Source organism: Parachryseolinea silvisoli (assembly GCF_021190955.1).
Classification (GTDB): domain Bacteria; phylum Bacteroidota; class Bacteroidia; order Cytophagales; family Cyclobacteriaceae; genus Ohtaekwangia; species Ohtaekwangia silvisoli.
The window spans coordinates 1,383,135-1,498,477 of sequence record NZ_JAIOAO010000002.1; the positions used below are offsets into that span (position 1 = coordinate 1,383,135).

General features: G+C 51.9%; 103 protein-coding genes and 1 riboswitch (2 of these 104 cut by a window edge). Of the genes, 61 read left to right on the top strand and 42 right to left on the bottom strand.

The genetic code is table 11. From position 1 onward, the window contains the following. From K7P01_RS15775 to K7P01_RS15805, 7 genes are all read left to right on the top strand, one after another. Positions 1-1,042, top strand: partial view of a hemolysin family protein gene (locus K7P01_RS15775; protein WP_267294661.1) — the 3' portion only. Its footprint begins 245 nt before the window's first position; the window shows 1,042 of its 1,287 coding nt (coding positions 246-1,287); its start codon lies off the left edge, out of view; the stop codon is at positions 1,040-1,042. 118 nt (positions 1,043-1,160) lie between these two features. Further along, positions 1,161-3,269 carry a peptidylprolyl isomerase gene (locus tag K7P01_RS15780; RefSeq protein ID WP_267294663.1) on the top strand — a complete coding sequence of 703 codons (2,109 nt, stop codon included), beginning with the start codon at positions 1,161-1,163 and terminating at the stop codon, positions 3,267-3,269. A gap of 62 nt (positions 3,270-3,331) precedes the next feature. After that, the gene (locus K7P01_RS15785) at positions 3,332-3,595 is read left to right on the top strand and encodes a DUF493 domain-containing protein (RefSeq protein ID WP_267294665.1); all 264 of its coding nucleotides are present in this window, start codon (positions 3,332-3,334) and stop codon (positions 3,593-3,595) included. Between the two features lie 55 nt (positions 3,596-3,650). Next, positions 3,651-3,902, top strand: a complete 252-nt coding sequence (locus tag K7P01_RS15790; RefSeq protein ID WP_267294667.1) for a 4a-hydroxytetrahydrobiopterin dehydratase — start codon at positions 3,651-3,653, stop codon at positions 3,900-3,902. Between the two features lie 3 nt (positions 3,903-3,905). Next, the gene (gene rsmI / locus K7P01_RS15795) at positions 3,906-4,601 is read left to right on the top strand and encodes a 16S rRNA (cytidine(1402)-2'-O)-methyltransferase (protein WP_267294669.1); all 696 of its coding nucleotides are present in this window, start codon (positions 3,906-3,908) and stop codon (positions 4,599-4,601) included. Positions 4,602-4,655: 54 nt separating this feature from the next. Next, positions 4,656-5,453 carry an inositol monophosphatase family protein gene (locus tag K7P01_RS15800; protein ID WP_267294671.1) on the top strand — a complete coding sequence of 266 codons (798 nt, stop codon included), beginning with the start codon at positions 4,656-4,658 and terminating at the stop codon, positions 5,451-5,453. A 333-nt stretch (positions 5,454-5,786) separates the two neighbouring features. After that, positions 5,787-5,954: a hypothetical protein gene (locus K7P01_RS15805; RefSeq protein WP_267294673.1), complete on the top strand. Its 168-nt coding sequence runs from the start codon at positions 5,787-5,789 to the stop codon at positions 5,952-5,954. Here K7P01_RS15805 and K7P01_RS15810 read toward each other — a convergent pair. Next, positions 5,951-6,517 carry a hypothetical protein gene (locus K7P01_RS15810; protein WP_267294675.1) on the bottom strand — a complete coding sequence of 189 codons (567 nt, stop codon included), beginning with the start codon at positions 6,515-6,517 and terminating at the stop codon, positions 5,951-5,953. The genes K7P01_RS15805 and K7P01_RS15810 overlap by 4 nt on opposite strands. A gap of 60 nt (positions 6,518-6,577) precedes the next feature. Beyond that, complete coding sequence (locus K7P01_RS15815) at positions 6,578-7,003, bottom strand: hypothetical protein (protein ID WP_267294677.1); 426 nt, start codon at positions 7,001-7,003, stop codon at positions 6,578-6,580. 938 nt (positions 7,004-7,941) lie between these two features. Here K7P01_RS15815 and K7P01_RS15820 point away from each other — a divergent pair. The 5 genes from K7P01_RS15820 (at position 7,942) to K7P01_RS15840 (ending at position 15,584) form a co-directional block, all read left to right on the top strand. Beyond that, positions 7,942-9,420: an ATP-binding protein gene (locus tag K7P01_RS15820; protein ID WP_267294679.1), complete on the top strand. Its 1,479-nt coding sequence runs from the start codon at positions 7,942-7,944 to the stop codon at positions 9,418-9,420. 296 nt (positions 9,421-9,716) lie between these two features. Continuing rightward, entirely contained in the window at positions 9,717-10,136 is a 420-nt protein-coding gene (locus K7P01_RS15825; protein WP_267294681.1) for a response regulator, read from the top strand. Positions 10,137-10,334: 198 nt separating this feature from the next. Then, entirely contained in the window at positions 10,335-11,837 is a 1,503-nt protein-coding gene (locus K7P01_RS15830) for a hypothetical protein (protein WP_267294683.1), read from the top strand. Between the two features lie 110 nt (positions 11,838-11,947). After that, positions 11,948-13,819, top strand: coding sequence for a cytochrome c peroxidase (locus tag K7P01_RS15835; RefSeq protein WP_267294685.1), 1,872 nt, complete (start codon positions 11,948-11,950; stop codon positions 13,817-13,819). A 340-nt stretch (positions 13,820-14,159) separates the two neighbouring features. Then, entirely contained in the window at positions 14,160-15,584 is a 1,425-nt protein-coding gene (locus K7P01_RS15840) for a baeRF7 domain-containing protein (RefSeq protein ID WP_267294687.1), read from the top strand. 94 nt (positions 15,585-15,678) lie between these two features. Here K7P01_RS15840 and K7P01_RS15845 read toward each other — a convergent pair whose 3' ends face one another. Further along, positions 15,679-16,260, bottom strand: coding sequence for a DUF4142 domain-containing protein (locus K7P01_RS15845; protein WP_267294689.1), 582 nt, complete (start codon positions 16,258-16,260; stop codon positions 15,679-15,681). 146 nt (positions 16,261-16,406) lie between these two features. Here K7P01_RS15845 and K7P01_RS15850 point away from each other — a divergent pair, with 146 nt between their 5' ends. Continuing rightward, positions 16,407-16,565: a hypothetical protein gene (locus tag K7P01_RS15850; protein WP_267294691.1), complete on the top strand. Its 159-nt coding sequence runs from the start codon at positions 16,407-16,409 to the stop codon at positions 16,563-16,565. A gap of 176 nt (positions 16,566-16,741) precedes the next feature. Here the strand turns inward: K7P01_RS15850 and K7P01_RS15855 are convergent, their stop codons facing one another. After that, positions 16,742-17,329, bottom strand: coding sequence for a DUF4142 domain-containing protein (locus tag K7P01_RS15855; RefSeq protein ID WP_267294693.1), 588 nt, complete (start codon positions 17,327-17,329; stop codon positions 16,742-16,744). Positions 17,330-17,458: 129 nt separating this feature from the next. Here K7P01_RS15855 and K7P01_RS15860 point away from each other — a divergent pair, with 129 nt between their 5' ends. Beyond that, positions 17,459-17,839: a hypothetical protein gene (locus tag K7P01_RS15860; RefSeq protein ID WP_267294695.1), complete on the top strand. Its 381-nt coding sequence runs from the start codon at positions 17,459-17,461 to the stop codon at positions 17,837-17,839. Positions 17,840-17,864: 25 nt separating this feature from the next. Here the strand turns inward: K7P01_RS15860 and K7P01_RS15865 are convergent, their stop codons facing one another. The 3 genes from K7P01_RS15865 to K7P01_RS15875 all read right to left on the bottom strand — a co-directional run bounded on the left by K7P01_RS15865 (position 17,865) and on the right by K7P01_RS15875 (position 24,328). Next, entirely contained in the window at positions 17,865-18,725 is an 861-nt protein-coding gene (locus K7P01_RS15865; protein WP_267294696.1) for an SDR family oxidoreductase, read from the bottom strand. 461 nt (positions 18,726-19,186) lie between these two features. Further along, positions 19,187-20,569, bottom strand: a complete 1,383-nt coding sequence (locus K7P01_RS15870) for a glycosyltransferase (protein WP_267294698.1) — start codon at positions 20,567-20,569, stop codon at positions 19,187-19,189. A 117-nt stretch (positions 20,570-20,686) separates the two neighbouring features. Next, positions 20,687-24,328: an ATP-binding protein gene (locus tag K7P01_RS15875; protein WP_267294700.1), complete on the bottom strand. Its 3,642-nt coding sequence runs from the start codon at positions 24,326-24,328 to the stop codon at positions 20,687-20,689. A 208-nt stretch (positions 24,329-24,536) separates the two neighbouring features. On the opposite strand from K7P01_RS15875, the gene K7P01_RS15880 reads away from it, so the two are divergent. From K7P01_RS15880 to K7P01_RS15895, 4 genes are all read left to right on the top strand, one after another. Continuing rightward, a complete protein-coding gene (locus K7P01_RS15880) occupies positions 24,537-24,815 on the top strand; it encodes an OsmC family protein (protein WP_267294702.1) in 279 nt (92 codons plus the stop codon). A 280-nt stretch (positions 24,816-25,095) separates the two neighbouring features. Next, positions 25,096-26,130 (top strand): PAS domain S-box protein, encoded by a 1,035-nt coding sequence (locus K7P01_RS15885; RefSeq protein WP_267294704.1) that lies wholly within the window; start codon positions 25,096-25,098, stop codon positions 26,128-26,130. 7 nt (positions 26,131-26,137) lie between these two features. Beyond that, positions 26,138-26,998: a helix-turn-helix domain-containing protein gene (locus K7P01_RS15890; protein ID WP_267294706.1), complete on the top strand. Its 861-nt coding sequence runs from the start codon at positions 26,138-26,140 to the stop codon at positions 26,996-26,998. A 250-nt stretch (positions 26,999-27,248) separates the two neighbouring features. After that, complete coding sequence (locus K7P01_RS15895; RefSeq protein ID WP_267294708.1) at positions 27,249-27,686, top strand: response regulator; 438 nt, start codon at positions 27,249-27,251, stop codon at positions 27,684-27,686. On the opposite strand, the gene K7P01_RS15900 is transcribed toward K7P01_RS15895, so the two are convergent. Further along, positions 27,683-28,117: a response regulator gene (locus K7P01_RS15900; RefSeq protein WP_267294710.1), complete on the bottom strand. Its 435-nt coding sequence runs from the start codon at positions 28,115-28,117 to the stop codon at positions 27,683-27,685. The genes K7P01_RS15895 and K7P01_RS15900 overlap by 4 nt on opposite strands. A 128-nt stretch (positions 28,118-28,245) precedes the next feature. Here K7P01_RS15900 and K7P01_RS15905 point away from each other — a divergent pair, with 128 nt between their 5' ends. The 4 genes from K7P01_RS15905 to K7P01_RS15920 all read left to right on the top strand — a co-directional run bounded on the left by K7P01_RS15905 (position 28,246) and on the right by K7P01_RS15920 (position 31,419). Further along, positions 28,246-28,665, top strand: coding sequence for a response regulator (locus K7P01_RS15905; protein WP_267294712.1), 420 nt, complete (start codon positions 28,246-28,248; stop codon positions 28,663-28,665). 95 nt (positions 28,666-28,760) lie between these two features. Further along, entirely contained in the window at positions 28,761-29,147 is a 387-nt protein-coding gene (locus K7P01_RS15910) for a response regulator (protein ID WP_267294714.1), read from the top strand. Between the two features lie 71 nt (positions 29,148-29,218). Next, a complete protein-coding gene (locus K7P01_RS15915; protein WP_267294716.1) occupies positions 29,219-29,656 on the top strand; it encodes a response regulator in 438 nt (145 codons plus the stop codon). Positions 29,657-29,739: 83 nt separating this feature from the next. Then, entirely contained in the window at positions 29,740-31,419 is a 1,680-nt protein-coding gene (locus K7P01_RS15920) for a sensor histidine kinase (protein WP_267294718.1), read from the top strand. A 7-nt stretch (positions 31,420-31,426) separates the two neighbouring features. Here K7P01_RS15920 and K7P01_RS15925 read toward each other — a convergent pair whose 3' ends face one another. Further along, positions 31,427-31,852, bottom strand: a complete 426-nt coding sequence (locus tag K7P01_RS15925; RefSeq protein WP_267294720.1) for a response regulator — start codon at positions 31,850-31,852, stop codon at positions 31,427-31,429. Positions 31,853-32,088: 236 nt separating this feature from the next. Here K7P01_RS15925 and K7P01_RS15930 point away from each other — a divergent pair, with 236 nt between their 5' ends. From K7P01_RS15930 to K7P01_RS15945, 4 genes are all read left to right on the top strand, one after another. Continuing rightward, positions 32,089-32,334 (top strand): hypothetical protein, encoded by a 246-nt coding sequence (locus tag K7P01_RS15930; protein WP_267294722.1) that lies wholly within the window; start codon positions 32,089-32,091, stop codon positions 32,332-32,334. A 53-nt stretch (positions 32,335-32,387) separates the two neighbouring features. Continuing rightward, entirely contained in the window at positions 32,388-33,287 is a 900-nt protein-coding gene (locus K7P01_RS15935) for a magnesium transporter CorA family protein (protein WP_267294724.1), read from the top strand. A gap of 3 nt (positions 33,288-33,290) precedes the next feature. Then, positions 33,291-33,896, top strand: coding sequence for a chemotaxis protein CheB (locus tag K7P01_RS15940; protein WP_267294726.1), 606 nt, complete (start codon positions 33,291-33,293; stop codon positions 33,894-33,896). Positions 33,897-33,971: 75 nt separating this feature from the next. Next, entirely contained in the window at positions 33,972-36,314 is a 2,343-nt protein-coding gene (locus K7P01_RS15945) for a GAF domain-containing protein (RefSeq protein WP_267294728.1), read from the top strand. Here the strand turns inward: K7P01_RS15945 and K7P01_RS15950 are convergent, their stop codons facing one another. Then, positions 36,315-36,560 carry a hypothetical protein gene (locus K7P01_RS15950; RefSeq protein WP_267294730.1) on the bottom strand — a complete coding sequence of 82 codons (246 nt, stop codon included), beginning with the start codon at positions 36,558-36,560 and terminating at the stop codon, positions 36,315-36,317. A gap of 71 nt (positions 36,561-36,631) precedes the next feature. After that, positions 36,632-36,728, bottom strand: a riboswitch (TPP riboswitch). Positions 36,729-36,856: 128 nt separating this feature from the next. After that, entirely contained in the window at positions 36,857-39,619 is a 2,763-nt protein-coding gene (gene acnA / locus K7P01_RS15955) for an aconitate hydratase AcnA (protein WP_267294732.1), read from the bottom strand. Between the two features lie 193 nt (positions 39,620-39,812). Between acnA and K7P01_RS15960 the strand changes: the two genes are divergently transcribed. The 7 genes from K7P01_RS15960 (at position 39,813) to K7P01_RS15990 (ending at position 46,480) form a co-directional block, all read left to right on the top strand. Further along, complete coding sequence (locus K7P01_RS15960; protein ID WP_267294734.1) at positions 39,813-40,310, top strand: CinA family protein; 498 nt, start codon at positions 39,813-39,815, stop codon at positions 40,308-40,310. Positions 40,311-40,500: 190 nt separating this feature from the next. After that, the gene (locus tag K7P01_RS15965) at positions 40,501-42,621 is read left to right on the top strand and encodes a tetratricopeptide repeat-containing sensor histidine kinase (protein WP_267294736.1); all 2,121 of its coding nucleotides are present in this window, start codon (positions 40,501-40,503) and stop codon (positions 42,619-42,621) included. A 71-nt stretch (positions 42,622-42,692) separates the two neighbouring features. Continuing rightward, positions 42,693-43,250 carry an RNA polymerase sigma factor gene (locus tag K7P01_RS15970; protein ID WP_267294739.1) on the top strand — a complete coding sequence of 186 codons (558 nt, stop codon included), beginning with the start codon at positions 42,693-42,695 and terminating at the stop codon, positions 43,248-43,250. Between the two features lie 10 nt (positions 43,251-43,260). Next, positions 43,261-43,671 (top strand): hypothetical protein, encoded by a 411-nt coding sequence (locus tag K7P01_RS15975; RefSeq protein ID WP_267294741.1) that lies wholly within the window; start codon positions 43,261-43,263, stop codon positions 43,669-43,671. Between the two features lie 3 nt (positions 43,672-43,674). After that, positions 43,675-44,139 carry a hypothetical protein gene (locus K7P01_RS15980; protein WP_267294743.1) on the top strand — a complete coding sequence of 155 codons (465 nt, stop codon included), beginning with the start codon at positions 43,675-43,677 and terminating at the stop codon, positions 44,137-44,139. Positions 44,140-44,194: 55 nt separating this feature from the next. Continuing rightward, positions 44,195-45,124 (top strand): hypothetical protein, encoded by a 930-nt coding sequence (locus K7P01_RS15985; protein ID WP_267294745.1) that lies wholly within the window; start codon positions 44,195-44,197, stop codon positions 45,122-45,124. 78 nt (positions 45,125-45,202) lie between these two features. After that, complete coding sequence (locus K7P01_RS15990) at positions 45,203-46,480, top strand: acetyl-CoA C-acetyltransferase (RefSeq protein ID WP_267294747.1); 1,278 nt, start codon at positions 45,203-45,205, stop codon at positions 46,478-46,480. A 6-nt stretch (positions 46,481-46,486) separates the two neighbouring features. On the opposite strand, the gene K7P01_RS15995 is transcribed toward K7P01_RS15990, so the two are convergent. The 4 genes from K7P01_RS15995 to K7P01_RS16010 all read right to left on the bottom strand — a co-directional run bounded on the left by K7P01_RS15995 (position 46,487) and on the right by K7P01_RS16010 (position 50,561). Beyond that, positions 46,487-47,107 carry an alpha/beta hydrolase gene (locus K7P01_RS15995; RefSeq protein ID WP_267294749.1) on the bottom strand — a complete coding sequence of 207 codons (621 nt, stop codon included), beginning with the start codon at positions 47,105-47,107 and terminating at the stop codon, positions 46,487-46,489. Positions 47,108-47,116: 9 nt separating this feature from the next. After that, a complete protein-coding gene (locus K7P01_RS16000) occupies positions 47,117-47,428 on the bottom strand; it encodes a GNAT family N-acetyltransferase (protein ID WP_267294751.1) in 312 nt (103 codons plus the stop codon). A 31-nt stretch (positions 47,429-47,459) separates the two neighbouring features. After that, positions 47,460-48,395 (bottom strand): ring-cleaving dioxygenase, encoded by a 936-nt coding sequence (locus K7P01_RS16005; protein WP_267294753.1) that lies wholly within the window; start codon positions 48,393-48,395, stop codon positions 47,460-47,462. 84 nt (positions 48,396-48,479) lie between these two features. Beyond that, positions 48,480-50,561 carry a M48 family metallopeptidase gene (locus K7P01_RS16010; protein ID WP_267294755.1) on the bottom strand — a complete coding sequence of 694 codons (2,082 nt, stop codon included), beginning with the start codon at positions 50,559-50,561 and terminating at the stop codon, positions 48,480-48,482. Between the two features lie 258 nt (positions 50,562-50,819). On the opposite strand from K7P01_RS16010, the gene K7P01_RS16015 reads away from it, so the two are divergent. The 7 genes from K7P01_RS16015 (at position 50,820) to K7P01_RS16045 (ending at position 62,179) form a co-directional block, all read left to right on the top strand. Then, positions 50,820-51,398: an RNA polymerase sigma factor gene (locus tag K7P01_RS16015; RefSeq protein WP_267294757.1), complete on the top strand. Its 579-nt coding sequence runs from the start codon at positions 50,820-50,822 to the stop codon at positions 51,396-51,398. Positions 51,399-51,494: 96 nt separating this feature from the next. Continuing rightward, positions 51,495-52,499, top strand: coding sequence for a FecR family protein (locus K7P01_RS16020; RefSeq protein ID WP_267294759.1), 1,005 nt, complete (start codon positions 51,495-51,497; stop codon positions 52,497-52,499). 548 nt (positions 52,500-53,047) lie between these two features. Beyond that, positions 53,048-56,212 (top strand): SusC/RagA family TonB-linked outer membrane protein, encoded by a 3,165-nt coding sequence (locus tag K7P01_RS16025; RefSeq protein WP_397311113.1) that lies wholly within the window; start codon positions 53,048-53,050, stop codon positions 56,210-56,212. 20 nt (positions 56,213-56,232) lie between these two features. Further along, positions 56,233-58,113: a RagB/SusD family nutrient uptake outer membrane protein gene (locus K7P01_RS16030; RefSeq protein WP_267294763.1), complete on the top strand. Its 1,881-nt coding sequence runs from the start codon at positions 56,233-56,235 to the stop codon at positions 58,111-58,113. Positions 58,114-58,223: 110 nt separating this feature from the next. Beyond that, positions 58,224-58,997, top strand: a complete 774-nt coding sequence (gene pgeF / locus K7P01_RS16035) for a peptidoglycan editing factor PgeF (RefSeq protein ID WP_267294765.1) — start codon at positions 58,224-58,226, stop codon at positions 58,995-58,997. A gap of 77 nt (positions 58,998-59,074) precedes the next feature. Next, the gene (locus K7P01_RS16040; protein WP_267294767.1) at positions 59,075-59,674 is read left to right on the top strand and encodes an OmpH family outer membrane protein; all 600 of its coding nucleotides are present in this window, start codon (positions 59,075-59,077) and stop codon (positions 59,672-59,674) included. A gap of 132 nt (positions 59,675-59,806) precedes the next feature. Next, entirely contained in the window at positions 59,807-62,179 is a 2,373-nt protein-coding gene (locus K7P01_RS16045; RefSeq protein ID WP_267294769.1) for an ABC transporter permease, read from the top strand. 20 nt (positions 62,180-62,199) lie between these two features. On the opposite strand, the gene K7P01_RS16050 is transcribed toward K7P01_RS16045, so the two are convergent. Both K7P01_RS16050 and K7P01_RS16055 read right to left on the bottom strand, forming a co-directional pair. Beyond that, positions 62,200-63,432, bottom strand: a complete 1,233-nt coding sequence (locus K7P01_RS16050) for a phospholipase D-like domain-containing protein (protein WP_267294771.1) — start codon at positions 63,430-63,432, stop codon at positions 62,200-62,202. 131 nt (positions 63,433-63,563) lie between these two features. Then, entirely contained in the window at positions 63,564-63,977 is a 414-nt protein-coding gene (locus K7P01_RS16055; protein ID WP_267294773.1) for an SWIB/MDM2 domain-containing protein, read from the bottom strand. Positions 63,978-64,154: 177 nt separating this feature from the next. Between K7P01_RS16055 and K7P01_RS16060 the strand changes: the two genes are divergently transcribed. Next, a complete protein-coding gene (locus K7P01_RS16060) occupies positions 64,155-64,529 on the top strand; it encodes a VanZ family protein (RefSeq protein ID WP_267294775.1) in 375 nt (124 codons plus the stop codon). Positions 64,530-64,538: 9 nt separating this feature from the next. On the opposite strand, the gene K7P01_RS16065 is transcribed toward K7P01_RS16060, so the two are convergent. Then, on the bottom strand, positions 64,539-65,093 hold the full coding sequence (locus K7P01_RS16065; RefSeq protein WP_267294777.1) for an alpha/beta fold hydrolase: 555 nt from the start codon (positions 65,091-65,093) through the stop codon (positions 64,539-64,541). A gap of 13 nt (positions 65,094-65,106) precedes the next feature. Further along, positions 65,107-65,553 carry a DUF1579 domain-containing protein gene (locus K7P01_RS16070; protein ID WP_267294779.1) on the bottom strand — a complete coding sequence of 149 codons (447 nt, stop codon included), beginning with the start codon at positions 65,551-65,553 and terminating at the stop codon, positions 65,107-65,109. A 393-nt stretch (positions 65,554-65,946) separates the two neighbouring features. Here K7P01_RS16070 and K7P01_RS16075 point away from each other — a divergent pair, with 393 nt between their 5' ends. After that, entirely contained in the window at positions 65,947-66,324 is a 378-nt protein-coding gene (locus tag K7P01_RS16075; protein ID WP_267294781.1) for a DoxX family membrane protein, read from the top strand. 66 nt (positions 66,325-66,390) lie between these two features. Here K7P01_RS16075 and K7P01_RS16080 read toward each other — a convergent pair whose 3' ends face one another. Both K7P01_RS16080 and K7P01_RS16085 read right to left on the bottom strand, forming a co-directional pair. Further along, positions 66,391-67,275: an oxidoreductase gene (locus K7P01_RS16080; RefSeq protein ID WP_267294783.1), complete on the bottom strand. Its 885-nt coding sequence runs from the start codon at positions 67,273-67,275 to the stop codon at positions 66,391-66,393. An 87-nt stretch (positions 67,276-67,362) separates the two neighbouring features. Beyond that, a complete protein-coding gene (locus tag K7P01_RS16085; protein ID WP_267294785.1) occupies positions 67,363-70,311 on the bottom strand; it encodes a two-component regulator propeller domain-containing protein in 2,949 nt (982 codons plus the stop codon). A gap of 156 nt (positions 70,312-70,467) precedes the next feature. Between K7P01_RS16085 and K7P01_RS16090 the strand changes: the two genes are divergently transcribed. Both K7P01_RS16090 and K7P01_RS16095 read left to right on the top strand, forming a co-directional pair. Further along, entirely contained in the window at positions 70,468-72,234 is a 1,767-nt protein-coding gene (locus K7P01_RS16090; protein ID WP_267294787.1) for a cellulase family glycosylhydrolase, read from the top strand. A gap of 88 nt (positions 72,235-72,322) precedes the next feature. Next, the gene (locus tag K7P01_RS16095) at positions 72,323-73,456 is read left to right on the top strand and encodes a sialidase family protein (protein WP_267294789.1); all 1,134 of its coding nucleotides are present in this window, start codon (positions 72,323-72,325) and stop codon (positions 73,454-73,456) included. 254 nt (positions 73,457-73,710) lie between these two features. On the opposite strand, the gene K7P01_RS16100 is transcribed toward K7P01_RS16095, so the two are convergent. Then, on the bottom strand, positions 73,711-74,004 hold the full coding sequence (locus K7P01_RS16100) for a hypothetical protein (RefSeq protein WP_267294791.1): 294 nt from the start codon (positions 74,002-74,004) through the stop codon (positions 73,711-73,713). An 803-nt stretch (positions 74,005-74,807) separates the two neighbouring features. On the opposite strand from K7P01_RS16100, the gene K7P01_RS16105 reads away from it, so the two are divergent. Together K7P01_RS16105 and K7P01_RS16110 are read left to right on the top strand one after the other, a co-directional pair. Next, the gene (locus K7P01_RS16105; protein WP_267294793.1) at positions 74,808-75,068 is read left to right on the top strand and encodes a helix-turn-helix domain-containing protein; all 261 of its coding nucleotides are present in this window, start codon (positions 74,808-74,810) and stop codon (positions 75,066-75,068) included. Positions 75,069-75,820: 752 nt separating this feature from the next. Beyond that, the gene (locus K7P01_RS16110) at positions 75,821-76,609 is read left to right on the top strand and encodes an OmpA family protein (RefSeq protein ID WP_267294795.1); all 789 of its coding nucleotides are present in this window, start codon (positions 75,821-75,823) and stop codon (positions 76,607-76,609) included. A 7-nt stretch (positions 76,610-76,616) separates the two neighbouring features. Here the strand turns inward: K7P01_RS16110 and K7P01_RS16115 are convergent, their stop codons facing one another. From K7P01_RS16115 to K7P01_RS16125, 3 genes are all read right to left on the bottom strand, one after another. Continuing rightward, positions 76,617-77,588 carry an ROK family protein gene (locus K7P01_RS16115; protein WP_267294797.1) on the bottom strand — a complete coding sequence of 324 codons (972 nt, stop codon included), beginning with the start codon at positions 77,586-77,588 and terminating at the stop codon, positions 76,617-76,619. Positions 77,589-77,942: 354 nt separating this feature from the next. Further along, positions 77,943-79,175 (bottom strand): XylR family transcriptional regulator, encoded by a 1,233-nt coding sequence (locus K7P01_RS16120; RefSeq protein WP_267294798.1) that lies wholly within the window; start codon positions 79,173-79,175, stop codon positions 77,943-77,945. Continuing rightward, the gene (locus tag K7P01_RS16125) at positions 79,153-80,463 is read right to left on the bottom strand and encodes a glucosidase family protein (protein WP_267294800.1); all 1,311 of its coding nucleotides are present in this window, start codon (positions 80,461-80,463) and stop codon (positions 79,153-79,155) included. The genes K7P01_RS16120 and K7P01_RS16125 overlap by 23 nt, the downstream gene beginning before the upstream one ends. A 90-nt stretch (positions 80,464-80,553) precedes the next feature. On the opposite strand from K7P01_RS16125, the gene K7P01_RS16130 reads away from it, so the two are divergent. Together K7P01_RS16130 and K7P01_RS16135 are read left to right on the top strand one after the other, a co-directional pair. Further along, complete coding sequence (locus K7P01_RS16130) at positions 80,554-81,612, top strand: hypothetical protein (protein WP_267294802.1); 1,059 nt, start codon at positions 80,554-80,556, stop codon at positions 81,610-81,612. Continuing rightward, positions 81,572-83,779 (top strand): hypothetical protein, encoded by a 2,208-nt coding sequence (locus tag K7P01_RS16135; protein WP_267294804.1) that lies wholly within the window; start codon positions 81,572-81,574, stop codon positions 83,777-83,779. The genes K7P01_RS16130 and K7P01_RS16135 overlap by 41 nt, the downstream gene beginning before the upstream one ends. A gap of 125 nt (positions 83,780-83,904) precedes the next feature. On the opposite strand, the gene K7P01_RS16140 is transcribed toward K7P01_RS16135, so the two are convergent. After that, a complete protein-coding gene (locus K7P01_RS16140; protein ID WP_267294806.1) occupies positions 83,905-84,555 on the bottom strand; it encodes a hypothetical protein in 651 nt (216 codons plus the stop codon). 306 nt (positions 84,556-84,861) lie between these two features. Between K7P01_RS16140 and K7P01_RS16145 the strand changes: the two genes are divergently transcribed. Then, positions 84,862-87,249 carry an ABC transporter permease gene (locus tag K7P01_RS16145; protein ID WP_267294808.1) on the top strand — a complete coding sequence of 796 codons (2,388 nt, stop codon included), beginning with the start codon at positions 84,862-84,864 and terminating at the stop codon, positions 87,247-87,249. Positions 87,250-87,271: 22 nt separating this feature from the next. Here the strand turns inward: K7P01_RS16145 and K7P01_RS16150 are convergent, their stop codons facing one another. The 5 genes from K7P01_RS16150 to K7P01_RS16170 are packed head-to-tail and all read right to left on the bottom strand — an operon-like array spanning position 87,272 to position 90,345. Next, a complete protein-coding gene (locus K7P01_RS16150) occupies positions 87,272-87,967 on the bottom strand; it encodes a DUF2461 domain-containing protein (protein WP_267294810.1) in 696 nt (231 codons plus the stop codon). A gap of 50 nt (positions 87,968-88,017) precedes the next feature. Beyond that, on the bottom strand, positions 88,018-88,437 hold the full coding sequence (locus K7P01_RS16155) for a response regulator (RefSeq protein ID WP_267294812.1): 420 nt from the start codon (positions 88,435-88,437) through the stop codon (positions 88,018-88,020). Between the two features lie 13 nt (positions 88,438-88,450). Continuing rightward, positions 88,451-89,347 carry a DMT family transporter gene (locus K7P01_RS16160; RefSeq protein WP_267294814.1) on the bottom strand — a complete coding sequence of 299 codons (897 nt, stop codon included), beginning with the start codon at positions 89,345-89,347 and terminating at the stop codon, positions 88,451-88,453. 39 nt (positions 89,348-89,386) lie between these two features. Then, complete coding sequence (locus K7P01_RS16165; protein ID WP_267294816.1) at positions 89,387-89,995, bottom strand: GldL-related protein; 609 nt, start codon at positions 89,993-89,995, stop codon at positions 89,387-89,389. Continuing rightward, positions 89,992-90,345 carry a PadR family transcriptional regulator gene (locus K7P01_RS16170; RefSeq protein WP_267294818.1) on the bottom strand — a complete coding sequence of 118 codons (354 nt, stop codon included), beginning with the start codon at positions 90,343-90,345 and terminating at the stop codon, positions 89,992-89,994. The genes K7P01_RS16165 and K7P01_RS16170 overlap by 4 nt, the downstream gene beginning before the upstream one ends. 118 nt (positions 90,346-90,463) lie before the next feature. On the opposite strand from K7P01_RS16170, the gene K7P01_RS16175 reads away from it, so the two are divergent. The 3 genes from K7P01_RS16175 to K7P01_RS16185 all read left to right on the top strand — a co-directional run bounded on the left by K7P01_RS16175 (position 90,464) and on the right by K7P01_RS16185 (position 93,037). Continuing rightward, on the top strand, positions 90,464-91,282 hold the full coding sequence (locus K7P01_RS16175; protein ID WP_267294820.1) for an SDR family oxidoreductase: 819 nt from the start codon (positions 90,464-90,466) through the stop codon (positions 91,280-91,282). 94 nt (positions 91,283-91,376) lie between these two features. Then, positions 91,377-92,273: a helix-turn-helix domain-containing protein gene (locus K7P01_RS16180; protein ID WP_267294822.1), complete on the top strand. Its 897-nt coding sequence runs from the start codon at positions 91,377-91,379 to the stop codon at positions 92,271-92,273. Positions 92,274-92,374: 101 nt separating this feature from the next. Then, positions 92,375-93,037 (top strand): class I SAM-dependent methyltransferase, encoded by a 663-nt coding sequence (locus K7P01_RS16185; protein ID WP_267294825.1) that lies wholly within the window; start codon positions 92,375-92,377, stop codon positions 93,035-93,037. 12 nt (positions 93,038-93,049) lie between these two features. Here the strand turns inward: K7P01_RS16185 and K7P01_RS16190 are convergent, their stop codons facing one another. After that, positions 93,050-94,258, bottom strand: a complete 1,209-nt coding sequence (locus K7P01_RS16190) for a GTP-binding protein (RefSeq protein ID WP_267294827.1) — start codon at positions 94,256-94,258, stop codon at positions 93,050-93,052. 19 nt (positions 94,259-94,277) lie between these two features. After that, the gene (locus tag K7P01_RS16195) at positions 94,278-94,757 is read right to left on the bottom strand and encodes a DUF3299 domain-containing protein (protein ID WP_267294829.1); all 480 of its coding nucleotides are present in this window, start codon (positions 94,755-94,757) and stop codon (positions 94,278-94,280) included. A 171-nt stretch (positions 94,758-94,928) separates the two neighbouring features. On the opposite strand from K7P01_RS16195, the gene K7P01_RS16200 reads away from it, so the two are divergent. Then, entirely contained in the window at positions 94,929-95,315 is a 387-nt protein-coding gene (locus K7P01_RS16200) for a hypothetical protein (RefSeq protein ID WP_267294831.1), read from the top strand. Positions 95,316-95,451: 136 nt separating this feature from the next. Here K7P01_RS16200 and K7P01_RS16205 read toward each other — a convergent pair whose 3' ends face one another. After that, positions 95,452-95,949 carry a hypothetical protein gene (locus K7P01_RS16205; RefSeq protein ID WP_267294833.1) on the bottom strand — a complete coding sequence of 166 codons (498 nt, stop codon included), beginning with the start codon at positions 95,947-95,949 and terminating at the stop codon, positions 95,452-95,454. 244 nt (positions 95,950-96,193) lie between these two features. Here K7P01_RS16205 and K7P01_RS16210 point away from each other — a divergent pair, with 244 nt between their 5' ends. From K7P01_RS16210 to mcrC, 5 genes are all read left to right on the top strand, one after another. After that, positions 96,194-97,039, top strand: coding sequence for an SDR family oxidoreductase (locus K7P01_RS16210; RefSeq protein ID WP_267294859.1), 846 nt, complete (start codon positions 96,194-96,196; stop codon positions 97,037-97,039). 197 nt (positions 97,040-97,236) lie between these two features. Next, the gene (locus tag K7P01_RS16215; RefSeq protein ID WP_267294861.1) at positions 97,237-98,922 is read left to right on the top strand and encodes a hypothetical protein; all 1,686 of its coding nucleotides are present in this window, start codon (positions 97,237-97,239) and stop codon (positions 98,920-98,922) included. A gap of 148 nt (positions 98,923-99,070) precedes the next feature. Continuing rightward, positions 99,071-102,193, top strand: coding sequence for an Ig-like domain-containing protein (locus K7P01_RS16220; protein WP_267294863.1), 3,123 nt, complete (start codon positions 99,071-99,073; stop codon positions 102,191-102,193). A gap of 56 nt (positions 102,194-102,249) precedes the next feature. Beyond that, the gene (locus tag K7P01_RS16225; protein ID WP_267294865.1) at positions 102,250-104,106 is read left to right on the top strand and encodes an MrcB family domain-containing protein; all 1,857 of its coding nucleotides are present in this window, start codon (positions 102,250-102,252) and stop codon (positions 104,104-104,106) included. Further along, entirely contained in the window at positions 104,103-105,143 is a 1,041-nt protein-coding gene (gene mcrC, locus K7P01_RS16230) for a 5-methylcytosine-specific restriction endonuclease system specificity protein McrC (RefSeq protein ID WP_267294867.1), read from the top strand. Before K7P01_RS16225 ends, mcrC begins: the two co-directional genes overlap by 4 nt. A gap of 42 nt (positions 105,144-105,185) precedes the next feature. Here the strand turns inward: mcrC and K7P01_RS16235 are convergent, their stop codons facing one another. Further along, the gene (locus K7P01_RS16235) at positions 105,186-105,800 is read right to left on the bottom strand and encodes a putative glycolipid-binding domain-containing protein (RefSeq protein WP_267294869.1); all 615 of its coding nucleotides are present in this window, start codon (positions 105,798-105,800) and stop codon (positions 105,186-105,188) included. A gap of 112 nt (positions 105,801-105,912) precedes the next feature. Here K7P01_RS16235 and K7P01_RS16240 point away from each other — a divergent pair, with 112 nt between their 5' ends. After that, entirely contained in the window at positions 105,913-106,254 is a 342-nt protein-coding gene (locus K7P01_RS16240) for an ArsR/SmtB family transcription factor (RefSeq protein ID WP_267294871.1), read from the top strand. After that, the gene (locus tag K7P01_RS16245; protein ID WP_267294873.1) at positions 106,232-106,738 is read left to right on the top strand and encodes an SRPBCC family protein; all 507 of its coding nucleotides are present in this window, start codon (positions 106,232-106,234) and stop codon (positions 106,736-106,738) included. Before K7P01_RS16240 ends, K7P01_RS16245 begins: the two co-directional genes overlap by 23 nt. An 83-nt stretch (positions 106,739-106,821) precedes the next feature. Here the strand turns inward: K7P01_RS16245 and K7P01_RS16250 are convergent, their stop codons facing one another. After that, positions 106,822-107,730, bottom strand: coding sequence for a TIGR01777 family oxidoreductase (locus K7P01_RS16250; RefSeq protein ID WP_267294876.1), 909 nt, complete (start codon positions 107,728-107,730; stop codon positions 106,822-106,824). 10 nt (positions 107,731-107,740) lie between these two features. Next, positions 107,741-108,550 (bottom strand): DCC1-like thiol-disulfide oxidoreductase family protein, encoded by an 810-nt coding sequence (locus K7P01_RS16255; protein ID WP_267294878.1) that lies wholly within the window; start codon positions 108,548-108,550, stop codon positions 107,741-107,743. A 189-nt stretch (positions 108,551-108,739) separates the two neighbouring features. On the opposite strand from K7P01_RS16255, the gene K7P01_RS16260 reads away from it, so the two are divergent. Further along, a complete protein-coding gene (locus K7P01_RS16260) occupies positions 108,740-109,138 on the top strand; it encodes a VOC family protein (protein WP_267294880.1) in 399 nt (132 codons plus the stop codon). Positions 109,139-109,141: 3 nt separating this feature from the next. On the opposite strand, the gene K7P01_RS16265 is transcribed toward K7P01_RS16260, so the two are convergent. The 5 genes from K7P01_RS16265 to K7P01_RS16285 all read right to left on the bottom strand — a co-directional run. Beyond that, positions 109,142-111,793, bottom strand: a complete 2,652-nt coding sequence (locus K7P01_RS16265) for an ABC transporter permease (protein ID WP_267294882.1) — start codon at positions 111,791-111,793, stop codon at positions 109,142-109,144. 146 nt (positions 111,794-111,939) lie between these two features. Next, positions 111,940-112,689, bottom strand: a complete 750-nt coding sequence (locus tag K7P01_RS16270) for an SDR family oxidoreductase (RefSeq protein ID WP_267294884.1) — start codon at positions 112,687-112,689, stop codon at positions 111,940-111,942. Positions 112,690-112,767: 78 nt separating this feature from the next. Next, positions 112,768-113,340 (bottom strand): Crp/Fnr family transcriptional regulator, encoded by a 573-nt coding sequence (locus K7P01_RS16275; protein ID WP_267294886.1) that lies wholly within the window; start codon positions 113,338-113,340, stop codon positions 112,768-112,770. Then, positions 113,337-114,218 (bottom strand): hypothetical protein, encoded by an 882-nt coding sequence (locus K7P01_RS16280; protein ID WP_267294888.1) that lies wholly within the window; start codon positions 114,216-114,218, stop codon positions 113,337-113,339. The genes K7P01_RS16275 and K7P01_RS16280 overlap by 4 nt, the downstream gene beginning before the upstream one ends. Before the next feature lie 87 nt (positions 114,219-114,305). Next, positions 114,306-115,343 carry the 3' portion of an ABC transporter permease gene (locus tag K7P01_RS16285; protein WP_267294890.1) on the bottom strand. 1,314 nt of this gene lie beyond the right edge of the window, so 1,038 of the gene's 2,352 nt are visible here — the last part of the coding sequence; its start codon lies beyond the right edge, outside the window; its stop codon occupies positions 114,306-114,308.

A 115,343-nucleotide genomic window follows, 5' to 3' on the forward strand; every position in this document is an offset into this window, starting at 1 on the left:
GCCGATACCCGAAACGTTCGAGCCTACATTTTATCCCATTGCCATGATCATCGCCGCCATTGTGATCACCGCCTTGCTCGTCATGCTGGCCTGGGAGACGCTGCCCGTCATCTTGTCGTCGGTCAGTCCGAAGCGGGTGTTGCTGATCCTGGCGATCCCGTTCCTGCTGGCCTTCGTGGGGCTACTGCCGGTGGTGAGCGTGGCCATCTTGCTGTCACGGCTGTGGGTGGTGCACGTGCAGAAAACAGAATTTCCCGGCGACGGTCGTCTGTTCGGCTCCTACGACGTAAGCCGCTACCTCAAGGCGCTGGCGGCCGGGCGGCGTGAAGAAACAACCAGTCACACCCGCGTCTTACAAGACGCGATGGCCTTCCGGCATTTGAAAGTGCGCGACTGCATGGTCCCGCGCACGGAGATCATCGCCATGGAAATAAATAGCGACGTGGCCACCCTGCAGCAGGCCTTTGTCGAAAGCGGCCATTCGCGCGTCATTATCTACCGCGGCACAATTGACGACGTGGTGGGCTATTGCCCCTCCAATAAATTATTTGCCCACGTAGAGCACATTCACGACATCATGCTGCCGGTGCTGACCGTGCCGGAAACCACCCTGGCCAACGACCTGATGATCCGGTTTGTACGCGAGCACAAAAGCCTGGCGTGTGTCATCGACGAATTTGGCGGTACATCGGGCATCGTCAGCATGGAAGACATCATGAACGAGGTTTTTGGTGGCCGCGAAGGAGACCATTCGACCGACGACGAGCAGCGGCTGGACGAGCACACCTTTTTGCTTAACGGGCGGCTGGAAATCCGTTACCTGAACGAAACCTACAAATTGCAGCTCCCCACGGGTAATTACGACACCCTGGGCGGACTGATCCTGGCCCATGCCGTCGAATTTCCACGTCCGGGCGACGTTATTACGGCCGGCGAATTCACGTTTACGGTCCAATCGGTGCGCGAGAATCGCGTAGGGCTGGTCAAAGTAGTGAAAGCGATTGCAGGCACCACACCGGAGTCTTCCGGTAAGGCCGTTTAGTCTCCTTCTTTTTTAGGCGTAAAATTCTGCGGTTCAGAGCACTTAGGCGTTAAATTTTAAGGTGAAATTTTTCTAATACAGAGAACGGATTAAATTTGCGGCTCTTTAAAAAATACTTATGGCATTTATTGGAACATTGCGCAGCAAAATGGGCACCTGGGTGGTGGTCTTTGTATTTGTTGCGATTGCGGCGTTTATCCTTGGAGATATCTTTAGCGGCCAATCGAACATCATGAACTGGGGCCGCAATACCGTGGGGGAAATCGCCGGAACGGAAATTTCGTATGAGACGTACCAAAACGTGGTGCGTGAACGCGAAGCCAACTGGTACCTCAACACCGGCCGTGAGCCCGGCGAGCGCGACATGCCCGGCATCCGCCAGCAAGCATGGGATCTGCTCATCGCCCGCAATGCCATCGAACCGCAATATGCCAAACTGGGAATTGAAGTAACCGACGACGAAGAGTGGGACATGCTTCAGGGCAAGAACGTTGACGCAGGCATCCGCCAGGCGTTTACCGATCCGCAAACCGGACAATTCAATGCCGCCAAAGTGGTAGAATACATGCAGCAGATCAAAACCATGCCGGCTACGTCCGAGCCCCGCATCCGGTGGGAGATCTTCCAGCGCGACCTGCGTCCGGGCCGTCAGCGTATCAAGTATGAGAACCTGCTCATCAAGAGCTCGTATATCACCAAAGCAGAAGCAGAACGTGAATACCACCTGCAAACCGACGTTGCCGAAGTGAAATATGTATACGTTCCGTTCTACGCGGTAAGCGATTCTACCGTAAAAGTGACCGACGCTGATCTGGAAGCTTACTACAGCAAGAACAAAGAGAAATACAAGACCGAAGAAGTTCGCAGCATGAAATATGTTAGCGTAGAGGTTATTCCTTCCGCGACGGACTCTGCAGCCGTAACAGAAGACCTGGCCCGCGCCGTAAACGAATTTAAAACGGCTGAAGCTGACTCGGTATATGCTTCAAACAATACCGACGGTACAGCCCCGTATACAAAATATAATCTGGGCTCGCTGCCGGCGTTCATCCAAAAAGAACAACTGGTACAAGGCAACGTAATCGGCCCCTTCCTGGATGGCCAGACCTATAAAGTGGTGAAAGTATCGCGCATCGCGAAAGATACGGTCTTCAGCGCGCGTGCGAAACACATCCTGATCAAGTGGGACGACGCCAGCGACGCAGGCAAGGCCGCTGCCAAAGAGAAGGCCCGTGGCATTTTGAAAGACATTAAAGGTGGCGCTGACTTCGGTCAGAAAGCCCGTGAATTTGGTTCGGATGGTACTGCCCAGCGCGGCGGTGACCTGGGCTGGTTCAGCACCGGTCAAATGGTGAAGCCGTTCCAGGACGCCGTATTCGCTGCGACGAAAACAGGCGTGCTGAATGACGTGGTAGAAACCGACTTCGGATACCACATCATCGACGTGACCAACACCAAGACGAACGACGCCTATGTACTGGCAACGGTAGAGCGCGAGATCGTAGCGAGCGACGCAACGACCAACGAAGCCTTCCGCAAGGCAGAGAACTTTGCTTCGGAAGTCGATGGTCTGGAAGACTTTGACAAAAAAGCGCAAGCCGCCGGCCTGACTGTACTGGAAGCTAAAAACATTACCGCTGGCGAGCGCCGCATCAGCACGCTGGGTGAAGCCCGTCAGATTGTACAGTGGTTGTTCCGCGACGCTTCTGTCGGCACCATCTCACAAGTGTTTGAAGTAGAAGGACAAAACGTCGTGGCGATCATGACCAGCGAGATCAGCAAAGGCTACAAGCCTCTGTCGGTGGTGAAAGAAGAAATTCGCCCCGCGGTAACAAACGAAGTGAAAGGCCGCTCCATCATCGAGAAACTGAATGGCCTGAAAGGTACACTGGAAGAAGTGGCTGCCTCTTTTGGCAACGACGCAGGTGTATACAGCAGCAGCGACCTGAAGCTGAGCAGCAACTCCATGCCGACCGTGGGCTTTGACCCGATAGCCGTTGGCACAGCATTTTCACTGGAACCGGGCAAGCGTTCGAAGCCGATCGCCGGCGAGAACGGTGTGGTGCTGATCGAGCTGCAAAACAAGACTGTCGCCCCGGCCGCCCAGGACTACGCAGTATACAAAACGCAACTGGAACAAGGTAGCCAGAACCGCAGCAGCTATAGCATTGCGGAGGCCATCAAAGACAAGTCTGATATTTCAGACAAACGCTATAAGTTCTTTTAAGTAAATAAACAACATAATGGCGGCGCCCTGGCATCACTGCCGGGGCGCTGTTTTTTACTCTCATGGATGAACAGTGGATCAATGGTTTTCGGGAAAAACTTGACCAGCATTATACCTGGCCGTCGCTGTATATTTTTAAATTTATCGTACCCAAAGGCAAGGAAGAAGACTTGAAGCAGCTCTTTCCTTTACATACACCCACCGAGAAGGCCTCCAAACAAGGGAATTATACCAGCATTACCATGCAGATGATGATGCCTTCCAGTGATGCCGTAATCGACGTGTACGTCAAAGCTTCTCAGATAGAAGGTATCGTGGCATTGTAAGGCACGGTCTTTTTACCGATGGTATATAAAATCGTAACCGTAAACCTCTGCTCGTATGGAATGGAAAAACGAAAACAATCGGCTTAAGAAGACATTTACCTTCAAGGACTTTGGCGAAGCATTCGGGTTTATGACCCGGGTGGCCCTGCTGGCCGAAAAAATGAATCACCACCCCACGTGGACAAACTCCTGGAACACCGTAAGCTTTGAGCTGTCGACACACGACGCGGGCGATGTGGTAACCGAAAAAGACAGGACACTGGCCGAAGCGATCGACCGACTCGCCGGCCCCGCGGCAACGAATTAACCCATGCAGCCCGAAGCAGCCAATCCCACCGTACTATACATCGTTCCCACGCCCATCGGCAACCTGGCCGACATCACGCTGCGGGCACTGGAAGTATTGAAGACCGTCGACCTGATCCTGGCGGAAGACACCCGCACCTCGGGCTTTTTGCTCAAGCACTATGCCATTGCCCGACCGTTGCAGAGCTTTCACAACTTCAACGAGCACAAGGTACTGGGTATGTTGGTGCAGCGCATGGAGAAAGGGGAGGTGATGGCGCTGGTGTCGGATGCCGGCACGCCCGGTATTTCCGATCCGGGCTTTCTGCTGGTACGGGCAGCGTTGCAGGCAGGGTTAAAGATCGAATGCCTGCCGGGCGCCACGGCCTTCGTACCCGCGCTGGTCAAGTCAGGCCTGCCCTCGGACCGCTTTGTATTCGAGGGCTTCATACCTCAAAAGAAAGGGCGCCAGACATTGTTAAAGAAACTGGCCACGGAAGAGCGTACCATGATCTTTTACGAATCGCCCTACCGGTTGGTCAAGACGCTCGAGCAATTCATTGAATACTTCGGGCCGGAGCGACGCGCATCGGTGTCGCGCGAGCTGACCAAAATGTTTGAAGAGACCGTGAACGGTACGCTACCCGAGGTAGTGGCACACTTTCAGGCCAAAGAGGTCAAGGGCGAGATTGTTATCGTCGTAGAAGGCTTGCCCGATTGATGCACGCATGTAAATAATTATTATCTTCACCTCGATCATTTTATAACGGTGGCGATGGATATAGCAGGAATTCAGCAGAACGTCAGAGAGCTTTGTCACGAAGTAGGCGCGTTCATTCAACAGGAGAGCGAGAACTTCGACCTGAGCCGGGTAGAACAAAAGGATAGCTTCAACAACCTTGTATCGTACGTCGACAAAGAGGCTGAGCGCCGGCTGGTCGCTACGTTGCACAAGCTGTTGCCGCAGGCGGGCTTTATTACCGAAGAAGAAACCGTACAGCAATCCCATCAGCACGAGTATAATTGGATCATCGATCCACTCGACGGCACCACCAACTTCCTGCACGGCCTACCCATATACGCCATCAGCATCGGCTTGACACGCGGGGAGACAACCATCCTGGGCGATGTATACCACGTGGTGCGCAAAGAGTGTTTTCACGCCATCGAAGGCGGTCCCGCCTATTGCAACGATAAAGTCATACAGGTATCACAAGCCCCCGCGCTGTCCGACAGCCTGCTGGCAACGGGCTTTCCGTATTATCATTCCGAAAAGAAAGACGCCTACCTCGATATCATCCGTGACTTCCTCGAAAAATCGCACGGCATACGCCGGTTGGGCAGCGCCGCCATTGACCTGGCCTATGTGGCCTGCGGCCGCATCGAGGGCTTTTTTGAATACAACCTCAATCCCTGGGATGTCGTCGCCGGCGCCTTCATCGTACAGCAGGCCGGCGGGCGCGTATCGGATTTCTCCGGTGGTAATAATTTTGTGTTTGGCCGGGAGCTGTGTGCCGCCAACGGCCACATCCACAATGAAATGCTGAGCCTCATCCAACGTCGCTGGAAATAAGACAAAATCTTCAGATATCCTTACGTACTTTTGATTTCCGGCATTTTGCACGAATATGCAGACGCTTGTAAATCAAGCCATTCATTCTTTTTAAAGCCCTTTCGCAGACGGCTGTGGTATTTTCTCCGCTGTTTTTAGAGCCAAAGAATATTTGGTTATCGTATTTGTCAAGTAAGCCCCATTTTCGTGAAAAAGCCGGCATTTTTTGCGGCTGTTGTCAGTATATAGTACAGACCTCCTGAAGTGTACCGAAATCCAAACGCATAGGTTTTTCCGTATATGCCTGGACAATATCCGATAACTAAATTAAAAGCTATAGATACACTTATGAATATGGGACAGTTATTGTATTCGCAGCAGTTGAAGGAGCAGCTTATCAACATCGAAGCCACGGCCAAAGAGCTTGCCAAAGAGGATCCCACAAAGTCGGCCGAGCAATTCCGTGCTGAAATAGACTTTATCGTAACCCTGCTCAAAGAAGCCCGGCTAATGGTTGATTAACCAAAGCTCGTCCTTACCTGAGTAGAAAAGCCGTTCCAGTTTTCCGGGGCGGCTTTTTCTTTTGGTGGACTGTCGGTAAATGGTCGATGGCCTTCGGGCAGCGGTGAAATATATACCACCGGTTGATCCACCACAGAGGTCTTTACACGCGTCTCCGTAGTAGTGACTACATCTTCCGGAACAGTCATGGGTATAGTATAACAATAAACCTTACCTTCTGACTTTTCCAAAACAACTTCTTTCATCGTATAGACATACCGCATTTCCGGCGCTCGATGTCCTTCTGTCACCTGCTCAATCTGCATTTCAGGTACATCCTCTGTCACCTCTTCGTCCACGCCATCTACTTCTGCCGCTCCCATTCCATCATCCGCAGCGCCACCACCCGACACATCCTCTTTCCCACGCAATGCCAGAATCTTCGCCGCGCCAAACCGCTTTACTTCATCAATCTTCCCACCCTCCCGAAAAGCGCCATACTCAATACCAACCGACAACATCAACGTCCACCGGTTGTCCGGCGGGAGTACATCCATGGCTAACGCCAGCACAGTGCTTTCCATTCCCTCCAGCGAAGGGTTCCAATCAGTCGAAATATCGATCGAATAATAGGACGGACCATACTATGCGGGGGGCAAATACTCTTTCGCAGCCACATCAAATGTCACATCCGGCACAATACCCAACGTAACAGTTAGGCGAAACATCGCGTGGTTATTTTGTGGAAAATAGTTGATGTCGCGCATCAGCTCCGGAATCTCAATGCGCGCTGAACGACTGGCGCGATCCATCGTATAATATACCGGGGTGCGTACAATGGAGTCGAAGCTGGGTGCTTTATAGGTGGTTGAAAAACCTTCGAGCATGCGTGTGTGTTCAGAGAGCGTAATACTGCGGCGGCCCCATTCGCTGGAACCATCACGCAATTGCACCTGGCGCATGATACTGTTGATATCGCTGCCGAAATTATAGTCAGACAGACGCCGGAGTTGAAGCATGGCCATCCGCACGTAGCTGCCGTGGTGGGAGCAACCGCCGAACTCCGACATGGTGCGGCGTGTATTTTTAAAGCTGGGACTGTTTTTACTTTTTCGCGACTGGGTCCGCCCTTGCGACGAACGACAATCTTGTCAACGCCGCGCATGCGGTAGGCGCTGAGCATGTCTAACTTACCGGTAAAGGCGAATGGTCCTTCGAGAAAAGGCATAATCGATTGGTTTTAGGGTAACGAGAGGGGTTTTCGACAACATTCAAAGTTTCAACGGTGTCTGAATCGAATTTACAGAAAGATAGGCGACTGTCAAAATACTGAATAATTAAAATTTTAAGGAAAAGAGTCTAAGCAGGAGATATTCAATAGCTACATAATACTTGAATATCTATTGAATGAAACTTAATAAACTATTGGATATCTATTCTATATCTTGACTTTTAATGCGCACTATACCTGATTTTTCAGGGGTGTCGGGTAGTACTGGAGAAAGAATCTGAAAGGGTTTCCTGGTAAGGGACGCCGGGAGGGGGGAGGATCAATCCCGGATGGTTAAATATATCAAAAAATCATCCAGGCTTGCGATTCATCGGGCCCACAGTAGTCTGAAAACTGCAGCCAGTTCCGGTCACTCCGATAAGATCGGGACTGGCGCAGGTTCCGCACCTGCGCTAACGCCTGGCGCTAAACCTTATGCCAGCAAACATTCGTGGCAGCGGGCGCAAGAGCGAAGCGCGTCTCTCGTAACTAAAACTGTGTCCAGCCTTGGGCTGGCGGGGCTTCATTTTAATGACGAGGCCTTGTGCTATTTTTGTACACTAGCCATAAGGTTGGTTTGTAGGAATAGGACGCGCCAGTATGGAGACTGATCACATCCGGACACGTCGGTTCGAGCCTCTGCCTGAGACGGGCTCAGACTTGTGCCAGTTACACGTGGGCCATCCTTTTATCCGAGATCACTTGCCAAATTTAATGGATTGGCGTAATCTTAATAATATGAAGATCTCGTATACTATCCTGGCAGGTTTTTTTTCCATTTTGCTGCTGTTTGTAACCACGACGTTTATCAACTACCGGCAGTCTGAGCGAATCAATGAAAATAGTGAGGCGCTCACCCGGTCCAGCACGATCTTAAAACACAGCAACCGCTTTCAACGCAATGTGCTGAACATGGTCAGCGGCTTACGCGGCTATCTGCTGACGAATGAGCCGTTCTTCATTCAGGCATATGACTCCGCCATGCACGAGAACGATGACATTCTGCACGAGCTTTCGGAGCTTATCCCCGATAGCTCCGCACAAGGGAGCATGCTGGCCGAAATCAGCGCATTGAATACACACTGGTCGACAGAATTTGGCAAGCCGTTGATCGAGGCCCGTCGATCGGCTGGTGGCTCCGATAGCAGCATGGCGGCGTTTAACAAGCTATACCGTGCGAAGATGGTGACGGGCATCGAGAAGAATATTAACCGGTCGCTGCAAAATAAGTTTCGGGAGTTCAGCAACTACGAGTATGCCTCACGCGAAGCGCAACGGGCTGGACTGACGGCGTCGATACGGAATACCAGACGGATTTCATTTTTTCTAACCGTGCTCTCCATCATTGCGGGTATCGGTATTGCCATCTTCCTGGCAAACTATATATCGTCGGGTGTGGTGAAGATGGTGCACATGGCCGAAAGCATTTCGCAAGGTCACTACAAAGTCTCCATGCGGGCTACCGGCAAAGACGAGCTCAGCAGCCTGGCGCGCGCACTCAACAACATGGCGGGCGTGCTCGCCGAAAACATCTCGCTGCTGAAACGCAAGAACGACGAGCTCGATCAGTTCGCCTACATCGTCGCGCACGACTTGAAGGCGCCCCTGCGCGGCATTGACAACGTGGTGACATGGATCGAGGAGGATCACACCACCGAGCTTTCGCCTAAAGTCACCGAATACCTCGGTTTGATCAAAGGCCGCATCAAGCGCGCGGAGAATTTACTCAATGGTATTTTGTCATACTCACGCGTGGGCCGCGAGCTGCAACAACGCGAAACGGTAGATGTTAACCAGCTCATTGAAGAAGTGCGCGAAAGCCTGCCGCCACACTCGGGCATCCAGCTGGAGGTACAAACAGTGTTGCCGGTATTGCAAACCGAAAAGCTTCCGCTACTACAGGTATTTACAAACCTGATTACAAATGCGTATAAATATCATGACAAGCCCCAGGGCTATGTAAAGGTATATTTTAAACACCTGGGACCGACATACGAATTTTACGTAGAGGACAACGGCCCGGGCATTGCGCAGGAGTATCACCGGAAAATCTTTACCATCTTTCAAACACTGGAAGAGCGCGATTCTTTTGAAAGCACCGGCGTAGGATTGGCGATTGTGAAAAAGATACTGGACGATCGCAAGCTGTCGATTCGGGTGCAGTCGGAACCCGGGCAGGGGGCGACGTTTATTTTTACCTGGCGGGCGAACGAGTAGATTATTTTTTGTTGGATCTACACGGCATCTGGCATTCCCGCACTGGGACGAGTCTTCGATCCCGAAGCGGGGGCTCAGATTCGCACCAGATCGTGTAGAACGCAACGCCGCAAAATGTTAAGACCACTTCGGGTGAATAGAATTATGCGCCGTTCATCAAATAATGAACGTCCGGATGGGCATACAGGCACCTTTTTGAGAACCGCAAACTCTGCTGATATTTTTTCGTGGACCGTCGTGATCAATTATTTGGTAATTTTGACTCTTCGAAAAGATTCCGTACGCTTGAGATCTGCATGCTGAAAGTAATTCAAATCCTACTGGTAGAAGACGACAATCTCGACGTGATCGACGTCGGACGCACACTTGACAAGATGGCCATCCTGTATAAGATGGAGGTGGCCCGTAACGGCGAAGAAGCTGTGCGCATTCTCTCGGAAAAAACGGCTGCCGGAAGCGAGCTGCCCGACTTCATTATCCTGGATATAAATATGCCGAAGATGAACGGCTTCGAGTTCCTCGATGCGTTGCGCAGCCGCGACGAGTGGAAGGACCTGAAAGTATTCGTGCTCACCACCTCGGGTGAAAAAGAAGATCGTCTGGCCGCCAAAGGTTTGGGCGTGGCAGGCTACATCGTTAAGCCGTTGAAGCTAAACAATCCGGTGTCGAACGATGCCTTCAATCTGATGATCGACCTGATGAACATGCGCGGATAAATCGCTGCCGCCGCCCAGGTATTACTTCACTATTTAGAATCGTTTTTGAAGATCACAATTCGGTAACGATTGTTTTGCCGAATGGTAACATCCTGCCTCCAACTCTATAGAATATTCACAATGCCGTAATTGCGGCTTGATACCTGTTTTTTTCTGTGCCTGTACCTTGGACATATATTCAAACCCACATACAGACACATGAAGAAATTATTTACACGGATAGCATGCCTGGCACTGGCAGCTACTATTGCGCTGGCCTCTTGCGAGGGACCAGAAGGCGATGCAGGCGCAAAAGGTGATCAAGGCGACAAAGGAGATAAGGGTGATAAAGGAGACAAAGGCGATCAGGGTGAAGACTACCCCAGCGCTGTCGAGCTGAAAACACATTCCATCACACCGGACGTCTTAATAAAGAAGCCCGGTTTCGAAAACGTTGAAACATACCCCCTCATCAGCAGCGAAGACCTTATCAGCGGCTTTACCTTTGGTGGCTCGGCCGACGGGGCAGGCTTGCTGAAGCTGAACAACGGTTACAGCCTGCTGGTAAACCACGAAGACAACTTCTCTGTGTCGCGTATTTTCCTGGACGAAACGTTCCGCCCGGTATCGGGTGAATATATCCTGAACTCTGACGGTGGCAAGTGGAGACTTTGCTCGGCCACGCTGGCCACGCCGGCGGAACACGGCTTTGGTCCGCTGTACCTCACCTGCGGTGAGTCCAGCGTAGAGTCACGCACGCACGCCCTGAACCCGTTCGCACAAGGCGCACAAGCTTCACAAACGCGTGAGCTGCAGGCCTTTGGTCGCTGGAACGCCGAGCAGGCACTGCCCCTGCCGAAGACAGCTTTCCCAGACAAGACCGTGGTCATGATCGGTGATGACGACTCCAGCATCGATGGTGGCCAGGTGGCCATGTACGTATCGAATACCGTAGGTGATCTGGCCAGCGGTAAGCTGTATGTACTGCGTCGCAAAGACCTGGTAACACGCGAGAAAGACATGGAAGAAGAAGACGTGGTTGACATCGAGTTCGTAGAGATCACAGGCCAGACGACCATGCTGGGTTCTGAGATCAACGCGAAAGCTACCGAGCTGAAAAGCATCGCCTTTAACCGGGTAGAAGACCTCGACTACCGCAAAGACGGCGTAGGCCGCGAAGTATACTTCAACGTAACCGGTAACAGCGCCAACACAGCCGACCGTTCGCAATACGGCCGCACGTACCGCATTGTACTGAACGAAAATAACCCGCTGGAAGGCACGCTGGAGCTAATCCTCGACGGCGATGATCGCGCCGGTAAAGCGAAAGACTTCCAGGATGTTGATAATATCATGGTGACAGAGAACTATGTGTATATCCAGGAAGATCCGAACGGTTACGGTACGGAGACACACGACGCGTATGTATACCAATACAACATCGCTACCAAAGAGCTGAAGCCTGTGTTCGAGCTAAACCACTTCCGTGGCGACGCTACCCTGGGTGCTAAGTTCAAGAGCACAAACTCTGCGAAAGGTAGCTGGGAGTATGGTGCCATGATCGATATTTCCGACATCATCAATACAGACGACACCTTCCTGCTTTGCATTCAACCGCATACCTGGAGATTGCCTGCGTTCAGAAACCCTGACGGAGGCACCGGCCGTCCGAACGAAGATCAAGGCAGTATAATCGCTGTGATCAAAGGCCTGCCGCGCTAATAATAGTTTATAAGATTTAAGAATCTGCTGCCCCGGTTATTCCATCGGGGCAGCTTTTTGTTTTTTTTAGAAAAGTACCTCACCTAGCCCTTCCTTTTACGATGAAGCCTATGTCTTTGCGCCACGCGTCTTATGGCCTTGTGTTTTTTATTGTTCTGCTGGCGGCCTGTCAGCCTGCCGAGAAAAAAACAGATCCGGTACAAGCCGTTCAACACTACCTGGAGTCGCAAACCGACACGCTTGACCAGAAATTTCAACAGCTGTTGCAACACGTAGAGGCGCACGCCCCGACACCGGCGTTGCAGCAAGCATTCGAACAGGCGCGTGACCGATACAAAAACATGGAGCCGTTACTTGAATTATATTTTCCTGTTTTTGTGGACGCCGTCAACGGACCGGCCATTGACGAGCAAGAGCCACACGAAGGTGGGAAGATAACCTATGCCACCGGCTTTCAGTTAATGGAGGAATATCTATATCCAGCGGTGGACACGAGCGCCTACGATGCGCTGTTACAAGAAGCAAAATTTCTGACCGGTATGATCGGCCGGTTACGCCAGCTCATTGCCAACAACCAAATGACCGATCAGCATATTTTCCAGGCTTTGCGCCTCGAAGTGCTGCGCATCATGGCGTTAGGCGTTAGCGGCTTTGACTCGCCGGTAACGTTGCGCTCGCTTCCGGAAGCCGTCGCGGCGTTACAGGGCATCGAGCACATTGTAAACTGCTTTGAGCAACAAGCGCCGGCCACCGAAGTAAAGGCGAATCTCGCCAGGGCGTATACATTTCTGCAACAGGATGTGAGCTTTAACGACTTCGACCGTGCCACTTTTTTCGCCGACATCATGACACCGTTGGCGAAGTCACTGTATGCATACCAGCAGACGTTGGGCATTGCCAATCGCCCGCTGATATCCGCAGTAGACATGAGCAAGGATAATTTTTTTGAGAAGGATATTTTTACGGCCGACTATTTCTCCAATCCCGACAACCGCCAGCCACAGCCGGAAGCTGCCCGACTTGGCAAGATGCTATTCTTTGATCCTATCCTGTCCGGTAATAATAAGCGTTCTTGCGCTTCCTGCCATCAGCCCAATCGTGCTTTTACGGACGGACGCGCCAAGAGCCTGGCCTTCGAAGGAAAGGGTGAGGTGAGTCGTAACGCGCCCACGCTTATCAACGCGCTGTACCAGCGTATGTTATTCTACGATTTGCGCACCATGTTCCTGGAAGATCAGGCGGCGGATGTGATGGCCAACGCCACCGAAATGCACGGCCACATCGACGAGGCTGTAATCAAGATTTCGAAGAGTGAAGAATATCAGGCGTTGTTTAAAAAGGCGTACAATAAACCCGTCACCAATCGCACGATACAACTGGCGCTGGCGGCCTATATCCGCTCCTTGTCGTCCATGAATTCCGGCTTTGACCGCTACATGCGCGGGGAGAAGAATGCCATGACACCGGAGGCCGTTGCCGGCTTCAACGTCTTCATGGGCAAAGCCAAATGTGCCACATGCCACTTCATGCCGCTATTTAACGGAACGGTGCCGGCACTCTATATGAAGTCGGAATCCGAAGTTCTCGGTGTACCGGCGAAACCAGACACAGCGCACGCGAAAGTGGATGCCGACCTGGGCAAGTTCAATACGTATCACGACGATCTGAACAAAAATGCTTTCAAGACGCCCACGATCCGCAATGCAGGGCTCACAGGGCCGTACATGCATAACGGAGTGTATACTTCGCTCGAGCAGGTGATAGACTTCTACAACCGTGGCGGTGGCGCCGGTATCGGCATCGATCTGCCCAACCAGACGTTGCCCGCGGACAAGCTGGAGCTGACGGCCCGGGAGCAGAAGAACATCATTGCCTTTATTCACAGCCTGACCGACACGACCGGCCTCACAACGCCCCCGCGTCAGCTGCCCGCATTTCAGGATGCGGCACTCAACGCGCGAAAAGTAGGCGGCGAGTATTAGGGGTCGGGCTTTGTAAGTTGACATTATATCCGGCCATCATGCCGGACCGGGCACATCATGCCGCAATATGCGCGGCACACACGCTTTCGTAAGTTTAGGTTGATAATCGTGACGATGTGTCCGGCACCGGGCATGAAGCCCCATGAAGGATGTTTTTCCGCGTTTCTTGCGGACTATTTTACACAGCATTCCCCCAATGATCCTGCTATTAGGTCTGTGCTTCCTCAAAATGCCCGTATCGCATCTGATGGGCTGCTGATCGCATGCCGGCGTGTCCGCACTCGGTATAGTTTTTTCGCTTGTTTCAACGAAAAGATCATTGAACTAAATATTACTGATTATGGCTAAGACAGGAAAAGACCGGGAGGGTAATTTTCATCCTCCCAAAGGGCGCCCGTCCGACAATGGACACGGTGCCGCCAGCAGCGAAACGATCGAAGAAGTTGTGGAATATGCAGAGAACGACGACAAGCTGCTGAGCAACGCCATTATCCGGCATCCGAATCGGAATGTAAACAAGCGAGAGATTCGTACACAAAAGAACGATGTGCCACCACCGAACTCCGGTGCTCAGCCGCAGCCGCGCGTACAGGCAGGCCGTATGGAAGAAATCCAGCTTCGCACGACGGAGGACTTTAACACCCTGGCAAACAGCCAGCACGATCATTGCGTGAGTGTATTTATACCTACGCATGCTTCCGGTGTAGAAGTAAACGAGCAAGTGGATGCCATTGTATTCAAAAATGCCTTACAGCGTGCAGCCACCGAGTTAAAGGAGCAACATGTGGACGCAGAGGAAATCCAGCGAATCTTAAAGCCCGCGCAACAACTGCTGAAGGAGGATCCATTCTGGCGCAACCAGTCGCGCGGCCTGGCGGTATTTCTGGCCGACGGCTTTGCGCAATATTGCAAGCTTCCATTCTCACCCGCACACGACGTCCATGTCAATGCATCGTTCTATATGGCCCCCCTGATACCTTCGATCCTGTCCAAGGAACATTTCTATGTGGTGGTACTGAGCAAAAAACAGGCGCAGGTATTTAAGGCTGATGCGTTTGGCATGACGCTGGTCGATATACCCGAAATGCCAAACGGCATGGAGGACGTGATCCACTTTGAGGAGAAAGATGACAAAAATCTTTTCCGGACGGGAAGCAGTGGTGCAGGCAAAGGCGCCAACTATCACGGCATGGGTGCGGGCGTTCCCGATGAGAAAAAGAATATCAGCATATACCTGGACGAGGTAGACGAGACGCTTTGGAAAGAAATTCTGGGGCGTGAAAACTGTCCCGTGTTGCTGGCCGGGGTTGAATACCTCACATCCATCTTCCGGCAACGGACACAATATAAGAACGTATGGCCGGAGTCTCTGACCGGAAACTTCGAACATATGGATGCCAACGCCCTGTATGCTATCGCACGTGAGACCATGCGGCCTTACTTTGGAGAGCGTGCCATAAAGGCATGTGAGGAGTACGGCAACAAGTCGGCGACGGATTTGACTACTTCAGTGGTTGCGGATATTGTTCCCGCGGCCTACTATGGAAGAGTGTCTACGCTGCTTGTACGAAAAGGGGATCAGCTGTGGGGTACGTTTGATGCGCAGTCCAATGCGCTCAGCATACACGAAACGCGACAGGAGGGGGACGAGTCGCTTTATGAGAAAGCCATTGTTAAAACCATTCAAACCGGCGGGGAGGTGCATGAGCTTGAGCCATCAGCTATGCCGGTGGATGCTTCGCTGGCGGCTATCATGCGGTATTAAATAATAGCGATTACTATATAAAAAAGCCCCTGCCATAAGACAGGGGCTTTTTTTATGCGTCCACGCCGGTCGGGAAACTCGCGCGAGTTATACTTTACTTACTTTTCTCAACTGCGTCGCGTGTTGTTTTAGCAGATTCCAGGTGATGCTCCAGAGCAGCAACTTTGCCGGAAGCCCAGGCTTTAATGTCGGGGTCGTTGCCGTCTTCGGCTTCTTTCTTAAATGCTTTTACAACTTCTTCGTGATCGTCGACCATACCTTTCATGAAGGCTTTGTCGAAGTCGGCACCTTTCTTTTCGGCCAGCTCATCATATTTCTTTTGGCATTTTTCACTCAGCGCGCCGGGCAGGCTGATGTTCTTTTGTGCCGCCAGCGACTTCAGCTCGTCGTTTGCTTTACTGTGATCGGTGACCATCATTTGGCCAAACTCCTTCACTTGTTGAGAAGTCGCGTTTGTTTGAGCCAGTTCACCGAGACGTACTTCCAGTAAGCCGGCATCGGCAGCTTCCATGGCAAACTCGGTGTCCTTTTCAATGTTGGAGTCTTCGTGCTTCGCTTCGTTTTGCTCTTCGGCGATTTCCTTGCTGTCGGTCTCTGTCTCAGCCTTGCGGCCACACGAAAACATCAGCGAGGTAGCGAGCATAAACGTAGCGGCCAGATACATGTTCTTTTTCATAGCGGGGTTGTATTTAGTGAATGTTTAATGAACGAAGACGCACAATAAAAATACTATGCCTGCCAGCATGCGTGTGTTCCTGAAATCCCGAAATAAAGAGCGGCACCGTTTTTTAATCTCTTTCTCACAACCAACGTCATGATACTATGAAATCAACAACAAAACACACAGCCCCCATCAACCCGGTAGAAAAAACGAAGGTAGAGGCAGATCCGAAAGCGGCTCCGAAGAATAAGCACGACAAGGAGCTTGAACGGCGGAAACGCACGGGCGTAACGATTGACCCGAAAGCACCCAAGCCATAGCCAATGGTGCATACCATTTCATTTCATTACCGCACGTCAGCGCGGCGTCGGTTACACCGGCCGTGGTGACCGGTCAGTGGTGTAAGCTTGTGACGGCAAATTATATCCGGTATACCCGGCGGAAGGATGGAAACGAATATGATATGAAGTAAAGGCACGATGCCTGTAGACAGTCATTAATCATTTTGTGCGATCGGCATCCGGCGTTTTCTGCCGGGAGTAGTTTCTGACCCCAGCGCGCCCACCGGGTCGGACTGCATAACTATAGACAGGCTGTCGGCACGACGCAGGTTCTTTCTTACCCGTCCCAGGTATTTTACGGCGTAGTCGCGTATTTTCACATCATTGCCTTCCACGATCTCGCGCTCAAATAGCGCGGCCGCTTCCTGATGTATTTTTACCTGGTGGTGAATGTAGGCTGTATCAAAGTCGTATCCACCCAGTAGGTTCAGCCTGTCTTTCGCCGCTTCAAAGCTTTCTGCGTAGCCATCCGGCGGAACGACATCGACTTCATCCGCTACAGCCTCCAGGTCCGTTAGGGCATTTTCATACTCAGTTATCATGCTTTCGCCGAAGTTCTGTATCTCCGCATACTCAGCACGCAGCATCGCTACCGAGCCTAGAAGGGCCGTGGCTCGGCTGGTATAAGTACTTTCACGTACGAAATGGCGATCCATCGTGGTTACGTTGCTGTCGTCGTCTACACACGCGCTGGCCAGTAACAGGCTTGTGAGCGCAATAGCGGGCAGATAGGGAGTTTTCATGGTATTGTTGTCTGATAATCAGTGTTAAAAAAGTATACCGGGTAATTTTATCATGGTGGAACATGGAACCGATCAGGCGTTCATCGGGTATAGTTTTAGAGTTTTAATACCTATCCTAAAGTTTATGTTATGAATGATGATGCGCAACAATTCAGTGAGGGAGCTTCTCAACATGAATTTATTAAACAAATCGCTGTGCTCCTCACGAACTTGAAAGCCCCCGTATACATCCAGTCTGTGGTACACTCAATCGACGGCCCTTCGGCCATACGGGATGTCCTGCCGGAGTTGCGCTACATCAATCAGTTGTTGTATCACCAGGATATCATCCTGGAGGCCTATGGCGCCTCTGAACGGATCATTGGATACACCATCACCGACGAACAGTTTTACGAGACTGCTATCAAAAAAGCACTGGAGCTGGAGGATTATGAAAATGCGGCAGTGTTAAAGAAGGCGCGTGAATATTATCTCCAGTGTGTTCAACAAATTGAAAGTGTAAAGAATTAAGCGTAACTGGAATTAAGTGTAAAGATCAGCCATTGATAATTTCACCTCCATTCGGGTGTAGAACTTGCCCCGTCATATAAGAAGCGTCTTCACTGGCCAGGAATAAATAGCATGGAGCGACTTCGGCGGGCTCGCCGGCGCGGCCCATGGGCACATCGCTGCCAAACTGCGAAACTTTTTCAGGATCAAAGGTCGATGCAATGAGCGGCGTCCAGATCGGACCGGGCGCGACACCGTTTACGCGGATCTTACGCGTCACCAGGTTGGAGGCCAGGCTGCGCGTAAAGCTGACAATGGCTCCTTTTGTAGAGGCGTAGTCTATTAACTTATCGCTTCCGCGATAGGCGGTCACGGAAGTAGTATTGATGATGCTTCCGCCTTCGGGCAGGAAGGGCAGTGCCGCCTGTGTTACCCAAAAGTACGGGAAGACGTTTGTGGTGAAAGTCTTCACCAATTGCTCTGCAGAGATATCTTCCAATCTTTCGCGCTCCCAGTGCAAGGCCGCGTTGTTGACCAGGATGTCCAACTTACCAAAACGATTCATGGTTTCTTGCACCACATGCTGGCAATGCGTCTCGTTGCCGAGGTCGCCGGGTATTGTAATGCACTCCCCGTACGCCTCCACCAGTCGCTTGGTTTCTTCGGCGTCGCCATGTTCATTGAGGTAAGCAATCGCCACATCGGCGCCCTCCTTCGCAAACAGTACTGCCACCGCACGGCCGATGCCACTGTCGCCACCGGTAATCAATGCGACCTTTCCTGCCAATCTGCCGGAGCCGGGTTGGTTACTCTCCGTTTTCGGGGCAGGCGACATGCGCGATTGATCGCCCGGACGCGGCTGGCTTTGAGGTTCCCGTACGGGTTTTTCTTCTCCTTGTTTTTGCATAATAAATGAGGGCTTTTATGCGTTAGATGAAAAAAATATACCACTCTCGGGATGGTATGCGCACGTTGAATGGGTACCCGCTTGCACCCTCGCCGGCAAATTATAGTTGCTATTTCTCTACAAGGACGCCGGAAGTTGGGAGTGCGGTGCCGGACGACAGGTACCCGGCCGGAGTTATCGACGGCTTGACCAGCCTGAAAAGCGATGTATACTGTGGTGGAACAATATTTTGACGAAAACACTCAATATAAACTATACTACTATGAAAACTTCCATAAAAGCCCCGATCCTGCCAACCTGGAAACACATTGGCTTTGTGACCCTTATTTCGGCTTTGGCTGCTTCTGTATTGGTGGCCCTGCAATAAGGGTTATTTACTGGAAACAGCACAAGCAATACAGCTATATACTGCGACACGCGGGCATTATGCCCGCGTGTCGTTTGTATTATAGGGTTAATGATTAGACAACTGCAATATCCGAATGGCGCACCTGTGCGTAAATTTCGTTCACCCGGCGTGCCGTTTTGTCCCAGGTAATAGTTTGAACTTCCTCCTGGCTGTTTTTCTTGAGGGTGGAAGAAAGACTTTCGTATTGTAAGATCGTGGCCATGGCATTCGCCAGGGCGTCGACGTCCCAGAAGTCTACCTTAATAGCACTTTCCAGTACTTCGGCCACACCCGACTGCTTCGAGATGATTACCGGTACACCGGCCTGGATAGCTTCCAACGGTGTAATGCCAAAAGGCTCGGAGACAGATGGCATCACGTAAATGTCCGTGAAGGCCAGGACTTTGTTGATTTCCTGTTTCTTGAGAAATCCGGTATAATGGAAGTGCGACGACATGCGCAGGCTGGCGACCCGCTCGATTACAGCGGGCAACATATCGCCGGAGCCGGCCATGACAAAATGCGCATCGGGGAAATGCTGGTGCACTTTGCGCGCCGCTTCGACAAAATAGAGAGGCCCTTTCTGGTGCGTTATTCTTCCGAGAAACGTGATGACTTGACCTTGCATTGGGTGCCACACGCCGTTGCGATCATGTTTTTCAGCGATAATGCCGTTGTGTACCACCGAGATCTTGCTGGCCGGAATGCCATACTTCGCGATGATTATATCTTTTGTCCACTGGCTTACCGCGATCACATGGTCGGCCTTTTCCATACCTTCTTTTTCCAGGGCATGTACACCCGGATGCCCGGTGCCGCCCGCGCGATCAAACTCGGTTGCATGAATGTGAACGACCAGCGGTTTGTGGCTCGCCGCCTGTGCCGCCAGTCCGGCGGGTATGGTCATCCAGTCGTGTACATGGATCACGTCAAAGTCGCGGCGCTGGCCGATGATGCCGGCTACCTCGCCATAGCGTGACACCTCCTGTAACAGTTGGTCACCATAACCACCTTTAAACGCGTACCGCGTGCGCTCCTCTGCGCCCGGCACGGTCACCTCGGTCTGCTCAAGCTCCAGCGTGATGCCGGGTTCATATACCGGATAACTCCAGTGTTCGATTCCACGCGCCTGCTCTGCAGCCTGTGTCATGCCATAGGGTGACAGCGTGGAGGGTACCTCAAACGTTGTGATACCTTCTTCGTGACGAACGTTAATAATCTCCCGGATACGGGAGGACTGTACGATTAACTTCTGATCGCGGCGCAACGGCACGTCGACCTCGCTGGCGCTTACTAATTCAACCGCCTTGTCAGGCTCGTCGCCAAATGTTTTTGGCACAACGAACAGGATATCGGTCTTTTCCTTTTTCAACGAAGTCGTAAGGCCGTAGCATGCCGTACCCAATCCGCCAGAGATGTGTGGAGGAAATTCCCACCCGAACATCAGCACCTTCATATTTTTTGCCTCTGTAGTGTTTTTATTGATTATTGGACGAAATCCGCTCGATAGCGCACGAGTACAATTCAAAACTAAGGCCACATCGGGCTATACTGTACCTGCCTGTGGTTGAAGTTACTCATTTTTATGCGGAAAGTAGCATGTGAATACAGCCCCTTCTCCTTCTATTCCACGGGCGGTGATAAATCCGTCGTGATTCTCCATGATCTTCCGGCAAATAGCCAGTCCTATACCCGTGCCGTCGTATGCGGGCGATTGGTGTAATCGTTGGAAAATTTTAAACAGATGGTCGGCATAATGTTGATCGAATCCAATGCCTTCGTCGGCAACGTTTACGGCGAAGTATGCCTGATCGGGCTTCGCCGCAGGATGTGCTACGGTGCCCGGCTCGACAAAGTCGGTGGTGATACGAATGCGGGGTGCGGCATCGGTACGACGAAATTTCAGTGCGTTGCCGATGAGGCATTGGAACAACTGACCGAGTTGTAAGACATTGCCATACAACATCGGCAACGTGTCGTACCCGATCTGTGCCTGTGTGGCCCGAATGCTCTCCTCCATGTCCAGCAGGGTGGCCTCTAATATTTCGGACATGTTGCACAAACGTTTTTGATGGAACTGGCTTGTGCTGGTTTTTGAGAAGTCTAACACGCCGTCAATCAGGGCATCCATGCGTGTAGCGGCACCGATAATTTTCTGCCCCCAGGCTTTGCCCTTGTCGGATAAGTGTTGTTCCTGCTCTACCAGCAGGTCGGCAAACGTACGAATTTTGCGCAACGGCTCGCGCAGGTCATGGCTGGCGACAAACGCGAAATGGCTCAGCTCCTTGTGCAACATTTCCAGGTTGTCATTCTTTTGCTGCAGCACGGCATTGAGATTTAAAAGCTCCTGCTCATTTTCGGTAAGCCGAAGCTCGGCTTGCTTGCGGGCGGTGATGTCGTGGTAGATCACGACCACGCCGTCGTCGAGCTTGGAAATCATGACGTGTAGCCAGGTGTTCGTACCGGGGAATGGAGCCAACTCGACCTCTAGCGGCCGGCCCGTACGGGAGACACTGATATACCGGTTGAATAAACCGTTCTTTAATGCTACCGGGTATTCTTGCAGCAACCGCTTGCCGAGTAAATCCTGACGTTGTAAGAACAGGGCTGTGCGGTGGTTGTAGTATTTCCAGGTGAAGTCGACGATCTCATACCGGTGGTCATATACGCACTCCAACACCTCGATGCAGGCGGTGGAAGTGTCGAATACCGTTTGCAGCAGGTCATTGGTTTCTTTGAGCTTCTTCTCGCTGGTAAATTGCTCGTGTACGTCGGTGAGCGTGCCGATCCACATATCCACGGCACCGTCTTCGCTGGTCACCGGCAAAGTCATGTCCAGGTGCCAGCGGTATTCACCTGCGGCGTTTCGCACCAGCATCTCGCCCGAATAAGCTTTGCCTGCGGCGATGTGATCCGACCACTTGTGACGTATCTCGACGCGCTGCGAAGGATGAAAGACATCGGCATTACGATGATCGAAGTCGACGCACTGCTCCGGTGACAGTCCCGTATAGCTATACCATTGATCGTTAAATACCGTAGTGCCTGTTTTCAGATCGTAGACCCACACCAGGTGTGGAATAGCGTCGAGGCTTTTTTTGTAGAGATCTTTTTGATGTCGTAGCGCGGCTTCGGTAAGCTTCCGTTCGGTAATCGGCAGAGAAGAAGCGATCACGCCATCGCCAAATTTGACAAGCGAAATATCCAGCCAGGACTCGGTGCCGCCGTAGCCATAGCGTGTTTCAAAGCGCTGGGGCTTGCCCGTATCCAATACCTGCTCCATGCGGTGCCAAAGCTCGTGCTCGCGAATGTCCGGGAATACCGCCGACAAGTATTGACCACGGGCCTGCTCCGTCAGACCGGTCGACCGGAGAAATGCCGGATTGATGATGTTGAGGATAAAATCTTTGACGGTGCCATCGCTGTCGCGAAGTGCTTTTTGGAAACTCAGGTTCACCTGTACGCCTTCAAAAATACCGCTCAGCAACTCGTAGCTTTCTTGCAGGGCGCGGCTTCGCTCTAAGATGCGTTGTTCGAGCTGGTGGTTAACAGTCTTGAGCTGTCGCTCCGATCGCGTGCGGGCCTGGGCCAATTCCAGGCGCGTCTTGACGCGGGCTAACAGCTCGCGCGGTGAAAAGGGTTTGATGAGGTAGTCGTCGGCACCTTGTTGCAATCCTTCCAGCCGCGCCTTCTCGGAGGCATGGGCCGAAAGGAGGATGACCGGTATACGGCTGCCTTCGAGGCTTTCATGCACGGCCTGCATTAGCTGAAACCCGTCCAGGCCGGGCATCATCACATCGGCCAGCACCAGGTCGGGCATAATACCCTCGCGCAGCAGCGCCAGCGCTTGCGTACCATTTTCGGCCGTCAGTATGTTATAGTATGGTTTCAGAAGATCGGTTAGATAGGTACGCATGTCGCGATGGTCTTCCACCAAAAGCACCACATGCTTCGACGCCTCGGCTACATCGCCCGAGGGTGTTTCGACGGGCGACGGCCCCTGCAACATACTGTCGGGCTGCCATCGTGCGGTGGCATCGGCAAAGGAGTCAGGGGCATGTTCGTCCCGCTCCTGCACCCGGTAGGGCGGGAGGTGATCCTTGCCTGCCGGAATGGTTACATAGAAGCTTGTGCCCTGGCCGGGTGTACTTTCAACCCGTATGCTGCCGCCATGTAGCACGACCATCTCTTTCACCAGCGCCAGGCCGAGGCCAGAGCTTTCTTCTACCCGCGTGGGTACACCCTCGATGCGACCGAAGCGCTCAAAAATCTGCGGAATAGCCTCGGCAGCGATGCCCGGACCGGTGTCGTGCACGCCGAGTAAAGCTGTGTTATCGGTATACCGCAGGGTGATGGATACCGCGCCTTTTTGCGTAAACTTAAAAGCATTGGAGAGAAGATTGAGTATAATCTTCTCCCACATGTCACGGTCGATATAAAAAGCGGTATCGACCGCTGGTATATCGATCGAAAAGGTCAGCCCGGCTTTTTCCATGGCTGGCCGAAAGGTGGTGGCGATGTCGATTGTGAACTGCGAGAGACGGGTAGGGCGATAGGCGGCGACGGCGCGGCCGGCTTCGATGCGGGACAGATCCAGCAGCGTGTTTACCAGCTTCTGTAGCCGCAGTGCATTGCGATGCACCATTTGGAGCTTCTGGGTGTCTGCGGTGGAAAAGCGTCCGGTCTGCTCCAGCATTTCTTCCAGGGGATTTAACAGTAACGTCAAGGGCGTACGAAACTCATGACTCACATTGCTAAAGAACGCGGTGCGGGCCATTTCCACTGCGGCCATGGTTTCAAGCTCATGCTTTTGCTGTAGTGACTGCTGTCGGGAGGTAACATCCTGGTCTTCGCGAAGCGCGCGCGTCATTTTGATCCGTTGTGTCTGTAGCGTGGCGAAGCCATGCAATACCCGGGTATATCCGGATGAATGAATGATGCGACAATGATAGTCGCTGCTTTTACCTGTGCGCAAACGGGCAATGACGTCCTGCAGTGCCATTACATCTTCGGGATGTACCAGGTAATGCGTGCCGTTTAGCGCCACCAATAGGTCAAAGCTTAGGGGTAACCGGTTTAGATCTTCTTTCAGCGGCTGGCCATCCTCGGGGTCGAGGTGCCAGGGCCCTTGTAAAGAAAAGGTTTCAGCAGGTGTAATGATCGATACGGTATACTGATCATGCAGTGTACGGGGTTCAAAGGTCGTTGGCTCCATGGAGTGAGTCACTTCATTTCAATTTATCCTGAACAGCTTAAAGCAAAATACACGCGGGAGGGTGGTTTTTTTGGTTAGTGGCCAACGGTTATGTGAATATAGACTTGTAACAATATTGATCAAAATTATACCCGAATTAATTTATAGCCTTTTACGGTGTTTCAACATCGGGTGGGTTTATAGGATGCAATTTTTACCTGATAAATTCATGCCAGGGCAAGGAGCTGATCGCGGCGGTCCACGGCTGCTGCTTTACCATAAGCCGAGCTTGTGTTGGGGTGAGGTTGGTTACCTGCGAAAGCTCGCCACCGATTGCGTCGTTACCTTCGAGCACGGCGCCATCATGCAGTCGCATATCGTGTTAAAAGCACGGCACCCCGGCATGGCTGAAGAGCAATTTCTGAAAGCAGCCCGGGAAACAAAAGAAAATTGCCCGGTGTCGCACGTGCTCCGCGCGTCCATATTGCTGAAGGCAACGCTGCAGTAATAATCGTTGGGAAGACGTGTTAACAGTATGGAAATGTTGGTAACGATGGCGGTAATATTTTATAAAAAAATCATAACCGAGGAATTATTACCACGTATACGGCTGTTGTAATAGTCTCTCACACAGTATACTGCCAGCAAGCAATATACTTCAATATATACAGTATAAGTTTCTGCGGAGCCTCCTATACCTGGAGGGCCAGGGTGTTGATCGATGAAGGGTTGGTAATGAGGCCTCCGCGGTGCTTGTACGGTGCTTGGCTGACAAATAACACATTAAAATGATACCTACCCTTGAGAACCTGGTAAAAGACGAGCATGCATTCCTGAATGCCAGCATAAACGCCAGTGCGGCGAACGTTCGTTTCGCTGTATTGGATAAAGACTTTCGTATTGCCTGGGTAAGTGCCCAGTTTCGTGAGACGTTCGGCCGCGCAGAACAAGACCTGATCGGCACGCCACTGGCCAACCTCGACGGCTTGCTGAATACCTCCATGTTTCAAACGCTTTTTCCGATTGTATCCACCGGCGTGCAGTGGTCGGGTGAGATACGGTACGACACGCCGGTCGGCGATCGCGTCTGGCTTCAAACACACTTGCTGCCCGTACACGCCGGCCAGGGGCCTGCCCACAATCTATACCTCTTCCTGATCAATGACATTACCGATACCAAAGTAGCCCTTCAGGAAAAGCAGGCCGCGTTAACCGATCTGCGGTACAGCGAAGCCCGCTACCGTGCCCTGATCGAAAATCAATCGGACCTGATTGCGCTGTTTAATGCGCACGGTGATCGTATCTATGTCAACTCGCAGTACCAGGATTTTACCGGTAAAAGTTTCGTCGAAATCATAGGGACCAATATATACGAGTTTACGCTCAAGGGTGTACCGCTCTCTTTCATCCGGCAGGCATTTCTGCTGACACCCGATAATCCCGAGATATCGAAAGTATTCGAGCTGGAGAATGCCCGGCATGAAAAGCAATGGATCCTCTTGTACGTGCGCGGAATATTTGATTCCTTTGGAACCTTGTACGAGTTCATGAGCATCGGCCGTAACGTGACGGACCTCAAGCATGCAGAGCTGCAAAAAACAGACTACATCGAGGCGCTGGAGCGCATTGCCTTCATGACGTCGCATCGTGTCCGCAGCCCCATCAGCACCATGCAGGGTTTGTTGGAGCTGCTGCGGATGGACGCCATCGACACTGACCAGTGGGACCTGGTGCGCCATGCCTTAAAGCGGTGTGTTGATGATCTGGACAAGTACAGCCGCGAGCTGGGTGATTTTATTTATCACCAGCAGTTCCATAACTAATCCTGGGATGAGTCTATTCAAGCAATTCACACACAAGAAGATCGGTATTGTAAAATTTGATACTGCCACAGCCTTGCCGGAAGTGGCCCTGACCGACAAAAGCTACAATCGGATTTTGTTCCTGCGCGCAGGTTCTGCGTTGCGTGTCGATTTTCAGAAACATACCCTGCGGCAGGACTCGTTGTTCTTTATAGGCTCCAATCAGTTTTTTGAAGTAGAAGACAATAATCGCTTTAAAGGATATGTGATATACTTTAATCGCGACTTCTATTGCATACAGATACACGAGAAAGAGGTGTCGTGCGATGGCATTTTATATAACAATGTCTATGGTACCGCTGCAGTGACGCTCACCAAAGAACATGCGCTTACCATGGAGGCGATTCTGGAAGAGATCGCCGACGAGATGCAACGCGACGACACGGCAGTAGAAGAGATGCTGCGAATTCTCGTTAAGAAGGTTATCATTAAATCGACCCGGCTCTGGAAAGAAAATGCAGGCTATGCACAGCAGGACGATCAGCCCGAGGCTGAGTTTCTTCGTCAATTCAGTCAACTGGTGGAAAGTCACTTCCGGAAACGTCACGGTGTGGCCGATTATGCCGACCTGCTCAACATCACACCCAAAGCCTTGAGTAAACGGCTGAACCGTTACCGGTCAGAGACACCGAATGACATTATTAAAGATCGGATCATGTTGGAGGCGAAACGGTTGCTGTTGTATACCGATATGACGGTAAAAGAAATAGCATACAATCTGGGCTATGAAGATCCCGCTTACTTTAACAGGTTGTTTGTTAAAACAACAGGTATTGCACCGGCGGAATTCAGACGGCAACCCAGTGGAATTGTCAAACAAACAGGGTGACGTAATTTAATTTTTTTGTTTCACTACATTCGGTGAAATGTCTGACGCCTGGGCTGTAGGCAAAATCTTGCGGTGAAATGTGCAGGTGTTGGCGATAACATCGTTTTACCTTATTCTTTGGTATTGCGATTGTTGTTTATTACAAAGCCAATTCGTAAAATCGTTATAGCAGAGACAGCATGGGTGTACGGAACTTTCGTTGGAGCACATTGGTTCTACTTGAATGGCATTCACCAAAACCAATCATAGCATGAACAAAAGTTTGTTTTTGGCGGACGATGACATAGACGACCGTATGTTGTTCGAAGATGCGCTGAACGAAGTATATGCCGGCGTAGACCTGGTAATGGCCAGCGACGGTGAAGAGCTGATGGAAAAGTTACAGCAGCGGCTGCCGTCGTTGCCCAGCCTGGTCTTCTTAGACATCAACATGCCTCGCAAAAACGGGTTTCAATGCTTGCGCGAAATGCGCGAGCGGACTTTGCTACAGGATATACCCGTTGTGATGATCTCCACCTCGAACGAGGAAAAGATTATTGAGAAGTTGTATAGCCAGGGCGCGAACTACTACATCTGCAAGCCGAATAGCTTTGAAAAACTAAAGCAGGCTATTCACGATGTGCTGAGTCTGAACCTGCAGTTGCGGGCAACGCAACCTTCCAAAAAAGAATTTTTATTGCAATACTAGAATGTCAGTACGAACGCCTCGCGTGACGAGGGGTGGGCCATATTCCAGTCGACGCGGCAGAAATATTCGACTACCGATTTAAGCACCTCAAAAGAAGGTGGTTTCGATATATAGTGACTTGCGCCGGAGCGGTGTAACATGTCGATGGTGGCGATATCATCAGACGTAGACAGCACGACAATAGGCATGTCTTTAAATGGCTCTCGTTGACGCAACTCTTCCAGGCAGGCAAAACCATTCTTACGCGGCATATTGAGATCCAGGAAAAGCACTGTCGGCCGCTCGGGCAACAGCGCATCCAACACCTCCATGAGCTGATCGCCGTCAATGGCCATCGTTAGCTGCGTGTCCCGGCTCACTTCCCGTAGGGCTTCCTGGAAAAGCATTCTGTCGTCGTCATCGTCATCGGCTAGTAAAAGATGCTTTCCCATCTGTTTCAACTCGGGGATAAATGTACACACAAAAAACGCAAATCAGGACTAGGGGTAGGGGGTATTATTTTATCAAAAAAATAAGTAGGTTCAGCATACGATCTGCAGGGCCCAAAAAATCCTTGTTCATGAGAGACCCCATTGTACTAGTAGACGACGATACCGACGACCGCGACCTTTTGGCGGAGGTCCTGGAGAAAATAGGCCAAAAAAGAGAGATGGAGCACTTCGAGAATGGTAGGGACGCACTCGATTATTTACGTGTTACCACAGATAAACCCTTTATTATTATCTGCGATTTGAACATGCCGATTATGAATGGGCTGGAACTCAAACGTGAAATTCAACGCGACGACTACCTCCGCAACAAGAGCATTCCATTTGTTTTCTTTTCCACCGCCGTGGCACCGACCACTGTGATGGAAGCGTATCACTTGTCCTCACAGGGTTTTTTTCTGAAAGAACCCTCGTTTCGGGAGCTGGAAGAAACTATGAGTCTCATCTTCCGGTATTGGACCAAGTGCAAACACCCCAATGCGGTGCGATAACATTAAATACCGGCCCGTGGGCTCTCACAGGCCAGCGCAACCGTTGCAGGACTGGCAAGCATTTTAGAAAATATCACCATTAAAGAAGGAATGCTATGAAGCGTGTATTATTAGTTGATGATGACAGCATTTTTAATTTTCTGAGCTCCAAGACGCTGCAACGCATGGGTCTTGCCAGCGACATTCACATGGCCGTAAACGGAGCAGAAGCGCTCCAGCTTTTTAACGACTACTACCAGGGAGCAAAGGCCTTGCCCGACGTGATCCTGCTGGACCTCAACATGCCCATTATGAATGGATTCGGTTTTCTGGAAGCGTTCCGTCGGTTGCGTATACCGGGCAAAGAACATGTAAAGATTTTTATTGTTTCCTCTTCCGACAATCCGGGGGATCGTCAGCGGGCGAAAGAGCTGGGCGCGGATTATTACCTGACCAAGCCGCTGCAGGAGCAAAGCCTGCGGTTGGCGTTGGAAATGGGCTAGGTGTCCTACGGGAATTCCCGGAGTTGTGAGGTTCACTGAAATGGTTATCTTTAACGTCACAACGTGTATGTATGGCGCAGCGATTTTTCCTGGCGGACGACGATGATGACGACCGCCTGTTGTTTGAAGATGCCCTTCGTGAGCTCTCTGCGGATGCGAGCCTCACGGTGGCGACAGATGGTGTGGACCTGATGGAGAAGCTGGAGGAAACCGTCCCGCCGCCACCCAGCGTTATTTTCCTGGATATAAACATGCCCCGCAAAAACGGTTTCGAGTGCCTCACAGAAATGAAGCAGATCGAAAAGTTCCGCGATATACCCGTCGTCATCTTTTCTACCTCGAACGAAGACAGCACCATTGACCGTACGTACCACGAGGGTGCTAATTTTTATATTCACAAACCGCGATCATTCGAGAAACTGAAATCGGCTATTCAACAGATAATAGCCATTGACTGGAGCTTGCAAACTATGCAACCCAGCAAGGAAAAATACGTGCTTCATTTTTAAACACGGCACACGTAAAACGCGCGGCCAACCGTGTCGCACGTGTACGAATATATCGTTATCTTGACACTTCAAATTTTGTGACCATGGATCTCTCTACGCTGGACTTTGCACAAGCCAGGACGAAGCATATATTATTTAAAACGCAGCTTCGTTCGATCCTGTATCACGGCCAGACAGACCAACACGTATCGTCGCACACTACGTGTGCATTGGGCGAGTGGATCTATGGATTGGCACTGGCTGCCTACGGTTCTATACCCGAGGTGGTCGAGCTGGAAAAAGTTCACCGCGACATGCACCTGGCCGCGGCTCAGTTGATCGATCTCTATCAGCAGGGCCGCGTGGAAGAGGCGCGTGCTGGTTTTACCTCGGTCGAGATCATGGCGGCCAATCTCATCATGCTGCTGTCGGTTGTCGAAAATACGATAGATTCCGGGCAGACCGGTTCCGACCGGACGGGTGCATCGGAGCGACTCACCATCTCGTACGAAGAGCTGCAGCAATTGCGCAAGATTCTGCACGATCTCGACGAGCGAATCAGCGAGGAAACCATGCAAACGTTGCGCGCACGGGAGAAAGCCATGGCGAACGAGCGCAAGTTCCAACACTCGCTTATGCAGATCCAGGTCGCCGAGCAGCGCCTGCGGCTTGCTGTAGAAGCCAGCGATATGGGCACCTTCGACTGGGACCTGGAGAACCAGGAATTTTATAGCTCGCCTCGTCTGGTGGAAATATTTGGCTTTTCGGCAAATGATGTTGTTACGCACCAGCAACTGATTGCTGCGCTGCATCCCGGCGACCTGCCCATCCGCGAGCGAGCCATCCGTACGTCGTTTGCCACGGGGGGCCTTTCATACGAGGCGCGTGTTGTCTGGCCCGACAGCACTGTTCACTGGGTGCGGGTACACGGCAAAATCGTACACAATACGGACAAAAAGCCGCTGCGCATGTACGGCACGGTGATTGACATCACACAGCAGAAAACTTTTACGGAGTCGTTGGAGATAAAGGTAAAGGAACGCACCGCCGAGCTGGAAAAGTCGAACAATGCGTTGCAGAAATCAAATGAAGAGCTTGCTCAATTTGCTTTTGTGGCCAGCCACGATCTGCAAGAGCCCTTGCGCAAGATTCAGACTTTTGCCACCCGCATACACGCCACCGAGACCGCGCTGACCGACCGGGGCAAGGACTACTTCCGGCGCATGCAGCAAGCGTCGATGCAGATGCAGCAGCTCATTGCCGACGTACTTTCCTACTCGCGCATGAACGCCACCGAACAACACGTTGAGGTCCTGGAGCTGGGCGGGTTGCTGGCGAAAGTACAAGAGCAGCTCAGCGAACGTATCGAGACTGTGGGGGCAACGATCGAAGCCGACGCACTGCCGGCAATGAAGGTAATACCGTATCAATTCGAGCAGCTGCTCTCCAACATCTTATCCAATGCGTTGAAGTATATAAAGCCCGGCGTGCCGCCGCGCGTTGTCATCACTGCAGACACGGTGCAAGGAAAAGCGATCGATTCGTCGGCCGTCGAAGGCATGTATCACCGCATCACCATCACCGACAATGGTATCGGCTTCGACCCGCAATACAGTGAGCGCATCTTCCAGGTATTTCAACGCCTGCACGGCAAGAACGAATACGAGGGCACCGGCATCGGCTTAGCCATTTGCAAGAAGATCATGGACAACCACCACGGCTTCATCACTGCCGCCGGCGAGCCTGGACGAGGGGCTACGTTTACAATATACCTGCCCATGTGAATTTTGCTTACTGTTTTCGCGGAGCCCCCCGCAGCAATGTCTGATGGTGAATGCTTTCAAACAACGCGCGCAACTTCTCAACAAATACCAACAGGTCGCTGGGCTTTACCAGAAAAGCAGTAGCGCCCAACGCCATACACTCTTTAATGTCGGTATCGGACGTAGACGTGGAAAGCATCACCACCGGCACATGGTCATACCGTGGGTTGGCCCGTATGTGCTGCAGGCATTCTTTCCCGCTGATGCGCGGCATATTGATGTCGAGAAATATATAATGCGGTGGATCACTTTGTTCCAATAGATCCAAACCGTCCTGCGCGTTGACGGCAGAAATACATTCAATTTCATCATTTATTTGTAACAGTACTTCGGCTAAAACAAGGATGTCATCCTCGTCGTCGTCGATGTACACTAAACGTTTGCTTTTAGACATCTTCCCTCGGTCGCTGGTTGGTACTAATCAAGATACACATTTGCTCACAGACAAAAATGAAGGTCCCTATAAAAACATATGTTTCCTGGGACGGGAGGCACCTATTCGCAGTGAACGGCTCATTAGTAACTGTAACGGCGACACCTAAGGTACAGGCCTGTTACGTGCCCGCGTGTCAAAAAATATGAGCTTTCAGAATTACCCGTATATTTACAGAAATCCTAACACGATACCGCATGACGAGGCTGGAATTTGAAAACCTCCCGCTAAACGATAAAGCCAAGTGGGTCTGGGAAAATGGCATATACCTGGAGACCATGGTGCATGGGACGTTCAAAGTAAACCTGTATGCCGTTGGCAAAGATTTTATTGAGGTTTATTTAGACGACGCCACCAACGAAGTCGACAAGATTGCCCTGGCCGAGGCCGGTGATGTAAACAAATACCTGGACAAGATCGAATTGCCAGGCGATGGCAGGTGACGCTTTTGTACCTCGGCGGTGGCATAATTTTTTGACGCCGGTTTGGTAAAAAGGTGACCACCATCTTAAAAGAAAATCACGGCGCAGACTTTACCTGGATTGATCTGGCGCAGCCAGAAAAGAAAGACTTGCAGGAGATCGCCATGAAGTATGGACTACACCGTACCCTGGTAGAGGACTCGCTGCAACCGGCGCACTTGCCCAAATACGAGCAAACCGACTCCGTACAGTTTGTCATTCTGCGGGCCTATGCCGACAATATCGACAAACGCGCCGACTCTATTCAGGAGGTGACGGACAAGATCGCAGTCTTCATCAAGCCGGAGGTGATCATCACCATACACCGCGCCGACTACGACTTTCTGGCGCGTATAAAAGATAGCTATGTCGATACCGGTCAGTGCGGCTCACCGTATGAAATTCTGCAACGCATTATCGAATATGTGCTGGCCACCTATGAGGCGCCCCTGAGCAAAGTCATTGAGGACATCGACACGTTCGAGCCGCAAGTCTTTTTGGAAGAGAACAAAAAGAGCATGCTAAAAAGCTTTTATTATCTCAAACGTCGCGCCTCGGTAATCTCCCGGGTATTAGACCTGACACGCGTCATTCTCGACAACTTACAGAAACAGCTGCCTACACCCGAGCTGAACGACCTGAAGGACTCATTCGTGCGGCTGCAGACCATGAGTGCGCATATACAGGACAGTCTGACCAGTTTATTGAACATTTACATTTCCCTGAACTCGCAGCGGGCAGGCGAGGTGATGCGTGTGCTGACGTTGTTCTCTGCCTTCTTTATGCCGCTTACGTTTATCGTGGGCATTTATGGCATGAATTTTCAGTATATGCCCGAGCTAACCTGGCGGCTAGGCTACCCGGCTGTTTTGCTGGTTATGGTCGTCGTAACCCTGGGAATCTATATATGGTTTAAACGAAAGGGCTGGTTATAACGCATGAAAAACGCACCTCAATACATCATAGGAATAGGATCCTCCGCGGGCGGCCACAGCGCGCTGAAAGAATTTTTCCACGACATACCGCCGGGACTTTCTGCGGCCTTTGTGGTCGTCACACACCTGCTGCGCGACCACCGCAGCATGCTGCCCGAGATCATGGAAAAATATGTGGTGATGCCGGTGGAGCGGCTTCACGGCATTGTCGTGCCGGAGGCCGGCCATGTATATGTCATGCCGGAAGACGTCCTGTTAGAGATACGACAAGGTACATTATACCTCATGCCCCGACCGGAGGATTACGTATGGAACCAAGCCATCAATGTCTTTTTTACATCGCTGGCCCAGGATCAGTGCGAGCATGCCATCGGCGTCGTTCTCTCGGGGATGGGCACGGACGGCGCAGAGGGTGCGCTCATGCTCTACCGGCATGGCGGGGAGGTATTGGTGCAAGAGCCGGCGTCGGCACAGTTTGACTCCATGCCCAAGGCTGCCATCCGGACGGACCATCCCGACCTTGTGCTACCGCCACGGGAACTGGGACAACGCCTGGCCGCCATGCTTCAGTTTGGCCAACAGCCTTATACGGCGCATAAATTTTACTGACAGGAAACAGAACAAAAAACGCATGCGTTCGGTTGTGGTAACGCACACAGCCCTTTTTATACGAAACGTGCCAGCATGCGCTCTGATCTTCAGCTGGTTAACCAGCGCCTGACGAAATATACCCTAGCCGGTAAGACTACGCTTTCCTTCCGGAACTTCTATTCACATCTTCGGCATCAACATGCCTCGGAAAGAGGTATTCGTAAGCAGCAGCTGGAAATCTTCCTTTCGCAGTTTGATGCGCATCCCGAGTGGCTGCAACCGATTGATCTCGATCGTGTGGCCGAATATAATGCACTGTTCGACCTGATTCATGCTGCCGTCGAGCCAACTGCCGGCGAAACCGAAGCCAAGCTGTGGGGACTCGGAGCGCCGCTGTGGCCGGCCATTTTTTACGGCACCGACGCGTTTTACAACCTCATCGACAAACGCGTACACGCCCGAATACCCGACTCGCTGAAATTTTCGGAAGACGAGAAGATTGACAAGTGGCACTATGAATTTGTCTACTCGTTTATCCTGCGCAAGGCGTTTAACCTGCCGATCCTTCCTCACGAAGACCTGACATATTCTTACATAGATGAAGATACCGGCTTGCTGAAGTACCTGGCCGTACGGTCGGATATGCGGTACGTAGAAGTACAACAGCTACAGCCGCTACCCAACCTCGACGCCGGCAAACTGGCGAACGCGCTGGACTGCGCACTAACCGGATACCTGCAGGAGAAGCTGCCCATAGACGCCTTTCACTTTGAAGGGTTTGCGATCCTGACCGTAGAGGATGTTACCAAGGAGAAGATACTGGAAAACATCCGTAACACTATGTTGGAGCATGACCCCGCGGAGACCGTGGGCATCTATCGCCAGGTGTTGACGTTGCTCAAGTCGCTGGTCGGCAACAGCGCCGTCCAGTTCGGTATGCTGCCCATGGTCGAGCTAAACGGTCACCTGCTGTCGCCATACGAAAACGACCCCTTTAGTATTCTGGCGAACACGGCCAGTAAGTTATCCATCCCTCAGTCGGTTTTCCTGGACTACATGAACGGTTACCGCGCCAAGCCCAAGTCGTTGGTCTTTCATGCCACGGATGCAAAAGAGAACATCTCGTGGTTCGACCAGCTATTTTTACAAACGGGTATGCAGTCGCTCGCGTTGATCCCGGTCTTTCATAACAACACGCTGGTGGGTATACTGGAAGCGTACAGCGACCGCGCCGGTGTACTGCAGGAATCAAACCTGAACCAACTGGAAAACGTGCTTCCCCTGCTGGCGCAACTGTTGCAAAAGAGCATTCTCGACTTTAACGCGTACATGGATCACACCATTAAAGATGTCTTTACGCCGCTACAACCATCCGTCGAGTGGAAATTCCGCGAGGCAATATGGCAGTATCGTAACGACACGTTCTTTGGAGCCCGTCGCCATACCGTTCCCACGGTATCGTTCGAAGATGTATATCCGCTCTACGGAGCAATCGATATTCGTAACTCGACCATCGAACGTAACGCGGCGTTGCGCGCCGACTTGATTTTTCAAGTGAAGCTCTTACTACATACCCTCGACGAAATTGACACACAGATAGACCAGCCGGGCATAGACGAGCTGATCCTCAAATCGAACATCTGGCGTGGCCGGGTGGAGGATCAATCCATTCACATCGACGAGACGGCGCTGAAGAATTTTATCGAAGAGGAGGTGTTGCCATCACTACGCACCCTGCACGACGCGCAGCCTACCCTGCAAGCGCTGATCAAAACATTCCTGGATGCCAACAATGAACGGACGGGCGCCGTATTCCAGCACCGGCGTATGCTGGAGGGGTCGATGCAACGCATTAATACCGCCATCAGCGAGCACCTGGAATTATTCCGCCGCGATTTAAGTAAACTATATCCGAACTACTTTGAGAAATTCCGGACCGACGGCATAGAGTACGATGTTTACGTGGGACAGTCCATCGCGCCGACCATTCCCTTTGAGCTGGCCCACGTCGACACTTTTCAACAGCGACAGCTTCGGTTCATGGCATCCATATCCCGCATTACGCGCCGACTCATGCCGCACATGGAAGTGCCTTTGCAGACCACACAGCTCATCTTTGTTCATCCCGCTACGATCGACATCAACTTCCGCAACGACGAACGTCGCTTTGATGTGGAGGGCACCTATAATATTCGCTATCAGATCATCAAAAAGCGAATCGACAAAGCAAATGTCAAAGACACCCGGCAACGATTAACACAGCCGGGCAAGATTGCCATTGTTTTCTACCGCAACAACTTCGTGGCGGAGCGCTATAGACACTACATCCAGGACCTGCAGCAGGAGGGACTGTTGAAGAATGATCTGGAAGAGCTGGAGATTGAAGAGTTGCAAGGTATACATGGGCTCGTGGCTCTTCGCGTGGGCGTGCAGTAACTAGGCCTTCTCCACAATCAACGAAATCAGTCGCTCCCCCGGTCCGGTAGTACCACTCACAATAAGCGGGTCCGACACAATGCGTGCGGCAGCCTCCTGGCCCTCGTGTGTAATCTTGACGGAAGTCCCTTTGACATAAGTCTTCACCTCGTTCTCGGGCACCGAGACACGCACTTGTACAGAATTGCCTTCATTAAAATCACGAAAGGTGATTTTATCGCTTTTAGAAATGCTGATCGGTTTCATAACCATCGGAAGTTTAAGATCGAATAATTAGTAAGGAAAGAGGCTGCTTTATGTTGTAAAGCAGCCTCTTTTTAAGGTTAATCTCGTCTCCTTTCGCCGGCATTACCCGGATCAAGTTTCAGGATCTGTTCTCAGATACAGGGTTCTGTACCACTCCTGTCAAGACTAACTACTTCCTGTAGTGTAAATACTGTGCCATCCCGTTTCCTGCGTCCTTTTGCTCGCCCGGCAAAGCCGCTGAGGAAAAACCGCGACCATCAAACAGGAGTGGTGCAGATTGTTCACAAATTCGGACATCAATTTGTTGTCAAAAACTGCCGCAACATATACTGCAGAATACCTTTGTTGCGGTAATAATCAATTTCGATTTTGCTATCCAACCGGCACCGCACCTTAAATTGTTTGCGGCTGCCATCCTCCGCTGTTGCGGTGATCGTCAGTTGTTGTCCCGGTTTGATTGCATCGGTCAGCTCAGGTATATCAAATGTCTCGCGTCCGGTCAGGCCAAGCTGTTTATAACTTTCCCCTTCCAGAAATTGTAACGGCAACACGCCCATGCCCACCAGGTTGCTGCGGTGAATACGCTCATAGCTTTCAGCAATCACCGCGCGGATGCCCAGCAGGAATGTACCTTTCGCGGCCCAATCACGCGACGAACCACTACCATACTCTTTACCCGCCAGCACCAGCAGTGGTGTATTGGTCTCTTTATACTTCATGGCAGCATCGTACACGGTCATTTCCTCCCCGGAGGGAATGTGCTGTGTGAAACCACCCTCTTTCGTCGCCAGCTGGTTTTTGATCCGCACGTTAGCGAACGTTCCGCGGATCATGACTTCGTCGTTCCCACGACGCGAACCGTATGAGTTAAACTGATCTTTCGGTATGCCGCGACTCACCAGGTATTGTCCCGCCGGTGACTTTTCATTGAAGCTACCCGCCGGCGAGATGTGGTCGGTTGTGATCGAGTCGCCCAGCACGAGGAGTGCCTGACCTTTTACAATCGGTTTAATCGGTTCGGCCGTTTCGGGCAGGTTGACGAAGAAGGGCGCTTCCTTCACATAGGTGGAGGTGGGATCCCATTTATAGGCTTTTGTCTGCGGCGCTGACAATTTCTGCCATTGCTCGTTGCCATCGAAGATCTCGGCGTAATTCTTCTTATACGAATCTTTCTTCACTACGCGGGCGACTGTGCTGTGAATCTCTTCGTCCGACGGCCAGATATCTTTAAGGTATACCGGCTCGTTACGATCGTTATAGGCCAGCGGCTCCTGCGTCATATCGATGTCGATGCGACCGGCAATGGCGTATGCGACCACCAGCAGCGGTGACATGAGGAAGTTCATCTTTACCTGCGGGTGAATACGCGCTTCGAAGTTACGGTTACTGGACAACGCGGCACCCAGGATTAAATCGTGGTCTTGCATGGCGGCGGCAATCGGGTCGGGCAGCGGGCCGGAGTTTCCGATACACGATGTGCAACCATACCCCACCACGTTGAATTTCATTTGCTCGAGCTTCACCAGCAAGCCGGCTTCACGCAAATAATCGGTTACAACCTTTGAGCCGGGCGCAAGACTGGTTTTCACCCAGGGCTTCACGCGAAGGCCCCTGGCCAGTGCTTTCTCGGCCAGCAACCCGGCACCGATCATCACGTCGGGGTTGGAGGTGTTGGTACAACTGGTAATGGCAGCAATAACAATGGCGCCATCGCTCAGGTGGAAAGTTTGGTTATCGTGCGTCACTTCCACGGTACGGATATCCGGATGACTATCCGGGGTGATTGTCTTTACTTGTGAGGGGTCCACATTGCCACCCTCGCCGCTCCAGCGATTCAGCGGACGGTCCACAAAGGTGATATACCGTCGGCTGTACGTTTTTTCGATATACTCCGTTACGGTCTGCTTTGTCTGGCGGAGCAGAATTTTGTCTTGCGGGCGGCTCGGACCTGATATCGTCGGCTCCACTGTAGAAAGGTCCAGCGTCACGACCTGGCTGTACGTAATGGCGTCTTCATTTTCACGCCACAGTAAATTCTCTTGTGTATACTTTCGCGTAAGCTCGATAACCTCTGCGGGGCGGTTGGTTTTCTCCAGGTAGTCCAACGTCTTTTCGTCGATGGGGAAGTATGTTACCGTACAACCAAATTCCGGCGACATGTTGCCGATGGTAGCGCGGTCCGGAACAGAAAGTGTGTTGAGCCCATCGCCAAAGACTTCGACAAACTTGCCCACCACCTTCGTTCTGCGCAACAGCTCGGTAATCGTCAGCACCAGGTCCGTAGCGGTAGCCCCTACGGGCAGCTTGCCGGTAAGCTTGAGCCCGATCACTTCGGGCAGGGAAAAGAATTGAGGTTGGCCGAGCATGGCGGCTTCTGCTTCAATGCCGCCTACGCCGTACGCTACAATACCCAGGCCGTTGACCATGGGTGTGTGCGAGTCGGTGCCGATGCAGGAGTCTGGAAAGACGAAGCCGTCGCGCTGCACGACGCAGGTGGAGAAATATTCCAGGTTCACCTGGTGGCAGATGCCCATACCCGGCGGTACGACGGAAAAATTGTCCACGGCAGTTTGCGCCCATTTCAGGAACCGGTAGCGCTCGCTGTTGCGCTCATATTCTTTTTCCACATTCAGGCGGTAGGCATCGTTGGTGCCGTAATAATCGACAAGCACGGAGTGATCGATCACCAGGTCTACCGGTATGAGCGGATTGATCCGGGTAATATCCTTCCCTTTTCGGGCCATCTCGTCACGCAGGGAAGCGATGTCTACAATGGCCGGCACACCGGTGAAGTCCTGCATCAGCACGCGGGCAGGCATGAACGGTATCTCTTTGTCTTCGGGTTGGGGCGACCAGCCCAGGATCGTTTCGATGTGCTCCTGGGTGGTAACATAGCCGTCGTAATTCCGCACTGCATTTTCCAGCAACACACGAATCGAAAAAGGCAGGCGCTCGATGGCGTGTCCTTGCTGCTGCAAGGCTTTCAAACTGTAATACGAATGCCGTTTGTCTCCGACGGTCAATTCTTTTTTGGCGTGAAAATGATCTTGATTTGTCATAAGCTATACTTACATGGGCGTTTTAAGCTACATTTTTTCCTAGGGTAAACAGCGTAGACGGCTTCTTTTCTCCCCATCCGCCATCTTTTTTACGAATACGGACAATTTTTACTTCGGATTGCTTAGAAAACAATGCCAGCAAAGGCACGGGTACAATTTTTTCATTGGTTTTAGGCGAATTTTCCCCTCGCCCATGCATAAACTAGCCGACATCTCCGACATCAAGCAGTACATGGTCACCCATGAAGAAACGCTGGCCATCGCCGAAAGTGCTACCGCCGGCCAACTGCAAGCTGCTATTTCGCTGGCCGACGGAGCCAGCCTTTTTTTTCAGGGCGGATTGACTGCCTACAACATCGGCCAGAAAGCCCGGCTGCTACAGGTAGAGCCTATTCATGCGCTAGCGTGCAATTGTGTGTCCGATCGTGTAGCGGCCCAGATGGCGCGGCATGTCAGTACAATGTTTTCGAGCGACTGGGGCATCGGCATCACCGGCTATGCGGCGCCCCTCCCGGAATGTGGGATTGAAGAAAACCTGTTTGCCTTCTATGCCGTGGCCTATAATGGTGAGGTTGTGTTGGAGAAAAAAATCGAGACGGCGAAAGAAGGCATTTACAACGTGCAGCGCTACTATGTCGCGCAGATATTAGAAGACTTTGGCAACTATTTAAGCACACGCCGGCGCGATTGAAAAAGTGCATTTTCGGGAGATTCATTTCATGCGTGAAACCTTTTCCTGGAAAAACGTATACGCCAGGAGTATGCCTACTCTTACTCTGCCTGTCCTGCGTGCTGTAGCATGTGTTTTGATCTATGCTACATGTTTATGTAGGCCGTACGGCGCATCCGCACAGTCCGCTGCTACAACGCAATTGGATAGTTTGCAACAAGCACTACAAGCACACTCCACGACAGACACTACGCGTGCGACCATCCTGATCGCACTGACGCGACAACTATACCGCGCCGGGCACCACGATGAAGCACTAACGTACGCCGCCGAAGCGCGCGTGATCTCGCGCGCCCTGCAGTATCCCAAAGGAGAAGGCAACGCCTGGGTCGCGTCGGGTCACGCCTATCTTCGCATGGGTGACTACGACAGTGCGCTGGCACATTTTCACAAAGGACATGCTGCCTTCACCGCGGCACACGAGCTCGGACGACTGGCCGATACCTATCTCTACATCGGTCAGGCTTACGACTATCAGGCGCGCTACAAAGAAGCGCTGGAGCAATATCGTGCAGCCTTGAATGTGCTGGAAGAGCGCCCCAATAAAGACATGCAGGTGCGTGTGCTCAATAGCATCGGCATCACCTACTTCAACCGCGGTAGCTATGAGCTGGCGTTGGAGCACTACCTGCAGGCCATGAAGATCAGCGCGACGTTTCCGGACAAGCTCTATTATGCCACCATCGTAAACAATATCGGTGTGGTGAAAATGGCGACGACACAGTATGACGAAGCATTGCGATACTTCCGGTTATATCGCGCCGCAGCGCGTGAGATGAAACACCCGCAGTCGGAAGCGGTGGCCTTGTTAAACATTGGCGAGGCCTGCATCGGAATGAAATTATATAAAGAAGCCAATCAACATTTGGATAGCGCCTTGACCCGGTATGGCCAGATAGGCGATAAACGCGGCATGTCGTTCGCAGAGGCCAACCTGGGTGATTCCTACCGCAACATGGGGTGGTTTCTGAATGCCGAAACCTATTACAACGAATCCATTGGTATAGCCCGCGAGATACACAGCGACGAGGCGCTGGTAAAATCGTTGCTTGGCCTGACGGACTTGTATATACGCATGCAACAACCGCGTCGTGCCGTGGCACCCTTGACGGAGGTTAGGGCAGCGGCTGAGCGGTCGGGTGCCATGCCGTGGATGGAAAAAGTTTATTTGTATAGCTCGCGGCTGGACTCTGCCCGGGGTGACTACCGGTCGGCCTATCAATGGTTCAAAAAGTATTCGCACTTAAACGATAGCCTGTTCAATGAACGCAAAAGCCAACAGGTCGCACAAATGCAAGAGCTCTATGCGAGTGAGAAAAAAGACAAAGAAATAACGCTGCTGAGTGAAGCAAAAAAGATGGAAGAGTTAAAGCTTTCATCCAATAGAACACTCCTGATCATATCCATTATATTTTTTGTGTTGTTAACCGGCCTGATTTTGTACTGGGGGTATATAAAATCACGTTATGCGCGGGAAGTAAGCGAGCAGCACGAACGGATATCGGAAGCGTATGAAGAGCTGAAGGTGCTGATGGACCGTGTGGAAGAGCAAAACAAAATGCTGGCTACCAAAAACGAAGCGCTGGAAGAGCTACACCGCGAGAAGGACGGCCTGATCAGCGTAGTGGCACATGATTTACGAAGCCCGTTGAACCGCATTGCCGGGCTGGCTATGCTGGTGGAATTGGGGCAGCCCCTCGACACGGATGGGAAGGAGCTGGTGACCATGATGCAAAAGGTTTGTGCAGAAGGCAACGGCCTCATTCGCGACCTGCTGGATATCAATCAATTTGCACAGCAGGAAGCGTTGACACTGGCGCCGCTACACCTCGGTCAATTTGTGGGTGCATTGGCTGCGCACTATGCCGGTGCGCTGGAAAAGAAACAGCTCACCATGGTTATCCACAACGACAGCGACAGTGTCGTGCAGACGGATAGCCATTGCCTCAACCGCATACTCGACAACATTCTTACCAACGCCATCAAGTTTTCGCCACCGGGCAAGCGCATCTTTGTCCATACCGAATCTCAACCGGCGGCGGTCACGATCCGCATTCGCGACGAAGGCCCCGGTTTTCATCCTGAAGACCTCTCGCGTGTGTTTCGCAAATTCACCCGTCTGTCGGCGCGTCCGACCGGGGGAGAAAGCTCAACCGGCCTGGGATTGTCCATCGTCAAATCCCTCGTGGAGAAACTGAGCGGCTCCGTGAAGCTCGAAAGTGTCTGGGGGCATGGCGCTACGTTTATCATTACACTGCCCCGCAACACCTGAATTTATTTTCGCCGCGCGTTAAACCCGGCGCCCCGGCTTTTGTCTAACTTGGGAATTCACCGTCGATCTCCTTGGAGGATAAAGAGCTTTTGGCAAAGATCCGGGACCCCGAGACCCGGAATTACGGATTTAACCTGCTGGTACGGGCATACCAGCAGCGTGTGTATGGCCATATCCGGAAGATGGTCATTGATCACGACGATGCGGATGATCTGACCCAGGAAGTCTTTATCAAAATCCACAAGCACATCGACAGCTTTCGGGAAGACGCCCAGTTGTACACCTGGGTGTATCGCATCGCCACCAACGAATGCCTGAATTTCTTACGCAGCAAAAAGCGCAAATTCTTTTTGCCCATCGGCGACGTCACCGAAGAGCTCAGCCGCAAGCTCGACCAGCAGCCGGGCCTGTCCGGCGACGACGTGCAACGCCGCTTGCAAAAAGCTTTGCTGACGCTGCCCGACAAACAACGGATAGTCTTCAATATGAAATACTTTGAAGACCTGCCCTATGACACGATCGCAGACATTACTCAAACCAGCGTGGGGGCACTCAAGGCCAGCTACCACCACGCCGTGAAAAAAATAGAAGACTACCTTCGTAACGATATAAACACCGCCGGCCACTAACGCTACCTGTATGAAACTGGAAGACATACCGAAAAAAGAGATCTTTACCGCCCCCGACGGCTACTTTGACATGCTGCCCGGCGTGATTCAGGCGCGTGTAGCAAAACAATCCCGGTTCACGCGCCCCGTATGGCAGTACAGCTTGCGTTACGCATTACCGGCAGTGGTACTGGTGGCAGCCGGCATCCTGTGGTATACACGGCAGACCTCCGCACAAGACATGCTCGCGGGCATTGCTACCGAAGAACTCGTGCGCTACCTCGAAGAGTCCGAAACCCTTTCCACGGACGAGCTACTCGACACCAACCTGCTGGATGCGGACGATGTACAGTCCATCGAGCAGGAAGTCTACCACCTGGACCTCAACGACGATGTACTCGATGCTTTAGAAGACAACCTGAACGACTTTAATAGTTTATAAGACATGAAAACGTTTATTTCCATCGCGCTGATCATACTGGCCATCCCGTTATACGCGCAGGATGACGACCTGCCGGAAGAAAGCAATCCCACGGTACGCGAACGGATACAGGCTGCCCGCGTCGCCTATATCACCGACCAGCTCGCGCTGACGCCTACGGAGGCCGAGAAGTTCTGGCCGATCTACCGTGAGTTTACCGACAAGCGCAAAGCACTGCTCAAAGAGCTGCGCTATGCGCGGCGCCATCCCGACCCCAGTAAGAGCGCTGATCAAAACGAAAAAGACCTGGTGACCCTGGGCCTGGAGGTGAAGCAAAAAGAAGTAGACCTGGAACGGCACTATTCCGGGCAGCTGCTGGACGTTATTCCTGCGCAAAAGTTGCGGATGCTGCCGGAGGTCGAGCGCAAGTTTCGACTGCTGATCCTGAAGCAGATACAGGAGCGTCGCCGAGGGCGCGAAAAGAACTGACGTCGTTAAACCTTTTGCCCCGTCGGCTGTCTAAGTAGTAATTAAACGGATCAATATGAAACGCAAGAACAGTTTTACGGTACTGGGCCTGGTAACAGTCCTTCTATGGAGCGCTGGAACCCTGCAGGCACAGACCGCAGCACAAGATTCAACCGGTTTACCCGGCGACAATTTCAGCCTGGAAGGCGCCCTGGAAATGTTCCAGAAAGCAGGCTCGCCGGAGGAATTCGAAAAGATGCTGAACTCCCAGGAAAACAATGTCAACAACCTGGACCTGAACGAAGACGGTGAAGCCGACTATATAAAAGTTATCGACAAACGCGATGGCGACGTACACGCCCTGATTCTGCAAGACGCTGTATCGGAAAACGAGAACCAGGACATTGCCGTGATCGAATTAGAAAAGACCGGCAACGACCAGGCCGTACTACAGATCATCGGTGACGAAGACATCTACGGCGAAGAGCGCATCGTCGAACCCACCGACAACACCCGCGCGCAAAAACAGACCACGCGCGTAGCCGATGACGCCGCCCCGCGCACGCACACGACCGTCGTGGTAAATGTATGGGCATGGCCCGCCGTACGCTATATGTATGCTCCGGGCTATGTCGTTTGGGCATCTCCCTGGGCCTGGCACCGCCGCCCCATGTGGTGGCGCCCCTGGCGTCCGGTGCGCTATCACGCATTCTATACATACCGCATACCCTATCGCCCCCGCTATGTAGTAGTACATACCCACCGCGTAGTACATGCTGCCCGGGTTTACCGCCCGGTGCGCACCACGTCGGTAACCGTCACCACACGCCACCAGGCGTCCGTAACACGCTATCGCGCTGACCGCACCACACAACGAAAAAGCGTTACGGTAACAAAAGGCAACAAACAGGTGAAAGCCACGCGCCGCACGACAACGGTAGAGGGCAAACGCGGACGTGTGAAAGCCACGCGCACCACCACGCGCGTGCGTCGTACAAGAGATTAGATGTACTGAAAACGATAAAATAGACAATTCCCCACAACCATTAATTCAGTACCTTACGCGCGCAATAATACGATCATTATGCTCGCCAATGCCCAACCCCGGAAAGTCGCCATTGTAGGCTACAACCGTATACCCTTCGCCCGTCAGAATACATTTTACACGCAGGCCACGAACAAAGACATGATGGTCGCCGCGCTGAACGGATTGATCGACCGCTACAAGCTGCAAGGCCTGCGCCTGGGCGAAGTCGCCGGCGGAGCCGTGATAAAAGACAGCCGCGATATAAACCTCATGCGCGAGTGCGTCATGACGACGTCGCTGGACCGCGCCACCCCCGCCTGCGACATCCAACAAGCCTGCGATACCGGCATCGAGTCGGCAGTATATATTGCCAACAAGATCGCCCTCGGGCAGATCGATGCAGGCATTGCCGGCGGGGTAGATTCCACCAGCAACGTGCCACTGCTCGTAGGCGAAAACCTGCGCCGTATCCTGCTGGCCGCACGCCGCGCAAAGACCACCGGTGAGCGCCTGCGTCAGTTTCTGAAGATCCGGATAAAAGACCTGTCGCCCGAAGCACCCCAGAATGTCGAGCCGCGCACAGGCCTCTCCATGGGCGGGCACACCGAGATTACTGCCAGGCACTATGGCATCTCGCGCGAAGAGCAAGATCAGTACTCCCTGGAAAGCCATCAGAAAATGGCGCGTGCATACGACCGTGGTTTCTTCCACGACATGATGACTCCCTATGCCGGGTTGACCCGCGACAACAACCTGCGCACGGATAGCAGCCTGGAGAAGCTGGCCAAGCTCAAGCCTGCATTCGACAAAGTACAGGGCACACTCACCGCGGGCAATTCATCGCCGTTAACCGACGGCGCCTCCTGTATCCTGCTGGCTTCCGAGGAGTGGGCAAACGCGCAGGGGCTGCCCGTGTTGGCGTATTTTACACATGCCGAGCTGGCCGCGGTCGAATACCTCGACAATCGTCAGAACCTATTGATGGCGCCCGTGCAAGCATCGGCGCGCATGCTGGCCAAGGCCGGTCTGACACTGCAAGACTTCGACTTCTATGAAATACACGAAGCCTTTGCCGCGCAAGTACTCACGACATTGAAGATTTGGGAGAGCCCTGAGCTAAGCCGCCTGTTCGGACAAGAGCCGCTCGGCAGTATCGATCGCAGCAAACTGAACGTAACGGGCAGCAGCCTCGCCGCGGGCCACCCGTTCGCGGCTACGGGCGGACGTGTCATTGCCACGTTGGCCAGGTTGCTGCACGAAAAGGGGAGTGGACGTGGATTTATCTCGGTATGTGCGGCAGGTGGTCAGGGTATTACAGCCATTCTGCAACGATAAACTTTCCTATGCTTTAAAGATTAACGTGTTGGCTTGCTCCAGCTCGTCGCGGCTAATGGTGTGGCCCATGTTGGGATATACTTTTACGGTGACATGGGCATGTCGTTCGCGCAAGGTGGCCTCGGAAGCCAGCACACGCGTTACCGGCACGTGTGGATCGGGATCGCTCGTGCCGATAAACACAGGCGTGCCACCAAAGTCTCCGTGATAATTTACAGGATAAAGTTTATCGCCGATCAGCCCGCCGGTAAAGGCGGCTACGCCGCCCCATCGTTGCGCATGCCGCGTGATAAATTCCAACGTCAGACACGCACCCTGCGAGAATCCGGTGAAGTATATATTTTCCGCGGTGATACCGGCGGCCGTAATGTCTTCTACAACGCTGCCGATCAGACTCAGTGCAGACGAAAGCCACGGCTCGTTGTCTGCAGGAGGCGCCAGAAAAGAATAGGGGTACCAGGTCTGCTGTGTAGCCTGGGGCGCCAGCAGCGCAAAGTCCTGCACGTGTAGCAGCGGCGACAACGACAAAATATCGCTGGCGGTGCCACCACGGCCGTGTAACAAGATCAGCGCTCGTTTGGCTTCCGCAAGCGGGAGGCCGGCGTATTGGATGTTTTTCTGATGCATAATGCAGGCTCAGGATTTTTTACCGTGCCAGTCGTGGTTCCAGACGTCGGCATATTGTTCTGGGTGTCGTTTAAATTGAGCCAGTACATAGGGGCAAAGCGGCACCACTTTCAACTGGTGTTGGCGCGCATGTGCTACCATGGCGTCTAGCAACTTGCCGCCGGCACCCTGCCCTTTCAGTTTGTCGGAGACTTCGGTGTGATACACCACCAGGTTTCCACCGGCAATGCCGATCTCCATCTCGCCCAGGCGCTCGTTGTTTTCTTCGATCACAAAAGCCCCCCGGCCGACATTATTTAATTTTAGCGTTACGTCGTTCATGTGTTAAAGATATATCTGTATTACAGATATATCAAGACAGCGCCGGCAGCACCTTTTCGATGCGCGCACGGTCGGCCTCGTATTGCACGGGCAGCTTCAGGCTGGTACCCAGCGTCGCCAGCGGTTCGTCGACAGCAAAGCCCGGGTTGTCGGTGGCAATCTCAAAAAGCACACCGCCCGGCTCGCGGAAATAAAGAGAGAAGAAATAGTTACGATCGATCTTCGGTGTGATCTGTAACCCATGCTGAACAACTTTCTCCCGGTACTGCATCAGCACCTCTTCGTTTCGCACGCGGAAGGCCACGTGATGCACCGTACCTCCGGCATTGGTCGCGCCGGGCGCCTGCGGTGCCGCCAGCAGGTCCACGATGGAACCGTGTGGAACGGCATCGGTAGTATAGCGATAGCGATTCTCTTCCTGACCAGCAGGAGTGTAACCAAAGATATCCGTCAATACACGGGCTGTGCCCTGAATGTCGCGCAGGGTTACTGTAATACTGTGAAAGCCCCGTGTCGCTACTGCTGTTTGCACCTCGGGCGTCTGCCACGGCGTACGGGCATCGGGTTGTTGGGGAACGATCAGCGTAAGCGGCAGCCCATCAGGGTCCTCAAACGACAGGAAGGGTTCTCCAAACCGCGTACCGGTGCCGGTAATTTTTACATGGTGCCCGTGAAAACGCGCGGTCCAAAACTCCAGGCTCGTCGCCGGTACGGTGTAGCCAATCTCCGTGGCCATACCCGTGCCCACACGGCCGGCTGTAATCCCTTCCCACGGAAAAAAGGTCAGAATGGTGCCGGGCGTACCGGCTTCATCGCCAAAGTAAAAGTGATAGGTGCCGGGGTCGTCAAAGTTTACGGTCTTCTTGACCATGCGCAGTCCCAGCACGCGCGTATAGAATTCATAGTTGCGTTTGGCCTGGCCGGCAATGGCCGTAATGTGATGAATGCCAAGTATCCTGTTTTCCATAGTGATGATCCAACGGCCGTTTGATGCCTGTTTGGAATGCAATATGTTCAAAAGCCGTCGGGCGTGCCATGCCCCAACCATGAATTATGCTGTATTTTTCCGCAGCGTGTGCGCAGATGCCTCCAGCTCCGCCTGGTACACCAACAACCGCTTCTTGTGCAAGAAGTGCGACTCGATCAACACCTCCTGGTAAAAGGTCGCGGCGGAGAAAAGCGTTTTTAGTGCCTCGTCGTTGTACGCATTCTCTCCGATGTACACCAGGTCGTTGGCTTCATAGTACGCCAGGCCCTCCCGGCGTTCATTTGTCAGCGCGTCGTGAAACGTTGTATCCGTCAGCATATCTTTGATAAACAGCTTAAGCTGTGCTTCGATTATCCGAACGGCCTCCAGTTTCTGCAGAATGACTTCAAGCTGCCGCTCGTACTGCATAAAGTCCATGGCTTCCATCAACTCGTGGTGCGGCTTAAAGAGGTCATCCAACTTGTTGTAGAGGGAAATATACGTATCGTATAGGTTTTTCAGCACCCCCGTCTTTTCCTGCCGGGCCGCCAACGAAAAGAAATATACCTGTGACTGATGGTCGACGTCGATCAGGGCGGCGTTCAACGTATTCAGGTTTTCCTCCAGTGTCCCGACGAGGGGCGCGATTTCCCAGAGCTTGTATTTCCTGCCATCGTAATCAAACGTCTTGATCGTGTGGTCGCCCTTCGCCAGCGCACGAAGCGTGTCAATATCGCGTTCCAGCGCCAGCGCCGTATATGCCATATCCGATGCCGCGTCGGTAAAGATCGCACGCGCATCTTGCGCTACGGCGACAGGTGCTGCGATCTTTTCCGGGTCAGGCGCCACCGTCGTACGATGATTGTAAAAATTGTTGTATAGCGCTGGGAAACAATCGTCGCGATACTCCTGCGTGAACGTTTGTATAAACTTGTCTAACGGCTCCACTACTGGCTTTTCGGCCTCCGTCTTCTCGGAAAACAACGCGCGGGTTATTTCTTCCTGCATGGCCTCCTGGTTGATGAACAGCGTCATGGCCGGTTCGCGGTCGTCCTTCCGGACAGGAATGTTCAACGTCTCCAGTGCCAGGATGCGGTCTTCGGTAGCGGGGTGCGAAGCCCACTGGTCTTTGATCACCAACTTCGACTTATTATACCGGGACGTATGTTCCTGTGTCACTACCGGTAGTCCGTCTTGCAGCGGAAGATTGTTTTCCGCTGCCAGGAAGTTCATGACATATGCCTGCTGCGGATAGAGGTTGGCCGTAACGATATCCTTGCGGCTACGCGCCTGGTAAAATCCAACCACCGTTTCATACGCCTGGTTGGCCAGGTCGAGGCGCGGCAGCGAGGTCATCAAAGGGCGCGATCCTGCTACATTCGCCGCTACTTCGTCGGCGTGAAACTCCATCTCGCGTGAAAGACCGAGGTAGCTCAGGTTGACGACGTCATACACCTTCCGCAAAATCGCCTGAACGCCTTGCAGCACCTTTACGGCGGCCGTCACGAAGATGGAAAAGTACCAGCTTAAGTTGCCCCACCGGTTGGCCAGGTTGTCATACGATGCGTTGTCGTACAGCATATTGTAGATAACCTGGTTCACATTGTATACATAGCTGCCTACCTTCATGGAGCGTTGGGAGAAATGCCCAAACTCGTGTGCCAGGATCGCCCGGAACTCATTCACCGAAACCGTATTGACCAGCCCGATGCCGATGTGCAGGTTTTTCTTCACCGGCAGGAACATACTCCAGAACCCGGAATCATAAAACACCGACGCATTCACATCCGCCGAGAGGTATACCTTCTTGGGGAACTTTGTGTGTACTTCGTCCACGATCTCGCGAATGAACGCAAACAGCTGAGGCTGCTGCTCCGGACGGATCTCCGTCAGGTGCGAGCGATCTACGATGTGCCGTTTAAAAATGAACTTGAGCAGAAAGATCAAAATCAAAACCCCTGCGCCTGTCATGCCGAGTCCCAGGCCTATCGTCAGGACGGACGGTCTCAGGGCGACCAGCATGATGCCACCCCAGCCTAAGAGAAAGGTAAGGCCCACCGCGGCCACCACGAGAAAAATATACACCACCAGAAAGAGTAGGATGGAAAGCATGGCCCGTATGGCCATCTTCCTAAAATTTCCGGATACGGGGACTTCAGTTTGCATGTACTGGTAAGGTTAGAACGTGTCTGTGAAAACAGCGGTTGATATTGGCAGTGAAGGTACTGCAAAAGACGAAGGCTTAAAAAAAAAGTAGGCCGGTGGGACCAAAGTCGCCATCACGTACTGTGCTGATGTTGATGTGTTTCCAGCCGGGAAAACGTTGCATTCATCGAAATAATGAAAGCATGGCAAGCAATTTTTCCGGCTTCCCGAAATCGTTTGTGTTAAAAATTATTTAAACTTGTATAAAGTACCTTTTAAATGTCCGACCTAAGCCTACATACAGAGCAACAACTGTTGTCTGCCCTGCGCGACGGTAGCGAAGCGGCATACGAGGAAATATTCCGGCGTTTCTGGACGCCCTGTTACAATATCGCGCGCACCAAGGTACAGGCACACGCCGAGGCCGAAGAGATTGTGCAAGCTATTTTTTTTGCGCTCTGGGAGAAACGGGCAACACTGTATGTCACCAACCTCTGGCACTATTTACAGACGTCCGTGCGCAACCGCGTCATTGACCACATTCGCCAGCAGATCACGCAGCGAAAATATTGGGACTATTACAAAGCATTTTTTCCGTGGCAACGCACGGAAACGGAAGATACGGTCGAGTACGACAATCTGCACGAAGCATTAGAAGAAGCCGTCAGTCACCTACCTGAAAAATCCAGGGTGGTGTTCCGCCTAAACCGGCTGGAAGGCCGCTCGGTGGCGGAAATCGCAGGACTGTTACAGCTCTCGGAGAAAGCCATCGAGTATCATCTCACCAAATCACTCAAGCAACTTCGGTATCGTCTCCGTGATTTTATTTTTCTGACGGCCATGCTCGCGTGCCTCTAACGTTCGTCAGGGTGCACACTTAATATCTTTATGACAACGTTTGAAAAAAGTTGCCAACGCGTTTAGGGCATTTGGCGGGTCGTGCGTCTTAACGACATGACACCCGAAGCCTTCAAAGAAATCCTAACCCGGTATTGCCAGGGGCAGTGTACACCGCAAGAGGAGGCGCTGGTTCAAGCGTGGTATGATGCCATCGATACCAGCGGCCGCCAGGCGCTACCCGAAGAACAACGCATTATACTCGAGGCCAAAGCATGGTCGCAGCTCAGCGCCCGTGTACGCGACGGCCGACAACCACGCTTCCACCTGTTGTACAAGATTGCGGCGTGCCTGGCACTGTTCGTATTGGCGGTGGGAGGCTGGTATTATTTTACCCGTACGCCGGATGCCAGCGTGGCCGGCATTACCGCCGATGCACTCCCCGCAGGATGGCGCGCCGAATACAATAGCGGCCAGACACCCCGCATGATTCTTCTCACCGATGGCAGCCGCGTGATGCTATATCCCGGCAGCACGTTGTGCTTTCCGCAGACGTTCGACCGTAGCCGACGCGAAGTAACCCTCACGGGTGAAGGTTTCTTTGACGTACAACGCGACACGCTCAGTCCTTTTTTAGTCTATACACAAGAAGTAACCACACGCGTATTAGGCACAAGCTTCACGATAAAGGCCTATGCCAATGCACCGGAAATAACCGTGGCGGTAGCCTCCGGTCGGGTGGCAGTATATAAACAGAAACCGGGTACCACGCACGATGCAGCCGCTGTCGTGCTCTCGCCCAACCAACAAGCGGTATATAATCGTCAGAATGATCGCGTAAAAAAAGCGTTGGTGGCGCATCCGCGCATCATTCCAGCCGCGTCGGCAAATCCTACGATGCGCTACGAAGCGGCACCCGTCACCAGTATATTTCAAGCGTTGGAAGAAAGTTATGGAGTCGATTTTATATACGATGAAAATGCCCTCACCGGCTGTACCCTCACCACCACGCTGACCGATGAAGATCTGCACGCACGCATACACATTGTATGTGAAGCCATCGGCGCAAGCTACACGGTACAGGATACCAGCATTGTGATTACGGGCACAGGCTGCCCGTAGCCTTGATAGAAAGAAAATAATAACCCAAACAACCCCCCAAAATCCAGGATGCCTATGATACACTAAACACTACTCCAGCAACAGAAATAAAATAGGCCGGCGATGGTACCAGCATCACCGGCCGGTGTCGTGCCCTGCGAATATCGCGGGGGGCACCAAGCTTTTGCCTTTGTACAACAAAAACAAAACAAGGTATGAATAAACCTACACCTATTCACTATGTACTGTTGTTCTTTATGAGAGTTACTATGCTACAGCTGTTTATTTCAGGGGTTACAGTCCTCGCGGCCTATGCGCACGACGTGCGCGGGCAGGAGGTGCTGGATCGCGAAATCACCCTGGAAGCTGATCGTGAAGAACTGCGCGACGTACTTGGCCGCATTGAAAAACAGGCCGATGTTAAGTTCACCTATCGCCCCCGGCTCATCGAGTCCCACCGCCTGGTGTCCGTACGCATACAACACACCCGCCTGGGGGAAGTGCTGACCGATCTGCTCGGCGAACGTGTCGACTGGACCGTCATTGGCCGTCAGATTGTGCTCAAGCCAATGCCAACGGAAGAGTTTGCCGCCGATGACTATATATCCGGTAAAACCGTCGCCGCCGCCGAGATCAGCGGTCGTGTAACCGACGACACCGGGGGTGCGCTGCCCGGCGTGAACGTGCTGATAAAAGGAACGTCTGCCGGCACAACCACCGACATCGACGGTAAGTATACGCTTTCTGTTGCCGACGCCGGCGCCGTGCTGGTTTTTACCTTTATTGGCTATAAAACGCAGGAGATTCCCGTCAACGATCGCTCCGTGATCGACGTCGTCCTGGCGGCGGATGTGCAATCCCTGCAAGAGATCGTCGTCGTGGGCTATGGCGAGCAGAAAAAAGAAACGGTTACAGGTTCCGTTGTTACGGTACGCGGCGCCGACCTTGTCAAGTCGCCCTCGGTCAACCTGTCCAACTCCCTGGCCGGACGCATGCCCGGCGTGGTGGCCGTTAACCGCAGTGGCGAGCCCGGCGCCGATGGCTCCAGCATTCGCATCCGCGGCTCGAACACCCTGGGCAGCAACGACGCCCTGATTGTAATCGACGGTATACCTGCCCGTTCCGGTGGTCTCGAACGTCTTAATCCCGCCGACATCGAATCGATCTCGGTCTTGAAAGATGCTTCCGCAGCCATCTATGGATCACGGGCCGCCAACGGTGTTATCCTCATTACGACCAAGCGCGGCAAGACCGGCAAGCCCGAATTGATGTATAGTTTTAATCAAGGCTGGTCACAACCCACCACGGTGCCCCGCCTGGCTGACGCCGTACAATTTTCCGAGATGCGCAATGAGCTGGAGATCTTTAACCTGCCCACGGGAGAGTGGAACGCCGCCAACCAGGCCTTTAAGGAAACCGGCAGCTATACCCGTCCCAACGGCACCGTACTCGATGCTCCCTATACACCGGAAGACTTCGTGCTCTTCCGCAGTGGCGCCGACCCCTGGGGGCACCCCAATACCGACTGGTATGACGCGACACTCAAGAACTGGTCGCCGCAGTCGCGACACAGCCTGCAACTAAGCGGTGGTACAGACAACGTGAAATACATGGCCTCCCTGGGCTATCAAAATCAGGATGCTTACTACCGTAACGCGGCCACCGGCTATAAGCAATACGACCTGCGCATAAACCTGGATGCCAACATCAACAAATATGTCAAGACAACGCTGGGCATCCTGGGCCGCCAGGAGAATCGCTTTTATCCTACGCGCACTGCCGCTGCCATCTTCCGCATGCAAATGCGCGGCATCCCGACAGAGCCTGCGTTCTGGCCCAACGGCATGCCGGGCCCCGATATCGAATATGGTGAGAATCCCGTCGTGATCACCACCAGCCAAACCGGCTACGACCGCGACACACGCTATTACGTGCAGACCAACGGCGGCGTAGAGATCACCCAGCCCTGGATCAAAGGGTTGAAATTTACGGGTACCGCCTCTGTCGATAAATATGTAAAGCGTACAAAGAAATGGGAGGTACCATGGTTCCTCTATACCTGGGACAAAACCACTTTTGAAGACGACGGCGTAACGCCCAAGCTCTCCCGCGGACAACGCGGACCTTCCGAACCCCGGCTCACCATGGGCGACGAAGACCAGCTCAACGTACTACTGGGTGGCATCATCACCTACGAGCGCACCTTTGGCGACCATGCCTTTACCGTGCTGGCCGGTACAAACCGCGAGACTGTGGAGAACAATAGCTTTAACGCCTACCGCCGTTTCTTTATTTCCACCGCCGTGGACCAAATGGTGGCTGGTGGTAACCCCGAAAAGAACAACGGTGGTGGTGCCTGGGAGCGTGCGCGTCTAAATTACTTTGGCCGCGTAGCCTATAACTACAAGGAAAAATACCTGGCCGAATTCCTCTGGCGCTACGACGGGTCATATATGTTCCCCGAAAACAAACGCTATGGATTTTTCCCCGGCATCATGGCGGGCTGGCAAATCTCGGAAGAAGAGTTTTGGAAGACCAATGTGCCCATCATGAACTACCTCAAGCTGCGTGCCTCGTGGGGGCAGTTGGGGAATGACCAGATCTACTACGATTTAAACGGTAACGGCATCATTGATCCGGAAGAATTACAAGAATACCAATACATGTCTACCAATGCCTTCCGCAGCTACATCATCGGCGGACAAGAAGTAGGCACAATCTACGAAGCCCGTGTGCCCAATCCGTTGGTGACGTGGGAAGTGGCCAACAACTACGACCTCGGATTGGAAGGACAATTTTTACAAGGCAAGATCAGCTTTGAAGTGGACATCTTCCTGAATAAGCGCAGCAAGATCTTGTGGCGCAAGAATGCCTCGGTGCCGCAGACCACCGGCATGACCCTGCCGGCCGAGAACATCGGCAAAGTCAGTAACCGTGGGTGGGAGCTGCAAATCGGTTACCACGGACAGGCCGGCGAGCTGCAATACAATGTGAGTGTGAACGGCGGCTATGCCAAGAACCGCATCGACTACTGGGACGAAGCCCCCGGCTCGCCCGCCTGGCAACGCACCACCGGCAAACCGATGTATACCTATCAGGCCTACCTCTATGACGGTGTGTTTGCCACCCAGGCAGACATCGATGCCAATGAGTTGGATTATAGCGCCATCACCAACACCCTGCGCCCCGGCGACATGAGGTACAAGGACTACGACGGCGACGGTCGCATTACGCCCGACGACAGAGTGCGTAACGAGAAGACCAACATCCCCACCTTCCAGGGCGGCCTGAACATGTCCGCCAAGTATCGAAACTTCGACTTGTCGATCTTGTTCCAGGGTGCCACCGGCGCGCAGGTATACATCAGCACCGGCGAGTCGGGCAGTATTGGCAACTATCTGCTGGATGTCTACCGCAATCGCTGGACGATCGACAACCCCAGTAGCGAACATCCGCGCATCGCCGACCGCAGCAACCAATACTACTCCAATGACAACACCTATTGGCTGCGTAGCACAGACTATCTGCGACTCAAGAACATCGAGCTGGGCTACACCGTACCGTCCACACTGGGCCAACGTGCCGGCATCAACTCCCTGCGGTTCTATGTCAACGCACTCAACCTGTTTACCATTGACAAGCTCAAAGTGCTTGACCCCGAATCAACCGGTGGCCTGGGACAATACTATCCGCAGGCGAGAATTATCAACATGGGGCTAACCGTAGTTTTTTAATCACGCAAAACATGTATACCATGAAAAGCATACAAAAGAAAACAGGGCTGATGATCGTTTTACTGATCAGTCTGCTGGCGTGTAACGACGATTTCCTGAACACGCAACCGTTGAACGAAGTGTTGACCGAACGCGTGTGGAAAGATGCCAGCCTGGCCCAGGCATTTGTAACGGATATATACAACGGCCTGGGAAATGGCGGCTTTGATGAGCAGATGCTGGCATCGCTTACCGACGAGTCCATCTTTACCCACCCCGGCCGTGGTATCAATACCATCACCGAGTCACGCTCCAACCCGGCCGACAATGGCTGGATCAACAACACGCTGAACTGGACACAAATGTACCAGCGCATTCGTGCCTGCAACCTGGCCCTGGAAAACCTGGCCGCGCCGCAGTTCGAGAACACCGCGGGCATTGAAGCTTCGCGCCTGCTGGGCGAAGCACACTTCATGCGCGCCTATTTCTATCAGCAACTGCTGCGCTACTATGGCGGCATACCGCTGATCGATCGCTCGTACACGCTGGGTGAAGCCGACTATACCGTGGGTCGTAACACCTACGAAGAATGCGTTAACTTTATCGTCGCTGACTGCGATGCCGCCGCGGAACTGCTGCAAGGCAAAAATATGGCCAACGGTCGGGCGAGCTATGCGGCCGCGTTAGCGCTCAAGTCGCGCGTATTGTTGTACGCCGCCAGCGACCTGCACGATATTCCCACGGCGTCCGCGAAGTCTGATGTGATTGCAAATGCCAAACAACCGGCGGCACTGGGGTATATCTCCGGCAATCGTGTCGAGCGTTGGCAAAAAGCCCGCGACGCCGCCAAAGCCGTACTCGACATCGGCGGCCTGGGCTATGAAGTGGCGCTTACCGCACCCGTTACACCGGAACAGGGTACCGCCAACCACAGCAACGCTGCCCTGGCACGCAATGGCGGCGAGCGCGAGCTGATCTTCGCCCGCTATTTCATCAATGCCAAAGACGAAGGTGGCGCCTGGGTAGGTCGTAACAATGGACCGAACGGCTATCACAACTGGGCCGGCAACACACCGATACAAAACCTGGTGGATGACTTTGAAATGATCGACGGCACTACCTTTGACTGGAACAATCCGGCACATGCCGGCGCCCCCTATGCAGATCGCGACCCTCGTTTCTATGCTACCGTATTGTACGATGGCGCGGGCTGGAAACCACGTACGGCCGACGTCGCCGCCAAAGATCCCTACAACGAGATCCAGACAGGGCAATATCAAATTACCACTGCCTCTGGTACGGTAACGACCTACTTCGGGCTGGACACACGCCAGAGCTCTGTGGAGGATTGGAACGGCTCACGTACGGGCTATTACATGCGCAAGTTTATCGATTCCGATCCGGCCGTCGTAGACCAGAACACCCGTCAACAGATACCCTGGCCGGTGCTACGCTTCACAGAAGCTATTTTGAATTATGTGGAAGCCTGCATCGAGCTGGGTGAAGAAGATGAAGCCAGGACCTGGTTGAGCAAAGTCCGCTTCCGTGCCGGCATGCCGGAAGTCACCGAAAGCGGCCTGGCGCTGAAAGAACGATATCGCAATGAGCGCCGCGTAGAAATGGCCTATGAAGAACAACGTTTCCACGATGCCCGCCGGTGGATGATTGCCTCGGAGACCATTGGACAGAAGGCGGTGCGCATGAATATCACTGCCACGCTCAAGCCCGGCAAGGATGTGAAGACATACCGCTACGATCCGGCTAACTACAACTACGTATACGAGCCGCAGGAAATAGATCCCGGTATTGAGAACCGACTGTGGCTGGACAAAATGTATTTCCTCCCCATCCACCGCGATGAGATGAACCGTAACAACAAACTGGTGCAAAATCCCGGTTACGATATTACCGATGTGCCGTAGAGGTTAGCAACCCACCGTTAAAGAGCGCTACGCCGGGGCTCCAATCCGTGTAGCGCTCTTCCTTTATGTGCCTGCTGGAATTCTAAAGAAATCCAGTTTATTTGCACACCATGAAGAAAGTACAAATCGACGGCCTCGGCCTTTGGCAATTCGACCAACTGGGAACCGAGGCGGGAGTAAAACATTTTGTAAGCGATCGTGGACCTTATGGAGGCGAAAAGGAATTCACCCTAAGCTACTCCAGCTCTCCTGACCGCGAAGAAATCAAACAGAATCGCTATCGCATCGCCGCCGCCCTCGGCATCGTCGGCAACCGATTGTTCTTTCCATCACAAGTGCACAAAACGCGTATCGTACAGGTTGCAGAAGACACACCGGTCGAAGAACTGCTGGAAACCGATGCGCTCATCACCAACAAACGAGGCATCGGCCTGGCCGTCATGTCGGCCGACTGTGTGCCTATCATACTCTATGACAAAAAGAACCAGGCTATCGGTGCCATACACTCCGGCTGGCGCGGCACTGTAGCGCGCATTTTGGAAAAGACCCTGCACGAAATGCAACACGTCTATGGCACCCAAGGCGCAGACATCATCGCGGGCATCGGGCCTTCTGTTTGTCAGGACTCGTACGAAGTAGGCGAGGAGGTTGTACAAGCCGTAGACCAGGCCTTTGGCAAAGGTCAGGGACTGATGATACCGCAGCCCGAAGGCAAAGCCAAACTGGACTTGTGGAAAGCAAACGCATTGCAGCTCCTGGCGTTCGGCGTACCTGCCACACGAATCGAAGTGTCGAACCTGTGCACGGTAAAAAATAATAACTACTTCTTCTCCGCCCGCCGGCAGGATTCCGGCCGCTTCGCGGCGGGAATTGTGTTAGAATAAAATCCATAGAACTTTTTCGCCGGCCCTCACATCGTATAGATAGTCACATACTACTAAACTCCTAACGGCGTTACACTATGAAAAAGTGCATCCTCATGCTCCTGGCATGCTATTGTCCTATATTTACGCAGGCGCAGACAACACCCGGCAAGACGGGATATATCGATATCAATTATATCCTGACGCGACTATCCGAAGTAAAAACAGCCGAGGCAGAACTATCATCTCTGCAACAACAGTACACCAAACAACTGGAGGCAAAAGCACAAGTACTAAAGGCCAGGCAACAAGAGTACGTGGCGTCTGAAAGGACTCTCACGGACCCCATGCGACGAATTGCCCAGCAAGACATCCTGCTGCTGGAGAACACTCTGCAGAAGTTTCAGGAAGACGCCGTCGCAGCGTTGCAACAAAAGAAAACAGTACTCATGAAACCGGTGCTAACCAAAATACACCAGGCCGTAGAGGCCGTCTCGCGTAAAGAAAATTTCAGCATGGTATTAATGCAATCGGAAAATGTATTGTATGGCGACAGCGCACTGGACATTACGCTTCCCGTACTGGCCACACTGGGCGTGGCATTATCCGATACAGAGAAACAACAATACGGACAACCCCGAAACAACCTCTACAGCTGGCTCGGCATAAACGAACACCTATTGCCGATCAGGCAATAGTAAAGAATCCCGCTTTCGAACATTATTTCCCGCCAGTGGACAGATGCTGGCGACAAAGATCAAAAAAGGACGCCTTTACGGCTTGTTTTGAAAGTTGTACATTGGCAAGGGAAATGTATAGCCTTTGCTGTCATGATCAGAAACTACTTTCGCATCGCTCTCCGCGCCTTCCTGCGCAACGGCGTTTATTCCTTTATCAACGTGGCGGGCCTTTCAGTAGGCATCGCGTGCAGCATTCTCATCCTACTCTGGGTATACGACGAAGTCACCTTCGATCGTTTCTTCCCCAAGTATGAGCAACTGCACCGGGTGCAATCGCATACCGTCACCGATCAGGGCATCACCACAAATGTAGAAACCTCCATGCCGATGCGCGAGCACCTGCTGGCGGCGGACAGTCGTATCAAACGCTACGCCATTACAGTGGGGCAATATGGGTTGCTATCCGTCGATGATAAAAAGATCAATAAAGTAGGCTACGACGTAAGCGAGTCCTTTCTCGAAATGTTTGACTTCCAGATGCTGTCCGGCCATCCCGAGACTGCCCTCGACGACCCGCGCTCCATCGTGCTCACAAAATCTACAGCCACAGCGTTATTTGGTGATGAAGACCCCATCGGCAAAACCGTACAAGTTAAGCTAGAGAGCAAAGACGACCTGAAAGTAACCGGCGTCATTGCCGACCCACCGGCAAACCTCTCTTTATCATTCGACTTCCTGTTGCCCTTCTCATACTTCGAGGCCACCTCGGTGTGGGTAGGCTACGCCCGCAACAACTGGAACAACACGGCCTTCCAGACCTTTGTCGAGCTGCAACCTGGTGTTTCCGCTGCAGACGTGAGCAGCACCATCCGCGACATTGTAAAAAAGAACAACCCTTCGTCGCGCGACGTATCGCTCTTCCTGCATCCCATGTCCTGCTGGCATCTGTATGGCCATTTTGAAAATGGTCAGGAAGCCGGAGGCATGATCGCCTACGTCACCCTGTTCGCCGGCATAGCCATCTTTATACTCATCATGGCGTGCATCAACTTCATGAACCTGGCCACGGCCCGCTCGGAACACCGCGCCCGTGAGGTTGGCATTCGCAAGAGCGTAGGCTCCAGCCGCAAGCAGTTGATCGCACAGTTCATGGGTGAATCAATCTTCATGGCGGTAATCGCCTTCGCGCTAGCGATGGTCATCGTGCAAGTGGTATTGCCGTTCTATAACATGCTGATTGGAAAACACCTCGCGGTAGATTTCACCTCGCCACTTTTCTGGACCTTTTCCCTCAGCCTCATTCTCATTACCGGTGTACTGGCCGGCAGCTACCCTGCATTTTATTTGTCTTCCTTCCGGCCATCAAGCATACTCAGAGGCACGGACGGTGCAGCCGGTAAAGGCGCCACACCGCGACGCATGTTGGTCAGTGTACAATTTGCATTCTCCATCTTGTTAATCATCGGCACCGTCGCTGTGCACCAGCAAATACATTATCTGCAAGGCCGCGAACCGGGCTACGACCGTGAAAACCTGCTCATGATCACCAGCACGAGCGATATCGAAAAGAACTATCAAACACTGAAACGCGAGCTGCTGCAAACGGGCGCTGCCGTGTCCGTCTGCAAATCCAACAGCCCCATTACACGCATCTTTGCAACGAGCGAGATCGAAAACTGGACCGGCAAGCGCCCCGGTCAGCACATCGAGGCTACCAACATCGCGACGGAATACGACTACACGCGCACCATGGGCATCCAGATACTCGAAGGCCGCGACTTTTCTGAAGATTTCAAAAGTGACACCACCGCCATCATCATCAACCAGGCCGCAGTAGAAGCCCTCGGCCTGCGCGACCCCGTGGGCGACAAACTACAGATGTGGGGACAAACCTGGAACATTATCGGTGTCATGGACAATGTACTGATGGGCTCCCAGGCACATCACATCGGTCCGCTCGTCATGAGCTTCGACCCCAGCTGGTCCAGTACCATCAGCGTGCGTCTGCCGCAGGGCGACAACTTGCCGGCGATCGTCACGCAAGTGGGCGAGGTGTTTAAAAAATACAATCCCGATTATCCCTTCGAATACAAATTCGCCGACGCTGACTTTGCCACCAAGTTCCAAACCATGAACATGATCAGCGATCTGGCCCGGGCCTTTACCCTACTGGCCATCTTCATTACCGGCCTTGGACTCTTCGGCATGGCTGCCTTCACGGCTGAGCGGCGCGCCAAAGAGATCGGCATTCGCAAGGTCATGGGTGCATCCGTGGCAAGCGTCGTGCTATTGCTCACGCGCGAGTTCTCGCGCCTGGTAGTGTGGGCGTTTGTTCTGGCAGCGCCCGTTGCCTGGTGGGGTGTACATCAGTTTTTGGAACGGTACCCCGTTCGTATCGGCATGCCCTGGTGGATCTTCCCGGTAGCAGGCGTGACGGCGTTATTGATTACCGTGATCATCGTCAGCGCACAAGCCATCCGCGCGGCCATACGCAACCCCGTGGACACCCTACGGCGCGATTAGAAGCAAGATCTGAGAAATAGTTAGTGAGAGGAGGCCGACGGCACGATGTGCCGGTAGAGGGGCGTTAATACGTCCAGTGCCTGGGTAATCGTGGTCATGATCTTATCCGTGCCCACGGCCGGATCGCCCGGTCCATACGACCGGCTGATGATAAACGGAAAATACATTTCTTCATCCCCCTTCAGGAACTCCCACAGTGCATCCGCCTGCTGAAAGCTCTCGACGGGCTGAACGGCGCCGGCACACTCCAGCGTATAGCCAGGTCCCAGGGCTGCCAGTCGTTGCAGGAAAGCCGAGCGATAGCCGGGATCATACAATTGCTTGTGGAAAGACTGTCGGTCGGCCTTGCCCGTGCCGGCAAGGTCAGATGTAATGCCGATGCTTACGTTTTGTGGTCCCACCGTCAGGCGCAGGTGCAACGCATCGGGCGCGTCATTTGGCGTCAGGTCCAACCACAGACTGCGGAGCTTTTGAAAGTCGTGATCAGCCGGTATGAGGCTTGCTGTCGCGGGGACTGCATCGGTGCTATCCGCCAGTCCCTTCGTGCGCAACGTAGGCTTTAATGCATCGTATAGTTGTAACAACCTGGTCAGTACGGGTTGCCGCTCGGCCTGTGCTTCGGGTGTCGCGAGCAAAGCCTTCTGGCGGTCAAACGCCAGGAAATCCTCCTTCTTAAAATATTGAGTCTTAAAGCGAATGCTGTCCCATTGAAAACCCGCGGTAGTCAAGGCCAGTGCTTGGTCCAGCTCACGGCGCGAGGCAATCTCGCGTTGCTTCAGCGCGGGGTAGATTGCTTCGTACTCGCGCAATAGATTCTCTGTCAGCGGTTCAGCAAACTCGTAATAGCCCGTGAACCAGGACTTCAACGCCTCGATCTCCTTTGCATCATCCACCCGAAAGAACAGCTCCTCGTGATCCTTAATCCCGCCGAGGGTAAAGTGGCCGGAGCCAATAAAGGCAACGGACTTACGAAACGGCAGATCAAAAATGAAGAGGTTCGCATGAAAGAAATTTTTGGTATAGACACTCAGGGTAATCCGGTCCTGGTAGTGTTTCCAGAGGCGGCGCAGCACCGGTACAGACGTCAGAACGTCAAAGCCTGTCACGATCTCGATCTTGCACTTCGGCGGAATGCGACTATTAATAAAGTCAAATCCTGTCTGCGAAATAGCCGCCGTGGCAATATAAACGTGCTGGGCTTCGGCCAGTATTTTGCCGTTGATCAGAGGTACTGCAAGCTTCTTTACAAGCATGGAAGGAGGGAGCGCTGTGTGCTACGGGCGTAGCGGTTAACGATGGGGATGGGTGTGCGAGGTGTGTGGTTAGAGATTAAAGGGGCGGTCATTTGCTTCGAGGCAAATGACCGTAATGCCCTTTAAGCGAATTATTTCACGTTGTTGTTTACGATTTTCGCTAAGTCGAACATCGAGACCTGAGTCTTACCGGCAAAAACTACTTTCAGTTTAGCGTCGGCGTTGATCATACGCTTGTTCTTCTTGTCTTGCAGGCCGTTCTTCTTGATGTACTCCCAGATCTTCTTGATTACTTCAGTTCTGGGTACCGGCTTGTTGCCAATTACGTCTGCCAGAGCAGGGCTAGGTGTCATCGGCTTCATGAACGCCGCGTTCGGCTTGCGCTTAGCAGCCTTCTTCGGTGCAGCGGCTTTCTTAGGGGCAGCAGCCTTCTTAGGAGCGGCTTTCTTAGGGGCAGCAGCCTTCTTCACTACTTTCTTAGCAGCCTTTGCTGCCTTTTTCGGGGCTGCTTTTTTTGCAACCTTCTTACTCGCTTTTTTTGCCATTTTTCGAATGAGTTTAGTGTAAATAATTTTAAATATACATCCCTTCTGCATCACACCAAATAATATGCGATACAGTTTTTTTAAAGAGCACTAAAAGCATGCCATCACCAGTCATTACAGGCTTTACTCCCCTCGGAAAATGGCATCTTCTCATTCTTTTTTAGTTATTTCGCCCCCATGATAATGCGATACTCGTGGCCCGCGCTCGTGTGGCTGCTCATAGTGCTGGTGCTTACACTCATTCCCGGCCCGGCCATTCCCGACGTAGGTTTTTCCTTCCGGATCGACAAGATCGTTCACTTCTTTCTCTTTGGTATTCAGATGGTATTGACCGCCTACGCCCTCGAGAAACACACCCTATCAAGAGGCGCGCCGGCTCATCCCATACTGGTTTCCGTCATCTTTAGCATCGCCGCCGGCGTCGGCATAGAGTTCCTCCAACGGTTCGTTCCCGGGCGAAGCTTCTCGGTATTTGACATGGTAGCCAACACTATCGGAGTCGGTATTGGCTATTATGTTTTCCGTTATCTGAGGAAGCATAATCGCCTCTGAATCTCCTTATTATAGAAGTCCCTGAATGTCGCCAATCAGTTCGGGACAGGGCTTCGCGAAGAGATGCCCCATGCCGGCCGGTGTGCGTACCGTTGCCGTCGGCAGCAGCTTGGCGTAGTACTTCACATGGTCAGGAGACACTACATCGTCGTCGTCACTTTGATACAAATACAGCGCACGAATAACCGGTAGGCCAGTAGGGAAATCCTCCCGCAACATATATTCTGATACGTCCCAATCCTGTACTCCCCAATAAGGCACAGCAATCAGCACCATACCCGCGATGCGCGGCGTAAAGGCCTCTTCCGAGAGATATTTCAGCAACACCGACCCACCCAGCGAGTGCCCGACCAACACTACTTCGCCGGGTAGCGTCGGGATCAGTGTGTCCAGCGCTTTCTTCCACGAGGCATACGTCGGGTTGTCAGGCGAGGGCATGCGCGGCGCGAGCAGCGTAACACCCACACCAAGCCCTTCCCGCAGGCGACGCAGAAGATCGTTGCTCCCTTCGTGCTCATCCTCCTGGGAACCGGCACTGTGAATAAATAAGATCGTATGTTTCATAAGGATGGGCACTTTAGTGTACACGAGTTAACGTAATGTGCATCCAATCTTGCCAATGCACGCTGTCGTCGGTGCGCTCCCAGTGAGCTTCCATCGTATTGTCGCGTATGGTAAGGGTAGCGCGATCGGCAACACCTTGGAAGGTCCAGACATCCTGGTTCACCGTCGCCCGGTATGAACCGGTATTGCCCAGGTTGTCAAAGAAGGTAGTAAGATAAGTGTTGGTGGCGACGTCATAGCCAATGACTTCAAGCGTCTTCGCGTCGTCCGCGCCCATGCGTACATCCACATGATGTATCATAAAAAATTCTCCCGGCAGCCACTCATAGGTGTCTGTTCCTGCTATCTTCATAGCGGGAGCATCTTTCGTTGCCACTGTTTGCCCCTCGGTACGCCAGCGTCCTGCTAATACGCTCATCAGTTTATGTGCCGCTGTGGGCTGTGCATTTTCCATTGCCATAATTACCGTGTTATGTGTCTGATATTTTCTATAAAGTGTCGTGCCTGCTTACGTGAGTAGCCTGCTATGACGTAAGTCAAAGATAGGATCAGACCAGGCGACCTAACCGTCGCGAACATGACAACGTCCGGGGGATAACGAGACAATGCCGATCAGCAAAGCTCCACAGGGCGGCGGTCACGCCGGGAAATACCCGATTTGTTCAATTTCTCAGGGGGCAGGGTGCGGTACCCTGGTAACGACGCTGTCCTGATTGCCCCCTGATGTTGTCGCGAACTCCACTCACAAAACCGTCTTTTAAACGAGTATGTTTGTGCAACCAGAAGGTTTCATGTAAATTCATAACGAAACCCGACGGCAACAACAATAGAAAACCTTAAAACTATTATAACTATGAAAATCGCTGTAATCATCGTCCGCGTACTGATGGGCCTTCTTTTCCTCTTCTCATCCGTAACCTATCTGTTCAACCTCATACCCGTACCGCCCATGGAAGGTGACATGAAGACCTTCAGCGAAGGTCTTGCGGCATCCGGCTACCTCATGACCCTCATCAAAGTAACCGAGCTGATCTGCTCATTGGCACTCATCTCCGGCTTCTTTGTTCCCCTGGCACTGGTCATTCTCTTCCCCATCATCATTAATATTTTCTTCGTCCACCTCATGCTCGCTCCAGAGGGCATGCCCGTAGCCATCTTCCTCCTGTTAGCCAGCCTTTTCCTCGCCTACGCCAAACGCGACCACTATAAAGGCCTGCTGGCCGCGAAATAATAACAACAAAAATAAAAAGGGCGATGTACATGCTATACATCGCCCTTACACCTCCGCAGTGGTCCGCTACTTCGTCATCCCCATCAAAGCTTTCCCCTCCTCCGTCTCCAGGAAGTTTTTAGAATCCGCATGATCCGTGGAAAGCGTCACCGGCAGCCACTTCTCAAGCTCCGCCTGCCGTTGCTTATCCGCATGCTTCAGTAAACCTGCCGCCTCACTGCCCAACACCAAATGTATCGGCGCCGTCGGCCCAGCCACCAGCTCCACCATCACCTTCGCCGCCTTCTTCGGATCACCCACCGGAATAAACCCATCACCCTTAAAACGCGTAGCCATAAAATCAACCGTCGTCTCATACCCCTCTACATGCGGCGCATAGCTCATCGAGGCACCCGCCCAGTCTGTGCGGAAACCACCCGGCTCGACACACGTAACCCGAATGCCCAGCGGCGCAACCTCCTTCGCCAGCGCCTCGCTAAAACCACCCACGCCAAACTTCGCAGCCTGATAAATCGAAAGTCCCGGATTGCCTACACGGCCACCGATCGAGCTAACCTGCAGAATGTGACCCGCCCGCTGCTTACGCATATAGGGCAACACCGCGCGTGTTACTTCAATAGGCGCATAAAGATTCGTCTCCAACTGACTACGCACCTGTTCATCCGTAAACGCTTCCGTCGCACCGGTAATACCAAAGCCGGCATTATTCACCAAAACATCGATCTTCCCAAAATGAGCAACCACATCGCGCACCGCCTGGTATATCTCCTCGTGCTTCGTCACATCGAGCCTTACAGGATAAAGCAGATCCGGATACTGCAGCACCAGATCTTGTAGTTGTTTGGGATCACGCGCCGTAGCCGCTACACGATCGCCACCAGCCAAAACTGCTTCCGTCAAGGCGCGTCCCAACCCGCGGGAGCTGCCCGTAATAAACCATACTTTTGTCATTGTCTTTCTTGATTTAACAAGAGCAAAGGTAGGTCGGCACGTCACCCTGGGTTTTGTTCTAAAGCTCAATGTAGTTTGCTATGGAGCTCACACCACACGTCCCACCTGTTCCAAAAACGCAGTAATATCTTCCTCCGGCGTCAACCCCAACTTCTTCCGCAACCTATACCGTGCCATCTTCACACTCGTCTGTGAAATGCTCATCGCCGCTGCAATATCCTTTGTAGCAATACCAATCCGATACAATGCACACAACCGCAGGTCATTATTCGTCAGCTCCGGATAACTGGTTTTCAACGTATCCAGAAATCGCCCATGCACCCGCGAGAAGTGCAACGTAAACTCCATCCACTCCTTCTCCGGACTAAAGTTATAATTGATCAACTGCACCAACTGCCGAAAGTCCCGCAAGTTGCCCGATCGCGGACTACGCAACAGATCCTTAAGCTTCGTCTTAAGGTCATCCAGCAATCGATTCTTCTGAATGATCAACAACGTCGACCCCGTCAGCTCCTGACTCTTGGCCGCCAGCTCGTCATTCAGCTGCTGATTAACAAACTGTGCATGCCTCCGCTCCGTCTCTAACAATTGTTTATTCTTCGCCTCGATCTCCGTAGTACGCTGCGCCACCAACTGCGCCAGCGCGTGCTGCCGTCGATGCAGGTTGTTGATCTGCAAGTGATAGGCGGCGTACAGCCCGCCGGTAACAATCAACCCCAGCAGCACGGTAAACCACGCAGTCCTCCAAAACGGCGGCATAATCACAATACGCAACGAAGCATACTGCTCATTCCACACACCGTCATTGTTTGAAGCCTTCACCTGAAACGTATACGTCCCCGGATCGAGGTTTGTATACGTAGCTGTATTGACAGACCCTGCCTGAATCCAATCCTGATCAAAAGGCTCCAGCCGATAGGCATAACAATTCTTGTCGGAGTGACTAAAGCTCAACGCCGCAAAGCGCAGGCTGAACATGGACTGCGTGTGGTTTAGCATTACTTCATTCGTCTCGTCCATCGCCGGCCGCAGCGGTTTGTTAAAAACCTGAAAGTCCGTAATCACCACCGGTGGCACAAAAGTGTTCTCACGTATATGATGCGGCAGGAACGACGTCACTCCCGCAATACTCCCAAAATAGAGTCGTCCATCACCATCGGCATACCGTGCGCCGATATTAAACTCAGCACTGGCAAGCCCCGAATGGGTGTCGAAGTTCTTAAACGTTTTCTTTTGCACATCAAACCGCGACAACCCCCGGTTGGTACTGATCCAAAGAAAGCCCTGCTCGTCTTCCAGTATACCACACACAATATTACCGGCCAATCCATCTTCCTCCTGAAAACTGGTAAACGTATTGGTCCGATAATCATAGCGATTGATGCCCCCGCCATGCGTTCCGAACCATACGTTCTTTTCACGGTCTTCATAAATACAAACAATGTTGTCGCTGCTAATACCACCCGTGCCATCGTCGTGATAATAGGCCATAAATGTACTGTCGCGTTCCTGAAATACATTCAGTCCCGACACCGTCCCCACCCACAACCGACCGCGGCTGTCGCGAAAGATGCAGCGTATGGTATTGGAGCTGATCGTACGCTCGTCTTTCAGCGTATTGGTAAAAGATTGGAAGGTATTCGTACGCGTATCGAATACTTGCAGACCTCCATGGTTCGTGCCGATCCACATCCGATCGCCTTCGGGATATAAGGCCCACACACTGTTGTCGGTTAACCCATTACGCTTGTTGTACGTGGTAAATGTTCCTATCGCTAAATTTAAAACGGACAGTCCTCCCGTGTAGGTTCCGATATACATTCGTCCATTCGATTGGCTGAGGCAAAGCACGGTATTATCGGCCAGGCCGCCTGGCCGCTTCTTATAATACGTAGTAACATCACCTTCCTTTTGCACGAGCCCGCCACCATCCGTACCGAACCACAGATTTCCATCGGCACGATGGATGGCCAGCACCGAGTTGCTTTCATCCGCGTGCTTAACCTCTGCGTACGGCATCCGCTGCGTAAAAGCCGTGTCGGTCTTGTCAAATAAATAAACCCCACCCCGGTAGGTGCCCAGCCACATATCACCTTTGGTGTCCCGACAAAACGAGAGCACCACGTCCGTACCGTCGCGCACAGGCCCATCGTGTAACGGCAACGCGACGTCGGCCTGCTGGTCGAGCAAGAAAGCGCCGCCTTGATCCGTACCCACCCACAAATTGCCACCGGCATCTTCGCCTAACGCGCGTATAGGGTACCGGTGCTGCAAGGCTTTATACAGGCGAAAAGAGGAGGGAGCATCATAGCGAAGTAACGTACCATCTTCCCGCCCCACCCACACGTGGCCTTCGCTGTCGCGGCGTATAGCCGTGATAGGCGACCGGCCAATAGCGTCGGGGTAATTCGTCAGGATAGGGATAAAGCGTTTTGTGGAGGAGTCAAAGCGCAGCAACGTACCGACCGAAGTCCCCATCCACAATTGCCCCTGCCCGTCGCGACACAACGTACGCACCGAGTTAGCATTTTGAATACTGTCGTTTAACCGATAGTGATCCAGCGCACCGGTGCTGCGGTTAAACCGAAACAACCCACCCGACGCGCCAATCCACAAATGCTCGTCGTCATCGCCTGCAACAATCGCCCATACTGGCCGCATTGCATAGCAGCTCCGTTCGGGGAAGTCATAATTAGAAAAGGTATTCGTCTCACGGTGGTAACGCGACAGTCCTGCGCGTGTACCAAACCATAAGTTCTTGTCGTGGTCTTCATAGGCAGCATACACATCACTACTCGCCAATGAAGTGCTATCCGTCGAACGATTTTTAAAAACAGAAAAGCCCGTGCCGTCGTACTTGTTCAGCCCGTTCTGCGTACCGAACCACATAAAGCCACGACTGTCCTGAAAAATGGTATTGACCGTATTCTGCGACAGGCCGGCTTCAATGGAAAGCTGCTGCCACCGGGTGGATTGTGCCGGGCTGTGCGACGCAAAAAGCCATAGCGTGATGGATACGAGCAACGTGTTGCGCATAGTAGGGCGGGGATTACGTCGGAAAAATAGAAAAAACAATGGCTGTGCGCGACGCACACACGTCCGGAGCGAAAGGCACATGCCGAATGGCTTGTTTAGCCGGTAAGACGATGTTGGCAATTAATTTAGTATCATTGCTTTCCAACAATCAATCCCATGATGAATCTGAAACACCTTGCCCTGCCGGGCATGCTGTTGCTGCTTGTCACTGTTACCCACGGCCAGGGCTTTTTAAAGGCACAAGACAAAAAGATCGTAAACGAAAAAGGCGAAGAAGTGATCCTGCGCGGCGTTGGCCTCGGTGGCTGGATGCTGCAAGAAGGCTACATGCTGCGTGTGCGTAGCAACGGCCAACAGCAGCACGTCATTCGCCGTCGCCTTGAAGAGCTCGTCGGCAAAGAGCGCACCGACGCCTTCTATACCGCCTGGCTCACCAACCACACACGCAAAGCCGACATCGACTCACTGGCCGCCTGGGGCTTCAACTCCGTGCGCCTGCCCATGCACTACAATCTGTATACCCTCCCCGTTGACCAGGAGCCCACCCCCGGCGGGAACACCTGGCTCGACCAGGGCTTTGCCATGACCGACAGCCTGCTGCAATGGTGCAAAGCCAACAAACTATACCTGATACTCGACCTGCACGCCGCCCCGGGCGGCCAGGGCAACGACGTAAACATCTCCGACCGCGATCCTGCCAAGCCCGCCCTTTGGCAAAGCATCCACAACCAACAAAAAACGATCGCCCTCTGGCACAAGCTCGCCGAGCGCTACGCCAACGAACCATGGATCGGCGCCTACGACATCATCAATGAACCCAACTGGGGCTTTGAAACTCCCGACGACAAAAACGGCTGCGCCGAACAAAAGAACGAGCCCCTCAAAAAACTCATGGTCGACATCACCAACGCCATTCGCGAAGTAGACAAAAAACACATCATCATCATCGAAGGCAACTGCTGGGGCAACAACTACAACGGCATCTTTCCCCCGTGGGATAACAACACCGTGGTAAGCTTTCACAAATACTGGAACAACAACGAAACAAAAGACATCCAGAAATTCCTCGACATCCGCCAGCAGTACAACGTGCCCGTGTGGCTCGGCGAGTCGGGTGAAAACTCCAACGCCTGGTTCCGCGACGCCATCAACCTCATGGAGACCAACCACATCGGTTGGGCCTGGTGGCCTTTCAAAAAACTGGGTGCCAACAACCCCCTCGAAGTAAAAGTACCCGCCGGCTACCAACAGATCCTCGACTACTGGGCCGACAAGGGCCCTAAGCCCACCGCAGAGGAGGCCCACACTGCCATCACCGCCCTCGCCGAAAACCTCAAGATCGAAAACAACGTCTACCACCGCGACGTAGTCGACGCCATGATCCGACAGCCCCATAGTGACAAGGTTGTGCCGTTCAAACCCCACACCATTAATCAACCCATCGCCGCCACCGACTACGACCTGGGCCGCAACCGCTATGCCTACTTCGACCTCGACACCGGCAACTATTATATCTCCAACGGCGGCACCCGCTCCACCGGCAACAAAGGCCACACCTACCGGAACGACGGCGTCGACATCGCCCAGCAGGAAGGCAGCAATCCCGAAGTATACTATGTATCAAACATCGACGCCGGCGAGTGGCTGGAGTATACTGTCACCATCCCTCAAGCAGGCAACTACACGGTGCTGGCAACAGCATCCGCCACCGCCTCTGGCGGCAAGGTATACGTAACTATAAACAAGACCATGACAAAGACCGCCGTCATACCGCACACAGGCAAACCCACCGATTGGAAGACCGTACCCATCGGCACCCTCCAGCTGGCTCAAGGCCCGAACGCCATACGGATATACGCGGTTGCCGGCGATTTCAACCTCAAAACTATAGAAGTAGTAAAAGATGTCCGGAAGAAGAAATAACTAGTAATGCATCTGGCGTAATCTGGGTAACCATACAAAACACATCATCCGTCGTCGCACGCAAAGGAATATTATTTGAGATTATAAGATGATCGAAAGAAAAAGTAACAGCCACATATATCGTGCAGCATTAATATTAATCTGCTCGCTAACAGCAGCCACCACTGCCGCGCAACAAAAGAAGAGCGGTCTAGTCCCTGCCGGCGGCCCCTTCAAAGTCCTCAGCGCCACCACAGAATATATCTTCGAGCAAGGCCCCTTCAAGTCCGTCCACGCCTCCACCGTAGTAGAGCTGCCCAACGGCAACATCGCCGCCGCCTGGTTCGGCGGTGACCACGAAGGCGCCAGCGACGTCTGCATCTGGATGTCCATCCGCGACGAAAAGAAGGGCTGGTCCCGCCCGCTAAGAATTGCCGACGGCGTACAACCAGACTATAAAACACAATACCCCTGCTGGAACCCCGTATTATTTCGCGTGGGCAAAAAGCTATACCTGCACTATAAAGTCGGCCCTAATCCCCGTGAGTGGTGGGCGCTGTATAGATTTTCCGACGACAACGGCCACAGCTGGTCCACTCCCGAGCCCATGCCCGAAGGTTTTCTCGGTCCCATCAAAAACAAACCCCTCCAACTCTGGGACGGCACTATTTTATATCCCTCCAGCACCGAAAGCATAGACGAAAAACATTGGAACATTCACATCGAAGGATCCGACCCGGGCATGCAGGACTGGTGGTGGGTAGAGATTCCATGCGGCGATTTCCAGGTGATCCAGCCCACGCTGATGGAGGTTGGTCCCAGCGGACGTGGGGTGCGCCAGCGGCCCATCAGGCTTCTGGCCCGAAGCAAACACAATGTACTTTTCGAAAGCTGGTCACACGATGACGGCAGAACATGGTCATCCGTTCGTCCCACCAACATACCCAATCCCAATTCCGGCGTCGACGCCGTGTCCTGGGGAGAGCGTCAGCTGCTTGTATACAATCCGTTGCCTGCGGGCAAAGCGTGGTGGGAGGGACGCTCAATACTCAAGCTGGCAGTATTAACACACGATAAAGCCGAAGACATCTATACCTTCGAAGATCATCCCATGGGTGAATACAGCTACCCTGCCATCATTGTCGGCAGCCAAGGTATAGTCCACATAACCTATACGGATGTTCGTTCCCGCATCAAATATGTTCGCATGGAGGTCGGAGTACCAGTATCAGTGGCAAAATGACGCCAAAAGGCCGAAGGCCCCGCAGCCTCCGGCCAGGCACCTATGCAGACCTGGCTGCACTGCCTACTGGTAAAAAATCCTGGAATAAAAAATTCTTAAAAGAGGCCGAAGGCAACAAGCCTCCGGCCCGGGCACACGTGCACTACTAGCATGCACAGTGCCCACCCCCTTATAATAATATGGTATCGAAAAAAGAATCGAAAAGAAGGCCGAAGGCGGCAGACCTCCGGCCCGGGCGCATCGGCACTACTAGCCTACCGTGCACCCAAAACAAAGACCGCCAGGGCACGCGTGGCACTTCCCCACAAACTCTTCCGGACGTCGTTAAACAAACCGGCCACCCACTGCCACAGCGTTGCCCCGGGGCCTTCGTTATCGTAATGATTATTGATGAACTTAATAATTTCGAGGTGCCGCATCAGCATGTCAACCTCCCGGTTGAGTTGCGGCTGCGTCTTGTCTATATCCTGGCGGCTTAATTCTTTGGCCAGTGGCACCAGCTTCTCTAAATATTCTCGCAGTAAAGGCGTATAATGAACATACTTCATGAATGAAAAAATGTTAGCGTATAGGAAAAGAGTCGTTCTAAGGCTCCCATAGGAGAGCCCGTACATAGGCATCCAACGCTGCGCATTGCAGCCGGCAATCGAAGTCTTTTCCCGCATAAACGCTCGGCCCACAGGCCGGGTGGCGCTAACACATTCGGGCTCCTTCGCGGTAATACTCAGAATTTTGTGCCCCTTAGTTAGAGCAAAGAGTGTTCAGATCCATAAACAGCAATGGAGGACTTGCCTCGCACAGACGGCTGTTCAGGTGTTTAATGGTATGTAGATGATTGATCAGGATTTCCACTTCTTCGTTTAGCTGTCCCCACGTTTTCGTTGCGTCTTCCCGGCCTATTTCTGCAGCAATGGATAACATTAGCTTTAAATGATCTTGCATTAACGTCGTGTATCTAACGGTTTGCATATGTATTCAAAATTTGAATTAGTAGATTGGTCTCATAAACGGGTGTTTAATAGTGATTTTTTTACCAGTATGTTGTGGGATTGCTCCTATGGCGGTGCTTGCTCGTTATGCGGCAGTTGTGTGTTTCTGAGGAGTGTTTTTGTGGATATAGCGATAATCATAATCTCTGTTTTTTAATAATAATGTAAAGTAAATAATCACTCGCAATCTCTTCAAGTATTTCGCAACATAGTATAGCGCATCTTGAGAATATATTATACCCTAAACTATTCTTCTACCTTTTCATTTACCTTGACTCTATAAAATTGAAAGAACAGCCAGGCAGGCCCCCAACTTGCGCAGTACCTTCTTATCGATTTCTAAAACTAAACTGCTCCAAGCGATGAAAGAAGAAGACATCCTGCTCCAGCAATTTGCCAATCGTATAGCCCGCATCTTCAAAGACCTACGAAAGCAAAAAGGCCTTCCCAGCTACGAGTCCTTCGCCTTCGTACACGACTTACCCCGCGCCCAATACTGGCGCGTCGAAGACGGCAAATCCAACCTAACCCTCCGCACCATCGCCAAGCTCCTCGCCATTCACAACCTAACCATAGACGAATTTGCTGAATTATTGGCCAACGACCAGGAGCAAACCCCGTAGGTATAACTGCTTCGAGATGCAGAGACCCGTCAGCGTGCCGATCTTACTTATCGAGGCGCCAGCCATGGGCCATCTTCAACTACGCAAGCCGTTACGCTCTGATGCCTTTTTTGCCCGAAAAAGTTATTTTTTGTTGCTCAAAATGCTGATAATTAATTCATTGCACGTTTATGAATAGTGCAATTGCATCTTTTTATGAAAGATATGTTGACCCGTCAAATTACGATACGACCCCAGGACATCGCTGTTTCCATATGGGAGCTGAAGCCCATGGAACTGGCGGGAGGATACTGTAAGTATACTTTAAGTATACTTTATGTATGCTTTATCCCTACTGTTGGTCCGGCTAGTCCTGGATGCTATCAGACCTGCAAATTTGAGTTTTTCGTAAGGCGCTAAGGATGCCCCAGTGTGGCTTTGGCTATTGATGACCGGTTCTACTGTTTGATAAGTCCAATCTGCCTTCATTTTTCAATACTGGAATGTTAAGAAGCTTGCATGTTGGTTTACGCTGCAAACAGTAAGCATGTAAGATTTCATCCAATAAACAAATTTCACCTGAAAGGAATCACTTCATCGCTTAAAAAGGTCTTCCCAGCGATACGGTAGTCTTTAGCAAGCGGGTTTATAGACGTCGACGCGTTAAATCGTTCATGCATATTACCTCAGATTGAGGACAAAACACGCCCAGAGGTAAACCAGGGTTTGTCGATCACTTACTTTTAAACGATTTTCCATATCCAATACCTGGTATGAATACTCGCATGCTTATCCATCGTCCGTCGTTTGTAATTCGGCAGATAGGCATTATAACATTCTTAATGCTGATAGCCTGTGGTTCATCAGCAGCCCAGAATTTCTGGGGGCGGGGCTATAAGAATAGAACCAAAATGTATAGCACGGCCTGTGGGCTTTCCAAAAAATGGAAGAAAAAACCTCGTACTAATCGCAAGGGCTCGTATATAAAGGAAAAAAATGTTGTATTAAGCAACTATACTAAAACCACACCTCAGCCCAAGCCTAAGCCTCCGGCGCCGGAAGTGGTGAAAACAGAGCATAAGATCGAAAAGATAGATGACCAAAAACTGGAACAGCTCCATCATAAAGAAGATCAGGTACTCGTAGAAAATAAGCTTCCGGAGCCTACCTCTGAAAAACACGAGCAAATCAGGAAAACGGTGGCCGAGAAGCTGAAGACCAAACCCGATTCAGAGCCGCTTCCCCTGGCGCCGCTGTATTTCACCTTTGCCGAGGACGAGTTTGCCGTCGTAGACATGGAGCCTTTTCTGATCGCCACCGAGTACGCGCTACAGGGACATTCGGTATTGATAGAAGGCCACACCGACGACCGCGGGGCAGATGACTACAACATGCAGCTCTCCATCAAACGGGTTCAAAAGATACGTCAGCTCATGCTCGACATGGGCGTGCCAGACGAACGAATCTCTATCGTAGGATACGGCGAGACAGTCAAGAAAAATTCCAATAAAACAACCGAAGGCCGTCAGCTGAACAGACGTATTGACTTTACGGTGTTCTAAAAATTACCTACAGCGCACTAACACCCTGCACCGGTTGTCGGCCCTTCCGCAGAGTCGACAGGGCATGGTACATTCCCAGCACCCCTGCAAACTCTGTCTGTACGGCTGGTACAATCTCAGGCGCATTGTCTTTCACCCAAGAGTGTTTCGCCACCATCTCCCGCACCGTCGGAATGATCACATCCTGGCTTTTCATAATCCCACCACCAATTATAATACGCTCAGGGTCATATGCGTGAATCAACGAAATAATACCGAACGACCATACCTTTAGACAGTGTGTTAAAACCGCCTTCGCCAGTGCATCACCGGCGCGACTCTGCGCAAAGATGTTCTTAAATGTAATGTCCTGCTCGTCCGCCAACGCACTGCTCGTAAACCCCGCCTGCTTCCGCACATATTCTTCCAATGCCCAAGCCGAGCACTCCGTTTCCAGACAACCAACATTGCCACAGTTGCACGTACTACCATGCACATTCATCGTTACATGGCCCCCCAGGTTGCCCGCCACATGATTGCGCCCCCGAAGTAATTTGCCGTTGATCAACACAGCGCTACCAAAACCGGTACCCAACGTCACCAGCACCAGGTTGTCACACTGCTGCCCTGCACCATACTGCCACTCGCCAACCAACGCCGCCCGCGCGTCATTCTCCACCGCCAGGGGCACCCCCCAACGCCGGTCAGCCCACGCCGTCAGATCAAAATCCTGCGCATCCGGATATTTTACATAACGTGACAGAATCTTTCTATTCCCCGCATCCACAATTCCCGGAAACGCTATCCCAATGCCAATCGGCGTAAGTCCATGCTCGCGCAATAAACCATCTGCCACATCCCCCACGCTCTGCAACCGCTGCTCCAGGCTCACCTGCGACTCCGCATCGACCTTTGTATGCACCAAAATCTTTCCGTCAGCCACCAGACCAATCTTGATCATGGTACCGCCCATGTCAATCACCACTCCAACTTCATTCATAGAATTTTCTTATCGTATTACTCAGATTGAGCTTTGCATGTCAATATTTTTCCCGACAGGGGGTCATAGCTTCAGCGAAGGAGGATCAGCATATAGACGCAGATAGTCCCGCACGGTAAACATTACTCCAGGCACTAGCCGGACACCCCGGCATTTGGGTAACGTTTACCAGTGCAAGACATCCAACCGACCAATTAACCCAAATGGTCTTGTACTGCCGGTCAATTACCCCCTGCTTTAAGGTTCATTGCCGTCAGCACAATACAAAGATGCTTGCAGCCACACAAAAGCGCCTGTCAGATTGCGTCAACGAATAAGCGAATTGCGTTTTATGGTTGTGGTAAGGAAAGCGTGTTACCCCTTGCGGGCGCCAAAAGCCTTGCGGTACTCTAACGGATTGTAACCCGTAGCGAGCTTGAAGTAACGGGTAATGTTAGCAGGATTATCAAACCCCATCTCATACGCGATCTGCTGCACATTGAAATCAGATTCCGCTAGCAAGTACTGAATCCGGCGAATGCGCACCTTCTTGATCTCATCCAGGATCGACGAGTTGAGACGCTGGCTAAATTTCTTCTCGAGAATGCGGCGCGAATGTGTCGTGGCCTCGACCACATCGTTCACATCAATATCCGCAGCTGGCGCATGCGTGTTAATAAACGTCAAGGCCTTCCGCACCTCTTCGTCATCAATGGCCAACGCACTTGTCGACTGCCGGTCAATAATCGCCTTCGGCTTATGGATAAAGTTCGCAGCCGGTCGCTCCGCCGTCTCCATCCAGGTCAACAGTCCCTGGGCAATCTCAAATCCTGCCTGCACGGCATTCTGATCAATACTCGACAGCGTAGGCTGCGTCATCTCACACAACAACGAGTCGTTATCAACACCGAGAATCGCCAGCTCATCCGGCACAGCATAGCCTGCATTCTTCGCAGCCTCCAGTAAATGTATATTCAGCTCGTCCGTAACCGAAAAGATTGCACAGGGCTTCGGTATAGCCCGCAACCACGCAGAAAGACTCTCCGGCAAATCTTCCCACAGCATCGTACGGTCATCAAACAGAAACACACTTGGCTGTATACCGGCCACCTTCGTCGCACGACTAAAGCCCACCTCCCGCTCGGCCGACCATTGAAACTGGCGAAAGCCAAGAATACCAAAATGTCTATACCCTTTATTCGAAAAATACTCGGCCGCCAATGCACCGATAGCCTCGTTGTCGGCCCACAAATTAACCGCACCTTCATACACGGCCGTGTGGGGTGAAACAATAAGCGGTACCTGCCACGCCTGCACACTGCGCAACCCCGGCATTTCCCGCGCAATAATGCCTTCGGGATGCCAGTCTGACAAACGCTTCAACAGCTTGTCCTGGTTTTCGGGATGAATGTATCGGGGTGAGTAAAAGAAGAAGGTGAACTTGTCGTACAGTTTATTGAAATGCGTAATGCCCTTCAGCACGTCGCGGTCATACGCGCGGGCGGCGTCCAATAATACGGCAACTTTAAAGCGTTTGGTTCTCACGGCGCGTGCAATGGCCCGTGCGGAAGATAGCGATAAAACATCACTTTGCCACCTTCGGATCATCCGCCCATTGTTCCAGCAGCACAATGGCTTTGTACAACACACCGGCCGAACCACGAAACGTACCCGAACCCTTCGGCTCGTTCGTCACAGAATACCATTCAAAGAAACCTTTGTTGCGCTCGGCACGGTCCAGCATCGGTTGCAGCTGTTGCACTGCCTCCGTCACAAAACCGTGCAGTACCAGCTGCTGAATCATCCGTCCACCAAACCAATCCCAGTCGCCGCCGTTCTGGTAGCCATAAGGATACATACCCTCGTTTACAAAAGTGCCTTTGGGGTAGGGGGGATATAACGTGAGCCCGATGGTCGGTCCACCGCTGGCCTGTACGTTGTGGATCATCGTTTCGAGAGAAGCACGAATCTCATCCCGGCTCAGCAGCCCCGCCTCGATGGCCACCGCTGTGCCACCATGATAATAGATCGCATTTTCATCCACACTGTCAGGAAAAGGGCTGCCATTTAAGTATACGTGGGGAATGAATTTCCGACGCGATGTATCCCACAAATGCTTGCGCACATTCACCGCCACAGCCTCCCGTATCGGCCCCCAATCGTCACGTTTGGCCGGTAAGAGTTCCAGGAAGTTGTCGATTGCAATAAGCAACATGGCATTGTCATACACGTCAATTGCATAATGCGTATCTTTTGTAAGATACACCCCCCAGTTGTGCTCGGGCTGCACGTCGCCCCAATCGGCCGTCGTCGCGCCATAAATCAATCCGTGTGCACTGTCATACCGTTCGTTCATCAAAAACTGCAACGACCACTCCAGCCGCTCGGCCACAGTCTTACCGCCAACGGTATCCCGCAACAGGGTGGAGTCTTTCGTAGCGCGTATATACTTGTAAACCGCCTGCACCAACGACGACTCCTGGTCGGTCTCCACCGTATTTTTGTGACCGGCATAACGCGGTTCCAGATTCGAGTAGATGTAGCTATAGCCCACACCGGCTTTCTCTTTCGGGATAAAACCGTCAATGATATTGCCGTCGTCACCTTGCAGCCGGAAAAACACCAGCAGGTTTTCCCGCAACTGTTCGGCCGGAAGTACTTCCGCCGAAAGCTCAATAAACGTGTTATAGTCGCGGATCCACACTTCACCATAACCATCCCCCGCGTTAAAGCCTGAGCGCACCACCGAACGTGCCAGGTCTTTCGTATAAACGTAGCTTTTGTTCTCCCGTATCTGGCGGGCAAGCTCCTGCGTGTCATCCGAACCAGTACAGCTCCAAAAACCGAGGGTCACCAGCAGCGAAGCCATGATGATGTTAATTGTCTTCTTAATCATAATAAATATTGTCAGGCCGTTGCGCGGCACCACGAAAGTGTCAAATACCCGCTCCGCGCCCGCTTCAAATTGCGGCAAAAATCTGTCTAAATGCGAAAACACCCACCCCCGCAAATCCGTACATTTGTCGTCACCCTCATGAAGCACTACACGGTTCTTGTCCTCCTGCTATTGCTCGCCGCCTGCCGGCAGTCTAACCATACGCCGCCCGCCATTTCGTTTTATTATTGGAAAACAACCTTCCGGCTGTCCGCAGAAGAACGTGCCGTCCTGCAAAAGCATCGCGTATCCACCCTCTACGTCCGCTACTGCGATGTCGCCATACGCCAGGGGAAGCCGGTACCCGTGTCGCCCATCGAATTCCAGGAAGCACCACCCGACTCGGTCGCCCTCGTGCCCGTCGTGTATATAAAAAACGAAGTCATGCTGCACCCCAACCTCGACGTAGCCGACTTAGCCCAAAAACTACTGCGCTACATCGACCAGATCAACGCCGGTGACAGCATTCAAAACACCGAGCTTCAAATCGACTGCGACTGGACCCTCACCAGCCGCGACACCTACTTCCGTTTTCTCGACCAACTAAAAAGTCAAAGCGCCAGGCGCCTGTCCGCCACCATCCGCCTGCACCAGGTAAAGTATTACGCCACCACCGGCCTGCCACCCGTTGACCGCAGTGTACTGATGTACTACAACATGGGCCGCATCGGCCCAGGCCCGGCCCGCTCTGTATACGATCGCCCCACCGCCGAAGCATACCTGGGCTCCATCAGTGCCTATCCCCGTCCGCTCGACGTGGCACTGCCCATCTTCACGTGGGGCATACACCTGCGTGATAACAAAGTAATAGGCCTGCTGAACAAGACCGACGAAGCCACCTTTGCCAACGACCCGCACTTCGAGCAGAAAACGCCGCCCTACTTTGAGGTAAAAGAAAATGTCCTTAAACTAGGCAAGTATTTTAAACAAGGCGACCGGGTAAAGGTCGAGACCATCACCGCAGACGACCTGCGCGAGATGGCCGACGACCTGGCCGGCGAGCTAGCCCACCCACCGGCAGAAATACTATTCTACGACCTCGACGCATTTAATCTCAACCACTATAACCATGAAAAAGACCTCCTGGAAGACGTTAGCCATGCTTTTTAGCATCCCCGCGCTGGCCCTGATTGCCTATGGTGTAATCTATGCCTGCGGCGGCGATTGGGATGGTGATTACTTCGAATCGAGCTTTACGCCCGAGGTATATGTAGACGAGTCATACACACCATTCTTCTATGCGCCCAGCGATCTGTTCTACGACGCTGGCGACTACCAGTTCGATCATATCACGCGCTTCAACGACGACATCGCGGCCGCCTGGTCGGAATATCTCAAAGGCAGACTCTCCGGAGATCAAGTCAGTAGCCTTCTTCTGGCGAAGGATGCCGACGGTGTCGGGCAACTTTACACGGCCTTGCAAAAGAAACAGCAGGCCCCGGCTGCCTATAGCCGCATCAACCTGGTAGATGAACGGGTAAAAGGATTTATCGTCTTCATGCACCTGGCAAAGGAGATCGAGGCCGTGTCTACCCGCCCCCAATACGGATGGGAAGATGAGGAATCTAGTAACCCAACCGTGGTGAGTCCGCAAACGGTTGTACGTGCAGAGCAGCTATACGCGGGCGCCAAAGATGAGTTCCTGAAGAACCGGTATTGGTTTCAGGCCATGAAAGCTAACTTCTACAGCGACAAGAAAGAAAACGCCACGGCGTTCTTCGAAAAGACCAAAAATAACGTACCGAAAAACACCCTATACTACCGCGGCATGGCGTATGTAGCAGGCGTTGCATACAGGCAAAAGCAATATGCTACCTCCAACTACCTCTACAGTGTCGTTTTCGAAAATTGTCCCGCCCTTCGTTTGGTAGCAACCTTCGCCTTTCATCCCCAGGAAGATGCCGATTTTCAGGCATCGCTGGCATTGGCTAAAAATGCAGACGAAAAAGCTGCTCTATGGTCGTTGTACGGCTACTACGCCGACGAGCAACGTGCCATACAGGAGATATATCAATTGAACCCTAAGAGCTCCCACCTGGAATACCTGCTTGCGCGCCTCGTCAATAAAGAAGAAGAGCGTATGAATAGCGTTGAATATTCTTCGGATGGTGTCCACTACAAAGACCTCGATGCCAAGGTCGAGCCGCAGATTCTGGAGTTGGTGATGAAACTGGCCAAAGAAGGCAAGACCAGCAAACCCTATCTCTGGAACCTGGCAGCCGGTTACTTATCTATCTTTCATGGCGACCACGCCCAGGCAACACAGCTGTTTAATAAAGTAGAAAAGGAAGCGCCCAAATCCGACCTTGCCTCCAACCAGCTGCGCATCTTCCGCTTCACCAACACCCTGCACAGCACCACGCGTATGGACGCCACGGCCGAGTCACGCCTGCTGCCCGATCTCACCTGGCTATACGCCACGGGCGAACGTGCTACGGTGCGGTATGATCATGCCGCGAACTGGAGCAAACGGTACATCGCCCGGCTCTACCGCAACCAGGGCAACAGTGCAATGGGTGAGCTCTTCTATCGCGACCGTACCTACTACCACACACCTGCTAACCTCGAGGCCATGAAAGCCTTTCTGCAAAAGACCAGCTACACTCCCTGGGAGAAAATGGCCCTGTCACTATACGATGTCAAGCTCGACGACATCTACGAATACGAGGGCATCATGGCCGCCTATGCCGGCAACCTCGACAACGCCATCGCCCTCATGCAAAAGGCCAACGCGCCGGAAGAACTCTACGGCAATCCCTTCAATGGTAAGATTCAGGACTGCCACGACTGCGACCACGCTGCGCCCCAAAAGGTGAAGTATACAAAATTGTCCTTCCTCCAAAAGATGAAAGAGATGCAGTCCCGTGTTGACAAAAAAGAAGATATATATAACAACAGCCTCTTGCTGGCCAACGCCTACTACAACATGACCTACTTCGGCAACGCCCGTGCCTTCTATTACAGTAACATCATCATGGGCCAGTATGGCAGCGACTTCGACGAGTATTATAATCCCCAGCTTACAAGCTGTGCTACCGCTGACCGATACTACAAAATAGCCTTTGCCGCCGCCACCACCGACGAGCAACGCGCTAAATGCGTCTACATGATGGCCAAGTGCGAGCGCAACGAGAAATTCCAGGGCGACCCCGAGAACGAATCCCTGGCCTGGGAAGGCTTCAAGCAGTTAAAGACAAAATACGCCCACACAAAATACTACAAGGAAGTACTCAACGAGTGCAGCTACTTCTCCATCTATTTAAACCGCGGCCACTAGCATTTTAGTGATGTTTTTACAGTTAGCTGGCGCAAGTTTTAGTCCCGAAGGGACGGAACTTGTGACTGCGACTGTCTGCAGTCTCCCGACTGCCGTGGTGTACGGTGTTAGCAGGAGCCGGGTTATTAATGCTTTATAAATTCAATAGTGAAAAATATCCCATATATCCACCCCGAATAAAGAAAAGTATAAAGTAGTCCCCACTTCATACTTTCCAAAAGATCCCCTTTACTCCGATTAGAATTCTTAAACACCAGCCGCAAGGCCCGAAAAAATATCCAGTAAAGCATACCAATAAATGCGAGAACAGATACAATCAATATATCGCCGATAAAAGCGACAGCAAAAGCCAATACAACAGCGACAACCAACCAAACGATTATCGCCACGATAATACCAAGGATGTCTTCGCCATCAGGCGTCGCGTCTACAAGGCTTAACCCCTCGTAAAAAGAGGATGAAGTAGTAGTTTTGGATTTTTGTGTTTTTGTGTTCGTGGATAAAAAATAGTCCCCCCGCAAAAATTTGCTTTGATAAAGATCAGTCATCTTCCCAATATCATCTCTGATTTTAACGCCTCGATATAACCCGATCGTTGTAAAAGAAAAAAAGGCAACCGCTAACACCGTAGTGGACATCATCGAATTTTCAAAAAACGAACGATGATGCCCCAATCCCCAAAAGTAAACACCCAGGATTGTTAATACCACAACGATCAAAGTCACAATAACGATACTTCGGGCTCTAACGAGCCGGTAGCGTCTTCGTTCAAACATAAAAGATGATTAGGAATTAAGATAAAGAAACCGACTGGCCATGTTGTTTTCAGAAGCTTTTTAAATGTCGGATAGCATGATAATCCTTCCAACGGACAGCGTTGCGAATAGTTTCGTATAGAAATGATTTCTTAAATAAGGACTTCGGCGCGTCCGTAACCGACCGGATCCATCCGATACCGCACAGATGCCGACGATAAAAAAGCCTTTTCCAGTTCAATTTGCCGCTTGGCATTACTTTAGCATATAAAAAGTGATGGCTCCCGGAAGGTGTTCCATAACCGCGACCTTTAAACCCGATCAACCATGCTGTTCACAAATCTGAAAAGTGCCTGGCGCAACCTGCTGCGCCATCCGTTTTCATCTGTCATCAATATCACCGGCCTGGCCACCGGCATCACCTGCTGTATATTCATCGCACTGTACATCGTGTCAGAGCTCCAGGCGGACAACATGCACGCCCACCGCGACGCTATCTTCCGCGTAAACTACCACAACCTCGAGTCCGGTCGGTCAACTATGCCCACAGCCTACCCATTAGGTACGGTATTGCAAAGTGCCTATGGCGAAGTTGAAAAGGTATTACGCATGGGCCAGGACAACGTCTCCATTCGAGCCAACCAAGATGCCTACTTCTTTGAAAAGGACTTCTACTGGGCTGACTCTACCTTCTTTGACATCTTTGGCTACAAAATGCTGCAAGGTGATCCCAGGACAGCCCTGCAAAAGCCCAACAGCCTGGTCATGACGCAGGACATGGCCCATAAATACTTTCAAGACGAAGACGCCATCGGCAAAGTCGTGGAGCTAAAGATCTACGATGGTGACCGTAAATTCGACTTTACCGTAACCGGCGTTGTCGAAAACCCACCCCACACGGCCTCCGTGCAATTTGAATTCCTGGCCCCCATGAGCAAGGCGCTGCAAGTATATCCCCAATTCGAAAACTTCTGGGGCTTACAATGGGTATATACATACGTTCTGGCGAGCAACCCCGCAGCCTTCCAGGCCAAGCAAGCCGGTACAGATACATTCTTTAAAAAATACACGGGCGACAATGCCCCCAATCTGGCATTAGAGTTTCAACCCCTCAACCAAATTCACCTGCACTCCGGCCACATCGATAAAAACCTAAGCGATGGCATGAACAACATTTATGTCTTTGCCGCAATAGGTGTTTTCATCTTCCTGTTGGCCTGCGTCAACTTCGTCAACCTCTCTACTGCACGCGCGGAAGAACGTCGCAAAGAGATCGGTGTACGCAAGGCACTCGGCGCCTTTCGCCAGCAACTATTCGCGCAGTTTATGCTGGAAGCATTGTTGACAGCGGCCATCGTATTGGTTACTTCCTTTGTTGCCACTACGACGTTATTGCCACTGGCAAACAACTATGTTGACAGCACCACGATCGTACTGCCAACCCTAACGTTGCCGCTGGCGTTTCTGGGCATCATGCTACTAATCGCACTTTTTGCAGGGCTCTATCCTGCAGTTTTCCTATCAGCCTTCAATCCCCTGGAAGCACTAAAGTCCCGTACCAGCCAGGTGCGTGGTACATCCGTGAGCCTGCGGCAGGTGCTGGTAGTATTTCAGTTTACGATCTCCATTGCCCTGATAGCCGGCACGCTTATCATCAATAAACAAGTACATTATCTGAAACAAGCCGACTTAGGTTTTACATCAGATCAGCTCCTCACGATACCGGTAGACGACCGCCAAATGCAAAAGAAGCTCATCGCCATCCGCGATTTCATGGCCACCAGCCCGGGCATACAAGGCGCTGCTGTTAGCGGCGAGAGCTTCCCTGCGCAAATGAACTATGCCTATCGCGTTTCGTGGGATGGCCTGCCTGCGGACGACGCCCGCAGCATGTCCATCATCGCGATAGATGCCAACTACCTCAAGCTGCTACAAGCCAATTTCCTGGAAGGCCGTAACCTGTCACCCGATTTTATGACCGACGACTCCGCCTCTGTCATCATCAATGAAGCCGCCCGCCAATGGATGGGCGGTGGCGAAGTAGTAGGGAAAGAGATCAAGCTCGGCACGCAAAAGCGCACCATCGTAGGTGTAATAAAAGACATTCACCATTATTCGCTGCATCAAAAAGTAGCACCTATCGCCTATTTCCCGATACCTCCCGGCGATCGCACGTGTCCTGATAACATTGTCTTGCGTGTAACGGCCTCGTCGCTGCCGGCCATGCTGGTATCTTTGAAAGAAAAATGGGAGACGCTCACACAAGACCGCCCTTTTGAGTACCATTTTGTAGATCAGGGCTTCGAGGAGACCTATGCGCAAGAAGAAAAATTCCTGATGCTCTTCCAGGTCTTCTCGGCATTAGCCATCGTGATCGCCTGCCTCGGTCTAATGGGCCTGTCGTCATTTGTCGTAAACAAACGCTCGAAAGAGATTGGTATTCGCAAAGTACTGGGCGCATCGGTATCGCAGATACTGCTCATGCTCACGCGAGGCTTCTCCTGGCCGATCGTCATCGCCTTTTTAGTAGCAGCACCCGTAATATACTATGGCATAACACCCTGGCTGGATACATTCGCCTATCACGTAGGCATAGACTGGTTATTGATAATCCTGGCAGGCTTGTCAGCATGGGGGGTAGCCTTTGCCTTTATCGGCATTCAATCCTGGAAAGCCGCCCGCGTCAATCCGGTCGAGACCTTACGGGATGAGTAGAACGTAGCATCTCGCTGCCCCGTTAAAACAAAGGCTCGCCGTTAGCGTCGGTCGTTAAGACCTCGCTCACGTAATCAAAGAAGGGGCGGATGCTCTTATAGGTTTGATTAACCTGCTGCAAGAAAGTAGGCGCTAACACCTCGGCGTCGGTAAACGAGCGTTCGAACCAATATTGTTTAAATCGCAGCAAGTCAATGGCCGGGTCATCGGGCGAGAAACCACGGGGCGTAGTCTTGACCTGGTTGCCCTCCATTTGCCCGAAGTTTGTCACAATACCCTTTGACTTCAACAGCTTCTTCCAGTCGGCATAATTCAAACTGATGTCTTCGCGAATACGCTTTAAATCATCGGCATTCGGATTGCCAAACCCACAACCCACACGGGAGGCGCCCGGCTTGATCCAAATATAATACCCCCCACGCAGCAGGGGCTTCACCCGCCGCAGATAACCCGCAAACCGCGGGTTATAAGGAGCCTTATCCTTCGAAAAGCGTACGTCGTTATAAATGCGGTACAGGCCCTTCTTACCCGACGGAGTTTCCAGCTGATCGTGCGTATTCATTTTCAAAATAAGCGCATCCATAAAGCCTTCGACATTCTCCTTTGCCTGTTCAAACTGGGCGCGGTGGGCATTAAACCAATCGCGATCATTATTCGCGGCGAGCTTCTTTAAAAAATCAAAGGTGCTTTTCTGAATGGTAGCGGTATTTGCAGGCATCTTACTAGTAGTTTTTACAAAGCGGATAACACAATGCGCCGGGAAAAAGATCAGGCTCCGGTTAGTTCCACGGTACGAAACCAATAATTAAAGAAATGTAAAATCTTCTCGTCCGTAGCCTGAAACAGATCGGGCTTAATCACAAAAGACGCCGCGCCGGCACTATAGCACGCATGCATAGCCTCTGCGTCTTTGCTTCCGCTTAATACAATCACGGGGATCGGTGCCGTGATGACGTGCTGTTTCAATGTTTGAATGAGCGCCGGTGCCTTAAGCCGCCCGGCATCCACATTAATAAGGATCAACGCCGGCAATTTTTTCCAGGGACCACAGGCGTGAAGACACGCCAGCAGCTGATCGGTGTCACGAACAAACTCGATTGCCACAGGATATTTTCTTTCCTGGAAGAAGTGTTGTGTGATATGCCGGTCATCGGCATCGGGCTCCAACATCAAAATGTAGTCTTTCATAGCAGGCGAGAGGTTAAGCCGTGGCTTTCTTTTTATTCAGGATATAAACAGCGCCGATACCCAATAGACCACCAATAATAGAATGTATTTGAGGCACCTCGTTCAAAAACATCCATGAGCCAAGCGCAGCCGAGAACGGTACCAGGAAAATAAAGCTGCTGGCCTTGCTGGCACCGATCCTGGAAGTGGCAACAAAATAAAACGTCGTGGCAAACGACGTTGTGATCGTGGCACTAAAGAACAAGTTGCCCCAGAACGTAAAATCTGCCTTGTCCAACACCGCGCCCGCCGACGAAGGCCCCGACAAAGCAAACATCAGCACGGTGCTGATGGTATACATCCAGCAACTAAACGTAACCGGCGAGCCATAACGTCCGGCCCGCGATGTAACAAGACTGAGAAACGCCCACGATAAAGACGCGAGCAAGAAATAAATATTACCCGCGCTCCACAACGCCGAAGCATCGGAAAACAACCGAAGCAAGATGATGCCCGCCACTCCCCCGATGGAAAGCCCGATCGCCTCCTGGCGTGTAGGCCTGCGTCGGCCGATGATCAACGCCAGCGTATACGAAATAATAGGATTGAGCACCGTCACCAGTACGCCACCGGCGCCCGCCTTGCCTACGGTCAGACCCTTAAAGAACAAAAAAGTATACAGGGAAATAAGCCCCGAGGCTAATAACAGATCACGCAGCCCCTCACGCTTTATACGGAGCGACTCCTTCATAATCCCCAGGATCACCAGGAGCGAAACGAACGTAAGTGCAAATCTGTAAAATGAAATCGTTAGCGGGCCGGCATAGAGCGACAATATCTTCCCCGAAGTCCAGCTAAATCCCCAGCAGGTCATGCTGAGGATCATACCCAGCAGAAAGAGCCGCTGGCTGGACGATGTTTCCTCGTTCATAAAATCTCTTTTGAACGGGAAAGATAAGAAGAGAATCGACTATGCGATTGATTTTTTATACAAGGTGAAGAACAAGAATGGCAAGAAGCCGAATGCAAAGACCAAAGCCCCCGTGATCAACAGCTGGTCAGCGCCCGGCAAATGCATAATTTTAAAAATACCGGCCATGCCGCCGGCAAGCGCTGCAACGACCCCGGTAAATGCCCGCAACTTTTCAGGCAGAGCTTTGGTGAGTATAACCTTAAAGCGGTCTATAACGGACAGTGGTACAAAGATCAATAGTAGTAGTATATAGCCCACAACAAAAAGCTCATCAGCACCAGGCCAATGCAAAATCTTAAACATGACGCCCAGCGTGGTTGCCACGGCGCCCAGGAAGCCGGTAGTATACATGAGCTTTTTCATCGCTTTTATTCGGTTATAGTTTAATAATCGCACAGTTTCATGTTCCAGTTGTTTCAGCCCGTAGGGTGCCAGGTCGAGTATGGCATACTTCAGTTTTACGTCAAAACTTTCCCGCGTATGCCTCCAGCTTTCCAATACACAGCAGAGATGATCCACAATATCGTCGCGTAAGGATATACGCTCGATGCCACTTGCGTCCACAACCTGACGGATGTGAGCAATCTCTTGTTCGGTAAGCTTCATATAGTTTTTAGTTGCGGGAAAACAATGTTGTTCAGGGTTAGGATAAAATCCTTTAACTCATCAAAATACACTGCCTTTTCTTTTTGGCCCTTTTTAGTCAGATAATAGTACTTCCGCACCCGTCCACCAACAATCTCCTCTTTAAAAGACAACAATCCGTCCGCCGTCATTTTCTGCAAGGCAGGGTAGAGCGACCCGTCTTTTAACACGATCTTCCCATCTGTAAGCTCCTTTACCTTCTGCGAGATCTCGTAGCCATACATGCGCTCGTTCTCGGACAAAAGCTTTAACAGAATCGCAGAAAGCGTTCCTTTTAATAGTTCTTTTGAATACATAGAATAAAGATACATAGAAATACGAGGTATTGTCAAGAAAGGTTACGAAAAATTGTATCAGTCTTCCCGACTTTTGTATAAACCCTGGCCCCGGGCGCCCCACTAGCTTTGTCTTATCAAAATCAAGAAAGAAATGGGAAAGACAATTTTTATTACAGGGGCCTCCAAGGGATTTGGTAAAATTTGGGCCGCTGCATTTTTGAAACGCGGTGATAAAGTAGTCGCCACCGCCCGCAACACCGAAGCATTGAACGACCTGGTAAAACAATATGGCGATGCGATCCTACCGCTGCCGCTTGATGTAACCGATCGCGCCCAATCCTTCGCCGCTGTCAAAAAAGCAAAAGAACATTTCGGCCGCATCGACGTGCTGATAAACAACGCCGGCTTCGGACTCTTCGGCGCCGTAGAAGAAACAAGCGAACAGGAAGCCCGTGCGCAAATAGAAACCAACGTGTTTGGTGTACTGTGGGTAACACAAGCCGTACTGCCCATCATGCGTGCACAACGTGGCGGCCACATCATTCAAGTATCCAGCCTGTTGGGTATTGTCACGCTGCCCGTGCTGGGATTATACAATGCATCTAAATTTGCCGTCGAGGGACTAAGCGAAACACTGGCCACCGAAGTCAAAGGCTTTGGTATCAACGTATCGCTGATCGAACCGAACGGCTTCTCGACCGATTGGGCTGGCGGCTCTGCCACACACACGACACCCATGCCGGAATACGAACCTGTAAAAGCCGCGTTCCAGGCCGGTCTCACAGAAGACTCCTTCGGTAACCCCGAGGCTACAGTAGACGCTGTACTGAAACTCGTAGACAGCCCCAAGCCTCCGCTGCGCCTGTTCCTGGGCAAAGTAGCGTATCCGTTTGCTAAGAGCGTCTATGCGGAACGTCTGGCGACGTGGGAAGAATGGAAGGACGTTGCCGAAAAAGCGCACGGCAAGTAAACTAAAAAACACGATCCCTGGTTTTATGCAGGACGGTCGCCCCTGGTTGATGTGGTTCTCCAGGGGCGTTACCGTTTTACATAAATCTGCCTGCATGAAACACTATAAGAGTCTGGGAGTCCTTCACGCCGAATTTGGTTTTTCACCACCCAAACATCCGCTCCTTGCATTATACCGATGTAATCATGACTGCTCGCTCGGAGGCAGGGAGTTTACCAGCGATTTCTATAATATTGGTTTTAAAAAATTGAAGTCGGGCGTATTCCTCTACGGCAGAACGCGGTATGATCATGACAACGGTACCATGTCGTTTGTCAAACCCCGTCAGGTCATCGAAATGAGAAATCTCGAAATGGAAGAAGACGGATTTATCATCTCATTCCACGAAGACTTTCTCAACGGCCACCCACTCCACGCAGAGATCAAAAAATATAGCTTCTTCGAGTACGAGTCCAACGAGGCACTACACCTCACGCCGCAAGAAGAACGCATCATTTGGGATCTCTACGAAAAAATCGCTCTCGAATATTCCCAACACCAGGACGACCTGAGCCGCGACATCATTCTCTCCCACATCGACTCGATTCTCAAATACTCTCAGCGTTTCTACAAGCGCCAGTTTATTCATCGCGTGGCAGTCTCGGGTAAATTTGCATCCCGCTTCAATGAGAGCCTGGTGGCCTATTTTGCCAATGGCAACCTGCAAGACAAGGGCTTTCCCACGGTGAAGCTCATGGCCGACATGCTACACCTGTCGCCGCGTTACCTCAGCGACGTGCTCAAACAGGAGACAGGCAAGACCGCCCTGGAATTGATACACCTTTTCCTGATGTCGGAAGCCAAAAATCTATTGACTGCCTCTGACACCAGCGTATCAGAAATAGCTTATACCCTTGGGTTTGAAAACCTGCCCTACTTCTCCCGACTGTTTAAAAAAGAAGTAGGCATCACGCCAGGGCAATACAAAAAACACACCTTATCGGTGGTGTAATAGACTTGTTTATATTTTAACAGGTTTCGATTACAGAATCTTCATGTTCGTCCATAGGATGCCCGACCGATTGTTATCTTTAGACAACAATCCCCGCTTCTATGACAGACGAAGAATTGATAAACATCGCTGACCAGCTCAAAGGCCCACACGGGACGAAGGGCATAGACATGGCTACGATGATGCACGAGACCAACATTGGCATGACGCTGAGCGCAATCGAATCGCTGGCGATTGCAGATCACGACACAATTCTGGAGTTGGGCCACGGCAACGCCGGGCACTTAAAGTACATACTCGATAAGCATCCCGCCTCGCACTATCACGGCCTGGAGACATCGACGTTGATGCACGCGGAAGCCCAGACCATAAACCAGACCTATATCACCGCAGGTCAGGCCACCTTTTACCTATACGGCGGCACCGACATTCCCTTCGACGAAAGCTCATTCGACAAAATATTCACGGTTAACACACTGTATTTTTGGGCCAACCCCTTAGCCCTACTGTCGTCATTGTACCGCGTGCTCAAACCCGGCGGCAGACTTAGCATTACCTTCGCGCAAAAAAGCTTTATGGAGACATTGCCGTTTACCCGCTTTGGTTTCGAGCTGTACGATACAGAAAAGGCGAAAGCGCTGATCGCACAATCACCTTTTACAATCGTAGAGGCTCTTACAAAAACAGAGAAGGTAAAAAACAAGCTTGGCGAACTGGTAGACCGTGCGTATACAACACTGATAGTTACAAAACGTGCATCGTAGTACAACCGGGTCTCAGAGTGGCCAGGGGTCATTAAAAATACCACCTTCTAAATAGCGAGCGACTTCGGCGTCATCGCAAAGACATTGCTCCAGGCCATACGTAACATGGGCGACGTTTAGATCCTGGCCAATAATGACCAGTTCATTGAGACGGTCGCCCCATGTAGTATGCCACTTCTTTTGCAGCGCGAGCTTGTTCTCCTGATAAACGGGATGCTTGATTCGCGCCGCTTGCGGGACAGATGCCCACCACTTGCCATATGCCTCTGCCTTAGAAGAACCACCCGCCTGACTCCACAACAAAGCGTCGTCGGCACGGGAGGCCATCCAGAAGATACCCTTACTGCGAAGGATGTTACCCGGCCACTCATGCTGAATATAATTCCAGAATCGCGCCGGATGGAACGGCCGGTGATCACGAAAGACAAATGAGTCAATGCCGTACTCTTCCGTCTCCGGTGTATGTACATTGTTTAATTCACGAATCCAGCCCGCATCCTGCGAGGCCTTTTCGTAATCAAACAGTCCGGTGTTAAAGATGTTGCGTGTATCTACTTCGCCGAACGACGTGTGGACGATGCGTGCTCCGGGATTTAACCGGGTAAGAATAGCTTTCACCAACACAAGGTCGGTAGGCGATACGAGGTCTGTTTTATTTAGTATGATAACATTCGCAAACTCAACCTGCTCGGTTAACAATCCGACAATGCTCCGACGGTCCTCGGCATCATCCGTCATCTGGCGATCGTGCACGGTATCCGCGCTGCCAAAGTCTTTCATGAAATTATAAGCATCTACCACCGTTACGAGTGTGTCGAGTTGCGTGATAGCCGCCAGGTCATTACCTGAATCCCCGGTTTCAAACGTAAACGTCTGTGCGACGGGTATAGGTTCTGAAATACCCGTACTCTCAATAAGGAGGTAATCAAACGTACGTTGGCGTGCCAATATGTTTACCTCACGAATCAGATCTTCACGTAGGGTGCAGCAAATACAACCGTTACTCATTTCCACTAACTTTTCTTCCGTGCGTGAAAGTTTAATCTCATTCTTGACCAGACGGGCGTCTATATTCACCTCGCTCATATCGTTTACAATCACCGCCACCTTCAACCCCTCCCGGTTGTGCAGTACGTGATTGAGTAACGTTGTCTTGCCTGCACCCAAAAAACCACTGAGCACGGTCACCGGTAACTTCCGGGGTTTGAAAATGTTCATCATATACTAGTTGGAGTAATCATTACGGAATTATCAGCTCGGCGTCTTTTAGAATAAAATTCATGTGATTGACATCGTTGGCATTCAGCACAAGTTTTCCAGAGACCTGTAGCACCTGGTCCGTCTTAAAGTGCGGGGGTTTGGTGCGAAAATGTATTTCCGCAACAGACTCCGGACCTGCCCCGCCACAGAAAAAACACGCTGAGTAGGGAAACCTGGAAAGAATAATAACGTTCTTCTCCTCGAGGTCCATTGGCATATAATGTCCCTTCAACAAAACCTCCTGGTTTTCATACCGTCGTATACGAGCATCGAATGCCGGCACGAGAAAGGATTCGTTATACTCTTTAAAGAAGCGCTGGGTGTATTTTACCTGACTGAATAATGCCCAACCGTTTGTCACAGGTGGCGGAATCTGCCCCACGGCAACAAAGCCAGCGCTAAAACACAAGAGCACCCCCGTCCATAGCATTTGCACACGACACTGAAACCATCTTTCCATTCTTCACAAGATCAGAATATATACCGCAACACAGTTGCAAATATATGTGCAACTGTGTTGCAATTGCAAAACCAATCTTATAAATTTGTTTTAGATCCTGTTTGCCAGGGAAGAGTCAATAGACGTCTGTCTATTGGCCTGGCGGCAGTATGTGTTTCTTTAAACAGCTATATGAAAAATCGCACGCTAACGCTTACTATTCTATTAATAACCGCCTGCGGTGGCGGTCGTGGCAACGATGTTCTTATGGAAGAAGCGGCACGTATTCATAACGAAACAATGGCCCTCGCGGTTCTCGTAGAGGAGGCAATAAATAGCGGCGAAGCAGATTCAACGAATACGATCTCAAATGATTCGATCGTCCATTGGCGACAGCTGTTTGAAGCATGGAAAGCAGATGTCGTCGAAGTTCCTGGTAACGAGGCGCATCATACCCATGCGGGTGACAGCCATCGTCATGACCATACGCCACCGGATGTTACGGCTGAGCAGATGCTGGAGATACAGAAAACACTGGCAAGGCGTATGTCTGATCTCTCGCGACGAGTACATCCCTAGCGATAAATGCCGCATAACGCTATTATAGAATAAGCCCCGTTACAGAATGCGTCTGAAACGGGGCTTGTCTTAGTTCGTTCGGTCGCTGGGCGTCCATCTCTGTATCAAACCGGACGACCCTGGTAAGGTGCATTACCTATGGAAGGTCATTCCAATCAACGAGCGGCACGCTGTTAACGGTACCGTTAAAGTCACCCTTGTCCAGCGTGTGTACGTTCACCACTGTATGGAAACGATTTTCGTCCGAGCGAGGCTGGATGGAAACCGCGCTGCCCTCCAGCTCCAGGGGGCTGTTATTAAACGTCACACTCAGCAACACGTTCTGGTCGCTGGTCGCGTCCGAGTGATAGTTGTAATCGGCCGACCGCTTGCCAATCAGCAGCTCTAATGAATCCTGCGACGTGAACCGGTAGTGTAAAAGGTGCGTACCGTTCTCCAGTGTAGTCAGATAAGCCGACTCGACCACGTAGGTCACCTTCGGGCCGGCATTTTGCTGATCTATCGTGCCTTCGGCATGTACAATAGCATCCGCGCCGACGTGGTCGACGCCCCAGTAAGAACCTTCGTGGTCATCGTCACTACAGGCCACGGCAAATACAACGCAAAGGGTAATAGCTAAAAATCCTGCTCTCATGGTTAAATAAATTTTGATTGTATGCGCCAAAAATGATAGGTGTAAACGTTATCGGCAGTGTCATTTCGACGATCCTACATTAGGGCGGCTGAAGCAACGGCGGCATCTACCACGTCCTTGTCTTTACCGATTGTTTGAATTCTGCAAGTATCGCTTTCATTCCCGCAAGGCGGCCCCGACTCCGGCCCACTACCTTTGAATCATCAAAAGCAGCTGCCGGTATAATATTAAACATTCAAAGAACATGAAAACAAAAGTATGGTTTGTAACAGGAGCCTCTAAAGGACTGGGGCTGGCGTTAGTGCATGCGCTATTGCATAAAGGATACCAGGTGGCGGCCACATCGCGTAAGTTGAATGAGCTCAAAGCTGCGGTGCCCGAGGGAAGTGCTGATGCCTTCCTGCCACTGGAAGTCGACTTGTTAAAAGAAGACAGCGTCCGCAAGGCGATCGATGCCACGCGCACCAAATTTGGTGAGATAGATGTGGTTGTAAACAATGCCGGCTATGGGTTGGTAGGAGGCCTGGAAGAGCTCAGCGACGCCGAGGCACGCACAAACTTTGACGTCAATGTATTTGGCGCATTAAACGTCATTCGCCAGGCGCTGCCGCACCTGCGTGCGCAACGGTCGGGTCACATCTTTAACATCGCTTCCATCGGCGGCTTTACGGGCAGCTTTGCAGGCTTCGGCATCTATTGCGCCACCAAGTTTGCCATGCATGGCTTTACAGAGTCGCTCGCCGATGAGATAAAAGAGTTTGGCGTCAAGGCAACGGTGGTATCGCCGGGGTACTTCCGCACCAACTTCCTGGAGTCTTCGTCGCTGGCGGTGCCGCAGCATCCCATCGAAGCCTACAAGGCAGTACGCGAAATGCAGACGCTGCATGAAAGCGACATCAAAGGAAACCAGGCGGGTGATCCGGTCAAAGCCGCCGAAGTGTTGATCCAGGTGGCCGAGCAAGCCGAGTCGGTACTGCACCTGTTCCTGGGACCAGATGCCTATGGCCTGGCCGAAAAGAAAATGGAGCAAGTGAAGAAAGACATGGACGCCGTTCGCATCCTGGCAACAGCAACAAACCTGGACAAATAAGATTGTCCGCAAGAATCCCCGTGTGCCGAAGACGGCGCCCGGGGACTTCTTTTACCCGGCCACCGATGTACACAATACAGTTATAGGCTTAGCCCCACGGCAGACAGCAAACGATTGAAAAATATTTTTGCAGCACTGTCAAAAGAACTACAAATCGTCTAATTTAGTGATGATCCCATTTTTTTAACGGCGCCACCTTGACTAGCAGCAACACCGCAGATCTTGCCAACCTGTATCTCGGGCAACAATATCCACCTGCAACCTATTCTTCTGCCGTGCACGAGAGCACGCGGCACTGGTGCCAGAACACCCTATGGGGGCAGTTGATCTTCTTTGTCCGCAAGGTTGCCGCCCGCAGCGCCGGCAACATACTGAACGCTGACATATTGCTAGCCGGTGATAAAGCCGATCTGGTTGCCAACAGCCTGCGACTGCAGGTACTCCAACAAATCTTCGAACCCCTCACAGAAGGACTGGCACTGTTCGCCACATACGACTCTTACCCCACGCCCACCCAGTGCGTGCCCGGACACCTGGTGTTTATGGCCATGGCCTACTCCGGTCTTACGCTGGAGCAAATGCAGCAAGCAGGCATCGAGCACACCGAACAAGAATACCTTAGCTTCCTGCAAGTACAACGCATTGGTGGACTCGCCGGCATACAACACAAAAGCACATTACTGCGCCAGCCATTGGATGCGACCAAAAGTCCTTCGCTACAGGGCTACCTGTTTGTCAAAAGCGTGCAGGGCATGTTGGCCGACAAAAACAAAAAGTTCTGGGATCCCAATGTATTCCTCAGCTTCATCGTCAACTTTTTCTACAACGATATCGGTTGGTTTACCGCAACGCTTCGGCCCAACACCCGCCCGGAGCACATTCCGGCGGCCCTTGCCGAGTACTTCGGCAGTCGCATCGGGCAGCTGCGCATGTTGCCGCCTCACGTCATTGATCAGTTTGAACGAGACGTTACCGACCCCAGCCGTGTCGCTCACTGCCTGAATATGTTCACGACCGCAGCTGACCAGCAAGCCGGGCTCGCATTACACCGGGCGCTATATACAGATCTGATTCAGCACGGCGAGCCCGTAACCCAAAGCCGGTTCTTTCAACGCAAATACTTCCAGCTGTTTAGCCGCGAGGCCTACATCGAGATCACGCGCGAGGACCGGGTACTGTTTTATCTACCGCTTCCCCCGAACAGCAGCGAAATCCACGCCCCGGATATCGTGGTCGACGGCCAGGGCTATCGGCTGGCCATGACGTTGCCCAATCCCGGTAACTACCCACCCATCAAAGCAAAAGGTGCCTTGCGCAACTACCGGGTTATGCAAGTTCCATTTAACACCTGTGTGATATTCTTAGCCGAAGAAAAATTATTGTACAGTCATTTCATGGCCAACTGGGAGCTATTAGACGAGAAAGTATTTCTCGACCACTTTGCCCTGGATGGACACAACGACCCTGATAATTCCGGTATCGTTAAAATCGCTCTGGACGTACTGCGCGAGACAGATGCCCCGCTGGCTGCCCTGCACGCGGGGGCTCTCAAGAAATTTTCACTGGAACTGAACGGTCTATATCGCCTCACGCTGTCTGCCTCGTGTGTACCCACTGAGTTGGATCGGGTAAAATCCCTGATGAAAAACCACGGCTTTGACGCTGTGCTCGGCCACGACGAGGTGCTACTGGATTTATTAAGTTTTATTAGCCTTGCCAATACACACAATATATATGACACCCGCGTTATGCAACAATTGGGAAAACGCATCGGCGTGATCTTTCGCGAGGGAACATTGGCCGAGCTCTGCCAGCGTTTACAGGATAAAAACATATACCTGGTTAGGTTTGATGCAGAATATACACTATCAACGGGTGTATAGTTGACCAGCGGTATTGTATTCTAAAATATTCTTGCTATACTTGATTTACGATCTTTCAAAAAAAGTTAGAAGCTATAGGCTATAGGCATTCCGGAGTGCCCCGATAGTTGAATTATATTGTTTTACCCATCTTAATCTTAACTTGTGTATGATTTCTTTGTTCATTCGCAGGCGCACGGCGCTATTGTGTCTTTTTATCAGCTATTTTTCGTTCGTACAAGCAGTATCCTACACGCCACCGGATATCCGTTCCTTACATGGTGACAATATTCGTTACAGCCTGGTTGGCAGTACTGTAGGCATCGATTTGAACAGTAATGCAACCGTTTTAGCGGGCACAGCTCCGGATTTTAACCGGGCACAGCTGACGGTAACGATCACACAGGGACTCCTTGGCGAGGATAGCCTGTCCATTCGCCCGACAACTTCCGGTACGACGCGCATCACATTACAAGGACGCAACGTGCTGTATAACGGCGTTGTCATAGGCACCTATCAATCCGCTCTTTCCTGGACTAGCCTAACCGTTCGTTTCAACGAAAGAGCGTCGGCTGCCAGTATTACAGCCGTCATACGATGCCTGGCCTACACCAACCTGAATGCCGTCAATCCTGTTGTAGCGACGCGCGTCATTCGAGTGGCTGTAAGCGACGGTTACGGATCGATCACTGCCGCATCGGTAGTACACGTCGACGTAATCGTACTCCGCCCCGCGCCGGTAGCCACAAATGATTATTATCGCATCCCCACAGGCCAGACGTCGCTCGCTATTCCGGCTCCCGGTGTATTAAGGAATGACTACCACCCTGCCAGGGGCTCATTTGAAGCAAAGCTCACACGCGATACTCCCACAGGACACGTAGTGATCGGTCGCGACGGCAGCGTGCAGTACACACCACAACCCGGATCCACCGGCACCTACACCGCCACCTACACAACGTGCGATACCTGGGGAATATGCACCTCGGCTACTATAACCTTCCAAATGGGAGGTGAAAACGAAGCGGCACAAGCCATACCTGACTACTATCATCTTCAAGAGCATCAAGGGCTATTTATTAAAAACTCAGCCTTGGGCGTACTGGGCAATGACGTCGATCCCAATAGCGGCACAAACGTTGTCCATACTGCCACGTTGGTTTCGCCGCCGGCGCACGGCACGCTAACATTCTATCCCAATGGCACATTCATGTATCATCCTGTGGCAGACTATCACGGCACCGACACATTTGTGTATAAAACTTGTGACGCTGAAAACGCATGCGCCGAAGGCATGGTAACGATTACCCTAGCTGATGTCGACTACCCTCCGTCCGCACCCGATATTATTCTGGCTGTTTCTGATACTACCCTGGTGACGGGAGACTTGTTACAAGACGTACTAAACTATGACAAGGATCGACTACAAGCTTCGATCCTAACAGAGCCGGTCTGGGGTTCATTGATCCTTACTGGCGACAGCGCCTTCTCCTACATCTCGCGTCGCAACCAGGAAGGCATCGAGCGTTTGTTATACCGGGTGTGCGATGGAAACATGCAATGTGATACTGCCACGTTAGTCATTGTTGTTACAAATAGCAATAGCAAACCAATGGTATCGCTCCCGACAGTAATTTCCGTGCGGGAAGATACCCCAACACCCCTAAGTGAAATTGTTTTTGCCGACGCCGATGCCGGCAATAGTCCCGTGCGGGTAACATTTGAGTCTCTTCCGACGGGTAGCGCATTCACAGCGGCAACCTCGCCCCCCGACTTGTCGATAGTACGTACGGGCACCCGGGTCATTAACATTACCGGCCCGGTATCCGCGATCAATGCCTGGTTGAAACAGCAAAGCCTGCTATATACTCCTGCGAAAGATGCCACGAGCGGCCAGTCGATCCGTGTAACGATCAACGACCAGGGTAACACAGGAAGCGGCGGAGCGCAGCAGACGGCGGTCAGTAAGTCGGTTGCCGTTATTCCCGTAAATGATGCTCCGATCAACAACCTCCCTGGCAATCAAACAATAAAAGAAAACGAGCGGCTTACATTTACCGGAGCGAGATCCATTCGAATAAGCGATGTCGACGCAAGCGAAGGGCGCATCATGGTCACACTCGCTGCTACAAAAGGAGTATTCGCTGTAAGCTCAGCTCCGGGCGATAACACAGAGGTCTCTACACTGGTCCTGACAGGCCGGCTGGATAGTATCAACGCCGTGTTGGCTACGTTGTCTTTCCGACCCTTGAACCCGGGGACTGCCACCCTTACCGTTACGACCGACGATCTGGGCAACGTAGGTGATGGCGGCCCGCAGACTGCTGTCGGTATGATTACGATAGAGGTTACAGCCACGCCCGCAGTCGTCACACGCGTAACAGCACAATCCGCCGATGGACTTTACAAAGCGGGCGATCGGATCACGCTCGCTGTGCAATTTAATCGTGCGGTGTGGGTATCGCAGGGAGCGCCCGCACTCGCGTTAGCGACAGGCGGAGGTAGTCACGCTATCTACCTGGGAGGATCAGGCACCCCGCAGTTGCTATTTGATTATACCGTGCGGGTAGGCGATCTTACTCCCAGGGTGGACTATGTCTCCGCGCAAGCACTATCGCTCAACGACGCAATCATACAAGACTCTCTTGCCACCAACGCCATCCTAACATTGCCCACGCCGGGAAGCAAGTCCTCCCTGAAGGGCACCAGTCATCTTTCCATCGATGGCGTGCCACCGGCGCCACCCCAGTTAATCATTCCGGCACACAACAGTAGTATCGAAAACGATGTACTGATGCTGGCTGGCATTTCAGAAGCAGGTTCTCGTGTTTCTATCAACCTGAATGGAAATATTATAGCAACGACTGTGACAGATGCCGTTGGCGGTTGGGATTATCAGCACGAAGCGATGCTATACGTCGGAAAACATACAATCGCATTGCAGGCCGTGGACAGTGCAGGCAACGTCAGTGACCTTTCTCAGCCGACGACTATATTTATAATCCGGGGGAGTGTCGTGGGTAATGAATCGGGCGAGCATCGTCGAACGCCGCGCGCTTATCCTGTTCCTGCCAATGATGTGTTATTTATCGATATCGGTGCTCAAAGGAAAATGCCGATCGAGCTGCAACTCATTGATAATCGCGGTATAACACATGTTGATTTTTATTGGGAACGGCACGAGCATGTTCTGACAGTAGACGTCTCGTCGCTGGGCGGCGGCTTGTATGTATTGTTGTTGACGGCGGCGGATGAACAGTATAAAGAAAGAATTCTTATTGTAAAGAAATGACAGGTATTTAATATGCCTCAATTTTTCTACTTTAGATTTTTGTATGTAGCAATGTTATGAAAGACGTTAGTAAATTTAGTGGCGAAGGGCAAGCAGGTTCCGATGCCATACAGTATTGGCTCTATAAATTAGACGACAACGCTGAAAAGTGGAATGAATTCTATCAAGAAGGTATCATCGGCTTGCCCTTCGATGATCTGGGTGATTTGAAGAAATTTAAGTCCAGTCTGGACTTGCGGGACAAGTATCCCGATCGGCCGCGTTATGAAAAGGAAGCCGGAGCGTATTGGGATTTTTATCGACGTGTCAGGGATGGAGATGTTGTCGTCGTACGGGGTAAACGGAGTGTAATTTTGGGCTACGGCTTTGTTACGTCTGAATATCTATATGAGGACAAAAGAAAGGATTATAAACACATACGTAAAGTGAACTGGGTTCGGAAAGGGGAGTGGGAGGTGAAGGAAAGAAGAATGCACTGGTCGCTGATCAATATTACGACAAATAAACCGTTCGTGAATGAAATTCGGGGTACACTCGGTATAAATCCGAATGCAAACATACCCGTTTTGCTGAAGCAATTCCTGGAACAAGCCGAGACGAATGATTTAACCCGGGCAAATTATCCTAAAGAACATAAGGGATTGCGGTTACAGGTAAGCTTTGGGAAAGGTAGTCCGGCCAAGATACCCTGGATAGCATTTACCGATGAGAACAACACCATTCAAAATGGCATCTATCCCACATTTCTGTACTATCGGCATCTGAAAAAAATAGTGTTGGCGTATGGCATAAGCGTTCCAAATGCGTCGCTACAAGCATGGCCCAATACACAAGTCCGGCCGACCATCGCGGCCTGGTTTAAGGAACATCTGAACGAAACTCCCGACCGATATGGAAATTCGTTGGTGAGAGCCGTGTACAATACAGACCAGCCGTTAGACTTTCCACGAATAAATGCTGATCTGGATAGTCTGATAAGAGAATATAAAGACCTGCCGGACGCATCTATACTCCATGAGGCGGCCAGCCTATACGACTTAGAGCGCGAAGATCTTATTCTCCGGGATGAGCTATACCATGAGATATTCCTGGCGGCAAAACAGATTGAGGACATCATTCATCTATTAAAACGGAAGAAGAACCTCATCTTACAAGGCCCTCCGGGGGTAGGTAAGACATTTGTGGCTAAGCGTCTGGCCCATTTGCTCATGAACAAAAAGGAAAAGCGGTTCGTCGAAACCATCCAGTTCCACCAATCCTACAGCTATGAGGATTTTGTGCAGGGCTACCGGCCTGTCGGCACCGGCGGTTTTGCGTTAAAAAACGGTGTCTTTTATGATTTCTGTTTGCGCGCAAAGGAAGATCCTGAAAATGAATACGTCTTCATCATTGACGAGATTAACCGCGGAAACCTGGGCAAGATCTTTGGCGAATTGATGATGCTTCTTGAGCACGATAAACGCAGTGAAGAATTTGCTATCCCACTCATCTATGCGGCTAATAGCGCCGAGCGATTTTACATTCCTGCCAACGTATACGTAATAGGCACCATGAATACCGCCGACCGTTCGCTGGCCATGGTAGACTTTGCCCTTCGCCGTCGCTTTGCTTTTGTAACATTGGCGCCCAACTATTCAGAGAGATTTGTCCGGCAACTCCGTGACAACGCGCTGCCAGAGGATTTCATTAACAACTTAGTGCGAAAGCTGGCGGAGGTGAATCAGATGATTGTGACAGACGCCAATCTGGGCAGTGGTTTTCAGATCGGCCATGCTTATTTCACAGCATTGGAACAGCCGTTGGTGCCTGCCTACCGGTCTATCATCGACAACGAGATTAAACCGTTGTTGCAAGAATATTGGTTTGACAACACAGCAAAGCTTACCCGAGCGATCGAGATTCTTGAGTCATGAAAGAGATTCCCATTCAGAATATATACTACCTGTTGTGCTATGCGTGGGATAAGCTCGAGGAGCGTGACCTGGTCGCCGTAAACGCACAAAAGTTCAAGGATTTACCCAATCTCTTTGCCCGTGTACTGGTGAGCGGGCTGCGTTTTCTATTCAAACGTGGTCTCGACCGTAGCTATCGGTCTTCTGTGGAAGAGTACCGTGGCATTAAAGGCAAGCTTCAGCTCATGGAGTCAATCAAACGCAACAGCCTGGCCATGGCCCGGGCCTACTGTGCTTATGACGAGCTGACACACAACGTACTGCAAAACCAGCTGCTCAAAGCCACCATACACCAGCTGTTGCACTACCCCAAGCTCGACGAGCGCAACCACGACCTGTTGCGCCCCTTGTATCAAAGCTTTCACGATGTCGATGACATCCGCATCACTTCTCACGATTTTTCAAAGGTAGTATTACACCGCAACAATAGTTTCTATAAATTCCTGTTAAACGTAGCGCGCCTCTTACACGAAAATCTGCTGATCGACGAGACCAGGGGCGAATGGATATTCCGCGACTTCGTACGCGACGAAGAGAAAATGGCTGCGCTCTTCGAGAAATTCATCTATAATTTTTACCGCCACGAGGTGGGCAATCGTTATACTGTCGCATCGGAATACATCACATGGCAAGCTGTGCCGGTGGGCAATTCGTCGCTCGATTTTTTGCCCAAAATGAAAACCGATGTCACGCTCACAGATGCCACCCGTAAGCTGGTAATCGACGCCAAGTATTACAAAGATGCTATGGTGTCACGGTACGACCAGGAGAAGTTTCGATCGGCACATTTTTTTCAGGTACATGCCTACGTCAGCAACCTGTTGAACGATGCCAACGCCGGCCGTGTGGTGGAGGGCGTACTGTTATATCCCACTGTAACAGCCGACTTCGATCAAACCTTCCGGGTCCGCGGGCAAACCATCAGCTTCCGCACCATTGATCTGCGCAAGCCCTGGCACGAATTGGAATCCGACCTGTTAAACCGCATCATCCGTTGAAACAAATAATGTGAATCACTTTTTTGTTGGCCCCGCCGCGGCCTAAGATTGCAACCCCCGTAGCTCTGACAGCACAACGTCCCGCTCCCTTGCAAACGCCGTCTGCGACGGATACACACGCTCCCAAAGCCCCGAATAATATACTACCCAACCCTCATCGTCCGTCACCAGGTCAGCGTGAAATTCGAAGTCTAACGTTTTAAAGTGATAGTGGTGATCGCCCATGCGCGTATACCGTTGCGGAGCCGGGTATAAATCTTCGCCCACAAGGTCGATATAAATAACGTTGATGTCCGCCGACTGATGCTTTTGTAAGCCAAGTCGTTTAATGGGCAGCGTATTGGTAAAAGGTGTTAACGAGAGGTCGATGTCGATGCAGTCGTCAAAGCGGCTCAGGTGCTGGCCCTCGTGGTCAAACCAACGCCCATCGCTCTTTCGGCTGATGTTCAAAAATGGCATACCATTTTTCTTCACGATTGCCTGCAATACTTGCCATTGTGCATCGACCTGCACTTCGTATTCAATGTGTACAGCCTGTCCATCCGCTTCGCCAATAATAAGCCCTTTCGCCGTGGGTGTCGCCGATACGCTTAATGTAAACTGCTCTGTGGTATGATAGTCCGTGGCATACCAAATGAATGTAGGCGCTATATGCATGGTTGTAGGGGTTTTAAGTACTCATGCAACGTGATTAAAAAAATATGCCCGTTCCTATTGCGTAACAAATTTGTTACGCGTTTATTTGTAACGAATTTGTTACATATCACCTATGCGCAGAGATGTATTTCAGGCCATTGCCGACCCCACCCGGCGAGAGATTATTGGTATGCTGGCATACCAAAAGATGAATTTGAATGCTGTTGCGGACCACTTTTCGATTAGCCGCCCCGCCATTTCCAAACACATCAAGATGTTGACGGAATGCGGTCTGGTAGTTATCGAGCAGCAAGGGCGTGAACGGTACTGCACCGCAAGTCTCGGACAGTTAGGTGAGGTATCTGACTGGATTGAACAGTACCGGCAGTTCTGGAACACCCGCCTGGATAATTTAGATAAGTATTTAGCGAAAACACAAAAACAAAAGAAACATGCAAAGCGCAAGTCAGATTAAAGAATCCGTGTTGGCCTTGACGCGTCAATACAACTACCCGGCAGAGGCTGTGTTTAATGCCTTTACAGAAGCGGACGCCCTTGCCGAATGGTGGGCGCCCTCCGACATGTTCAACGTTTCAGCCCTAAGCCTCGATTTTAAACCCGATGGACTATTCCGTTTTAGAATGGACACCGGGCAGGGATCCCTGTGGGCGAGGTTTGTCTTTGGTAACATCCGTCGGCATGACCTGATCGAATTCATTCTCTCGTTTACGGATGAAAACGGTACGGTAACGCGGGCACCATTCTTTGACTCATGGCCCCTGGAAATATTTGTACGCGTTACATTGAAAGAAGAAAAAGGAATAACGACGCTGACGCTCGAAAGCTCTCCTCACAACGCGACACAACAAGAGCTCGATACCTTTGAGAAAAACAAAGACAGCTTCCGTCAGGGAACAGAAGCATCTTTGCAACGCCTGGAACAAATCCTGGTACGATAAGGCTATTAAGATCTGCAAGCATTAAACGAAAGAGCCCGGGGCAACTCGCCGGGCTCTTTCGGTGTGAGGTGTGTATACTACGATCAGCAAAGATTCTGTAGCGCCTGTTCAATGGTTGGAAAGCGGAAGCGATAGCCGGCTTGTAGCAAACGCGCCGGAACAACCCGCCTGCTCTTTAAGATCAATTCGGTCTCCGTTTGAATGAGGCGAGCGCCGATGGCCAGGAGCCAAGCAGGCAGTGGTATACCAACGGGCATACCTGTCGCCCTGCGCAGCGCACGCATGAAGAGTTTATTCGGAACAGGTTCCGGTGCGGTGACATTGTATACTCCTGTGGCTTCCAGATGCCGTACCAAAAAGTCCACGATCTGCACAAAGTCTGTTTCGTGCAGCCAGCTGCAATATTGATTACCGCTACCTTGCCTGCCGCCAGCTCCCAGTTTTGCCAACATTTTTAAGGGCCGCAAGGGCCCACCCTGATGACCGAGCACAATGCCCGTGCGCAATAGGATCTTGCGTGTTTCGGGTGTTTCAACACTGTTAAAGACGGCCTCCCATTTTTGGCAAACATCTACCGAAAAGCCTGTTCCTGTTTCGCCTGTGTATTCATCCATCTCGCGATCTTCTGCATAGCGATAAATTGTGGCAGAAGCAGCATTGAGCCACACCTTGGGGGGAGTCTTCGCTCGCTGTATGGCGGCGCCCAGTATGGCCGTGGCATCGAGGCGGGTGCTGTAGATCAGCCGTTTATTTTCTTCTGTATAGCGACAGTCGACAGACCGGCCATTCAGGTTTACAACAACATCCGCACCTTCCAGTGTAGTGGCCCACGGCCCGGGGTTCTTTCCATCCCACGATACATACTGCACCGCGCCCTGTTGCCGTGTGGCTCCTCGTGTCAGGATAGTAACCTGCCATCCGTTGGCTTCATAATGCCGGGCCAGGCAGTTTCCCAGAAAGCCCGTTCCGCCGGCAATTACAATCTTCTTCATATAAGCAGCATTAGAAAATGAGTCCGAGTACGATAAAGCGATATAGCACCCAGGTAAAACACACTACCCAGGGCAGCTCCAGTATTTTAACACGACGATAGTGCTCCAGGAACATCACTGCTACGACCATTAGAAAATAGATTGTATAGGGTAGGGGCGTGGTAATGATGTCGCGGAGTAAGAGGGCGGGTAATAACAGCAGTGCACCCAGCAGTGATACGGTCATCATATTGCCCAGATAGTGTATCCACCGCTGCCGGTTTAACATGCCAACAACAACTCCCTGAAAGACAAGCTGTCCGCCGCATACCAGAAATTCACGTCCGAAAGTAGAGGCCGGCACCAGCGGTACGAGCAGCCGTGTATAGTTTGTCAGCACCAGGGATGCCACCAGGCAGGTTAGCAGAATATAGACCCAACGATAACCGTAGTGCATGGACGGCGTGCACGTATTGATACCTTCAAAGACCTTACCCGGCGCCACAACCTTCCGGTTGTAGGAAATGAAGAAGTAGAGTTTACCGACAAGCCAGCGCAATGCCCGCACCCGTGTGAACAAGTGAAAAACAGGAAAGCGATTTGCCAGCACGGCCACAACGGCATCCGCACCGTAAGCAACCGTGTGGTCGCGGTGGTTGACCAGGGCTATTTCATTGCGCGCGCGGTCCCAATCGACACCTTCTATTTTCCCAACAGAATCGTTGTAAGGTTTACGTCCCTTTTCCTCCAGCATACCTGCCGCCACGAAGGCGCGGGTATAGTTTACGCACAGGGGACATTCGTTGTCGTACAGGATGGTGTGATCTTCAAGCGTCTTCATAAGAATCGGTTTTAATACCGCTGCATCCTTATTTACGATAAAGATATTATTAAAGTTTTGAATTTTCAGACTTTTCTGAAAGTTTCTGAACTTAGGTGACCTGGCAAAATGGTCAAAATGCCGGCTTTAGGCGATTGGGTGTCTCTGAAAGACCGTCGGTTGGGATGTTACGAGGAAAAATCGTAGGTTATGATCATGAAAAATCCCTTCAAACCCGCCGGTTACAATTCCGTTTCGCCCTATTTTGTTTCGAGCGACGCAAAGAAGTTTGCGGACTTGATGCAGCAGCTATTCCAGGCCACCGCGCTGCGCAAATTTGATCGTCCGGATGGTACGATCATGCACCTGGAATTGCGCCTGGATGATTCCGTGCTCATGGTAAGCCAGGCCTCTCAACAATTTGGAGCAGTAACCCACATGATGCATGTGTACGTCGCGGATGTCGACGCTGTTTATAAAAAGGCGTTGGCGCTGGGTTGCCAATCGCTTGGCGAGCCCGTGCAAAAAGAAGATGATCCCGACCGCCGCGGTGGTTTCACGGACTTCGATGGCAATCAGTGGTACGTGTCTACGCAGGTGACCGAATGACAGTTACTCCGATCGAAGCACCTTTACAGGGTTGACCGTAGCGCCCTTGATCACTTGGACGCTCACGGTAAGGAGTGTTATGCCCGTAAGTGCCACAACCGGTACAACGAACAGATCCCACGGTAGCCCGATGCGGTAAGCAAATCCCTGCAGCCAACGATCAACGCCCCACCACACCATGGGTACGGCAAGGACGGCGGCCACCCCAATCAATAGTAAAAACTGCCGGCAGAGTAAATACACAATACTGCCGATGGAGGCTCCCAGCACTTTGCGCACGCCAATCTCTTTTAGCTTTAGGGATGTGGTATACGCAGCAAGTCCCCAAAGGCCCAGACACGAGATTGCTACTGCCAGGCAGGCAAACACGCCGAAGATATTACCAAACTGACGGTCGCTTTTATACTGCGCGTTAAAGGAATCGTCCAGGAATTGATATTCGTATGGATCGGCCGGCATCAGCTTTTTATACAGGTCGCCAATCGCTTCGGTTGACGCCTGTATGGAGCCACCCTCCAGGCGAATGGAAACAGCGCGCGGTACAATAGTGTCGGCCAGGAAGAGGAACGGAACGTGTGCCTGGCGCAGGGAGTTCCAATGGTAATTTTTAAGTACTCCTGTCACCGTGGCTGTATCCCGATCCAGGAGAATTTGTTGTTGAAGGGCCTCTTCGGCCGTATGAAATCCTAATGCCGACAGTGCTGCTTCATTGATGATAACGGACTGCATGCTGGAACGTACGCGTGGATCAAAGTTTTTACCGCTGACAATATCAATGTCATAGGTAGAAATAAAGTCGGGGTCGATCCAGACAATGCTGCTGAGCCGGGCATCGCCGGCCGGTGTGGAGCGCTGACGGATGCTAGCCCCCCAGTTGTGTTCCTGTCCCGGTACAGCGCCCGAGGTGGCGATAGCGTTTACGCCCGGGATCTTTTGTGCTTCTTCTTTAAAGAGTGCCAGTCGTTGCTTGGCTTCCGTCCACGGAAGTGTGCCCGGTCCGGCGACAATTAACATCTGGTCGGTTTGCATGCCCTTGTCTTGCGCTTGCATAAAACCAATCTGCCGGTATACGGCCAGCGTACCGGCCATCAGGATAAGCGATGCCGCAAACTGAAAAACAACCAGACCCTGACGCAGCGAGAACCGTCCCGTGCGGCCCGCGCCTTTCAGGCCTTGCGTTATCCGAAACGACGACAGTACAAATGCCGGATATAGGCCCGACGCCAGTGTGCCGCACGCGAGCAGAATGCCAAGGGTTAGCCAAACCCGCGGATCATTGAATCGAAACGCAAGCGCTTTACCCGTGACACTCGCCAACGGCGGCATCAACAACGTAGCCAAACCAACCGCTAACACCAACGCGATGGCATTGATCACAAACGACTCGATTAGAAACTGCATGACCAGCTCGCCGCGGATAGCGCCAATAGTCTTTTTGATACTTACTTCACGTGCGCGTTCCAATGCACGGGCGGTTGACAAATTGATGTAGTTGATCCAGGCTATAAAAAGAATGAAGGCGCCAATCACACCAAAGAAATATAAGGTCTGAGGTCCCACAGTTTCGACGTCGTGCCGCAGGCCGGGTGTCAGGTGGATCGTGTGTACGGGTTGCAGATCCATCTCCATACGGCCATTAATTTCTTTCACCTTGGGATCCAGGTAGCGATGACAGAAGTCCGGTAGTTTTCGTAACGCGACGTCGCGCGAAATATTCTCGCGTAGCAATAGATACGTTTGAAAGTTATTCCAGCCCCACCCGTCTTCCTGACTATATTGCCGGCCGGTAAGCATGTTATGCATCGGGACCAGGATGGTGAAGTCAAAGTGCGAGTTCTGCGGTATATCTTCCAGAACAGCGGTTACCGTATAGTCACCCTTCATGCGTCCACCCGCCAGCTGGAGTGTTTTGCCGAGCGCCTCGTCGTTACCAAAATACTTGCGTGCTATCGCATGCGTGATGACAATATTATTCGGAGCATCCAGGGCGGTGGCGGTGCTCCCTTCGATCGTGGAAAATGTAAACGCGTGCAGAAATGTCGAGTCAACGGCGAGGATATGATTTTCGTGAAAGGCCTGGGACTCACCGGTGGAGGAATGATAGCTTAAGACACCGGCATCTTCATGTGTGCGGATATAGGTCTCCACTTCCGGAAACTCGTCCGCCAGGGCAGGCCCTAGCCCATACGTCGTCTTCGGGGTGGGGCCCATGGCTTCACCTTCTTTATGAAGCTGACGGGTTATCCGGTAAAGAGAGCCTGTGCGGGTGTGAAAGGTATCGTAACTGGTTTCAAAATCAATATAGTGCAGAATCACCAGGCATGCCGCCACGCCTGTGGCCAAACCCAGGATGTTGATGCTCGAAAAAGTTGCGCGCTTCCATAGGTTGCGAAACGCAAGCGTAAGATAGTTTTGAATCATGGCAAGACTGAGGTAAGACCGTGGAGTATGACGACTACGATGAAAGAACTTAATATACTCGGGGCGCAGGTAACGAATTACACACCCCGCAAATTTCCAGCGGGCCGCGGCAGGCGACTGATCGTGTTGTTTTTCAAAAAGCTCCGTAAGATCCCCTTCCACCTCATCGAGGTAGTCTTCGCGACAAAACCATCGCAGAAATTTTAACGGATACCGGGGCGGCAGAACAGGCATATTTCCTTAGCAAACGTGAATATAACTCATTAGTTTCACTTTCGTTAAGTAAATAATAACAATCCCATAAAAAAGCCCGTTTTCGGACATTGCATATCTATGCAAACCCAAAAACGGGTGATACCTCATTTGGCGCGAGCCTACGATCACACCAACACCCAACCTCCGTCCACCACAACAGTCTGGCCCGTAGTATACGGCTGTTTCATCAGGTATAAATACGTCAGCGCAATCTCTTCCGGCCCGGCCACCATCTTCACCGGCAGCGTATTCGCCGTCGCGGTATACATGCCGTCGCGTTCTTCTTTCGTCATTGCGGACCACAGATCGGTCTTCACGATCCCGGGCGAAACAATGTTCACGCGGATCGGTGCAAGCTCTACCGCCATTGCCCGGGTAAATCCCTCCATCGCACTACAGATGGAAGCACCGAGTGACCACCCCTTGCCGGGACGTTCCGCCGCTACCCCGCTGGTGAGTGTAATGGCCCCCCCTTCACGGAGTGAGGCTGCCCCATACTTTATCGACAGGAACGCACCCCAGTAGCGTATAGTAAAGTAGTTGCGGGCAAAGGATGTATCCGTTTCAGTTATGTTGCTTAGACTAATATTCTCGCCGGCGGTATAGACCAGGTGGTCGAAGGCGCCGATAGTCGCGAAGAAATTTTTAATAGCCTCTTCGTCCGATAGGTCCAGCGTATAGCCGGTGGCCGTAGCCGGTAACGTTTTTAATGCTTCGTCCACGCGCCTGGGGTTGCTGGAGCCGATCACGACGATGGCGCCTTCTGCCGCTGCCGCCTGGGCTACTGCCAGCCCGATGCCGGCGCTGCCGCCCAGCATGATAACCCTCTTTCCCGCCAGTGTAAACCGATTGGCCTGTTTGTCAGATGTGTCCATGATTGTCCTTTGTTTTGTTTTCACAAAGGTCCGTCGGCACGGGGAGGAAGGATTTACCAAATGGTAAAAACGAAAGGCCTATCGCAGATTCCTGCGAATGCGGCTGAGCGACTGTTGCGTAATTTCCAGATAGGAGGCGACATCGCTCAGGGGTACCTGCAGAGCAATGTCGGACTGTTGCATCAGAAACAGTTTGTAGCGGGTTTGGGCATCGTGGCCCAGGTAGGTGTTGCGTATGCGGATCTTGTCGAGCAGCGCTTGTTGCCGAATCTGGTCGATGAGGCGCTCCAGGTAGGGTATCTTGCTGTATAGATCGAGCAGGGCGGTCTTGCTGATGCTAAAGACTTCGCAGGGGCACGCCGCGATGATATCTTCTTCGGCTACCGACTCGTTCAGAAAGCTTTCGAGGATGGTACAAAATTGATTTTGCCGAAGGAAGTAGTGGAGCACCCGGGTACCTTTCTCGTTGGTCACGACGATCTTCAACACGCCCCGGCGAACAAAAAACATTTCCCTGCATACATATCCGCCGGGGAATAAGACTTCGCCCTCGGCAAAAGACTTTGACGCAAAGGTGGCTTCTATCAATGCCTGGTCCTCGGGCGAAATGTCGGTGAAGAGCTCCAGAAACGCGATCAGCTCGTTTCTCATCGTGTTGCTTCTTCGTCGGGGTCTTCTTCGTCGTCGAATTCTTCTTCCTCTTCGTCGTAAGCCTCTTCATCTGTGGGACTAAGGCGCCAGAGGCCATAGGGGTTCTCGAACAGCTCGTCGCCGGAGTGTGGTTGGTCGTGTATCGCGTACATGTCAAAGGCGCTCTCCTCCGAGTTCTCGAGCTGCAGCTCGAAAATAAAACCTTCGTCCGGAAATTCCGGTTTGTCCAATACCTGAAAGGTATTGAACTCAATGGCCAGCTCGGCGCCGCCTTCGAATTCGAGCCCCTGTACCATTACGTCTTTCATGCCGAGATTGTGCATCCCCCGCGAGTACGTTGTTTGTTTGCCGTCATTGACGGCCGGGTGTACAAACATCGCCATGAGGTCCACATTATTGTCGGCGTATTGATTTTCCGGGTGCAGGCGCTCAACAAGGTGTTCCCATTCACTTCGGGTAAAGGCTATACCCGACGACTCCACCTTTACGCCCACGCCGCCGCCATTCAGTATCGCGATGGCGGCTGCGGCGATGGCACCCGCCGTAGTGAAGCTACCGGTCTCGCCAACAACGTAGGTGATATGCGTATGCTGATCGATGATGTCGAGAAATTCATCGTCGACGCGCCGGTATTCATCGAAGAGCGCAGCCGTCGCAAACGACTCGCGCAAGCCGTCGTTCCGGTCCTGAATCACGACTTCGTAGGTATCGCCGGTCCGGAGGTTTTTGAGAATACCGTTCTGAAGCTCAAAAGTGCCCTGGTTGGTTGAATGGATTGCGCCAATAAGGGCCTCCCGGCTGTCCCACTTCCCCGGTATACCCAGGACGGTTTTAGGCTTACGAATACTCTTTTTTGAACTCTGACGCAGTTGGGCCATGGGGTAAGGGGGTATACAAACAGATTAACGCCCCAAATAAAATAAACGCCAGGCACGTATAGTGAGTTGTCGCGATATTTTTTTCTGTCAGTCGTGCCGCAGGTGCTGTATGGGGTTGGTGCGGATGGCGGTGATCGCCACCGATCCCACGGTAATCCAGGTGATCGCCAATGGCGCCAGCCCCCCGATGGCGAAATACCAGGCGCTCAGCGGTGCGGTATAGGCAAACGTCGCGAGCCACGCGCGTGCTAACAGGTAGCTTACCGGCAGCGCGAGCACAATCGCCATACATACCGGGCGCGAAAAGCCATTCAATAACAGCAGCATAACCTCCCGTCCGCTGGAACCCAATACTTTGCGAATACTGATCTCTTTTTTCCGGGTTTCCAGCGTAAAGACCGCAAGGCCCAGTAGTCCAAGGCACGATATAATAATGGCGAGGCCCGCAAAATATTTGGACAAAACTGATATTCGTTGCTCTGATGCGTATTGCTGCGCATAGACCTGGTCGATAAAATGATAACGAAAAGTAAATCCAGGATTATAGGTCGTATAGAGCTTCTGCAGATAGTCGATGGTTTGCTCTTCCTTTCCGGGCTGCATCCGAACCCACAGCGTCAGACTTTGGTTGGGCACTAATGCCAGGGCCATCGGTTTAATCACTTCGTGTAGTGATTGGACGTGGAAATTTTTCACGACGCCGATCACTTCCCTGCCGTCAATGACCTTGCCCACCACATGGTCTTCACCCATCGCGTCCACCGCGGCCTCGTTCAGAATCCATCGGTTGGTTTGCCCTGCATCCTGTTGCCGCAAAAAGCTCCGGCCTTCTTTGACTTTTAAGCCAAGTGTTTCGATCATATCAAAACTTACCTGAAGTGATTGGCAGGTTATTGTCTTGCCCCGGTGGGTAAAGGAACCGGATATGCCCGTGGCTTCGCCGGTAAGGTACCCCATCATGCCCGAGGCCTGTACAACGCCCGGAAATCGCTTGACTTCTGTTAGAAATGCATCCGTCTTTTCCACCAGCGCCCCGTCGATATCAAAGTATAACAGATTGTTTTTTTGATATCCCAGGTCTTTGGATTGGACGAAGGCAATTTGTTTGTAGATGATGATGACGGC

What these genes read in the sequence shown, in the direction of transcription:
- K7P01_RS15920 (WP_267294718.1), top strand. Translation starts at nt 29,740, where the DNA reads ATGGATCTCTCTACGCTGGACTTTGCACAAGCCAGGACGAAGCATATA.
- K7P01_RS16145 (WP_267294808.1), top strand. Translation starts at nt 84,862, where the DNA reads ATGCTGTTCACAAATCTGAAAAGTGCCTGGCGCAACCTGCTGCGCCAT.
- K7P01_RS16100 (WP_267294791.1), bottom strand. Translation starts at nt 74,004, where the DNA reads ATGAAGTATGTTCATTATACGCCTTTACTGCGAGAATATTTAGAGAAG.
- K7P01_RS15915 (WP_267294716.1), top strand. Translation starts at nt 29,219, where the DNA reads ATGGCGCAGCGATTTTTCCTGGCGGACGACGATGATGACGACCGCCTG.
- K7P01_RS15930 (WP_267294722.1), top strand. Translation starts at nt 32,089, where the DNA reads ATGACGAGGCTGGAATTTGAAAACCTCCCGCTAAACGATAAAGCCAAG.
- K7P01_RS16150 (WP_267294810.1), bottom strand. Translation starts at nt 87,967, where the DNA reads ATGCCTGCAAATACCGCTACCATTCAGAAAAGCACCTTTGATTTTTTA.
- K7P01_RS15805 (WP_267294673.1), top strand. Translation starts at nt 5,787, where the DNA reads ATGGGACAGTTATTGTATTCGCAGCAGTTGAAGGAGCAGCTTATCAAC.
- K7P01_RS16005 (WP_267294753.1), bottom strand. Translation starts at nt 48,395, where the DNA reads ATGGAAAACAGGATACTTGGCATTCATCACATTACGGCCATTGCCGGC.
- K7P01_RS16025 (WP_397311113.1), top strand. Translation starts at nt 53,048, where the DNA reads ATGCCAACGGAAGAGTTTGCCGCCGATGACTATATATCCGGTAAAACC.
- K7P01_RS16275 (WP_267294886.1), bottom strand. Translation starts at nt 113,340, where the DNA reads ATGAGAAACGAGCTGATCGCGTTTCTGGAGCTCTTCACCGACATTTCG.
- K7P01_RS16225 (WP_267294865.1), top strand. Translation starts at nt 102,250, where the DNA reads ATGAAAGACGTTAGTAAATTTAGTGGCGAAGGGCAAGCAGGTTCCGAT.
- K7P01_RS16015 (WP_267294757.1), top strand. Translation starts at nt 50,820, where the DNA reads ATGTCCGACCTAAGCCTACATACAGAGCAACAACTGTTGTCTGCCCTG.
- K7P01_RS16140 (WP_267294806.1), bottom strand. Translation starts at nt 84,555, where the DNA reads ATGTTTGAACGAAGACGCTACCGGCTCGTTAGAGCCCGAAGTATCGTT.
- rsmI (WP_267294669.1), top strand. Translation starts at nt 3,906, where the DNA reads ATGCAGCCCGAAGCAGCCAATCCCACCGTACTATACATCGTTCCCACG.
- K7P01_RS16260 (WP_267294880.1), top strand. Translation starts at nt 108,740, where the DNA reads ATGATCATGAAAAATCCCTTCAAACCCGCCGGTTACAATTCCGTTTCG.
- K7P01_RS16065 (WP_267294777.1), bottom strand. Translation starts at nt 65,093, where the DNA reads ATGAAACATACGATCTTATTTATTCACAGTGCCGGTTCCCAGGAGGAT.
- K7P01_RS16070 (WP_267294779.1), bottom strand. Translation starts at nt 65,553, where the DNA reads ATGGCAATGGAAAATGCACAGCCCACAGCGGCACATAAACTGATGAGC.
- K7P01_RS15995 (WP_267294749.1), bottom strand. Translation starts at nt 47,107, where the DNA reads ATGCATCAGAAAAACATCCAATACGCCGGCCTCCCGCTTGCGGAAGCC.
- K7P01_RS15980 (WP_267294743.1), top strand. Translation starts at nt 43,675, where the DNA reads ATGAAAACGTTTATTTCCATCGCGCTGATCATACTGGCCATCCCGTTA.
- K7P01_RS16245 (WP_267294873.1), top strand. Translation starts at nt 106,232, where the DNA reads ATGCAAAGCGCAAGTCAGATTAAAGAATCCGTGTTGGCCTTGACGCGT.
- K7P01_RS15800 (WP_267294671.1), top strand. Translation starts at nt 4,656, where the DNA reads ATGGATATAGCAGGAATTCAGCAGAACGTCAGAGAGCTTTGTCACGAA.
- K7P01_RS16175 (WP_267294820.1), top strand. Translation starts at nt 90,464, where the DNA reads ATGGGAAAGACAATTTTTATTACAGGGGCCTCCAAGGGATTTGGTAAA.
- K7P01_RS16030 (WP_267294763.1), top strand. Translation starts at nt 56,233, where the DNA reads ATGAAAAGCATACAAAAGAAAACAGGGCTGATGATCGTTTTACTGATC.
- K7P01_RS16110 (WP_267294795.1), top strand. Translation starts at nt 75,821, where the DNA reads ATGAATACTCGCATGCTTATCCATCGTCCGTCGTTTGTAATTCGGCAG.
- K7P01_RS16170 (WP_267294818.1), bottom strand. Translation starts at nt 90,345, where the DNA reads ATGTATCTTTATTCTATGTATTCAAAAGAACTATTAAAAGGAACGCTT.
- K7P01_RS16000 (WP_267294751.1), bottom strand. Translation starts at nt 47,428, where the DNA reads ATGAACGACGTAACGCTAAAATTAAATAATGTCGGCCGGGGGGCTTTT.
- K7P01_RS15880 (WP_267294702.1), top strand. Translation starts at nt 24,537, where the DNA reads ATGCCAGGGCAAGGAGCTGATCGCGGCGGTCCACGGCTGCTGCTTTAC.
- K7P01_RS15985 (WP_267294745.1), top strand. Translation starts at nt 44,195, where the DNA reads ATGAAACGCAAGAACAGTTTTACGGTACTGGGCCTGGTAACAGTCCTT.
- acnA (WP_267294732.1), bottom strand. Translation starts at nt 39,619, where the DNA reads ATGACAAATCAAGATCATTTTCACGCCAAAAAAGAATTGACCGTCGGA.
- K7P01_RS16105 (WP_267294793.1), top strand. Translation starts at nt 74,808, where the DNA reads ATGAAAGAAGAAGACATCCTGCTCCAGCAATTTGCCAATCGTATAGCC.
- K7P01_RS16250 (WP_267294876.1), bottom strand. Translation starts at nt 107,730, where the DNA reads ATGAAGAAGATTGTAATTGCCGGCGGAACGGGCTTTCTGGGAAACTGC.
- K7P01_RS16075 (WP_267294781.1), top strand. Translation starts at nt 65,947, where the DNA reads ATGAAAATCGCTGTAATCATCGTCCGCGTACTGATGGGCCTTCTTTTC.
- K7P01_RS16265 (WP_267294882.1), bottom strand. Translation starts at nt 111,793, where the DNA reads ATGCCTGTTCTGCCGCCCCGGTATCCGTTAAAATTTCTGCGATGGTTT.
- K7P01_RS15850 (WP_267294691.1), top strand. Translation starts at nt 16,407, where the DNA reads ATGAAATCAACAACAAAACACACAGCCCCCATCAACCCGGTAGAAAAA.
- K7P01_RS16220 (WP_267294863.1), top strand. Translation starts at nt 99,071, where the DNA reads ATGATTTCTTTGTTCATTCGCAGGCGCACGGCGCTATTGTGTCTTTTT.
- K7P01_RS15790 (WP_267294667.1), top strand. Translation starts at nt 3,651, where the DNA reads ATGGAATGGAAAAACGAAAACAATCGGCTTAAGAAGACATTTACCTTC.
- K7P01_RS15870 (WP_267294698.1), bottom strand. Translation starts at nt 20,569, where the DNA reads ATGAAGGTGCTGATGTTCGGGTGGGAATTTCCTCCACACATCTCTGGC.
- K7P01_RS16190 (WP_267294827.1), bottom strand. Translation starts at nt 94,258, where the DNA reads ATGATGAACATTTTCAAACCCCGGAAGTTACCGGTGACCGTGCTCAGT.
- K7P01_RS15960 (WP_267294734.1), top strand. Translation starts at nt 39,813, where the DNA reads ATGCATAAACTAGCCGACATCTCCGACATCAAGCAGTACATGGTCACC.
- K7P01_RS15860 (WP_267294695.1), top strand. Translation starts at nt 17,459, where the DNA reads ATGAATGATGATGCGCAACAATTCAGTGAGGGAGCTTCTCAACATGAA.
- K7P01_RS15905 (WP_267294712.1), top strand. Translation starts at nt 28,246, where the DNA reads ATGAGAGACCCCATTGTACTAGTAGACGACGATACCGACGACCGCGAC.
- K7P01_RS16200 (WP_267294831.1), top strand. Translation starts at nt 94,929, where the DNA reads ATGAAAAATCGCACGCTAACGCTTACTATTCTATTAATAACCGCCTGC.
- K7P01_RS15875 (WP_267294700.1), bottom strand. Translation starts at nt 24,328, where the DNA reads ATGGAGCCAACGACCTTTGAACCCCGTACACTGCATGATCAGTATACC.
- K7P01_RS15820 (WP_267294679.1), top strand. Translation starts at nt 7,942, where the DNA reads ATGAAGATCTCGTATACTATCCTGGCAGGTTTTTTTTCCATTTTGCTG.
- K7P01_RS15845 (WP_267294689.1), bottom strand. Translation starts at nt 16,260, where the DNA reads ATGAAAAAGAACATGTATCTGGCCGCTACGTTTATGCTCGCTACCTCG.
- K7P01_RS16280 (WP_267294888.1), bottom strand. Translation starts at nt 114,218, where the DNA reads ATGGCCCAACTGCGTCAGAGTTCAAAAAAGAGTATTCGTAAGCCTAAA.
- K7P01_RS15855 (WP_267294693.1), bottom strand. Translation starts at nt 17,329, where the DNA reads ATGAAAACTCCCTATCTGCCCGCTATTGCGCTCACAAGCCTGTTACTG.
- K7P01_RS16185 (WP_267294825.1), top strand. Translation starts at nt 92,375, where the DNA reads ATGACAGACGAAGAATTGATAAACATCGCTGACCAGCTCAAAGGCCCA.
- K7P01_RS15865 (WP_267294696.1), bottom strand. Translation starts at nt 18,725, where the DNA reads ATGCAAAAACAAGGAGAAGAAAAACCCGTACGGGAACCTCAAAGCCAG.
- K7P01_RS16090 (WP_267294787.1), top strand. Translation starts at nt 70,468, where the DNA reads ATGATGAATCTGAAACACCTTGCCCTGCCGGGCATGCTGTTGCTGCTT.
- K7P01_RS15950 (WP_267294730.1), bottom strand. Translation starts at nt 36,560, where the DNA reads ATGAAACCGATCAGCATTTCTAAAAGCGATAAAATCACCTTTCGTGAT.
- K7P01_RS16180 (WP_267294822.1), top strand. Translation starts at nt 91,377, where the DNA reads ATGAAACACTATAAGAGTCTGGGAGTCCTTCACGCCGAATTTGGTTTT.
- K7P01_RS16020 (WP_267294759.1), top strand. Translation starts at nt 51,495, where the DNA reads ATGACACCCGAAGCCTTCAAAGAAATCCTAACCCGGTATTGCCAGGGG.
- pgeF (WP_267294765.1), top strand. Translation starts at nt 58,224, where the DNA reads ATGAAGAAAGTACAAATCGACGGCCTCGGCCTTTGGCAATTCGACCAA.
- K7P01_RS16155 (WP_267294812.1), bottom strand. Translation starts at nt 88,437, where the DNA reads ATGAAAGACTACATTTTGATGTTGGAGCCCGATGCCGATGACCGGCAT.
- mcrC (WP_267294867.1), top strand. Translation starts at nt 104,103, where the DNA reads ATGAAAGAGATTCCCATTCAGAATATATACTACCTGTTGTGCTATGCG.
- K7P01_RS15835 (WP_267294685.1), top strand. Translation starts at nt 11,948, where the DNA reads ATGTCTTTGCGCCACGCGTCTTATGGCCTTGTGTTTTTTATTGTTCTG.
- K7P01_RS15815 (WP_267294677.1), bottom strand. Translation starts at nt 7,003, where the DNA reads ATGTCGGAGTTCGGCGGTTGCTCCCACCACGGCAGCTACGTGCGGATG.
- K7P01_RS16120 (WP_267294798.1), bottom strand. Translation starts at nt 79,175, where the DNA reads ATGATCCGAAGGTGGCAAAGTGATGTTTTATCGCTATCTTCCGCACGG.
- K7P01_RS16010 (WP_267294755.1), bottom strand. Translation starts at nt 50,561, where the DNA reads ATGCAAACTGAAGTCCCCGTATCCGGAAATTTTAGGAAGATGGCCATA.
- K7P01_RS16130 (WP_267294802.1), top strand. Translation starts at nt 80,554, where the DNA reads ATGCGAAAACACCCACCCCCGCAAATCCGTACATTTGTCGTCACCCTC.
- K7P01_RS16045 (WP_267294769.1), top strand. Translation starts at nt 59,807, where the DNA reads ATGATCAGAAACTACTTTCGCATCGCTCTCCGCGCCTTCCTGCGCAAC.
- K7P01_RS16165 (WP_267294816.1), bottom strand. Translation starts at nt 89,995, where the DNA reads ATGAAGCTTACCGAACAAGAGATTGCTCACATCCGTCAGGTTGTGGAC.
- K7P01_RS15885 (WP_267294704.1), top strand. Translation starts at nt 25,096, where the DNA reads ATGATACCTACCCTTGAGAACCTGGTAAAAGACGAGCATGCATTCCTG.
- K7P01_RS15925 (WP_267294720.1), bottom strand. Translation starts at nt 31,852, where the DNA reads ATGTCTAAAAGCAAACGTTTAGTGTACATCGACGACGACGAGGATGAC.
- K7P01_RS16160 (WP_267294814.1), bottom strand. Translation starts at nt 89,347, where the DNA reads ATGAACGAGGAAACATCGTCCAGCCAGCGGCTCTTTCTGCTGGGTATG.
- K7P01_RS15895 (WP_267294708.1), top strand. Translation starts at nt 27,249, where the DNA reads ATGAACAAAAGTTTGTTTTTGGCGGACGATGACATAGACGACCGTATG.
- K7P01_RS15990 (WP_267294747.1), top strand. Translation starts at nt 45,203, where the DNA reads ATGCTCGCCAATGCCCAACCCCGGAAAGTCGCCATTGTAGGCTACAAC.
- K7P01_RS16210 (WP_267294859.1), top strand. Translation starts at nt 96,194, where the DNA reads ATGAAAACAAAAGTATGGTTTGTAACAGGAGCCTCTAAAGGACTGGGG.
- K7P01_RS15785 (WP_267294665.1), top strand. Translation starts at nt 3,332, where the DNA reads ATGGATGAACAGTGGATCAATGGTTTTCGGGAAAAACTTGACCAGCAT.
- K7P01_RS16195 (WP_267294829.1), bottom strand. Translation starts at nt 94,757, where the DNA reads ATGGAAAGATGGTTTCAGTGTCGTGTGCAAATGCTATGGACGGGGGTG.
- K7P01_RS16040 (WP_267294767.1), top strand. Translation starts at nt 59,075, where the DNA reads ATGAAAAAGTGCATCCTCATGCTCCTGGCATGCTATTGTCCTATATTT.
- K7P01_RS16135 (WP_267294804.1), top strand. Translation starts at nt 81,572, where the DNA reads ATGAAAAAGACCTCCTGGAAGACGTTAGCCATGCTTTTTAGCATCCCC.
- K7P01_RS16050 (WP_267294771.1), bottom strand. Translation starts at nt 63,432, where the DNA reads ATGCTTGTAAAGAAGCTTGCAGTACCTCTGATCAACGGCAAAATACTG.
- K7P01_RS16255 (WP_267294878.1), bottom strand. Translation starts at nt 108,550, where the DNA reads ATGAAGACGCTTGAAGATCACACCATCCTGTACGACAACGAATGTCCC.
- K7P01_RS15940 (WP_267294726.1), top strand. Translation starts at nt 33,291, where the DNA reads ATGAAAAACGCACCTCAATACATCATAGGAATAGGATCCTCCGCGGGC.
- K7P01_RS15910 (WP_267294714.1), top strand. Translation starts at nt 28,761, where the DNA reads ATGAAGCGTGTATTATTAGTTGATGATGACAGCATTTTTAATTTTCTG.
- K7P01_RS15900 (WP_267294710.1), bottom strand. Translation starts at nt 28,117, where the DNA reads ATGGGAAAGCATCTTTTACTAGCCGATGACGATGACGACGACAGAATG.
- K7P01_RS16240 (WP_267294871.1), top strand. Translation starts at nt 105,913, where the DNA reads ATGCGCAGAGATGTATTTCAGGCCATTGCCGACCCCACCCGGCGAGAG.
- K7P01_RS16205 (WP_267294833.1), bottom strand. Translation starts at nt 95,949, where the DNA reads ATGAGAGCAGGATTTTTAGCTATTACCCTTTGCGTTGTATTTGCCGTG.
- K7P01_RS16115 (WP_267294797.1), bottom strand. Translation starts at nt 77,588, where the DNA reads ATGAATGAAGTTGGAGTGGTGATTGACATGGGCGGTACCATGATCAAG.
- K7P01_RS16095 (WP_267294789.1), top strand. Translation starts at nt 72,323, where the DNA reads ATGATCGAAAGAAAAAGTAACAGCCACATATATCGTGCAGCATTAATA.
- K7P01_RS15975 (WP_267294741.1), top strand. Translation starts at nt 43,261, where the DNA reads ATGAAACTGGAAGACATACCGAAAAAAGAGATCTTTACCGCCCCCGAC.
- K7P01_RS15830 (WP_267294683.1), top strand. Translation starts at nt 10,335, where the DNA reads ATGAAGAAATTATTTACACGGATAGCATGCCTGGCACTGGCAGCTACT.
- K7P01_RS16235 (WP_267294869.1), bottom strand. Translation starts at nt 105,800, where the DNA reads ATGCATATAGCGCCTACATTCATTTGGTATGCCACGGACTATCATACC.
- K7P01_RS15810 (WP_267294675.1), bottom strand. Translation starts at nt 6,517, where the DNA reads ATGGAAAGCACTGTGCTGGCGTTAGCCATGGATGTACTCCCGCCGGAC.
- K7P01_RS16085 (WP_267294785.1), bottom strand. Translation starts at nt 70,311, where the DNA reads ATGCGCAACACGTTGCTCGTATCCATCACGCTATGGCTTTTTGCGTCG.
- K7P01_RS16055 (WP_267294773.1), bottom strand. Translation starts at nt 63,977, where the DNA reads ATGGCAAAAAAAGCGAGTAAGAAGGTTGCAAAAAAAGCAGCCCCGAAA.
- K7P01_RS16270 (WP_267294884.1), bottom strand. Translation starts at nt 112,689, where the DNA reads ATGGACACATCTGACAAACAGGCCAATCGGTTTACACTGGCGGGAAAG.
- K7P01_RS15890 (WP_267294706.1), top strand. Translation starts at nt 26,138, where the DNA reads ATGAGTCTATTCAAGCAATTCACACACAAGAAGATCGGTATTGTAAAA.
- K7P01_RS15825 (WP_267294681.1), top strand. Translation starts at nt 9,717, where the DNA reads ATGCTGAAAGTAATTCAAATCCTACTGGTAGAAGACGACAATCTCGAC.
- K7P01_RS15945 (WP_267294728.1), top strand. Translation starts at nt 33,972, where the DNA reads ATGCGCTCTGATCTTCAGCTGGTTAACCAGCGCCTGACGAAATATACC.
- K7P01_RS16060 (WP_267294775.1), top strand. Translation starts at nt 64,155, where the DNA reads ATGATAATGCGATACTCGTGGCCCGCGCTCGTGTGGCTGCTCATAGTG.
- K7P01_RS16125 (WP_267294800.1), bottom strand. Translation starts at nt 80,463, where the DNA reads ATGATTAAGAAGACAATTAACATCATCATGGCTTCGCTGCTGGTGACC.
- K7P01_RS15780 (WP_267294663.1), top strand. Translation starts at nt 1,161, where the DNA reads ATGGCATTTATTGGAACATTGCGCAGCAAAATGGGCACCTGGGTGGTG.
- K7P01_RS15840 (WP_267294687.1), top strand. Translation starts at nt 14,160, where the DNA reads ATGGCTAAGACAGGAAAAGACCGGGAGGGTAATTTTCATCCTCCCAAA.
- K7P01_RS16080 (WP_267294783.1), bottom strand. Translation starts at nt 67,275, where the DNA reads ATGACAAAAGTATGGTTTATTACGGGCAGCTCCCGCGGGTTGGGACGC.